The 109,537-nt window shown below is 68.3% G+C and carries 107 protein-coding genes, 1 tRNA gene and 3 pseudogenes (1 of these 111 running past the window's edge); 75 read left to right on the top strand and 36 right to left on the bottom strand.

What is annotated here, in order from left to right; genetic code table 11:
- Positions 1-49 precede the first annotated feature (49 nt).
- Positions 50-2,203, top strand: a complete 2,154-nt coding sequence (prsK, locus tag L6Q21_RS02555) for an XrtA/PEP-CTERM system histidine kinase PrsK (RefSeq protein WP_237828911.1) — start codon at positions 50-52, stop codon at positions 2,201-2,203.
- Positions 2,200-3,558: a PEP-CTERM-box response regulator transcription factor gene (gene prsR / locus L6Q21_RS02550; protein ID WP_237828910.1), complete on the top strand. Its 1,359-nt coding sequence runs from the start codon at positions 2,200-2,202 to the stop codon at positions 3,556-3,558. The genes prsK and prsR overlap by 4 nt, the downstream gene beginning before the upstream one ends.
- Positions 3,559-3,720: 162 nt before the next feature.
- Here the strand turns inward: prsR and L6Q21_RS02545 are convergent, their stop codons facing one another.
- The gene (locus L6Q21_RS02545) at positions 3,721-4,266 is read right to left on the bottom strand and encodes a hypothetical protein (protein WP_237828909.1); all 546 of its coding nucleotides are present in this window, start codon (positions 4,264-4,266) and stop codon (positions 3,721-3,723) included.
- A gap of 131 nt (positions 4,267-4,397) precedes the next feature.
- On the opposite strand from L6Q21_RS02545, the gene L6Q21_RS02540 reads away from it, so the two are divergent.
- A complete protein-coding gene (locus tag L6Q21_RS02540) occupies positions 4,398-5,018 on the top strand; it encodes a TetR/AcrR family transcriptional regulator (protein ID WP_237828908.1) in 621 nt (206 codons plus the stop codon).
- 197 nt (positions 5,019-5,215) lie between these two features.
- Here L6Q21_RS02540 and L6Q21_RS02535 read toward each other — a convergent pair whose 3' ends face one another.
- The 5 genes from L6Q21_RS02535 to L6Q21_RS02515 all read right to left on the bottom strand — a co-directional run bounded on the left by L6Q21_RS02535 (position 5,216) and on the right by L6Q21_RS02515 (position 8,411).
- Positions 5,216-5,932 (bottom strand): helix-turn-helix transcriptional regulator, encoded by a 717-nt coding sequence (locus L6Q21_RS02535; RefSeq protein WP_237828907.1) that lies wholly within the window; start codon positions 5,930-5,932, stop codon positions 5,216-5,218.
- Positions 5,933-6,153: 221 nt separating this feature from the next.
- On the bottom strand, positions 6,154-6,594 hold the full coding sequence (locus tag L6Q21_RS02530; RefSeq protein WP_237828905.1) for a thioredoxin domain-containing protein: 441 nt from the start codon (positions 6,592-6,594) through the stop codon (positions 6,154-6,156).
- A complete protein-coding gene (locus L6Q21_RS02525) occupies positions 6,587-6,970 on the bottom strand; it encodes an ArsR/SmtB family transcription factor (protein ID WP_237828904.1) in 384 nt (127 codons plus the stop codon). Before L6Q21_RS02525 ends, L6Q21_RS02530 begins: the two co-directional genes overlap by 8 nt.
- A 116-nt stretch (positions 6,971-7,086) precedes the next feature.
- Positions 7,087-7,923: a class I SAM-dependent methyltransferase gene (locus L6Q21_RS02520; protein WP_237828903.1), complete on the bottom strand. Its 837-nt coding sequence runs from the start codon at positions 7,921-7,923 to the stop codon at positions 7,087-7,089.
- Positions 7,924-7,925: 2 nt separating this feature from the next.
- The gene (locus L6Q21_RS02515; RefSeq protein ID WP_237828902.1) at positions 7,926-8,411 is read right to left on the bottom strand and encodes an Lrp/AsnC family transcriptional regulator; all 486 of its coding nucleotides are present in this window, start codon (positions 8,409-8,411) and stop codon (positions 7,926-7,928) included.
- Positions 8,412-8,544: 133 nt separating this feature from the next.
- Here L6Q21_RS02515 and L6Q21_RS02510 point away from each other — a divergent pair, with 133 nt between their 5' ends.
- A complete protein-coding gene (locus L6Q21_RS02510) occupies positions 8,545-8,805 on the top strand; it encodes a hypothetical protein (protein ID WP_237828901.1) in 261 nt (86 codons plus the stop codon).
- Between the two features lie 293 nt (positions 8,806-9,098).
- Here the strand turns inward: L6Q21_RS02510 and L6Q21_RS02505 are convergent, their stop codons facing one another.
- On the bottom strand, positions 9,099-11,030 hold the full coding sequence (locus L6Q21_RS02505; protein WP_237828900.1) for a S9 family peptidase: 1,932 nt from the start codon (positions 11,028-11,030) through the stop codon (positions 9,099-9,101).
- A gap of 74 nt (positions 11,031-11,104) precedes the next feature.
- A complete protein-coding gene (locus L6Q21_RS02500; RefSeq protein ID WP_237828899.1) occupies positions 11,105-11,494 on the bottom strand; it encodes a group III truncated hemoglobin in 390 nt (129 codons plus the stop codon).
- Between the two features lie 86 nt (positions 11,495-11,580).
- On the opposite strand from L6Q21_RS02500, the gene L6Q21_RS02495 reads away from it, so the two are divergent.
- Positions 11,581-12,042, top strand: a complete 462-nt coding sequence (locus L6Q21_RS02495) for an Rrf2 family transcriptional regulator (protein ID WP_237828897.1) — start codon at positions 11,581-11,583, stop codon at positions 12,040-12,042.
- A complete protein-coding gene (locus tag L6Q21_RS02490) occupies positions 12,042-13,262 on the top strand; it encodes an NnrS family protein (protein ID WP_237828895.1) in 1,221 nt (406 codons plus the stop codon). Before L6Q21_RS02495 ends, L6Q21_RS02490 begins: the two co-directional genes overlap by 1 nt.
- Before the next feature lie 1,094 nt (positions 13,263-14,356).
- Here L6Q21_RS02490 and L6Q21_RS02485 read toward each other — a convergent pair.
- The 3 genes from L6Q21_RS02485 to L6Q21_RS02475 all read right to left on the bottom strand — a co-directional run bounded on the left by L6Q21_RS02485 (position 14,357) and on the right by L6Q21_RS02475 (position 17,173).
- Positions 14,357-15,448, bottom strand: a complete 1,092-nt coding sequence (locus L6Q21_RS02485) for a branched-chain amino acid aminotransferase (protein WP_237828893.1) — start codon at positions 15,446-15,448, stop codon at positions 14,357-14,359.
- A gap of 184 nt (positions 15,449-15,632) precedes the next feature.
- Positions 15,633-17,003 (bottom strand): L-serine ammonia-lyase, encoded by a 1,371-nt coding sequence (locus tag L6Q21_RS02480; protein ID WP_237828891.1) that lies wholly within the window; start codon positions 17,001-17,003, stop codon positions 15,633-15,635.
- Positions 17,000-17,173 carry a hypothetical protein gene (locus tag L6Q21_RS02475; protein WP_237828890.1) on the bottom strand — a complete coding sequence of 58 codons (174 nt, stop codon included), beginning with the start codon at positions 17,171-17,173 and terminating at the stop codon, positions 17,000-17,002. Before L6Q21_RS02475 ends, L6Q21_RS02480 begins: the two co-directional genes overlap by 4 nt.
- A 183-nt stretch (positions 17,174-17,356) precedes the next feature.
- Here L6Q21_RS02475 and L6Q21_RS02470 point away from each other — a divergent pair, with 183 nt between their 5' ends.
- The 4 genes from L6Q21_RS02470 (at position 17,357) to L6Q21_RS02455 (ending at position 21,549) form a co-directional block, all read left to right on the top strand.
- Complete coding sequence (locus L6Q21_RS02470) at positions 17,357-17,788, top strand: ATP-binding protein (RefSeq protein ID WP_336246221.1); 432 nt, start codon at positions 17,357-17,359, stop codon at positions 17,786-17,788.
- Between the two features lie 134 nt (positions 17,789-17,922).
- Positions 17,923-18,939 (top strand): extracellular solute-binding protein, encoded by a 1,017-nt coding sequence (locus L6Q21_RS02465; RefSeq protein ID WP_237828888.1) that lies wholly within the window; start codon positions 17,923-17,925, stop codon positions 18,937-18,939.
- On the top strand, positions 18,930-20,516 hold the full coding sequence (locus L6Q21_RS02460; RefSeq protein ID WP_237828887.1) for an ABC transporter permease: 1,587 nt from the start codon (positions 18,930-18,932) through the stop codon (positions 20,514-20,516). Before L6Q21_RS02465 ends, L6Q21_RS02460 begins: the two co-directional genes overlap by 10 nt.
- A gap of 10 nt (positions 20,517-20,526) precedes the next feature.
- Complete coding sequence (locus L6Q21_RS02455; protein WP_237828886.1) at positions 20,527-21,549, top strand: ABC transporter ATP-binding protein; 1,023 nt, start codon at positions 20,527-20,529, stop codon at positions 21,547-21,549.
- Between the two features lie 61 nt (positions 21,550-21,610).
- On the opposite strand, the gene L6Q21_RS02450 is transcribed toward L6Q21_RS02455, so the two are convergent.
- Positions 21,611-21,832 (bottom strand): hypothetical protein, encoded by a 222-nt coding sequence (locus L6Q21_RS02450; protein ID WP_237828885.1) that lies wholly within the window; start codon positions 21,830-21,832, stop codon positions 21,611-21,613.
- Between the two features lie 103 nt (positions 21,833-21,935).
- On the opposite strand from L6Q21_RS02450, the gene L6Q21_RS02445 reads away from it, so the two are divergent.
- Genes L6Q21_RS02445 through L6Q21_RS02435 form a run of 3 tightly spaced genes read left to right on the top strand, consistent with a single transcriptional unit; the run spans position 21,936 to position 24,841 of the window.
- Positions 21,936-22,898, top strand: a complete 963-nt coding sequence (locus L6Q21_RS02445; RefSeq protein WP_237828883.1) for an agmatine deiminase family protein — start codon at positions 21,936-21,938, stop codon at positions 22,896-22,898.
- A 30-nt stretch (positions 22,899-22,928) separates the two neighbouring features.
- Positions 22,929-23,792 (top strand): N-carbamoylputrescine amidase, encoded by an 864-nt coding sequence (aguB, locus tag L6Q21_RS02440; protein ID WP_237828881.1) that lies wholly within the window; start codon positions 22,929-22,931, stop codon positions 23,790-23,792.
- The gene (locus tag L6Q21_RS02435) at positions 23,792-24,841 is read left to right on the top strand and encodes a Kelch repeat-containing protein (RefSeq protein ID WP_237828880.1); all 1,050 of its coding nucleotides are present in this window, start codon (positions 23,792-23,794) and stop codon (positions 24,839-24,841) included. The genes aguB and L6Q21_RS02435 overlap by 1 nt, the downstream gene beginning before the upstream one ends.
- On the opposite strand, the gene L6Q21_RS02430 is transcribed toward L6Q21_RS02435, so the two are convergent.
- Positions 24,831-25,496 carry a uracil-DNA glycosylase gene (locus L6Q21_RS02430; protein WP_237828879.1) on the bottom strand — a complete coding sequence of 222 codons (666 nt, stop codon included), beginning with the start codon at positions 25,494-25,496 and terminating at the stop codon, positions 24,831-24,833. The two genes, L6Q21_RS02435 and L6Q21_RS02430, sit on opposite strands and share 11 nt — an antisense overlap.
- On the opposite strand from L6Q21_RS02430, the gene folK reads away from it, so the two are divergent.
- The 3 genes from folK to L6Q21_RS02415 all read left to right on the top strand — a co-directional run bounded on the left by folK (position 25,495) and on the right by L6Q21_RS02415 (position 27,736).
- Complete coding sequence (folK, locus tag L6Q21_RS02425; RefSeq protein ID WP_237828878.1) at positions 25,495-26,010, top strand: 2-amino-4-hydroxy-6-hydroxymethyldihydropteridine diphosphokinase; 516 nt, start codon at positions 25,495-25,497, stop codon at positions 26,008-26,010. The two genes, L6Q21_RS02430 and folK, sit on opposite strands and share 2 nt — an antisense overlap.
- 36 nt (positions 26,011-26,046) lie before the next feature.
- Positions 26,047-26,122 (top strand) — tRNA-Lys (locus L6Q21_RS02420).
- A 69-nt stretch (positions 26,123-26,191) separates the two neighbouring features.
- Entirely contained in the window at positions 26,192-27,736 is a 1,545-nt protein-coding gene (locus tag L6Q21_RS02415; RefSeq protein WP_237828877.1) for a S10 family peptidase, read from the top strand.
- Between the two features lie 288 nt (positions 27,737-28,024).
- Here the strand turns inward: L6Q21_RS02415 and L6Q21_RS02410 are convergent, their stop codons facing one another.
- The 3 genes from L6Q21_RS02410 to L6Q21_RS02400 are packed head-to-tail and all read right to left on the bottom strand — an operon-like array spanning position 28,025 to position 32,852.
- Complete coding sequence (locus L6Q21_RS02410) at positions 28,025-29,587, bottom strand: M48 family metalloprotease (RefSeq protein ID WP_237828876.1); 1,563 nt, start codon at positions 29,585-29,587, stop codon at positions 28,025-28,027.
- On the bottom strand, positions 29,584-31,989 hold the full coding sequence (locus tag L6Q21_RS02405) for an efflux RND transporter permease subunit (RefSeq protein WP_237828875.1): 2,406 nt from the start codon (positions 31,987-31,989) through the stop codon (positions 29,584-29,586). Before L6Q21_RS02405 ends, L6Q21_RS02410 begins: the two co-directional genes overlap by 4 nt.
- Positions 31,989-32,852, bottom strand: coding sequence for a hypothetical protein (locus L6Q21_RS02400; RefSeq protein WP_237828873.1), 864 nt, complete (start codon positions 32,850-32,852; stop codon positions 31,989-31,991). The genes L6Q21_RS02405 and L6Q21_RS02400 overlap by 1 nt, the downstream gene beginning before the upstream one ends.
- A 368-nt stretch (positions 32,853-33,220) precedes the next feature.
- Here L6Q21_RS02400 and L6Q21_RS02395 point away from each other — a divergent pair, with 368 nt between their 5' ends.
- Positions 33,221-34,159, top strand: coding sequence for a hypothetical protein (locus tag L6Q21_RS02395; protein ID WP_237828872.1), 939 nt, complete (start codon positions 33,221-33,223; stop codon positions 34,157-34,159).
- On the top strand, positions 34,156-35,244 hold the full coding sequence (locus L6Q21_RS02390; RefSeq protein ID WP_237828870.1) for a nuclear transport factor 2 family protein: 1,089 nt from the start codon (positions 34,156-34,158) through the stop codon (positions 35,242-35,244). The genes L6Q21_RS02395 and L6Q21_RS02390 overlap by 4 nt, the downstream gene beginning before the upstream one ends.
- Here L6Q21_RS02390 and L6Q21_RS02385 read toward each other — a convergent pair whose 3' ends face one another.
- A complete protein-coding gene (locus L6Q21_RS02385) occupies positions 35,245-35,892 on the bottom strand; it encodes a manganese efflux pump MntP (RefSeq protein ID WP_237828868.1) in 648 nt (215 codons plus the stop codon).
- Positions 35,893-36,190: 298 nt separating this feature from the next.
- Complete coding sequence (locus L6Q21_RS02380; protein WP_237828867.1) at positions 36,191-36,793, bottom strand: TetR/AcrR family transcriptional regulator; 603 nt, start codon at positions 36,791-36,793, stop codon at positions 36,191-36,193.
- Between the two features lie 214 nt (positions 36,794-37,007).
- Between L6Q21_RS02380 and L6Q21_RS02375 the strand changes: the two genes are divergently transcribed.
- Positions 37,008-37,301, top strand: a complete 294-nt coding sequence (locus L6Q21_RS02375) for an EF-hand domain-containing protein (protein WP_237828866.1) — start codon at positions 37,008-37,010, stop codon at positions 37,299-37,301.
- A 4-nt stretch (positions 37,302-37,305) separates the two neighbouring features.
- Here L6Q21_RS02375 and L6Q21_RS02370 read toward each other — a convergent pair whose 3' ends face one another.
- Positions 37,306-38,886 carry a phospholipase D family protein gene (locus L6Q21_RS02370; RefSeq protein ID WP_237828865.1) on the bottom strand — a complete coding sequence of 527 codons (1,581 nt, stop codon included), beginning with the start codon at positions 38,884-38,886 and terminating at the stop codon, positions 37,306-37,308.
- Between the two features lie 221 nt (positions 38,887-39,107).
- Here L6Q21_RS02370 and L6Q21_RS02365 point away from each other — a divergent pair, with 221 nt between their 5' ends.
- The 5 genes and pseudogenes from L6Q21_RS02365 to L6Q21_RS02350 all read left to right on the top strand — a co-directional run bounded on the left by L6Q21_RS02365 (position 39,108) and on the right by L6Q21_RS02350 (position 42,704).
- The gene (locus L6Q21_RS02365) at positions 39,108-40,196 is read left to right on the top strand and encodes a helix-turn-helix transcriptional regulator (protein WP_237828864.1); all 1,089 of its coding nucleotides are present in this window, start codon (positions 39,108-39,110) and stop codon (positions 40,194-40,196) included.
- Between the two features lie 166 nt (positions 40,197-40,362).
- Positions 40,363-41,541, top strand: a pseudogene (locus tag L6Q21_RS02360) (choice-of-anchor tandem repeat GloVer-containing protein); the annotation flags it as partial.
- A gap of 24 nt (positions 41,542-41,565) precedes the next feature.
- Positions 41,566-41,661, top strand: a pseudogene (locus L6Q21_RS18205) (PEPxxWA-CTERM sorting domain-containing protein); the annotation flags it as partial.
- A gap of 84 nt (positions 41,662-41,745) precedes the next feature.
- Entirely contained in the window at positions 41,746-42,324 is a 579-nt protein-coding gene (locus L6Q21_RS02355) for a hypothetical protein (RefSeq protein WP_237828861.1), read from the top strand.
- A gap of 20 nt (positions 42,325-42,344) precedes the next feature.
- Complete coding sequence (locus L6Q21_RS02350) at positions 42,345-42,704, top strand: hypothetical protein (protein WP_237828860.1); 360 nt, start codon at positions 42,345-42,347, stop codon at positions 42,702-42,704.
- 284 nt (positions 42,705-42,988) lie between these two features.
- Here the strand turns inward: L6Q21_RS02350 and L6Q21_RS02345 are convergent, their stop codons facing one another.
- From L6Q21_RS02345 to L6Q21_RS02335, 3 genes are all read right to left on the bottom strand, one after another.
- On the bottom strand, positions 42,989-44,749 hold the full coding sequence (locus L6Q21_RS02345) for an AMP-dependent synthetase/ligase (RefSeq protein ID WP_237828949.1): 1,761 nt from the start codon (positions 44,747-44,749) through the stop codon (positions 42,989-42,991).
- 100 nt (positions 44,750-44,849) lie between these two features.
- Positions 44,850-46,685: a gamma-glutamyltransferase gene (ggt, locus tag L6Q21_RS02340; protein WP_237828859.1), complete on the bottom strand. Its 1,836-nt coding sequence runs from the start codon at positions 46,683-46,685 to the stop codon at positions 44,850-44,852.
- 32 nt (positions 46,686-46,717) lie between these two features.
- Entirely contained in the window at positions 46,718-47,743 is a 1,026-nt protein-coding gene (locus tag L6Q21_RS02335) for a quinone-dependent dihydroorotate dehydrogenase (RefSeq protein ID WP_237828858.1), read from the bottom strand.
- Positions 47,744-47,961: 218 nt separating this feature from the next.
- Between L6Q21_RS02335 and L6Q21_RS02330 the strand changes: the two genes are divergently transcribed.
- The 3 genes from L6Q21_RS02330 to L6Q21_RS02320 all read left to right on the top strand — a co-directional run bounded on the left by L6Q21_RS02330 (position 47,962) and on the right by L6Q21_RS02320 (position 52,066).
- Complete coding sequence (locus tag L6Q21_RS02330) at positions 47,962-48,756, top strand: NF038132 family protein (RefSeq protein ID WP_237828857.1); 795 nt, start codon at positions 47,962-47,964, stop codon at positions 48,754-48,756.
- Between the two features lie 130 nt (positions 48,757-48,886).
- On the top strand, positions 48,887-50,728 hold the full coding sequence (locus L6Q21_RS02325) for a DUF885 domain-containing protein (protein ID WP_237828856.1): 1,842 nt from the start codon (positions 48,887-48,889) through the stop codon (positions 50,726-50,728).
- Positions 50,729-51,253: 525 nt separating this feature from the next.
- Positions 51,254-52,066 carry a helix-turn-helix domain-containing protein gene (locus L6Q21_RS02320; RefSeq protein ID WP_237828855.1) on the top strand — a complete coding sequence of 271 codons (813 nt, stop codon included), beginning with the start codon at positions 51,254-51,256 and terminating at the stop codon, positions 52,064-52,066.
- A gap of 292 nt (positions 52,067-52,358) precedes the next feature.
- On the opposite strand, the gene L6Q21_RS02315 is transcribed toward L6Q21_RS02320, so the two are convergent.
- Together L6Q21_RS02315 and L6Q21_RS02310 are read right to left on the bottom strand one after the other, a co-directional pair.
- A complete protein-coding gene (locus tag L6Q21_RS02315) occupies positions 52,359-53,345 on the bottom strand; it encodes a TerC family protein (RefSeq protein WP_237828854.1) in 987 nt (328 codons plus the stop codon).
- Positions 53,346-53,952: 607 nt separating this feature from the next.
- On the bottom strand, positions 53,953-54,729 hold the full coding sequence (locus L6Q21_RS02310; protein ID WP_237828853.1) for a class II aldolase/adducin family protein: 777 nt from the start codon (positions 54,727-54,729) through the stop codon (positions 53,953-53,955).
- Between the two features lie 270 nt (positions 54,730-54,999).
- Here L6Q21_RS02310 and L6Q21_RS02305 point away from each other — a divergent pair, with 270 nt between their 5' ends.
- From L6Q21_RS02305 to L6Q21_RS02200, 22 genes and pseudogenes are all read left to right on the top strand, one after another.
- Positions 55,000-56,664 (top strand): alkaline phosphatase D family protein, encoded by a 1,665-nt coding sequence (locus tag L6Q21_RS02305; RefSeq protein WP_237828852.1) that lies wholly within the window; start codon positions 55,000-55,002, stop codon positions 56,662-56,664.
- A 22-nt stretch (positions 56,665-56,686) separates the two neighbouring features.
- Complete coding sequence (purB, locus tag L6Q21_RS02300) at positions 56,687-58,024, top strand: adenylosuccinate lyase (protein ID WP_237828851.1); 1,338 nt, start codon at positions 56,687-56,689, stop codon at positions 58,022-58,024.
- Positions 58,025-58,704: 680 nt separating this feature from the next.
- Positions 58,705-58,809: pseudogene (locus L6Q21_RS18200) on the top strand (PEPxxWA-CTERM sorting domain-containing protein); the annotation flags it as partial.
- A 275-nt stretch (positions 58,810-59,084) separates the two neighbouring features.
- Positions 59,085-59,732 (top strand): PEPxxWA-CTERM sorting domain-containing protein, encoded by a 648-nt coding sequence (locus L6Q21_RS02290; RefSeq protein WP_237828849.1) that lies wholly within the window; start codon positions 59,085-59,087, stop codon positions 59,730-59,732.
- A gap of 261 nt (positions 59,733-59,993) precedes the next feature.
- Positions 59,994-60,623 (top strand): PEPxxWA-CTERM sorting domain-containing protein, encoded by a 630-nt coding sequence (locus L6Q21_RS02285; protein WP_237828848.1) that lies wholly within the window; start codon positions 59,994-59,996, stop codon positions 60,621-60,623.
- A gap of 282 nt (positions 60,624-60,905) precedes the next feature.
- Complete coding sequence (gene ffh / locus L6Q21_RS02280; protein WP_237828847.1) at positions 60,906-62,375, top strand: signal recognition particle protein; 1,470 nt, start codon at positions 60,906-60,908, stop codon at positions 62,373-62,375.
- Positions 62,376-62,405: 30 nt separating this feature from the next.
- Positions 62,406-62,882: a 30S ribosomal protein S16 gene (gene rpsP / locus L6Q21_RS02275; RefSeq protein ID WP_237828846.1), complete on the top strand. Its 477-nt coding sequence runs from the start codon at positions 62,406-62,408 to the stop codon at positions 62,880-62,882.
- Between the two features lie 29 nt (positions 62,883-62,911).
- Entirely contained in the window at positions 62,912-63,376 is a 465-nt protein-coding gene (rimM, locus tag L6Q21_RS02270; protein ID WP_237828948.1) for a ribosome maturation factor RimM, read from the top strand.
- 30 nt (positions 63,377-63,406) lie between these two features.
- A complete protein-coding gene (locus tag L6Q21_RS02265) occupies positions 63,407-63,670 on the top strand; it encodes an antitoxin (RefSeq protein WP_237828845.1) in 264 nt (87 codons plus the stop codon).
- Positions 63,663-64,043: a type II toxin-antitoxin system VapC family toxin gene (locus L6Q21_RS02260; protein ID WP_237828843.1), complete on the top strand. Its 381-nt coding sequence runs from the start codon at positions 63,663-63,665 to the stop codon at positions 64,041-64,043. Before L6Q21_RS02265 ends, L6Q21_RS02260 begins: the two co-directional genes overlap by 8 nt.
- On the top strand, positions 64,040-64,723 hold the full coding sequence (gene trmD, locus L6Q21_RS02255) for a tRNA (guanosine(37)-N1)-methyltransferase TrmD (protein ID WP_237828841.1): 684 nt from the start codon (positions 64,040-64,042) through the stop codon (positions 64,721-64,723). Before L6Q21_RS02260 ends, trmD begins: the two co-directional genes overlap by 4 nt.
- Before the next feature lie 90 nt (positions 64,724-64,813).
- On the top strand, positions 64,814-65,215 hold the full coding sequence (gene rplS, locus L6Q21_RS02250; RefSeq protein WP_237828839.1) for a 50S ribosomal protein L19: 402 nt from the start codon (positions 64,814-64,816) through the stop codon (positions 65,213-65,215).
- Positions 65,215-65,706, top strand: coding sequence for a YbgC/FadM family acyl-CoA thioesterase (locus L6Q21_RS02245; RefSeq protein ID WP_237828838.1), 492 nt, complete (start codon positions 65,215-65,217; stop codon positions 65,704-65,706). The genes rplS and L6Q21_RS02245 overlap by 1 nt, the downstream gene beginning before the upstream one ends.
- A gap of 88 nt (positions 65,707-65,794) precedes the next feature.
- Positions 65,795-66,472, top strand: a complete 678-nt coding sequence (gene tolQ, locus L6Q21_RS02240) for a protein TolQ (RefSeq protein WP_237828947.1) — start codon at positions 65,795-65,797, stop codon at positions 66,470-66,472.
- Positions 66,473-66,500: 28 nt separating this feature from the next.
- Positions 66,501-66,950, top strand: coding sequence for an ExbD/TolR family protein (locus tag L6Q21_RS02235; RefSeq protein WP_237828837.1), 450 nt, complete (start codon positions 66,501-66,503; stop codon positions 66,948-66,950).
- The gene (locus L6Q21_RS02230; protein ID WP_237828836.1) at positions 66,947-67,765 is read left to right on the top strand and encodes a hypothetical protein; all 819 of its coding nucleotides are present in this window, start codon (positions 66,947-66,949) and stop codon (positions 67,763-67,765) included. Before L6Q21_RS02235 ends, L6Q21_RS02230 begins: the two co-directional genes overlap by 4 nt.
- On the top strand, positions 67,762-69,075 hold the full coding sequence (tolB, locus tag L6Q21_RS02225; RefSeq protein WP_418895790.1) for a Tol-Pal system beta propeller repeat protein TolB: 1,314 nt from the start codon (positions 67,762-67,764) through the stop codon (positions 69,073-69,075). Before L6Q21_RS02230 ends, tolB begins: the two co-directional genes overlap by 4 nt.
- Before the next feature lie 69 nt (positions 69,076-69,144).
- Positions 69,145-69,714: a peptidoglycan-associated lipoprotein Pal gene (pal, locus tag L6Q21_RS02220; RefSeq protein WP_237828835.1), complete on the top strand. Its 570-nt coding sequence runs from the start codon at positions 69,145-69,147 to the stop codon at positions 69,712-69,714.
- Complete coding sequence (gene ispG / locus L6Q21_RS02215) at positions 69,714-70,844, top strand: flavodoxin-dependent (E)-4-hydroxy-3-methylbut-2-enyl-diphosphate synthase (protein WP_237828834.1); 1,131 nt, start codon at positions 69,714-69,716, stop codon at positions 70,842-70,844. The genes pal and ispG overlap by 1 nt, the downstream gene beginning before the upstream one ends.
- The gene (locus L6Q21_RS02210; RefSeq protein ID WP_237828833.1) at positions 70,841-71,311 is read left to right on the top strand and encodes a GNAT family N-acetyltransferase; all 471 of its coding nucleotides are present in this window, start codon (positions 70,841-70,843) and stop codon (positions 71,309-71,311) included. The genes ispG and L6Q21_RS02210 overlap by 4 nt, the downstream gene beginning before the upstream one ends.
- A 472-nt stretch (positions 71,312-71,783) precedes the next feature.
- Positions 71,784-73,061, top strand: coding sequence for a metal-dependent hydrolase family protein (locus L6Q21_RS02205; RefSeq protein ID WP_237828832.1), 1,278 nt, complete (start codon positions 71,784-71,786; stop codon positions 73,059-73,061).
- A gap of 49 nt (positions 73,062-73,110) precedes the next feature.
- Positions 73,111-74,760, top strand: a complete 1,650-nt coding sequence (locus L6Q21_RS02200; protein ID WP_237828831.1) for an ABC-F family ATP-binding cassette domain-containing protein — start codon at positions 73,111-73,113, stop codon at positions 74,758-74,760.
- A gap of 348 nt (positions 74,761-75,108) precedes the next feature.
- On the opposite strand, the gene L6Q21_RS02195 is transcribed toward L6Q21_RS02200, so the two are convergent.
- Together L6Q21_RS02195 and acnA are read right to left on the bottom strand one after the other, a co-directional pair.
- Positions 75,109-75,894: a hypothetical protein gene (locus L6Q21_RS02195; RefSeq protein ID WP_237828830.1), complete on the bottom strand. Its 786-nt coding sequence runs from the start codon at positions 75,892-75,894 to the stop codon at positions 75,109-75,111.
- 180 nt (positions 75,895-76,074) lie between these two features.
- Entirely contained in the window at positions 76,075-78,759 is a 2,685-nt protein-coding gene (gene acnA / locus L6Q21_RS02190) for an aconitate hydratase AcnA (protein WP_237828829.1), read from the bottom strand.
- A 155-nt stretch (positions 78,760-78,914) separates the two neighbouring features.
- Here acnA and L6Q21_RS02185 point away from each other — a divergent pair, with 155 nt between their 5' ends.
- On the top strand, positions 78,915-79,997 hold the full coding sequence (locus L6Q21_RS02185) for a GGDEF domain-containing protein (RefSeq protein WP_237828828.1): 1,083 nt from the start codon (positions 78,915-78,917) through the stop codon (positions 79,995-79,997).
- A 17-nt stretch (positions 79,998-80,014) separates the two neighbouring features.
- On the opposite strand, the gene L6Q21_RS02180 is transcribed toward L6Q21_RS02185, so the two are convergent.
- The gene (locus tag L6Q21_RS02180; RefSeq protein ID WP_237828826.1) at positions 80,015-81,361 is read right to left on the bottom strand and encodes an MFS transporter; all 1,347 of its coding nucleotides are present in this window, start codon (positions 81,359-81,361) and stop codon (positions 80,015-80,017) included.
- A 113-nt stretch (positions 81,362-81,474) separates the two neighbouring features.
- Here L6Q21_RS02180 and L6Q21_RS02175 point away from each other — a divergent pair, with 113 nt between their 5' ends.
- Positions 81,475-82,926, top strand: coding sequence for a lipopolysaccharide biosynthesis protein (locus L6Q21_RS02175; protein ID WP_237828825.1), 1,452 nt, complete (start codon positions 81,475-81,477; stop codon positions 82,924-82,926).
- On the opposite strand, the gene L6Q21_RS02170 is transcribed toward L6Q21_RS02175, so the two are convergent.
- The 8 genes from L6Q21_RS02170 to L6Q21_RS02135 all read right to left on the bottom strand — a co-directional run bounded on the left by L6Q21_RS02170 (position 82,923) and on the right by L6Q21_RS02135 (position 91,779).
- Positions 82,923-84,368: an NAD-dependent succinate-semialdehyde dehydrogenase gene (locus L6Q21_RS02170; protein ID WP_237828824.1), complete on the bottom strand. Its 1,446-nt coding sequence runs from the start codon at positions 84,366-84,368 to the stop codon at positions 82,923-82,925. The genes L6Q21_RS02175 and L6Q21_RS02170 overlap by 4 nt on opposite strands.
- Positions 84,369-84,387: 19 nt before the next feature.
- A complete protein-coding gene (gene tatC, locus L6Q21_RS02165; protein ID WP_237828823.1) occupies positions 84,388-85,176 on the bottom strand; it encodes a twin-arginine translocase subunit TatC in 789 nt (262 codons plus the stop codon).
- Entirely contained in the window at positions 85,173-85,526 is a 354-nt protein-coding gene (gene tatB, locus L6Q21_RS02160) for a Sec-independent protein translocase protein TatB (RefSeq protein WP_237828822.1), read from the bottom strand. The genes tatC and tatB overlap by 4 nt, the downstream gene beginning before the upstream one ends.
- A gap of 34 nt (positions 85,527-85,560) precedes the next feature.
- Positions 85,561-85,809, bottom strand: a complete 249-nt coding sequence (locus tag L6Q21_RS02155; protein WP_237828821.1) for a twin-arginine translocase TatA/TatE family subunit — start codon at positions 85,807-85,809, stop codon at positions 85,561-85,563.
- Between the two features lie 204 nt (positions 85,810-86,013).
- Positions 86,014-86,700: an SMC-Scp complex subunit ScpB gene (gene scpB / locus L6Q21_RS02150; protein WP_237828819.1), complete on the bottom strand. Its 687-nt coding sequence runs from the start codon at positions 86,698-86,700 to the stop codon at positions 86,014-86,016.
- Positions 86,690-87,818 (bottom strand): peptide chain release factor 2 gene (gene prfB, locus L6Q21_RS02145; protein ID WP_237828817.1). Its coding sequence is split into 2 segments (ribosomal slippage): positions 86,690-87,748 and positions 87,750-87,818, totalling 1,128 coding nucleotides; the frame shifts between segments, so codons are not numbered across the junction. Before prfB ends, scpB begins: the two co-directional genes overlap by 11 nt.
- A 12-nt stretch (positions 87,819-87,830) precedes the next feature.
- Positions 87,831-89,219: a peptide MFS transporter gene (locus L6Q21_RS02140; RefSeq protein WP_237828816.1), complete on the bottom strand. Its 1,389-nt coding sequence runs from the start codon at positions 89,217-89,219 to the stop codon at positions 87,831-87,833.
- Between the two features lie 70 nt (positions 89,220-89,289).
- Positions 89,290-91,779, bottom strand: a complete 2,490-nt coding sequence (locus L6Q21_RS02135) for a penicillin-binding protein 1A (protein WP_237828815.1) — start codon at positions 91,777-91,779, stop codon at positions 89,290-89,292.
- Between the two features lie 109 nt (positions 91,780-91,888).
- Between L6Q21_RS02135 and cobA the strand changes: the two genes are divergently transcribed.
- From cobA to dcd, 7 genes are all read left to right on the top strand, one after another.
- Positions 91,889-92,668 carry a uroporphyrinogen-III C-methyltransferase gene (gene cobA, locus L6Q21_RS02130; protein ID WP_237828814.1) on the top strand — a complete coding sequence of 260 codons (780 nt, stop codon included), beginning with the start codon at positions 91,889-91,891 and terminating at the stop codon, positions 92,666-92,668.
- Positions 92,662-92,955: a DUF2849 domain-containing protein gene (locus L6Q21_RS02125; RefSeq protein ID WP_255696648.1), complete on the top strand. Its 294-nt coding sequence runs from the start codon at positions 92,662-92,664 to the stop codon at positions 92,953-92,955. The genes cobA and L6Q21_RS02125 overlap by 7 nt, the downstream gene beginning before the upstream one ends.
- Entirely contained in the window at positions 92,955-94,583 is a 1,629-nt protein-coding gene (locus L6Q21_RS02120; RefSeq protein WP_237828813.1) for a nitrite/sulfite reductase, read from the top strand. The genes L6Q21_RS02125 and L6Q21_RS02120 overlap by 1 nt, the downstream gene beginning before the upstream one ends.
- Positions 94,576-94,971 carry a DUF934 domain-containing protein gene (locus tag L6Q21_RS02115; protein WP_237828812.1) on the top strand — a complete coding sequence of 132 codons (396 nt, stop codon included), beginning with the start codon at positions 94,576-94,578 and terminating at the stop codon, positions 94,969-94,971. Before L6Q21_RS02120 ends, L6Q21_RS02115 begins: the two co-directional genes overlap by 8 nt.
- Positions 94,968-95,714: a phosphoadenylyl-sulfate reductase gene (locus L6Q21_RS02110; RefSeq protein ID WP_237828811.1), complete on the top strand. Its 747-nt coding sequence runs from the start codon at positions 94,968-94,970 to the stop codon at positions 95,712-95,714. Before L6Q21_RS02115 ends, L6Q21_RS02110 begins: the two co-directional genes overlap by 4 nt.
- Before the next feature lie 51 nt (positions 95,715-95,765).
- On the top strand, positions 95,766-96,245 hold the full coding sequence (locus L6Q21_RS02105; RefSeq protein WP_237828810.1) for a UPF0262 family protein: 480 nt from the start codon (positions 95,766-95,768) through the stop codon (positions 96,243-96,245).
- Positions 96,246-96,410: 165 nt separating this feature from the next.
- Positions 96,411-96,965, top strand: coding sequence for a dCTP deaminase (gene dcd / locus L6Q21_RS02100; protein WP_237828809.1), 555 nt, complete (start codon positions 96,411-96,413; stop codon positions 96,963-96,965).
- Positions 96,966-97,035: 70 nt separating this feature from the next.
- Here the strand turns inward: dcd and L6Q21_RS02095 are convergent, their stop codons facing one another.
- Positions 97,036-97,599, bottom strand: a complete 564-nt coding sequence (locus L6Q21_RS02095) for a helix-turn-helix domain-containing protein (RefSeq protein ID WP_237828808.1) — start codon at positions 97,597-97,599, stop codon at positions 97,036-97,038.
- Between the two features lie 164 nt (positions 97,600-97,763).
- Between L6Q21_RS02095 and L6Q21_RS02090 the strand changes: the two genes are divergently transcribed.
- From L6Q21_RS02090 to L6Q21_RS02010, 17 genes are all read left to right on the top strand, one after another.
- On the top strand, positions 97,764-98,207 hold the full coding sequence (locus tag L6Q21_RS02090; RefSeq protein ID WP_237828944.1) for a DUF6456 domain-containing protein: 444 nt from the start codon (positions 97,764-97,766) through the stop codon (positions 98,205-98,207).
- A gap of 101 nt (positions 98,208-98,308) precedes the next feature.
- Positions 98,309-99,601: a DNA-packaging protein gene (locus L6Q21_RS02085; RefSeq protein WP_237828943.1), complete on the top strand. Its 1,293-nt coding sequence runs from the start codon at positions 98,309-98,311 to the stop codon at positions 99,599-99,601.
- A gap of 12 nt (positions 99,602-99,613) precedes the next feature.
- A complete protein-coding gene (locus tag L6Q21_RS02080; RefSeq protein WP_237828807.1) occupies positions 99,614-99,832 on the top strand; it encodes a hypothetical protein in 219 nt (72 codons plus the stop codon).
- Positions 99,829-100,956: a phage portal protein gene (locus L6Q21_RS02075; protein ID WP_237828806.1), complete on the top strand. Its 1,128-nt coding sequence runs from the start codon at positions 99,829-99,831 to the stop codon at positions 100,954-100,956. The genes L6Q21_RS02080 and L6Q21_RS02075 overlap by 4 nt, the downstream gene beginning before the upstream one ends.
- Positions 100,946-101,347: an HK97 family phage prohead protease gene (locus L6Q21_RS02070; protein ID WP_237828805.1), complete on the top strand. Its 402-nt coding sequence runs from the start codon at positions 100,946-100,948 to the stop codon at positions 101,345-101,347. The genes L6Q21_RS02075 and L6Q21_RS02070 overlap by 11 nt, the downstream gene beginning before the upstream one ends.
- A 46-nt stretch (positions 101,348-101,393) precedes the next feature.
- On the top strand, positions 101,394-102,551 hold the full coding sequence (locus tag L6Q21_RS02065; protein ID WP_237828804.1) for a phage major capsid protein: 1,158 nt from the start codon (positions 101,394-101,396) through the stop codon (positions 102,549-102,551).
- Positions 102,552-102,629: 78 nt separating this feature from the next.
- Complete coding sequence (locus L6Q21_RS02060; protein ID WP_237828802.1) at positions 102,630-105,194, top strand: hypothetical protein; 2,565 nt, start codon at positions 102,630-102,632, stop codon at positions 105,192-105,194.
- Positions 105,195-105,224: 30 nt separating this feature from the next.
- Positions 105,225-105,593 carry a hypothetical protein gene (locus L6Q21_RS02055; RefSeq protein WP_237828800.1) on the top strand — a complete coding sequence of 123 codons (369 nt, stop codon included), beginning with the start codon at positions 105,225-105,227 and terminating at the stop codon, positions 105,591-105,593.
- Between the two features lie 13 nt (positions 105,594-105,606).
- Entirely contained in the window at positions 105,607-105,882 is a 276-nt protein-coding gene (locus L6Q21_RS02050) for a phage fiber-tail adaptor protein (RefSeq protein ID WP_237828798.1), read from the top strand.
- Positions 105,882-106,394: a head-tail connector protein gene (locus tag L6Q21_RS02045; RefSeq protein WP_237828797.1), complete on the top strand. Its 513-nt coding sequence runs from the start codon at positions 105,882-105,884 to the stop codon at positions 106,392-106,394. The genes L6Q21_RS02050 and L6Q21_RS02045 overlap by 1 nt, the downstream gene beginning before the upstream one ends.
- 9 nt (positions 106,395-106,403) lie before the next feature.
- A complete protein-coding gene (locus L6Q21_RS02040; RefSeq protein WP_237828796.1) occupies positions 106,404-106,739 on the top strand; it encodes a phage head completion protein in 336 nt (111 codons plus the stop codon).
- Position 106,740: 1 nt separating this feature from the next.
- Positions 106,741-107,151, top strand: coding sequence for a DUF3168 domain-containing protein (locus L6Q21_RS02035; RefSeq protein ID WP_237828795.1), 411 nt, complete (start codon positions 106,741-106,743; stop codon positions 107,149-107,151).
- Positions 107,141-107,548 (top strand): phage tail tube protein, encoded by a 408-nt coding sequence (locus L6Q21_RS02030; RefSeq protein WP_237828794.1) that lies wholly within the window; start codon positions 107,141-107,143, stop codon positions 107,546-107,548. Before L6Q21_RS02035 ends, L6Q21_RS02030 begins: the two co-directional genes overlap by 11 nt.
- Complete coding sequence (locus L6Q21_RS02025) at positions 107,545-107,844, top strand: GTA-gp10 family protein (RefSeq protein WP_237828793.1); 300 nt, start codon at positions 107,545-107,547, stop codon at positions 107,842-107,844. Before L6Q21_RS02030 ends, L6Q21_RS02025 begins: the two co-directional genes overlap by 4 nt.
- Entirely contained in the window at positions 107,844-108,041 is a 198-nt protein-coding gene (locus L6Q21_RS02020) for a phage tail assembly chaperone (protein WP_237828792.1), read from the top strand. Before L6Q21_RS02025 ends, L6Q21_RS02020 begins: the two co-directional genes overlap by 1 nt.
- Entirely contained in the window at positions 108,034-108,573 is a 540-nt protein-coding gene (locus L6Q21_RS02015) for a tail tape measure protein (protein WP_237828790.1), read from the top strand. The genes L6Q21_RS02020 and L6Q21_RS02015 overlap by 8 nt, the downstream gene beginning before the upstream one ends.
- Position 108,574: 1 nt before the next feature.
- Positions 108,575-109,537, top strand: partial view of a DUF2460 domain-containing protein gene (locus tag L6Q21_RS02010; RefSeq protein ID WP_237828789.1) — the start only. 1,377 nt of this gene lie beyond the right edge of the window; the window shows 963 of its 2,340 coding nt (coding positions 1-963); it begins with the start codon at positions 108,575-108,577; its stop codon lies off the right edge, out of view.

Here is a 109,537-nt window from a genome sequence, read left to right as displayed (position 1 = left end):
GGGGGTGCCGGCTCGTTGGGGAGGGCGTGATCGGCTACGCTGGCCGGAGATGATGGGCACGATCGGACAATTGAGCCATATGGCGGCGGCGCTGGCCTTCGCCATGCTTGGGCTGGCGCTGGCCATCAAGCGGTCGCCGAGCGGCGTGCGCCTGGCAGTGGCGCTGGCCTCGTTCCTGACCGCCTTCTGGGCCGTGGGGCAGGTGATCGCCGGGCTTTATGGCGCGGACAGCTTCCCTTGGCTCTCTCGGCTGGAGACGATCCGGTCGGCCGCCTGGATCGGCGTGCTGCTGCTGTTGCAGCGCCGCTCGCTTGGGCTGGCGAGCAGCCCGCACCAGAGCTTCGCCGTGGCGCTGGGGCTGGGCTTCGTGATCGCGCTGCAACTGGCGCTGGACGTGATGTTCCAGGTGGGGGCCAACGCCCTGCCCTTGTCGGAACAGCATCCCGGCGCGCTGCTGTTCGTCGCCTTGCGGCTGGTGCTGGCGATCTCGGGGCTGGTGCTGCTGCACAATCTCTATGTGAACAGCGGCAACGACGGCGGCATTTCCTTCCGGCTGTTCGCGGTGGGGCTGGGGGTGATCTTCGCCTACGACCTGAACCTCTACACCCTGCATTTCCTGATCGGCGAACCCAATCTGTCGCTGCTGGAGATTCGCGGCGCGGTGAACGCGCTGGCGGCGCCGCTCATCTATCTGGCGCTGCGGCAGGATGGCGGTGGGCGATTCCATCTCTCCCGGCAGGCCGCCTTCCAGACCGTCAGCTTCTCGATGATCGGGCTTTACCTCATCGCCATGTCGATCCTCGCCTACGGGCTGAAGATGACGGGCGGCAACTGGGGGCAGCTGCTGCAGGTGACCTTCCTGGCGGTGACGCTGATCGCCGGGGCGCTGGTGGTGCTGAGCCCGCGCTTCCGCGCCGAGCTGAAGGTGCGGATCGCCCGCAACTTCTACCGCTACCGCTACGACTATCGGGTGGAGTGGCTGCGCTTCATCGAGAAGATCGACGCCCAGCCCGGCGTCGCCGGGCAGGCGCCTTTCCGCGAGCGGCTGATCGAGGCGGTGGCGACCGTGCTCGACTGCCCCGGCGGCGCGCTGCTGGAGCCTTCGGACGCCGGCGGCTATGAACTGTCCTCGCGCTGGGGCTGGCCCTCTCTCGACGCGCCGCACATCGCCGACAGCTCGGCGATCCTGCTGTTCTTCCACGAAAGCGGGCGGATCGCCGACTTCGACCAGCTTCGCCGCGAGGCCGCGAGCGCGAATGGCGGTCCGGGCAGCCATGGCCTGCTGAAGCTGCCGCAATGGGCGGCGGCCGACCGCGCCATCTGGCTGGGCGTGCCGCTGATCCACCGGGAGAAGCTGATCGCCATCCTGCTGCTGGAGCGGAGCCTGGCCGCCCGCGACCTGAACTGGGAGGATTTCGACCTGCTGCGGACGCTCGGGCGGCAGGGGGCCTCCTATCTGGCGGAAGCGGAGACCCAGGCACAACTCGACGAGGCGCGCAGCTTCGACGAATACAACCGCCGCTTCGCCTTCGTGATGCACGATGTGAAGAATGTCGTCAGCCAACTTGGGCTGGTGGCGCGCAACGCCGAGCGGCACGCCGACAAGCCGGAGTTCCGCGCCGACATGATCGCCACGCTGAACGGCAGCGTCGCCAAGATGACCGACCTCCTGAAGCTGATGGGGCGGGAGAATGACGGCCGTGCCGGTGGTGGCGCAGGGGACGGGGCGATGGGCGAGGCCGATGTGGCGCGGATCCTGACGATGGTCGCCGCTTCCGTCCGCCGCCAGCATGCGGCGCTGGAACTGGAAGGCGCGGAGCTTCCGGCGCCGGTGGCGGGCGACGCCTCGCGGCTGGAGGCGATGCTGACGCATCTGGTGCAGAACGCCGTCGACGCCAGCGCGCCGGAAGCCCTGATCCGGCTTTCGCTGGAGCGCGTCGGTGCCCAGTTCAGGATATCCGTCGCCGACAGCGGCCACGGCATGTCCCGCAGCTTCATCCGCGACGAGCTGTTCAAGCCTTTTCGTTCCACGAAAGACGGAGGTTTCGGAATCGGCGCATTTGAAGCGCGCGAGATCGCCCGCGCGCACGGCGGCAGGCTTGAAGTGGAAAGCCGGCCGGGCGAAGGAAGCCGTTTCACCATCTATCTACCCGCCCTTCCGGAATCCGGGCAGGGCATACGCCACAGGGTTCATCCAGCATGACAGACGAAAAGCCGGTCCTTCTGGTCGTCGAGGACGACGCCGGGCTGCAACGCCAGCTCCGCTGGGCCTATGAGGATTATGAGGTGCTGATCGCGGGCGACCGGGAAAGCGCCATCGAGCAGCTGAAGGCGCGCAAGCCCGCCGTGGTGACGCTGGACCTTGGTTTGCCGCCCGACGCCGACGGCACCTCCGAAGGGTTCGCGACGCTGGAGGAGATCATGAGCCTGGCGCCGCACGCCAAGGTGATCGTCGCTTCCGGCCATGGCGCGCGCGACAACGCCCGGCGGGCGATCGCGCTGGGCGCCTTCGACTTCTACATGAAGCCCGTCGACATCGACGAGCTGGGCTTCATCGTCAGCCGCGCCTTCCATGTGGCGCAGTTGGAGGCGGAGAACCGCCGGCTGGCGGCCGGCGCCGTCGCCTCGCCGCTGGCGAATCTGATCACCGCCTCGCCCGAGATGCTGAAGGTCTCGGCGATGGTGGAGCGGGTGGCGCCGACCGATGTGTCGGTGCTGCTGCTGGGCGCGTCCGGCACCGGCAAGGAGGTTCTGGCGCGGGGGCTGCACATGTCGTCCCACCGGGCCAATGGCCCGTTCGTGGCGATCAATTGCGGCGCCATCCCGGAAAACCTGCTGGAGGCCGAGCTGTTCGGCTATGAGCGCGGCGCCTTCACCGGCGCGGTGAAGACCACCGAGGGCAAGATCGAGCTGGCGCAGGGCGGCACGCTGTTCCTGGACGAAGTGGGCGACATCCCGCTGCCGCTGCAGGTGAAGCTGCTGCGCTTCATCCAGGAGCGGGTGATCGAGCGGGTGGGCGGCCGCAAGTCGATCGAGGTGGACACGCGCATCATCTGCGCCACCCACCGCAACCTGAAGAAGATGATCGCCGACGGCAGCTTCCGCGACGATCTCTACTACCGCATCGCCGAGGTGACGATCAGCATTCCGCCGCTGCGCGAGCGGGAGGGGGATGCGGCGCTTCTCGCCAACCATTTCCTGCGGCGTTACACGGCCGACCGGCCCGGCGGGGCGCAGCTGCGCTTCGGGCCGGGCGCGCTGGCGGCGATCAACCTGCACAGCTGGCCCGGCAATGTGCGCGAGCTGGAGAATCGGGTGAAGCGCGCCGCCATCATGGCCGACGGCAACAGCATCACCGCCGCCGACCTCGACCTCGCCGACAGCCCGGACGCGGCGCTGCAGACGCTGCGGGAATCGCGGATGGCCTCCGACCGGCGGGTGATTTCGGCGGCGCTGACGGCGGCGAGCGGCAGCATCAGCCAGGCCGCCCGCCTGCTGGGGATCAGCCGGCCGACGCTTTACGACATGATCCGGGAACTGAACATCCAGGCGCCGTGAAGGCCATGGGTCGGTTCCTATTCGTGGAAAGCCGTTCTCGCCTGCTTCTGTTTCTCCGGGCTTGACCCGGGGTCCAGCTTTTCTGCCAGCACGACGTCGGAGGAGGAAAGCTGAACCCCGGGTCAAGCCCGGGGAGACGGAGTATGATGGGGCCATGGAGTTTCACTTCGGCACGGAGGCCACTTCCGCCTCGGCGATTCGGCTCTCCACCTGCTGCATCAGTTTCACGAGCTCGTCGGCCTCCCCCGGCGAGGGGGCTGCCGGCCGTGCGGCGCGTGTCTTTTCCGGCGTGCGCTTCGCGCCTCTTGCCGCGGGGGCGGCGCGTTCCGCCAAAGTCTGCGCCAGCCCGGCCAGGAACTTCTCGCGGGATTCGCCGACCGTTTTTTCCGGGTCGGGCAGCAGGCCGCGCAGCACCAGATCCGTCAGCAGCGTTTCCAGGATCGCCCGGCGTTCCTGCTGCGCCCGCGCCCAGTTGCGGCGGAACGCCGGGTTCGACAGCCGCTCGCCGAGCACCATCCCCAGCGTCACTCCGGCCTGGCGGCAGGCGGCCTCCAGACCGCCCGTTTCCAGCATCGCGGCCAGCAGCCGCTCCTGCTCGGCCGCGGACAGGCGCGAGGGGCGGCGCAGCCGCAGCGCCATTTCCGTCAGCAGAAGCCGGCCGCCATGCGCCGCCAACCAGCCGATCCGCTTGTCCTGTTCGCTGTTCATGGTCGAAAGATAACCATATTGGATATTGTAGGACAGACAATTGTGGAAAATGCGTTTAATTGGCGTTATTTGATAAAGCTGCAGCCGGAAGCACTTTTAATGGCCAGGCACATCGCCTAGGGGAGGCGCCCATGGCCAGCTCAGGTGTTAACGCCCCCTCGCACACCGCCTCCAAAGTGGATGGCCGTCGTGAACGTTCCGCAACCAGTCGCCGGAAAATCCTGGCGGCCCTTGTGGCCCTTCTGGAAAATGGGGAACCGTCGCCGACGGCGGAGTCCATCGCCGCCAAGGCGGGGGTGTCGCTGCGGACGGTGTTCCGTCATTTCGATGAGATGGAGAATCTCCACATCGAAATCGCCGCGATCGTCTTCGAGCGGGTGCGGCCGATGCTGGAAGCACCGATGGAAGAAAGCGGATGGCCCGCGGTGCTGTTCGAATCCGTTTCCCGCCGGGCGCAGCTTTTCGAAACCATCGCCCCCTACAAGACCGCGATGGACGTGCACCGCCACCGCAGCCGGCTGGTGGCCGGCAAGCACCAGCAGGTGACGGCCATCAGCCGCGAAATGATCGCGGCCTTCCTGCCCGAGCAGGTGAAGTCGGACCGGCAACTGGTCGAATTGCTGAACCTGGTGCTGTCGATCGAAACCTGGCAGCGCCTGCGGGATCAGCAGGACATGTCTCCGGCCGAGGCGGAAGCCGCCGTCTGCCGGGCGGCTGCGGCGGTCGCCGGCGTGCCAACGCCCCTGGGCTGATCCGCGCCGCCTTGCGACCCGGCCTGGCCAGGTTCAGGGCGCGGTATTCCGCTTCGGCGCCCCATTATTCTTCGTCACCCCGGGCTTGACCCGGGGTCTGGCTTTCTTTCTCCAGCGAGGCGCCAGCGGAAAAGCTGGACCCCGGGTCAAGCCCGGGGTGACGGGGAAGGAAGCAAGGGCTTGTATGGGCTCCCGGCCTAGTTCGCGAGGCCGATGAAGCCCAGTTGCGCCGCCTTGAACACCGTCTGGCTGCGGTTCACCGCGTCCAGCTTGGCGCCGGCGTTCTGGATGTGGAATCGCACGGTCGCATGGCTGCGCGAGAGGATGATGGAGATTTCCTTGTCCGTCTTGCCGACGGCGGCCCAGCGCAGGCATTCCACTTCCCGCTTCGTCAACTGGCAGTCGGTCGGCAGCCACTGGCGGCGGCGGGTGACATGGGTGTAGCTGGTGATGAAGGGGTGGGTCAGCAGCATCAGCTGGTCCGCGTTGGCTTCGAACTCGGCGGAGAGGTCGCGCCGGGCGCGGTCGGCGACGCCGAAGGCCGCCATGCCGATCTGGCCGAAGGGCAGATGCACCGGCACCACGATCGCGGCCGTGAACAGCGAGCGGAAATCGAAATCCGAACGGCTGAGCGCGTCCAGATAGATATTGTGGTGGCGGGTGAAGAAGCCGTCGGAATTGGCCCAGAAGGGCTGGCCTTCGTAGCGGCAGGCGCGCGCCATCGGCGATTGCAGGGCTAGCTGGCCGTTGCGCCACCATTGCTCCTCGGGCGGCTGGAAGCCGAACACCACATCGGCCAGCACCGCGCCGCTGGCGTCCGCCATGGGGCGCCGGGTGGCGATATTGTCGCTGATGATGACGTTATAATCGCCCAATGCGGCGACGGCGTCGCGAAAAGCGATCGCGGCTCGCAAGATATCCGCCTTCGATGAAACGGCAACCGCGCCCAGGGTCATTCCAGTCTCCTCCCGCTGGCCCGGCCATTTGCTGAAAGGCCCGGATCAGGTCCATGCCCGGCTGCGCGGACTTTTGTCTGACCGCTTTCAGCCGAAGTTTCGCGGATTGTGCGGGGAGGGGGCATGGCCGTCAAGCCATGGCGCGGGCCGTGGGAAGGCAAAAAACCGCGACAGGCGTTTCAGCCCTGCGCGCGCCGCGCGAACGCCTCTATCTGCGGCAGGGAAAGCGCGCCCGAAACCCGTTCCGCCTCCTGCCCGCCCCGGAACAGGATCAGCGTTGGAACCGACTGGATTTGAAGGGCATTCGAAAGCTGCGGCGCGGCGTCCATGTCCAGCTTCGCCAGCCGCAGGCGCGGCTCCAGCCGGGCGGCGGCCGCTTCGAAGGCCGGCGCCATGGCCCGGCATGGGCCGCACCAGCCGGCCCAGAAATCCACCAGAAGCGGCAATGTGCCGCGATCCCGGTGCAGCCGGAAGCCCGACTCGTCGAGCGCCAGCGGCTTGCCAGCGAACAGCGGCGCCTTGCAGCGCCCGCAGACCGGCCCGTCCGAAAGCCGGGCGGCCGGAACGCGGTTGACGGCGCCGCAGGCCGGGCAGGGGCAGAGTTCCGCCGCCTCAGCCATCGCCCGGCTCCAGCGCGTCGAGGCGCGAGGGCGGCAGCCCCGCCTCGCACAGGTCGCAGAGCGCTTCCATCACCGCCCGCACGCGCGGATCGACGAGGCGGTAGCGCACCTGCTGCCCTTCGCGCTGCGGCGTCACCACGCCCACCTCGCGCAGCAGCGCCAGATGCTGCGACACCCGCGATTGCGACAGCCCCGTCATCCCCACCATCTCGCCGACCGTCGGCCGCCGGCCGCCATCCATCTCGCCCATGCCCATGCGGCAGAGCATCTTCAGCCGGTCCGGGTTGGCGAGCAGCCGCAGCACGCGCGCCATGCGATCGGCGTCGCGGCCCAGCGGCACCAGTTCGCCATCGGCGGGGAGGGCGGCAGCCGTCATTGCAATCCTCTTTCCAGCGCTCAGCCGGCGGCGGAAGCGCCGTGCTTCCCCTAAATGCCACTTATTATGAAATCCGCAAATATGGCGGGTGCTTCAAAGCGTAGCGCGCCGGCGCTTCAAAGCGCAGCGCGGACCAGCCAGAAAGCCGCCGGCATCGCCACGCCTTCCGCCGTCTGGTGCCGGGTGTAGAGCGCCTCCAGGTCGGCGAGAGCCGCCGCCTTCACGCCCTCGTCGGCGGCGTCCAGCAGTTCGCCGATCGCAAAGGCGCGGCTGGCGAAGCGCGCCGTCTCCGCCGGGGAGGCCCCCGGCCCCGCCAGCAGCAAGGGCATTTCCACCAGCCGCCGCTCCACCGCCTGGAAGCCGGCGCCTTGCAGAAGCGAATCGAGATAATCCGGGTCCGCCAGCTGGAAGGGGCCGGGGGCCAGCGGCTCGGGGCTGGGCAGCTCCACATGCGCGCCGATCGCCGCGCGCATTTCCATCATCCAGGGGTTCCGGCGCGGGTCCGCCCAGACGGCGAGGTCCATCCGCCCGCCCGGCCGGAGCAAGGAGGCGAGATGCCGGAAGGCCTGCGGCGGATCGGGGAAGAACATCACCCCGAAGCGGGAAATCAGCCGGTCGAACGGCGCTTCGGGCGGAGTCTCGCGGCCGGCGTCCCCCAGCCGGAAGGCAAGCTGCGCCACCCCTTCCGCGCGCCGTGCGGCTTCGGCGACCAGCGCCGGCGAAATGTCTAGCCCCAGCACCAGCCCGTCCGCGCCCACGGCGTCGGCTGCGCGCCGGCTGGTGGGGCCGCCGCCGCAGCCGATGTCCACCACCCGCTCGCCCGGCGCCAGCGCCGCCTGCGCCAGCAGCGCCTCGCCCACCGGCGCCAGCATCGCTTCCATCACATCAAGGTCGCGCAGCCATTTCGCGCCCCGGTCGCCCGCCCAATCCTCGCCCTGATGCCGGCTAGCCATCGTCACCGCCCTCCATTGCCGTCCGCCGCCGGGATCGGCAGCGCCGTCGTTGCCTTGATCTCCGACAGCGCCACTGTCGAGGTGATTTCCTGGATGCCCGGCACCCGCGACAGCCGCTCGAAGAAAAAGCGCTCGTAGCTTTCCACGTCGGGCGCGACGATTCGCAGCAGGAAGTCCACCGGCCCCATCAGCACCCAGCATTCCAGCACTTCGGGGAATCGGCGGATCGCTTCCGAAAACTCGTCCAGATGCTGCCGCCCCTGCGCCGACAGCTTCACCTGCGCGAAGATCTGCGTCTTCAGCCCCACCTTGCCGCGATCGACCAGCGCCACCTCGGCGCGGATGATCCCTTCCGAGCGCAGCCGCTGCACGCGCCGCCAGCAAGGCGATTGCGAAAGCCCCACCCGCTCGGAAAGCTCGGCGATGGAAATGGAGCTGTCTTCCTGCAGCAGGGCAAGAATCCGGCGATCCCAGCTATCCAAAGGCAATTTTCACCCCATACAGCATAGTGATGGGTGGATTATTGCTCTCCAAATCCCCTGCGCGCAAGAGAAAGACAGGAATTGCCCGGCGCCGGGGTCTAAAAAAACGCCTCGATCAACCCAGGCGGAGAACAGGAACATGACGCGTCACCAGGCCAGCTATCAGGCAACCGCCGAGCCGGACCCGGGGATGCTCATCCGCATCCTCAACCTCTTCGCGCTGCGCGACCATGTGCCCAGCCGCGTGCGCAGCCGCGTCCTCGCCGGCCAGCTGCAGGTGGACGTGGACGTGGCCGGCCTCGCCGATCTCGAAGCCGAGCAGATCGCCCAGCGCATGCGCAGCCTCGTCGGCGTGCGCGGCGTGCGGCTCGAGCAGATGCGCTGGCGGGAGGCTGCCTGAAAATATGGGGGCGTCGGGGTTTGCCTCCGGCGGCCAGGGCTCTGCCCTGGACCCGGCAGGGGCGTGACGCCGCTCGCACCCCCGATTCTCGGCGGATGTGTCCAGGCTGGGCTGTGAAAAGGGGTAACGGCCTGCGGCGCCAGTTTGGGGATTCATACAGGTAAGGGATGTGTTTTCCGCCATCCCGGGCTTGACCCGGGATCCCGCTTTTCCGCCGACGTGGGCAAAAGCTGGACCCCGGGTCAAGCCCGGGGTGACGAGAGGGATAGGGGGCGCAAGCTAATGGAAAAGCCTTATTTCCCTTCCTCGAACAGCTTGCGCAGGAACAGCGTCTCCACCTCGCGGCGGAGGTCGTTGTTCGGCTTCTTCAGGAAGCCATGGCCCTCGTCGGCGAACAGCACATACCAGACCTCGTTGCCGTTCGCCCGCAGCTTCTCCACGATCTGGTCGGATTCGAACTGCGGCACGCGCGGGTCGTTCGCGCCCTGCATCACCAGCATCGGCTTGCCGATCCTGTGCACATTGTTGGCCGGCGCGATCTGCCGGAACAGCGCCCGCATCTTCGGATCGCGCTCGTCGCCATATTCCGCCCGGCGGTTGTCGCGCCGATAGGCCTCGGTCCGCTCCAGGAAGGTGGTGAAATCGCTGATTCCATAGCGCTCCACCCCGCCCACCAGCCGGTCGGAATAATGCACCATCGAAGCCAGCGACATATAGCCGCCATAGGATTGGCCATAGACCGCCACCCGCTTCGGATCGAGATCGGGCTGCGCCCCGATCCAGTCCAGCAGCGCGCCGATGTCCTTCACCGAATCCTCGCGCTTCTCGGCATTGTCGAGGTTCAGATACAGTTTCCCATAGCCGTCCGAGCCGCGCACGTTCGGCAGGATCACCGTCGCCTGCAAGGCGTCGGCGAAATATTGCGCGCCATAGTTCCACACCGGCCGGGTCTGCGATTCCGGCCCGCCGTGGATGTCGACGATGACGGGCGTGCGCGTGCCCGGTGCCAGCCCCGCCGGCCGATAGACGAAGGCCGGAATTTGCCGGCCGTCGAAGCTCTTGAAGTGGATGAGACTGGGTGTGGCCAGCTTCGCCGGGTCGAGCTCGCCCAGTTCGGACGTGGTCCAGCGCGTCAGCGAGGCGTCCGCCAGTTTCCAGCTCCAGACGTCGCCGGCCGAGGTCGCGCCGGTGAAGCCCAGCGCCAGCTGCCCGCCGTCCGGCGAGAATTGCAGGGCCGTCAGCACGCCTTCGGGCAGCTTCGCCTGCGGCAGCGCCCGGCGCGTCACCCGGTCGGTCACCGTCACCCTAGAATAGCCGTCCTCGTTCACCGACCAGGCCAGAACCCGCCCGTCCGGCGAGAGGTCGAAGGCTTCCACATCCCATTTCAGCCCCGGGGTCAGCACCGTTTCCCGGCCGCTCTTCAGATCGATCTCCACCAGCCGGCGGGTGTCGCTGTCGCGGTCGGAAATGGCGATCAGGCTCTGGCCGCCGGGCAGGAAGCGGGCATCCTGATAGCGCGCGGCGGGCTTTTCGGCGGTGACCCGCCGGCTTTTGCCGCTGGCCACGTCCAGCAGGAAAATCTGGCTTTCCCGGTTGGACAGGCTGCGGATGTAGAGGAGCTGCCCGCCGTCGGCCGAGAGATCGGCGGGGGAGACGGCGCCCTCCACCTCGATCAGCTTCGTCGGTGCGGCCTCACGTAGCGGATCAGCCGCCAGCAGGCTGTAGGCGCGCGAGCCCTTCGTCGCCTGCGACCAGACCATCCGCGAGCCGTCCTTGGTGAACACCGGCGCGCCGTTGCGCGTGCCTGGCGCCGAAAGCTGCCGGGCCGGGCCCGTCAGCCCCTGCACATAAAGCTGGAACCATTCGTCGCCGCCGGTGTCGCGCAGCTTCACGAACCTGTCCGTGCCGGGAATGACATGGGCGGAAGCGACCGGCTCGTCGCCGAAACTGATCTGCGTGCGCGCCGCGCCGGGGCCCGCCACATGGTGCAGTTGCTGCGTCGCGCCGAAGCGGGTGGCGATCAGAATCGAGCCGTCGGGCAGCCAGCCCTCGAACCGCGCGGCGCGGCTGTTCTGGTAGCGCTGCACCGCCGCCGAGACCTCGGCCGGCACCGGCGGCACATTCTGCAAGGTGGCGCTGCCCACCTGCCGCGTCTCCACCGCCGGCGCGGCCTGCGCGAGGGAAAGAGGGGTCAGCAGCAGCAGAAGGACGAGCCTTGAAACCATGAACAGCCTTTCCGGGAAAAGCCGGAATGTCGGGCAGGAAAGCGCCTGCCGTCAACCCGTCCGGGGGCGGGCCGTCAGGCGGCTGTCCCGCGCGGCTCCAGCCGGAAGAAGAGGCCCATCTGCAGGCTCTCGGCAATGCGCGCCGCCTTCGCCTGCAAGGCCGCCGCCACCTCCGGCTGCATCAGTTCGTCGCTGGTCTCGGCCCACAGCCGCAGCCAGCGCCCGAACAGCTCGGGGGTGATCCGGTCCCGATGCTTCAGATGCGCCGGCATCGGCCGCCCCTTGTAGCGCCCCGTCGTCAGCATCACCGAGGACCAGAAGTCGCTCAGAGTCTGCAGATGCTCCGGCCAGTCGTGGACGGCGTCGTTGAAGATCGGCCCCAGCTCGGCGTCGGCGCGGACGCGGGCATAGAAGGCGTGCACCAGTCGCCGCAGCCCGTCCTCGTCCATTGCCAGCCCCGCCATCGCCGCCGCTCCTCGTCCGTTTGGAAGAAAGGCCTAGCCCTTCGCCTCAAAACATGCAAATGAAATGCATCAATTCGGGAGGGCCCATGCGCCTGACGCGCTACACCGACTATGCCATGCGCACGCTCATGCATCTGGCGCAGCAGCCGGCGCGCCTGTCCTCCATTTCCGAAATCGCCGACGCCCATCGGATCTCGCGCAACCATCTGATGAAGGTGGTGAACGATCTGGCGAACGCCGGCTATGTCGCCAGCACGCGCGGCCGCAACGGCGGAATCCGCCTCGCCCGCCCGGCCGAGGAGATGAATGTGGGGGCGATCATCCGCCACACGGAGGCGGATCTGGCGCTGCTGGACTGCGCGACCTGCCGCCTCGCTCCCGCCTGCGGCCTGGCCTGCGCGCTGGACAAGGCGCTGAAGGCGTTCCTCTCGGTGCTCGACGGCTACACGCTGGCCGACCTCGGCAGCCGCAGGGGCGATCTCGGCCGCCTCCTCGGCCTGCCGCCCGCTCCGGCATCGCCCGCTCCTGCGTCGAAGGTGCCCGCCTGATGCGCGCCCGAAGCGCCAGCCGCGACGCCGGGGAGAAGCGCCGCGCCTTTCGCGGCCCCGCCCTTTTCAGCTTCGGCTTCCGCCCCTTCTTCCTGTTCGGGGCGCTGTTCGGGGCGCTGGCGGTGCCGCTGTGGATGGGCGCTTTCGTCCATGGCTACCGGCTCGGAATCGGCGGGGATGCGCTCGGCTGGCACGCGCATGAGATGATCTTCGGCTACACCGGCGCCATCGTCGCCGGCTTCCTCCTGACCGCCATCCCCAACTGGACCGGGCGGGCGCCGGTGATGGGGGCGCCGCTGGCCGGCCTCTTCGCGCTGTGGCTGGCGGGGCGCATCGCCATGTGGTGGCCGGCGGCCGGCCTTCCCGGCCGGCTCGTGGAGGCAGGCTTCCTGTTCGTGCTGCTGGCGGCCGCCTTGCGGGAAGTGCTGACGGGGCGGAACTGGCGCAACCTGCCGATCGTGCTGATGCTGGCGCTTTTCGCCGCCGCCAACCTTCTCTGGCACGCGGAGGCGATCGGCCTGGCGGTGCCGGCCGGTCTGGGGCAGAGGCTGGCGCTTTCCACCATCGCCCTGCTGATGGCGCTGATCGGCGGGCGCATCATTCCCTCCTTCACCGGCAACTGGATGCAGAAGGAGGGGCTCGCCCCGCTCCCCACCCCTTTCAACGGCTTCGACAAGGCGGTGCTGGCCGCCACCGCGCTCGCCCTCGCCGCCTGGTGCGCCGCCCCCTTCGCGGCTCTCGCCGGCTGGCTGCTGATAGTCGCCGGGCTGCTCCACGCCGTCCGCATGGCCCGCTGGCGCGGCTGGCGGACGGGCCGGGAAAGCCTGGTGCTGGTGCTGCACGCCGCCTATCTCTGGCTCGCCGCCGGGCTGGCGCTGATCGGCCTTTCCATCCTCGCCCCGGCGCTCTTCGCCGGCGCCGGGGCGCTGCACGCGCTCACGGCCGGGGGCATCGGGCTGCTGACGGTCGCGGTGATGACCCGCGCCAGCCGTGGCCACACCGGCCGGCCGCTACACGCCGACAAGCTCACCGCCGCCATCTACGCCCTCGTCTCGCTGGGCGCGCTTGCGCGGATCCTGCTGCCCTTCGCGCCCATTTCCCATGCGCTCGGCGCCTCGGTCGCCGGCCTGCTCTGGTCCGCCGGAATGCTGCTGTTCGCAATCGGATATGGGCCGATGCTGCTCCGTCCCCGGCCGGAGACTGCCGCGCCCGGACGCTGAAAAGCCCCGTTGCTGTCGGCTGGATTTACAGTTGCGTGCGACGGCGAGCGGCCTGTCTCGGAAAATCCCGCACAATATCAATATAGAAGTTATCATACTTAATTATGGCATGAAAATTGCAGTTTTATTTCCGCTAAGATTAGCAAACAGGAGGGACTTTCAATGCTCAAGTTCGTACTTGGCACTGCGATGCTGGCCGTCTTCGCGATGCCGGCCGCCGCCGCTGTGGTGGTGCTCGACTTCAATGGTGTCGCCAACCCGAGCAACAGCACGACCATCGGCGATTTCTACAACGGTGGCACCAGCGGAGACGGCAACAGCGGCCCCAACTATGGCGTCGCCTTCACTCCGAACGCGCTGGCCATCAACAACTATAACGGCACGAACGAGCCCAACCCCGGCGTTCTCTATTTCCTGTCGGGCGGCTCGGTGAACATCACCTATGCCGCCGGCTTCACCACCGGCTTCTCTTTCTACTATGCTTCGAACAGCGCGGCTTCCATCACCGTCTATGATGGCGAGAACGGCACCGGCAATGTGCTGGCGACGCTGGATCTCGGAATCAACTACCAGCAAGGCTGCGGCTATTGCGTCTGGACGCCCATCGGCGTCACCTTCGCCGGTGTGGCGAAGTCGATCGATTTCGCCGGCGGCGCCGATTATGTCGCCTATGACCAGATCACCTTCGGTTCCGAAACGCCGGGCGGCGTCGTTCCCGAGCCCGCGGCCTGGGCGATGNGCGGGCCCGCCCCCGCCGCCGGAGCAGCGTCCACGCCTGACCTTCACGCGTTGGCACGACAGGCAGGCGACAGGGAAAGGGGCCGGGGATTCCGGCCCCTTTTCCTATGGTGATTGTGTGGTTTGCAAACCCAGGCGGCTAATGTCGGTTCCGGTGGGAAGCGGCGGCTGTAACACTCCCTCGTCACCCCGGGCTTGACCCGGGGTCCAGCTTTTCCGCCGGCGCAGCGCTTGAGGAAAACAGCGGGACCCCGGGTCAAGCCCGGGGTGACGGCTGTTGGAAATCTCCGGTGTCAGGCTGGCGACCGCACAATTGCCGTTGGTTGGTAAACTGCATGATCGCCTTTCCCGTCCCGTCACTTCCCGCCGGCGGAGCGGCACCAGCCGAAGTCGTCGGGCAGGCTGCCGCTCTGGATTCCCAGCAGCTTCTCCCGCAGCGCCTCGGTCACCGGCCCGACCTTGCCGTCGCCGATCGCGAACCGCCCCGCGCCCGAGCGGACCTCGCCGACGCCCACCACCGTCGCGGCGGTGCCGCACACGAACACTTCGCGCAGCCGGCCGCTGGCCGCATCCGCCTGCCATTCCTCGAAGCTGTAGCGGTCTTCCACGACCTGATGCCCGGCAAGGCGCGCAAGCTCCAGGATCGAGGCGCGGGTGATGCCCGGCAGGATGGTGCCCAGCGGCGGCGTCCGCACTTCCCCGCCTTCCAGCACGAAGAAGATGTTCATGCCGCCCAGTTCCTCGACCCATTTATGCTCCGCCGCGTCCAGGAACACCACCTGGTCGCAGCCATTGGCCGTGGCTTCGGCCTGGGCGACCAGGCTGCCGGCATAGTTGCCGCCGCATTTCGCCGCCCCCGTGCCGCCCGCCGCGGCGCGGCTGAACTGGTCGGTCACCCACAGGGTGAGCGGCTTCGCGCCGCCCTTGAAATAGGCGCCGGCCGGCGAGGCGATCAGGCAGAAGATGTAATGATCCGCCGGGCGAACCCCCAGGAAAGCCTCGTCCGCGAACATGAACGGGCGCAGATAGAGGCTGCCCTCGCCCTGCGGCACCCAGCTTGCGTCGATGGCCAGAAGCTGGTCGATGGCGCCGATGAACAGGCTTTCCGGGATTTCGGGCATCGCCATCCGCGCGGCGGAGCGATTGAAGCGGCGGGCATTCTCTTCCGGCCGGAAGAGGGTGATCGAGCCGTCATCGCGGCGATAGGCCTTCATCCCTTCGAAGATTTCCTGCGCATAGTGCAGCACGGCGCTGGCGGGGTCGATCAGGAAGGGCTCGCGCGCCCGCACCCTTGCGTCGTGCCAGCCCTTTTCCCGGCTCCAGCTTATCGTCACCATATGGTCGGTGAAGATGCGGCCGAACCCCGCATCCGCCAGCAGGCGCGCCCGATCCTCATCCGAGCGCCTGGAGGCGCTCGGCGTCACGATGAATGTCTCTGAACTGTGCATGTCGGTCCACTTTGGTTGAACAGATGAATTCCGCTGGCCAGCGCCATCGCGCGGGCCTTGCCGAGTCGGCAAGCCTGAAGACAGGCTCCGACGCGACGAATCCACCATGGCGGCGTTGCCGACCGGCCCGCAATCCCCCGTCCGGTTGAAAAGCGCAAGGAAGCCGTGGTGGCGAGCGGGGCCGTCAGCACTCCACGACGTTGACGGCGAGGCCGCCGAGACTCGTTTCCTTATATTTGCTCTTCATGTCCTCGCCGGTCTGCCGCATCGTCTCGATCACCTGGTCGAGGCTGACGATGTGGCTGCCGTCTCCGTGCAGCGCCAGATAGGCGGCGTTGATGGCCTTGATCGCCCCCATGGTGTTGCGCTCGATGCAGGGGATCTGCACCAGCCCGCCGATGGGGTCGCAGGTCAGGCCCAGATTGTGCTCCATGCCGATCTCGGCGGCATTCTCGACCTGGGCGTTGCTGGCGCCGAGCGCCGCCGCCAGCCCCGCCGCCGCCATCGAGCAGGCGACCCCCACCTCGCCCTGGCAGCCCATTTCGGCGGCGGAGATGGAAGCGTTGAGCTTGTAGAGGAAGCCGATCGCCGAGGCCGTGTAGAGGAAGCGGCGGGCGCCTTCGGCATCGGCGCCATGCACGAATGTTTCATAATATCGCAGCACGGCCGGAATCACCCCGGCCGCGCCATTGGTGGGGGCGGTGACGACACGGCCGCCGGCCGCATTCTCCTCGTTGACGGCCAGCGCGTAGAGGCTGACCCATTCGAAGACCAGGCTCGGGTCCGAACGCGGTCCGCGCGCCAGCAGCCCTTCGCGCATCCCCCGCGCCCGTCTTTTCACCTTGAGGCCGCCGGGCAGCTCGCCCTCGCCCCGGCAGCCGCGTTCGATGGAGGCGAACATGGCGGCGCGCACCCGGTCCAGAAAGAGATCGGTTTCGGCCGGCGTCCGCCAGGCGGTTTCGTTCGCGCGCATCAGCTCGGCGATGGAAAGGCCGGCGGCCGAGGCTGCCTGCAGCAGTTCTGCGGCGGTGTGGAAGGGGTGGCGCAGCCGCACATTGGCGAGCGGCGGCGGCTCCTCGCCGCAGCGGACCGCCCCGCCGCCGATCGAGAAGTAGCGCCGCACGATCCGGCCGTCGTCCGGCAGGAAGGCGGTGAAGACCATGCCGTTGGGATGTTCCGGCAGGAAGGCGGGATCGAAGACCAGATCGCGTTCTTCGTCGAAATCCATCTCTTCCCCGCCTGCCAGCTTCAGCCGCCCGCTCTGGCGGATGTGCTGGACGACGGGCTCGACCGCGTCGGGGTCGACGCTTTCGGGCGATTCCCCGGAAAGACCCAGAAGCACTGCGACATCGGTCGCATGGCCCCGGCCGGTCAAGGCCAGCGAGCCGTGCAGGTCGCAGCGCAGCCGGAGCGGGCGGATGCCATCCTCGCGAAGCCGTTTCGCGAACGACAGCGCGGCGCGCATCGGCCCGACGGTGTGCGAACTCGATGGGCCGATGCCGATCGTGAACAGATCGGCGACGCTCAACGGAGCCGCGGGCGGGCGGGCGTTCATCGCAGCCCGTATTGCGCCGATGGCGTGCGCCCGTCCGACAGAATAGGCGCCCGACGACGGCTGCGGCTGCCCGCTGGGCGGTCGCAGGAGAAGATGTTCGGCTGCCGCACAAACGCCGGCGTTACTTCCTCGCGCACGGCATAAGCCATTTCGATCCGATCGGGGCTCATGATGCCGAGATGCAGCAGAATACCGAACGGCGCAAATCCAGTTGACGGGGGGGAGGGAAGATATCTCGACAGCCTGTCGGTTCGCAGAGGCCGCCGTCCGGAGAAAGGCGCGGATAAGGGTCGGATATCTCGAGCGTGCGCCGATCGAGGAAAAGTTCGACACATCCGGGCGGCTCCCCGGACATGCGATCCATGGCTCAGAGGGAATCCTTGTCCGAAGGAGAAATATGCTGCCCTGCGCAGCTTGGCCAGGCCCATGAACCGCACCTTCACGAAACCGGCCCTGAGAAAATCCTGCCGGCATCGTTATGGCGCCTTCGTCCGATGTATCCTCCATCGGCCGCAAGGCCGACACGCGTCGAAATCGCCCTTTCGTTTGCGGCGGACGGTGTGCGGCTGTTGGCGAAGGACGACGGGCCGGGCGTGAGCGAAGCGGAAGTGCCGAAGCTCACAAAACGCCTCTACAGCGCAGACGACAGTCGCACGCGGCCGGGAAGGGGGTTTGGCCTTACCCTTGTCTTCGCGATCTTGGAGCTGCACAAGGCTAGTCTGCAGATATCCGGCTATCCCGGATTTGCCGTGGAAGTGCGGTTCGGCCCCGCGAGCCCGGCATGACCGGAACGGCCGGCCGGAGAGGCTATGCAATCGAACCCGGCTTCGAAAGCCGGCGCGCGATGGCGAACCGCAAAAGTCCGCTTCCGCGGGCCTGGAATGCACTGAAAGGATGGAATGTGGCGCAACGAACCTTCATGATCGCTCTCATGGGCAGCCTGATCCTGACGGCCTGCTCGGACGGCAAGCAGGCCGGCGGCAAGAAGGAGGTGAACCTCTACACCGCGCGCCATTACGACAGCGATCTGCCGCTCTACGAAGCCTTCACGCGGGAGACCGGAATCACCATCAACCGGATCGAAGGAAATGCCGACCAGCTGATCGCCCGCATGAAGAGCGAAGGCGCCAGCAGCCCAGCCGACCTCTTCATCACGGCGGACGCGGGCGCCCTCTGGCGGGCGCAGCAGGCGGGGCTGTTCCAGCCCGTCCGGTCGGAGACGCTCGACAGCCGCATTCCGGAAAACCTGCGGGAGCCCAATGGCAACTGGTATGGTTTCATGCGCCGCGCGCGCGTCGTCGCCTATGACAGCGCGAAAGTCCGCCCCGAGGAGATCGACGATTATGCGAAGCTCGCCGGGCCGCGATTCAAGGGGAAGATCTGCGTGCGATCGGCGGACAGCGTCTACAACCTGTCGCTGGTGGGGGCGATGATCGAGGAACTGGGCGCCGACAAGGCCGGGGAATGGGTGCGCGGCATCGTCGGCAATATGGCGCGCCCGCCCGAAGGCGGCGACCGCGACCAGATCCGCGCTGTGGGCGCGGGCGTCTGCGAAGTCGCGCTCACCAACAGCTATTATTATATCCGCATGGCGACTGGCGACAGCGAAGCGGACCGCAAGGTCACCGAGCGGGTGAAGCTCGGCTTCCCCAGCCTCGGCGGCAAGGGCGCGCATGTGAACATCTCGGGCGGCGGCATCGCGACCAACGCGCCTAACAAGGATAACGCCCTGCGCCTGCTGGAATTCTTCAGCTCGGCGGAGACCCAGCGGCATATCGCCAGCCAGAACAACGAGTTTCCGGCATCGCCCGATGTCGCGCCGCCGCCGCCGGTCGATGCCTATGCCGATTTCGTCGCCAACCCGATGGGCGTCGCCGCGTTCGCGGCGCGGCAGCCCGAGGCGCAGACGATGATGAGCGCGGCGGGGTGGCGCTAGCGGCGGCGCAACTCCGCTCCGGCTGGCGCCTTTCCGTCCCCATGGCGCTGGCGGCGCTGGCGGGGCTGATGGCGGCGCTGCCGCTCGCCGGGGTGCTGATCGCCGCCCTGCAGGGCGAAAGCGCCGGCATCGCCCTCCGCGACATCCTGCGCTACGCCGCCACCTCCCTGCTGTTGGCGCTGGCGGTGGGGCTTGCCACCGGCTTCGTCGGCTCCATCGCCGCCTGGCTGGTGGTGATGCACCGCTTTCCCGGGCGCGATGTCTTCGCCTGGGCACTGGCGCTGCCGCTGGCCGTGCCGGCCTTCGCGCTGGCCTATGCCTATGCCGACCTCTTCGACGTGGCGGGCGGGCTGCGGACATGGCTGCGCGCCGGGCCCGGCTTCGACCTGCCGTTCGGCATGCGCAGCCTGGGCGGCGCGGTGTTCGTGCTGTCCTGCGCCTTCTACCCTTATGTCTATCTGGCGATGCGCGCGGCTTTCCTCAACCAGTCGGTGAATGTGCTGGAAGCGGCGCGGATGCTGGGCTGCGACGGCTGGCAGGCGCTGCGCCGGGTCGCCCTGCCGATGGCGCGGCCGGCGCTCGCCGCCGGAGTGGCGCTGGCGCTGATGGAAACGCTGGCGGATTATGGCGCGGTGCAGTTCCTCAGCGTGCAGACGCTGACGACCGGAGTCGTCCGCTCCTGGTCGGTCTATGGCTCGACGGCGAGCGCGGCGCGCTTCGCCCTGCCGCTGATGGCGTTCGCCGCGCTGCTGCTGTGGATCGAACGGCGCGGGCGGATCGGCCGCACGCACGAGGCCGGCAACGCCCGCTGGCGCGCGCTGGAGCCCAGGGCGCTTTCCGGGGCCGGCGCCGCGCTCGCCGCCGGCTTCTGCCTGCTGCTGCTGACCGCCGCGTTGCTGTTGCCGGTCGGCTGGCTGATGTGGACCGCGCTCGAGGCCCGGCCGGACTGGCCGCGCCTGACGGGCGCCGGCGCGCGCAGCCTGACGCTCGGGATCGTGGGGGCGGCCGTCACCGTGCTGCTGGCAACCACGCTGGCGCTTGGAACCCGCCGCCTGCCGATGGCGGCGCGGCTGGCGAGCCTCGGCTATGCGACCCCCGGGGCGGTGATGGCGATCGGCCTGCTCGTGCCCGCCGGGCTGGTCTGGACGCTGCTGCCCGGTTCCGGCCGGGCGGTCGCCATAGTGTTGCTGATCTATGCCTATGCCGCGCGGCTGATGGCGGCGGCGCTGGAGCCGATCGACGCAGGCCTCACCCGCGTGACTCCTTCCATGACCGAGGCGGCGCGAACGCTGGGGCGCGGCGAAGCCGGCGCGGCGCTCGCCGTGGAACTGCCCGTGGCGCGGGGCGCCATGCTGACGGCCGGTCTGATCGTCTTCATCGACATATTGAAGGAACTGCCCGCCACCCTGATCCTGCGGCCCTTCGATTTCGACACGCTGGCGGTGGTCGCCAACAATTACGCGCTGGACGAGCGGCTGGGGCAGGCGGGCCTGCCGTCCCTGCTGATCGTGGCGCTGTCGCTGCCGGCGGTCGTCTGGCTGACACGCCAGATTGCAGCGTCGCGGCCGGGCCGTTAAGCCCCCGGGCATGGCCATGCCGATCCTCTCCGTCCGCGATGTCTCGCGCCGTTTCGGCGGGCGGCAGGTGGTGGCGGGCGCCAGCTTCGATCTCCACCCCGGCCGGATCGCCTGCCTGCTGGGCCCGTCCGGCTGCGGCAAGAGCACGCTGCTGCGGATGATCGCCGGGCTGGAATCCGTGGACGCGGGCGAGATCGCGCTGCAAGGCCGGGCGGTTTCGACGCCCGCCGGGCTGGTGCCGCCCGAGCATCGCGGCGTCGGCCTCGTCTTCCAGGACTTCGCGCTGTTCCCGCATCTGGACGTGGCGGCGAACGTCGGCTTCGGCCTGGCGGGGATGGAGCCTGCCGCCCGGCGGGAGCGGGTGATGGCGCTGCTGGCGCGCTTCCATGTGGAACGGCTGGCCACTGCCTGGCCGCACATGCTTTCGGGCGGGGAGCAGCAGCGGGTGGCGATCGCCCGGGCGCTGGCGCGCGAACCGGCGCTGCTGCTGCTGGACGAGCCCTTCTCCGGGCTTGACGGGCATCTGCGCGCCTCGGTGCGCCAGTCGCTGCTGGCCGACCTGAAGGCGGCGGGGACGGCTGTGCTGATCGTCACCCACGATCCGGAAGAAGCGATGATGATCGCCGACGACCTGATCCTGATGTCGTCCGGCCGCATCCTGCAGACCGGGGGCGCCGAGGATTGCTATCACCATCCGGTGTCGATCGAGGCCGCCCGGCTGCTGGGCGAAGTGGTGATCCTTCCCGCCCGGGTGGAGCAGCAGGTGGCGCATACGGATTTCGGCCCCGTGCCCGCGCCGGATATGCAGGATGGGCCGGCGCGGCTGCTTTTGCGGCCGGAAGATTTCCGCCTGGACGAAAAGGGAACAGCCGCGACCGTCGTCGAAACCGCCTTCGGCGGAGCGCATCATATGGTCGGACTGTCCGTCAACGGCCTCGGCATCGCCATTCGCCTGACGAAGGCGCCGCCGGCGGCGGGGACATGCGCGGGCTTCTCCTTCCGCCCCGAAAGGGCGAGGCTCTTCCCGGGCTGAACATCGAAGCGGAAAGCGCGCCGGCCCCTCCCTTTGCGGAGGGGCCGGGGTGTTTTCCGGGTCAGATCAGGCCGCCGCCCAGCGAAAGGCGGACGAGGGCTATGGCGATCACCACCAGGTTCAGGATCTGGCCCTCCTTCCGCTTGGAGATGAGGCCGAGGATGAGGCCGATCCCGGCGATGGGGATCACGAACCAGTTGGCCCAGCCGAGGAAGGGGATGAGGCCGAAGACGGCGACGACGCCGGTGGCGATGCCGATGAGCAGGGACAGGACATTCAGCATTTGCAGTTGCTTTCCTTGTGGTTTCCGGGGCCCGCTCTCTCTTGCCGGAGGAGATTGTGGGGGCGAGGTGGAAGTTCAAGGGGAAGAACGGTAGAGGGCGGCCATGACTCGCACCCCTCCCGCCGAATGGGCGCCGCAACGGGCGCTTTTCACCGCCTTCCCTTCCCACGAAGACTTGTGGGAGGAGGATCTGGCGCCGGCGCAGGCCGAGATGGCGGCGATGGTGCGGCAACTGGCCGAAACCGTGCCGGTGAAGCTGCTGGCGGACGGCGCCGAAGCGGTGGCGGCCGCCGAGGCAGCGGTCGGCGGCAAGGCCGAAGTGTTCGACATCGCCTTCGGCGACATCTGGCTGCGGGACACCGGGCCGATCTTCACTTCCGCCGACACGGCGGTGCGGTTCCGCTTCAACGGCTGGGGCGGGAAATACGACCTGCCGGGCGACGACACGGTGGGGGCGCATGTCGCCGGGCTGATGTCGGCCGCCGTCGACGCGGTGGACGCGATCCTGGAAGGCGGCGCGATCGAATATGATGGCGCCGGGCTGATCCTGACGACCGAGCAATGCCTTCTGAACCCCAACCGCAACCCCGGCTGGACGAAGGCCGAGGCCGAGCGGGTGCTGGGCGCGGCGCTGGGCGCGCGGCGGGTGGTGTGGCTGGGCGACGGGCTGCTGAACGACCATACCGACGGGCATGTGGACAATCTGGCGCGCTTCGTGGGCGCGGGCACGGTGGCGCTGCCCGAGGCCTGGACTCTGGACGATCCGAACACCGAGGTGTTCGCCGAGGCGGCGGAGCGGCTGCGGGCCGCCGGGCTGGCGGTGGTGGGAATCCCCTCCGTCGGCGCCTATGAGATGGACGGCGAGCTGGTGCCGGCGAGCCATATGAACTGGATCGTCGCCAACGGGCAGGTGGTGGTGCCGCTTTACGGCGGGCCGAGCGACGCGAAGGCGCTGGAGGCGGTCCGCCGCTGTTTCCCGCGCCACAAGGTGACGGGCCTTGCCGCCAACCATATATTGACGGGCGGCGGCAGCTTCCACTGCATCACCCAGCAGGTGCCGGCCTGAGTTGCGGGCGATGGACTATTCGAAAGGGCCTTGGGCATGTTGAACGTCGGCGCGGTGCAGATGGCGATGTCGGGCGGGCGCGATGCCGATATCGCCACGGCGATGCGGCTGGTGCGCGAGGCGGCCTCGAACGGCGCGCAGGTCGTGCTGCCGCCCGAATTGTTCGAGGGGCATTATTTCTGCACCTCCCAGGATGAGGGCCTGTTCGCGACCGCCGCGCCGGTGACCAGCCATCCGGCGGTGGAGGCGGCGCGGGAAGTGGCGCGGGCCGAGCGAATCTTCATCCCCACCAGCTTCTACGAGCGCGACGGGCACCATTATTACAACAGCCTCGCCTTCGTGGGCGACGACGGCATGGTGCAGGGCGTCTACCGCAAGAGCCATATCCCGGATGGGCCGGGCTATCAGGAGAAATTCTATTTCCGCCCCGGCAACACCGGCTTCAAGGTGTGGCCGACGCCGCACGGGGTGATCGGTGTGGGCATCTGCTGGGACCAATGGTATCCGGAAACGGCCCGGGCGATGATGCTGATGGGCGCCGACCTGCTGATGTTCCCGACCGCGATCGGCAACGAGCCGCACGACCCCGAGCTGGACACGCGGCGCCTCTGGGTGCGGGCGATGGTGGGGCATGCGGTTTCGAACGTGGTGCCGGTGGTGGCCGCCAACCGCGTCGGCAGCGAGCCGACCGCCGACGGCGCGGGCGCGCATTTCTATGGCAACAGCTTCATCTGCAACCAGCGCGGCGACATGGTGGCGGAACTGGGCACGGCCGGCGAGGGTGTGATCACCGCCGCTTTCGATCTGGCGGAGATCGCGCGGCATCGCGCCGCCTTCGGCTTCTTCCGCGACCGGCGGCCCGGCCTCTACGGCCGGCTGGCCGAGGATATCTGATGCTGGCGCGCCGCGAGCTGCTGGCGGGGGCGGCCGCGATGGCGGCGATGCCGGCGCGGGCGGCGGACGAGCGGCGCAATCCGGCCGCGCCTGAAACCGCCATATGGGTGGAGGGAACGGCGCTGCCCTATCCGGTGCAGGAGATCTACCCGACGCTCTGGCGCGGCGAGCTGGTGGCGGGCGGCGGTTTCCGCGCGCGCGGGCCGCAGTTCGTCGCCAATCTGGGGGCGCTGTGGCCGACGAGCAGCGTCGTTTCCATGCCGCCGCTGGGCAAGGGCTGGCGCGATCTGCCGAGCCTGCCGGAGGCGCTGCACCACCCCTTCCTGACGGTGCAGGCGGGGCGGCTTCTGGCGATCGGCGGCTTCGTCGCGTCTCCAGGCGCGATCTGGCAGATGCAGGCGAAATGCTGGGTGCTGGATTCGCCGCGCGGGGCCTGGCGCGCCGCGCCGTCGCTGCCGGCGCCGCAGGCGGAAGTGGCCGGCGGCCTGGTGGGGCGCGACCTGCTGATCGCCGGCGGTCGCACGCCATGGGACGGGCAGAACGGCAGCTACCCCGACCATCGCGACACCGGGGCGGCGTGGCGGCTGTCTCCAGGCGCGAAGCAGTGGGTGGCGATGCCGCCGCTGCCGACGCCGCGCAACAGCTCGGCTTCCGCCGTGCTGAACGGGCGCTTGCATGTGGCGGGCGGGCGCGTGGTGAAGTCGGGCGGGCTGGAAAATCTGACCGCGCACGAGGCCTGGGATCCGGCGCGCGAGCGCTGGGTGACGCTGGCGCCGATGCCGGCCGCGCGCGGCGGCCATGCGGCGGCGGTGATGGATGGGCGGCTGTGGTGTTTCGGCGGTGAAAGCTTCGGCGCTGGAGGCCGGGCGCATTCGGAGGTGTTCGTCTATGATCCGCTGACCGACAATTGGGCGGAAGGGCCGGAAATGCCGGCGCCGCTGCACGGGCTGGGCGCGGTGGCGGCGGACGGCGCCATTCACCTCCTGGGCGGGGCCTCGGAAGTGGGGGGGCGGCATACCCGCCCGGCGCATTATATCCTCAGGCGCTGAGGCGCCCTCCGGGCGTCGTCTCCACGGGGCTGAGGCGTTCGTTGAGCGCTGCTTGCACGGCTTCCCGGAACATTTCGGCCGTCAGCCGGCCGGTGTTCTGATTGTACCGGCTGCAATGGTAGCTGTCGACGAGGGTGTAGCCGGTGTGCAGCCGGTGGACGGTGCCATGCGCGAAGGGGTGTTTCGGCAGCTTGCCGCCCAGCGCCTTCACCGCCGACTGGTGCGCCACCTGCCCCAGCGCCAGCACCACCTTGAGATTGGGCATGTCCTTCAGGTCCGCCTCCAGGAACGGGCGGCAGGTGCGGATTTCCAGCGGCTCCGGCTTGTTGTGCGGCGGCAGGCAGCGCACCGCATTGACGATCCGCGTGCCGACGAGGGCGAGGCCGTCGTCAGGCGTGCCGGCATAGGCGCCCTGGGTGAGCCCGGCTTCGGCAAGCGTCGTGTAGAGCAGGTCTCCGGCGAAATCGCCGGTGAAGGGGCGGCCGGTGCGGTTGGCGCCGCGCTCTCCGGGCGCGAGGCCGACGATCGCCAGCCATGCGCCTGCGTCGCCGAAGGCGCCGACGGGGGCGTTGTGCCAGTCCGGCTGGCGGAGGCGCAGGGCCTGCCGATGTTCGACGAGACGGGGGCAGAGCGGGCAATCGCGGCCGGGTTCCATGGCTGAGCCGGTTAGCAGGCGGCGGCCGGCGGTGGAAGTCGCGGTGGCGCTGGGCAGCAATGTGCCACACGGAACCCATGGCCGGCCGAGGCAGGTGCTGCGCGCGGCGGTGGCGGCGCTCAGGGCCGCCGGGCTGGAGGTGGAGCGGCTTTCGCCGATCGTCGAGACGGCGCCGCTCGGGCCTTCGAAGCGCCGCTACGCCAATGCGGCGCTGAAGGGGCGCTGGCGGGGAGGCGCGCTGGAGTTGCTGGCGCTGCTGAAGCGGCTGGAGCGGGCGTTCGGGCGGCGGCGGGGGCGTAGATGGGGCGCGCGGGTGCTGGATCTGGACCTGATCGCGCTTGGGGATGCGCAGCTGCGCCTGAAGGGGCTGGAAGTGCCGCACCCGCGCCTGCAGCAGCGCGATTTCGTGCTGGGGCCCTTGGAAACGGTCTGGCCGGGGTGGCGGCATCCGCGGACGGGTCTTTCGGTGCGGCAGATGCGCGCCCGCCTGAAAAAGCCAAGGGCGGTTGATTAGCGGCGGATGAGCTTTTAAGGGGCACCACCTTGGTGCGGGCTCGTAGCTCAGTTGGTAGAGCAACGGACTTTTAATCTGTAGGTCCCGGGTTCGAGTCCCGGCGAGCCCACCAAGCTTTTCCACATATGTGTGACCGACCGAAGACTTGCGGGCCGCCGCCTCTGCCGGCAGATTATCGGCCATGCCTGTGAAATCTTTTGCCCGCTTCGGCGCCGCCGTCCTGATCTCCGCCCTGCTGCCCGCCGCGCTTGCCGCGCAACCGAAACCCGCCGAGGCCGGGAAGGGCGCGGAGCCCGGGAAGGAGAAGGCGGCCGAGATTCCGCCGCCTGTGGTTGCGGTGACGAAGCACAAGGGCGTGTTCGGTGGCAAGGCGATCAGCTACACCGCCACCACCGGCGAAACCTATCTGACCGACGAGAAAGGCAAGCCCACCGCCGCCATCTTCTCCACCGCCTATGTGAAGGACGGGCGGGAGCCGGGACGGCCGATCACCTTCCTTTACAACGGCGGGCCGGGTTCCGGCTCGCTCTGGCTGCACATGGGGGCGTTCGGGCCGAAGCGCGTGGTGGTTCCGAACGACGGCCGCGACGATGGCGCGCCGCCCTATCCGATCGTCGCCAACCCGCACAGCCTGCTGGACGTGACCGACATCGTCTTCATCGACCCCGTCGGCACCGGCTTTTCCCGCGCGCTGGGGGAGACCGACCCCAAGATCTTCTGGGGCGTGACCGCCGACGCCAAGTCCATCAACCAGTTCATCCGCCGCTGGCTGGACGCCAACGACCGCTGGAACAGCCCGAAATATATCGGCGGCGAAAGCTATGGCACCACCCGCACCGCCGCGCTGGTGAGGGAACTGGAAGGCAGCTACAACGACGTCGGGCTGAACGGGCTGATCCTGATCTCCACCGTGCTGGACTTCGCGCTGGGGTCCGAGGCGGAGGGCAATGAGCTGGTGCATGTGACCAACCTGCCCTCCATGGCGGCGACCGCCTGGTATCATGGCAAGGTGCCCGACCGGCCGGAAAACCTGCCCGCCTTCGTGGAGGAAGCCCGGCAGTGGGCGATCGGCCCCTATCTGACCGCGCTCGCCAAAGGGCAGAAGCTGCCGGCCGCCGAGCGGGCGCAGATCCGCGCGCAGCTTGCCCGCTACACCGGCCTTTCCGAGGCCTTCCTGGAGCGCGCCGACCTGCGGGTGGTGCCCGGCCGCTTCTACAAGGAACTGCTGCGCGACCGGGGCCTGACCGTCGGCCGGCTGGACGCGCGCTACACCGGCAAGGACTATGACAGCGCCGGCGAAAAGCCCGACAACGATCCGAGCTTCTACGGCATCGACGCCGCCTACACCGCGGCCATGAACGCCTATGCGCGCGAGGAGCTGAAATTCTCCCCGCCGCGCGACTATGTGAGTATCGGCGGCGTGCGCGACTGGGACTGGCGGATCGGCGGCCGCGACGCCAACGCCTATCTGAACGTCGCCCCCTATATCGGCCGGGCGCTGCGGGAGAACAGCGGCCTCCGGGTGTTCGTGGGGCAGGGCTGGTACGACTTCGCCACCCCCTTCTTCGCCGCCGAATATTCGCTTTCCCGAACCGGAATCCCGCAGGACCGCATCCGCTACGAATATTATGACTCCGGGCACATGATGTATGTGCGGGAGGCGGACCTCGTGAAGCTGTCGAACGATGTGCGGAGCTTCATCCGGGAAGGGACCACCGGGCGGTAGGTGCGCCGACGAGGTTCGAAGGGGCTCTGCCCCTTCACCCCGGCAGGGGAATGATTCCCCTGCACCCCCGATCTTCAACTCGGCGCCAGAGCGGCGATCTTGTGCGTGCGACGATTATCGATTGCCTGCGGCGCTGGAACAGGCCCGCGCCGCAGGCAATCGAAACCCCGAAAACCGAACCTCCCCGCCTATCCCGAGAACCGGGGGTGCAGGGGAATCATTCCCCTGCCGGGGTGAAGGGGCAGAGCCCCTTCGAACCTCGCCGGCAAAGCCATCGGCGCCGGGGGGCTACCGATTCCAGACCGCGAGCTTCACCATCTGCCCGGACGCCAGGCGGTCGTTGGCGCCGAGGCCGTTCAGGGCGCGGAATCTGTCTTCCGCATGGTCGGCATAGGCCATGCGCCGCGCCAGCGTGGCGACATTGTCGTTCGGTCCGGCCGTGACGACGCGGATCACCCGGTAGCGGAAGGCGGCGTCGTCGGCGGCCGTCATCGGGCGGAGCGAGGTGCGGAAGCTGTCGAGCGCGGGTTGCGAGCCGCCCGGGGGGGCGATCAGCAGCATGACGATATGCCGCCCGTCCCGCCAGGGGGCCACTTGCAGGCCGATGGTGACCGGCTTGCCCTCGACCTTGAATTCCCGCGCGCCGTAGAGTGCGGGCGTGCCGCCGGGCAGCGCCACCGGCGCCGGGGTGGGCGCGGCGCCATATTTTCCGAGCTCGGACTTCCAGGCGGCGGCGAAGAGGCTTTGCGTCGGCAGCTTTTCCGAGACGGTGACGACCATCGCCTTGCCGCCGCCCGGCGCCAGCAGAGCCAGCCGATTGCCGCCGCCGAGTAGTTTCGAGCCTTGGGGGATGGTCAGCGCCAGCCGTTGGCCGGGCTGGCGGAACACGCCGCCTTCGGCCACGCCCTGCGCCGGCCCGTCGTCGAAGGGCAGGCCGTCGAGGGTGCGCAGGAACGCCTGCCGGTCCAGCTTGCGGGGCGGGCCGGCGACGGGTGCCATGGCGGCGGCCGTCTGGATCAGTTGCAGCCGCTCGCCGCTCACGGGGTGGGTGCGCAGCCAATAGTCCATCATGGTTTCGCGCACCGGGCCGCTGATCCGCTGCTGCAGCACGGCGTCGCGCTCCAGAAGGGCGATGCCGCTGTGCATGCCCATCGGGTCCAGCCCCATGTCGGCCAGCACCTTGGTTCCCGTGACGTCGCTTTGATGTTCCTGCGCGCGGTCGAAGACGCGCAGGGCGAGGGTGCTGGAAAGGCCGAGCGCCTTGGCGACATCGGGAGCGATCGCGCCGAGCAGGCCCAGCGAGCCGCGCTGGCCGGTGCCGGTGGTGGCGTCGAACAGGCTGTGGCGGGCCATCACATGCCCGACCTCGTGGCCGAGGATGCCGATCAGTTCTTCCGGGCTGTTCATCAGCGCCAGAATCTGGCGGGTGACGAAGATGTTGCCGTCGCCCAGCGCCATGGCATTGACGGCGGGGGAGTCGATCAGCGTCACCCGGAAGCCGCCGGGCGGGGAGACCGGACGCGTCGCGGTGGAGACCGCCTCCATGCTGCGGGCCACGAGGTCGGCGGCCGGGCCGGTCATGGGCGCGCCTTCCTGGGCGATCACCTGCCGCCGGCCGGCGCTGTCGGCCGGGACGGCGGGAAGCGGCGGGGCGATGAAGGGCAGGTTGAACGGCATGCGCGGCAGGCCGGCGCCGCCCGCCTGCGGCAAGGGCAGCGGGAAGGGGAAGGGAAAGCCGGATTGTTGTGGCAGCGCCGGCGCCGCCAGCCCCACGCCGAGGCAGAGTGCGAGCAGCTTTGCCGCCGATCCTTTGCGACGGCCTTCGCCTGTGCTGCGCGCAATTCCTGTCATGCCCCGGCATCCTCTGCGGCTGGTGTGATTTTCCGGCGGTCGGCGAGCGCCAGCATGGCGGGCGTCGCCGTCAGATCGAAAAGGACGGCCGCCAGGATGGCGGCGCCGATCATGTTGGCCTGCTGCGCCGTCAGCGCGAAATCCGACTGGCCGAGCAGGAAGAAGCCGGCCGCCAGCACCAGGCTGGTGACGGTGATCGCCGGCCCCACTTCCGAGACGGTGCGGCGGCTGGCCTCGACCGGCGGCACGCCCTGGCGGACCAGACGGTCGTGGCGGAGGAAGATGTGGGTGGTGTCGTCCACCACGATTCCCAGCGCCACCGCCAGCACGGTGGTGGCCGCTAGGTTCATGGTGCCGGAGAACCAGCCCCAGGCGCCGAACACCAGGAACACCGGCAGCAGGTTGGGCATGAGGCTCAAGAGCCCCAGCCGCCAGCTTCTAAAGGCGATCATCAGGCAGAGCGTGATGCCGATGGCGGTGATCAGCGTTCCGCCGACGGTGGCCCGCAGGTTGCGGTCGCCGAGGCTGGCGAACACCACCGGCAGGCCGCCGGCCTCGGCCTCGCGCCCGGAATCGGCCACGGCCTTTCGGACGCCCGTGACGGTGGAGAGGATCGCGGCATTGTCCTTCTCCCGCATTTCCACCAGCCGCAGCAGATGGTCGCGGCGGCCGGCTTCGGTGGGGGTGGCGAGCCCGGCCGACTCCAGCATGGCCGGCGACGGCCGGCCGGAGGTGACCGCCTCCTGCACGAGCGTCGCGGGGAGGGCGAGGCTGGTTTCCTCCGGCGGGGCCGAGGCCAGCCTTGCCTCCAGCGCGGCGCGGGCGCTCGAAGGGCCGGTGACCCGGGCGACGCCGGGCGTCTGGGCGATGAGGCCGTCGAGCGCGGCTTCGGCCCTGAGGCCGGGATCGTCGCTGTCGCCGTTCCAGGCGGAGCCGGCGTTGCGCAGCGCCGTGTCGACCGGGCTGGCGACGGTGAACTGGCTGACCGCGCCATAGCCGGAATCCAGCCGGTCCAGCCCCTGGCGGAAGCTGGTGCGCTCGGAGAACCAGCCGGGCATGCTGTCGTGCAGCGTCATGACGCCGATGCCCGGAAGGATCAGCAGGCAGAGGAAGGCGGTGACGGCCAGCACCGCGTGCGGGCGCCGCGCGCTCCGGTCGGCGACTCCTTCGAACATCGGCTGCATCCAGCCGAAGCCGGAGCGGCGGCTGCTCTTCGTCAGCGGCAGCAGCGCCGGCAGGAAGGCGAGGGTGAAGACGAAGGCGAGGATGGCGCCGACGATCATCACCAGCCCCATGTCCTGCACCGCCGGCGAGGTGGAGAACAGCAGCACCGCCTCGCCCACCGCCGTCGTCAGGCTGGTGACGAGGATGGGCCAGAAATTGTGGTCGAGGCTGTGGCGCATGGCGTCGAGCGGCGGATGGCCGTCGAGCTGGGCGGAGGTGTAGCCGCTGACCAGATGCAGCGCCTCGGCGACCGCGAGCGTCGCCACCAGCAGCAGGCCCGAGAAGGCGAGGACGGTGGTGGTGACCCCCATCCAGGCGATGATCCCCAGCGCCGACGCCGAGGCGGCGACGACGATCATCAGCACCAGGAGCGCCTGCGGGACGGAGCGGAAGAGGAGGAACAGCAGCAGGAAATAGAGGCCGAGCGCCACCGGGGCGAGGCGGATGGCGTCGTCCACCAATATGTCGGCGAGCGAGCGGTCGAACATCGCCGCCCCCACCAGCTCCACCCGGTCCCCCGGGCGGAGGCCCTGCAGATCCTCGCGGGCTATCTCCACCTTGGCGAGGATCTCGTCCATCCGCGCTTCGCGCGCATGGCTTTCGTCGCCGAGGTCGGCGGCCAGCAGCACGAGGGCGCTGCTCTGGTCGCGCGCGACCAGCCGCCCGCCGATCCCCGGCAGCGCCGCCGCGTCGGCGGACATGCGCCGGAGGCCGGCGTCGTCGAACAGGCCGTCCGGGTGGATGAAGGGGACGACCGCCCAGGAGTCGCGCGGGCGAGCGCCTGCCGGGGCATCGGCGATCCGCACCAGCTTCTGCGCCGTCATCAGCGACTGGGGCTGCTCCACATGCGGGAAGCGGCTTGCCCGGTCGGCGAGCTTCGCCAGCTGCAGCATGGAGGTGGATTCGAACAGCTTGCCCGATTCCGGGACGTAGATCAGCGCCAGCTGCTCGCGGCCGCCGGCGGTGCGGTCGCGCAGCCGGTCGGCGACCTGCAGCTCCGGGTCGTCGAGATCGATGAACAGGCGATAGTCGTGCCTTATGTCCAGCCGGGTCAGTCCGGCGACGCAGATCGCCGTCAGTAGCAGCCCAAGCGCGAGCAGCCGCCAGCGCCGCTCGATCAGGGCATGCGCGATCCTTGCGGCCGTCCCTGCCGACGGCGCCCCGCCTTCCGGCTGCATCAGCTGCTGGCCAGAACGGTTTCCGTGTTCCCGTCGGGCAGGCGGCAGTAGCGGATGTCCGTCGTGTCCTGCTGCGCCTTCTGGCCTTCGCTGCGCAGGGTGGTGCGCGTGACCCAGCAGGGGACGGCGGCCTTCAGCGTGACGGTGTTCACCTGCCCGGCGGCCGCGGTTTGGGCGGCGGGATTCTCCGGCTCTTCCATGGCGGTCCAGCCCTTGGCCGGCACATAGCCGGCGGCGGCCTTGCCGTTTTCGGCATCCTCGCGCCCGACGAGGAGGTAGCGGCCGTCCGCCACCGAACCCATGACGAAGGCCGGCTTGCCGGCGGGAAGGGTGGCGCCGCCCTTCTTCGCGGGCGCCGGGGTGGCGGACATGGCGACCGTGCCGCCCGGGGCCTGCCACTTGGCGATGGTCGTCAGCGTCTCGGTCGGCCTGGCCACGCCGCCGGCGAAGGCCAGCACGACCTCCCGGTCCTCCAGCTCCACGGGCGTGACGGTGTCGGCGATGGCGCAGCCGTTGGTGAGGGAGACCGCCGCCGGCTGGCCGCTCAGCGCCGCCGCATAGGAGGCTTCGGTCAGCTTCTTCTCGGACTTCTCGTCCAGCTTCTTGCCGAGCGCCACGCCGAGGCTGCCGCCGGCGGCGGCAGCCGCGACGATGCAGCCGGTGTTGCCCTTGCCGCAGACGGCCTTGCCGATGAGCGTGCCGGCGCCGCCGCCCAGCAGGCCGAGCACGGCCTTGCCGGTGTTGGATTTCTTCTTCTTGGGCGGGGCCTTGGCCTGCTCCGCGCGCAACGCCTGCAGGCAGGGGGTTTCGGCTTCGGCCGTCTGCGCCCGCACATCGGTGGCGACTGCGGCCAGCATGGCCATCAGGCACAGCGCCGGACCTTTTATAACCATATCGTGATTGCCCCCAATCTGCTCGACAGCCGGGGCGCCCACCCTGGCCGGAAAGAAAGGGGCCCGCTTGCGCCGCCGCATCCCTTCCAGCCCGCGAAGGCCGCCCCGACTCAACCGGACTCTTGGTGAAAGACGCGAACTCTGTTGGCAAGCCGAAATATCGGCGATCTACGCCAATGTGCGGAATGGCTGACAAGTAGTTTTTCAATTTTATGTCCGTTTGACTTGCACCGCTGCTTTCGGCCACTGTCCGGCGCCCGCGAGGGCGTCGGGGGTTTCACGGTCCAATTCTGAAAACAGGGGCGATCATGCGGTTTCCATCGAGGATCAGGAAAGTCATGCGGGCGGCATCGGGCGGGGCCGCCGCCGGCCGCCGGTCTGGGCCGCCGGTCGCGGCGGCGCTTGCCATTCTGGGCGTCGCGGGGCTGGCATTCCCGGCCGCGGCGCAGCAGGCGGCACCCTCGCACGGGCGGGTCATCGGCCGTTCGGGAACCGATCTGGTTGCCTATGCCGCCAATCCCGCCTGCGGCCCGAAGGTGTCGGTCACCATCGTCGGCAAGGATCCGAAACTGTTCGAAGGGGCGGTCTCGCCCGCCGCGCGTTTCTTCGGCGGCGTGCGCGCCGGCCATGGCCTGACCTGCCCGCAGATGGGCCGGATGATCGCCCGGGGGCTCTACAACGAGCGGATCATGTTCTCCGCCATGGCCGACCGCAGCAACGACTGGGAAGCGGTCATCCTGGGGTCCGGCATCATCGACGCCGCGGCCGAGGACCGGCTGGCGAAGCAGGGCGGGCCATCGGACCAGTCGCAGTTCGTGAAGAACGCGGCCTTCCTGGATGCCGGCGAAGTCGTGAAGCTGTCCGCCAGCCACCCCTATCTCTGCCTCAACCGTGGCCCGTCGGGCTGCGAGGTGGTCGGCCAGTTCCAGCGCCGGGGCGCGCAACTGGTGTCGGTGAACCGCTACCGGGCCGGAAGCGGCGCCACCGAGGCGATCGTCAGCACGCCCACCACGCTTTCCGGCGGGCTTCTGTGCGGCGACCCCGCCGAGTCGACGGTCAGCATCGAGAATCCGCGCCTCGATCCGTCGGCGCGGCAGGACATGGCCGAGCAGATTGCCGCCCAGTTTCGGCAGAACGGCCGGAGCTGCACCGGCTTCCAGGGCAAGGCGGGCGGCGCGCTTTCGATGGCGGCGTTCGGGCCGAGCGGCCGCAAGCTGCGCGACTCCTCGACGGCGGTGCAACTGGCGGGGCGGCCCAACCTTTCCGTTCCGCAATGAGGCGCGCAGGCGGGGGCGCGGCTCTTATCGCTGCGGCGGTCCTGCTTGCGGGGGCGCCGGCCTTCGCGCAGCGCAAGGGCGATCCGTCGGCCGCCGCGCGGGCGGAGGCCGAGAAGACGGTCGCCGCGCTGGAGAACCGGGCCTGCCCGGCGCCGGGGGACCGGGGCTATGTGGGCGGGGCCGAGGATGCGGCGAAGCTGGCGCAGGGAATCCGCGGCGAGGCGGCGGGGATCGCGCAGCTGCAATCCACCCTGCGCGCCATGGCGGCCGACCCGAATGTGGATGCCGCCAGCCGGCCGATGCTGACGGCGCTTGGCAACTGGTCGATCGTCGCCGCCGCCGCGCGGGCGTCGCTGCTGCAACTGGCGTCCACCGCGCAGGCGGACACGCGGGTGGCGCCCGGCGCGCCGCATCCGCTGGAGCCGCTGCTGTCGCACGAGGCGCAGTTGCAGCAGTGGCGGCAGGGGCTGGCCGACGGGGGGGCGCAGGCGACGTTCGCGCGCCTTTCCGCCCGGGTGGCGCAGTGCCGGGCGGAGCTGGGCGGCGCGATCTTCGCGGCCAACGAGCCGGCTTTCCAGCAGGCCGTCGCCGGCGCTTCCAGCTCGGGCGCGCTTCGCCTGCTGGGGCAGCAGTATCGGCTGGACCAGGACGGCGGGCAGCACCCTTCCGTCTCCGCCTACCGGACGCGCCTTGCGGAACTGGTGAACCGGGAAACCCGCACGGCGCGGGCGCCGGCGGCCGCGCCCACCGCTTCGGCCGCGCGGCCGGCCGGGCCCACCTCGGCGCAGGTGGCGACCGTTTCCCGCTTCGTCGCCGCCTCCAACCGCCAGAACGAAGCCGCCGCGCTTGCTGAACTGGCGGACGATGTGGTGCTGGTGTCGCCCAACGGCACCTATCGGGGGAAGGCGGCGGTGCGGCAGGCGGTGCAGGCGAACGCCCATATGGGGCGCGGCGAGATGCAGAAGCCGGTGGTGCAGGGCAGCGAGATCGTCGCCCTGGGGTCGGTGGGCAGCTTTCGCATGCGCACGCGATTCACCGTCAATTCCGCCGGCAAGATCAGCCGGATGGTGACGACGCTGGCCTGATCAGCTTGCGCCGCCGAGGCCGAAGGCCATCCAGCCCATATGGTCGGCGAGGATGGCGAGGCCGATGCCGATGAGCGCGAGGCCGCCCAGAAGCTCCGCCTTCTTGCCGAAGCGGGCGCCCACGGCCTTGCCGATCAGCATGCCGATGGTGGTGAGGATGAAGGTGGAGACGCCGATGGCGGCGGCGATCACCCAGATGTTGGCGCCGAGGAAGGCGAGGCCGACGCCGACCGCCGCCGCGTCTATGCTGGTGCCGATGGCGGTGGCGATGAGGGCGAGCGGGCCGGCGTTGCGCGGCCGGGCCTCTGTTTCCGGGCTGTCTTCGGCGTGGCTGTCTTCGGAAAGCGCTTCCTTCACCATATGGCCGCCGACGAGGGTGAGGAGGGCGAAGGCGATCCAGTGGTCGACCCGCTCGACATAGCCGGCGGCGACGGTGCCGGCCGCCCAGCCGAGGATGGGGGTGATGGCCTCGATCACGCCGAAGACGAGGCCGGCCTTCAGCGCCGCCTTCAGCGTCGGCCGGTGCGCGGCGCCCCGGCCGACGGCGGCGGCGAAGGCGTCGGTCGACATGCTGATCGACAGGATGACGATGGCGATCGGGGTCATTTCGATCAGGCTTTCCACCGGGCGACGAGACGCGCTTCCCACGCCGGCCGGTGCGGCCGTGAGAGGCGCTGGTCTCGCCAGGCGGATGCTCCGCTGAACGCGCCACGCGGCCGAAGCCACGATCATGTTGACGCGATCCCGGCGATTTCGGCTCGCCGGAGGCTACTCCCCAACAGGAATGGCAGGCTTTAGCGCAGCGCGGCGGGGCGGGCAAGCTTTGGCTTGCCCTGCGGGCGGTTTCTGCCGGGCAAGGCGGTGGGGGGAGGAAAGCTGGCCCCGGGTCAAGCCCGGGGTGACGGGGGAGGGGTGGGAGTGGGGGTGGGGTGGGGGAGTGGGGGTGTCAGCCGCCGGCTATGCCGGATACCAGGCGATGGACGATGGCGGTGGCGGCTTCGGCGTCGAGCTTCTGTTCCAGCCGCAGGCGGCGCCACATGTCCATGCTCATCACCGCGTCCAGGGCTTCGATGAGTTGGGCGTCGGTGGCGAGCGCCGGCGGCAGCAGGGCCTGGAGGATGGCGCGCAGCTCCTGCTGGATCGCCGCATGCTCCGTCTGCAGCACCGGCGAGCCGTGGCGGTGGATGGCGGCGGCCGCCAACAGCCAGAGGATTTCCTCGAACACCCGCGCGCGCCGGTCGACGAGGGCGTGGAGCCGCGCCTCGGGCGTGTCGCCGGCGAGCGGCATCTGGCGGACCGGCTCCACCTTGTCGCGCATGATCGCATGGATCTCGCGATAGATCCCCTCCATGTCGGAGAAGAGGCGGAAGACGGTGCGGCGGCCGACCCCGGCGCGGTTGGCGATCGCCTCGGCGCTGGGGGTGAGATCACCTTCCTTCACCAGGGCGATCATCGCCTCGACGATCCGGCGGCGGCTGTCGAGGGAGCGACGGCGGCGGCCGTCCGGTTCGGGCCGGGCGGTCGGGCGGAGGGCGGCTTCGCTGGACATGGCGGCATATTGGCGGAATTTTGGTGGCCTGTCACTATTGGCCCTTTATGTGCCATAAATGGCGGATCGGAAGCCGGCCACGGGAGGGTGGATGAAGAAGCGCCGGCTTCCGCTGGGGCAATGAAGCCACAGGCTTTCTGGCGGCGATGGGGCGGAATGTGTAGATGGGGAAAGGATTCCGCCCCGCTGGATGGGTGGAGAGGAGATCGACGACATGCCCCGCACCGCTCTTTTGATCCTGCCCGCGCTGGTCGTGGCGCTGCCGCTTTCCGCCCAGACTCCTCCTTCTTCTCAGATGCCGGCGGCGGCCAAGGGCGGCGCGCAGCCCGGCCGCTTCTGGGAGGCGGTGGACGCCAACAAGGATGGAGTCATCACCCGCGAGGAGTGGATCGCCGCCGGGCGCAACCCGGACGGTTTCGCGATGATGGACCTGAACAAGGACGGGAAGGTGACCCGCGAGGAAGGCCGCGCCGCCATGCAGAAGGCGATGCAGATGCGCAATATGTGAAGCGCTACAAAAGCCAGTCGATCGGCAGCAGCGCCAGCAGCTTCAGGATCGTGCGCTGCAGCGGGCCGCTGTTCGGCTCCTTCAGGAGCAGGCTTCGCTTGCCATCGGCTTCGTCGAGCCACATCAGGCTCCGGCCGTCGGCGGACAGACGCACTTCATAGGCCGCCTCCCCGCCCTCCTCGTCGAACATCGCCTGCAGCGCGCCTGCGAGGCGGGGGCTGTCGATCAGGAAGCCCAGTTCGGTGTTGAGGCTGGCCGAGCGGGGATCGAAGTTGAAGGAGCCGACGAAGATTCGCGCGCCGTCCAGCGCGAAGGTCTTGGCGTGGAGCGACGACCCCGAAGCGCGGAAGACCGGACGGGAGATGCTGCCCGAACCGCTGGGGGTGAGCTTGAGGCTGGCCTTGCCTTCGCCCTTCAGTTCGTAGAGCCGCACGCCGCCTTCCAGCAGCGCCCGGCGGTGCTTGGCGTAGCCGGCGTGGACCACCGCCACATCGGTGGCGTTCAGGGCGTTGGTGAGGACCGACACCTCCACCCCGCCGCGCGCCAGGGCGGTGAGCTGCGCCGTTCCGCTGGTGGTGGGAACGAAATAGGCCGAGACCAGCGCCAGCCGCTGTTCCGGATTGCCGAGCAGGGGCAGCAGGCGGCCAATCAGCAGGTCGCTGTCCCGCGCCTTGCCCAGCCCCTTCGCCGGATCGTCGCTGACCATCTGCACCGCCGTCCATTCGAAATCCGAGCGGCCGGATGCGAGTTCGCGGGCGGCCAGTTCGCGGGCGATGAGGCTTTCGCGCACCATATGCTCATAGGCCTGGGCGCGGCCTTGCGCCTCTGCCGAGGCGGGGGCGATCGCGACGGGTTCGCCGGCAAGACGCAGGATGCGGTCGGCCGGATAGGCGGATTCGCTTTCCCAATAGCGGTCGAAGTCCGCCGACAGCCGGGGGACGACGGCGCCTGCCGCCAGCACGTCCAGATCGACGAACAGGCTCTCCTGGCTGGCGCCGAAATATTCGTCGCCGATGTTGCGGCCGCCGATGATGGTGGCCTGGTTGTCGGCGGTCAGGCTCTTGTTGTGCATCCGCCGGTTCAGGCGGAAGAAGTCCATCGCATAGCCCAGAAGCTTCGGGCGGCGGATGGTGAAGGGGTTGAACAGCCGCACCTCGATATGCGGGTGGCGGTGGAGGAAGGCCAGTTCCCGGTCGAGCCCGGAGGTGCCGTTGTCGTCCAGCAGCAGGCGGACGCGGACTCCGCGATCGGCGGCCTTGCGCACCTCCTCCAGCAGCAGCCGGCCGGAGACGTCGGCGCGCCAGATATAATATTGCAGGTCCAGGCTGCGTTCGGCCTTGCGGATCAGCAGCATGCGGGCGGCGAAGGCCTCATGCGCGTCTGACAGGGGGAGGATGCCGGAAAGGCCGGGATGGGCGGCGGCGAGCGGCGCGAGGAGGCGGCCGAGGCTGGTGTCCGCGGTGTTGCCGAGCGCGGCGGAGGCGGGACGGTCGGCAAGCGGCGGCAGCGGCCGGAGCAGGCGCAGGATCCACCCCAGGGCCAATATGCCGAGCGCGAGGCAGGCGAGGAGCAGGAGGAAGCGCATGGCTTGAGGGAAAGCCGATTGCGGGGCGGTTGGCAACCTTGCGCAAGGGCGGGGTGGGGGCGGTCTGCGGGGCTGGGCCGCGCCTTCGGCCCGTGCTCCGGGCTTCGGCTTTCTTCTTGAAGCGCAGCGCCGTCGAAAAAGCCCCGGGTCTGTTTGCGCGTGGGAGAATCGGACAATCATGGTAAATGACCGGCAGCTTTTGCTGACGGGGGCGTTCTGCAATGCTTGAGGCGGATCATCTGGACGATCTCTATGCGGCGATCGACGATGAGGATGCGTTCGGCCGGCTGCCTTCAACGCTTGCCCGGATGGCGCACTCCCGATCTGCGCTGATCTATCGGTTCGGGGCGGACGGTGCGTGCCAGATCGAGTCCTACTGCCATTTCTCGCCCGAGATGAGCGCTGCTTATGTGGGCCATTTCGCCCTGAACAACCCCTGGGCGACGCGCGTTCGGTCTTTCGGGCTGGTGGGCCGGGCCGTGGCGCTTTGCCCCTATGTGCCGGAGCGGGAGTTGCTGGAGAGCGCGCTCTACCGCGACTTCTTCCACTATCATGGAGACGATACCGGCCGCTGCCTGGGCGGGGAATATGTGCTGGGGGACAGCCGGCTGATCATCGCCACGCATCGCGCGCTTGGTGCCGAGGCCTATGGGGAGGCGGACGAGGCGGGAATGGACCGGGCCTTGCGGCATGTCCGCCGGGTTCTGGCGGCGCGCGACCTGCTGGGGGGGCTGCGCCGCGAAGGGGATTTGCTGAGGGCGCTGATCGAGCAGGCGGGGCGGGCGATCCTGGTGGTGGGGCCGGGGCTTTCCATCCGCTTTTGCAGCGAGGCGGCCGAGCGGCTGCTGGCGGCCGGAGATGCGCTGCGGCTGCGCGAGGGCCGGCTGCGGCTGCGCGGGACGGGGCAGGGCCGCGCGCTTTTGCGGGCGATCGACGATGTGCTGGCCCGGCGGGCCGGCGTGCCCTCCCACCTGCTGCTGCCCCGGCCGGACGGACGGCCGCCGCTGGAGGTGGCGGTGATGCCCTTCGCGCTGGAGGGGCGGAGCCTGTGCGCGCTCTCCATCACCGACCCGGAGGCGCGGGTGCGCGACGGCTGGGCGGCGATCGCGCAGCGCTTCGCGCTTTCGCCCGGCGAGCTGGCGCTGGCGCGAGGGTTGCATGCCGGGCGGACATTGGCCGAGATCGCCGGAGAGCGGGGACGGTCGGTGGAGACGCTGCGGAGCCAGTTGAAATCCCTGTTCCTGAAGACGGACACCAGCCGCCAAAGCCTGCTGCTGGCGAAGCTGGAGGCGATGTTGCGGACGGTTTGAACGGTTGGGGCGGTTTGAGGGAACCGGGCAGCCCCCGCGTCGCCCCGGGCTTGACCCGAGGTGAGGGGGGTTGGAGGCAATTGCCGACATCGAATTCAAACTGAGCCGCTGCCAGAAAATATCGTCCGATTTCACCCATATGGGTGATGGATCGCGGAGGCTGTGAATGCGACTCCCCGCCTACATCCATCGGGATGAACAGCGGGAGACGGGGCATATGTTTATCAGCAAATTCACGCATTCGTTCGTCGTGGCCGCAGCGCTGCTGGCCGGCACGACCTTGGCGACGCCGGCCGCGGCTGTCACTTTCACGAATCTGTTCCACTTCAGCGGGTCGGATGGGGCAAATCCCTATGCTGGCCTGGTCGCCGATGCTGCTGGCAACCTCTATGGAACGACATCTGGTGGCGGCGCGAACGGCCTTGGCACGGTGTTCAAACTGGGCCCGGACGGCAGCCACAGTGTGCTGCACAGCTTCAGCTGGTCGAATGGCAGTAGCCCCGATGCTGGTTTGATTTTTGACGCCGCGGGCAATCTCTACGGAACGACACGCGCGGGCGGCGCGAACGGCTTAGGCACAGTGTTCAAGCTTGGCACGGGCAGTAGCCACAGCCTGCTACACAGCTTCGATGGGACGAACGGGAGTGCGCCCTATGCTGGTCTAATTGTGGATGTCATAGGCAACCTCTACGGCACGACAGTCATGGGCGGCGCGAATGGCTATGGCACAGTATTCAAGCTTGGCACGGGCGGTAGCCACAGCCTGCTACACAGCTTCGATAGAACGAACGGAGGCAATCCCACTGCTGGCCTGATCGCTGACGCTTCCGGCACCTTCTATGGGACGACAGGCTACGGTGGCGCGAACGGCTATGGCGCGGTGTTCAAGCTGGGCGCAGACGGTAGCTACAGTCTGCTACATAGCTTTAATGGGTCGGATGGGAACAATCCCGATACTGGCTTGATCGCCGATGCTGCTGGCAACCTCTATGGAACAACACGTAGCGGCGGCGCGAACGGCCTTGGCACTGTGTTCAAGCTTGGCGCAGATGGCATCTACAACCTGTTGCACAGCTTCGACGGATCGGATGGGCGTTATCCCACTGGCCTGATCCTTGATGCCGTCGGCAACCTGTATGGCACCACTGGAACAGGCCGCGGGGCTGAGACCGACCATGGAACAGTGTTCAAAATTGACAATGATGGCGTCTACAGCCTGCTGTATAGCTTCAATGGGTCGGATGGGCGCAATCCCATCGGCAATCTGATCGCCGATGCCTCCGGGAACCTTTATGGCACAACATATGGCGGTGTAATCGGCAACTATGGCACCATTTTCAAGCTGAGCGATACGGGCTTTGTTGTGCCCGACATTCCTGAACCTGCTACCTGGACGATGTTGATTGCCGGCTTCGGACTTGTGGGCGTGGCCATTCGCCGGCGCCGGGAGCAGGCCGCCGCCTGAATCCTGACCAGCGGGTCATACGTAATCCATCGGGATAGAGATCTCCGAAGCTCTCCCGATGGAGATTTCTTACGGGAGATATTCATGAACCAGTCTTTGAGGAACTTATTCTCGTGCCTGCTTCTGGCCCTGTCGGGAATCATTATCTGGACAGAGCCTGCCAAACCCGAAGTATTTTGTGTCACCAGCACACACGCGCGCGCTGGTTCGGGCTGCTTTGCGGCCAAGACAATGGCGGATGGCGCGGGCCACATGCGAACGGTTGGAACGTCGACTCTCGCAAATTGGTCAGCCAACAATGGGTGGCCGGTTACCGGGAAATTATCCCTGCACTGCACAAAACCCGGTTGGTTTGCGACCGCCTACGGCGCACCGGAACTTGTATTCGGCTTCAGACACCAGGCAGTCGGGTTTTCGTGCGGCTCTTCCTCAAGACTGGATGCGGAAATGGAAGCCTTCGCTCAGTGCGAAAGGGCTGGCCGAAATTGCAGAAAAATCGTCGAGTTATACTCTGCATATGATGATGGTAAAACCTATCCATCACAGCCAGTCAATGGCGAATTCTTTGATTTCGCATCTAAAGATATAAAAACATGCTCATATGTTGGAGGAAATCCGGCATGGCAAACTATTAATTCTACACCATGTTCAATAAATAGATAAAAATAGGAAATGGAGAAAAAATGAAAAATTCTTCATCATCTGGAAATACGTTTCGCAATATTATCACATTCGCAATTTTAATCGGACCAAGTGCGGCACATGCGCAGAAGGTTTGCAGTAATGGTACCGTTGTTCCACATCATGTCCAATGTGGAACTGACGGCATACCTTCCGGTGCTCAACAAGATGCCGCATGGCGGGCTGCGGCTATCAAGGAAGCGGACGAGGCTCTGGCGCGAATGAATGCAGAACGGCGGCGCAAAGCCCAGGAATCCCATGAAAAAAGCAAGGCGGCAGCGGATGCTTTTACGAAAGCATTCATGGGAGCGATAGTCGGCAACAATGACGATAATGATGACGTAGAGAATGAGCCCTATTGATTAACGTCGAGGCGTGACTGTGCGCGTATGATGGTTCGGGAGGTTCGTTGACGACGATTCGTGTCAGCGCAGCAGGCGGTGTTCGGGATTGGCTTCGGCGAACGCCTGAGAGTTTTTATTGGTTGCGAGGCCCGGCCGGATCGGAACCGGGTGTGGGCGTCCGGCGTGCGGGGGGGATTTCTCCCCGCACGTTTGGTTTTTGGGGGGGTGGGATTGGGGCTTGTGTTTGCGGCTCGCCCCCACCCCAACCCCTCCCCTGCAGGGGAGGGGCTTTTTCCTTTTCCCTATTTGTAGAGGGCGTCGAGCCTGGGGCCGTAGGCCTTCTTCAGGATGTGGCGGCGGATCTTCAGGCTGGGGGTCATCTGCTCGTTCTCGACCGTGAAAGGGGCGTCGGCGAGGATCACGCGGCGCACCTTCTCGATCACCGAGATTCCGGCGTTCACCCGGTCCACCGCCGCCTGCATGGCGCGCTGGAACTCCGGATTCTGGCGCAGGGCGGAAGGCTCCACCCCATGTTTCGCCGCCCATTCCAGCATGAACTCATTGTCGGGCACGACCACGCCGACGAGATAGGGGCGCTTGTCGCCATAGACCATCGCCTGGGCGATCTCGTCCTGCAAGGTCAGCATGCCCTCGACGCGCTGCGGGGCGACATTGTCGCCCTTGTCGTTGACGATGATGTCCTTCTTGCGGTCGGTGATGACGATGTGGCCGTCTTCGTCCAGCAGGCCGATGTCGCCCGTCATCAGCCAGCCGTTGGGGGTCAGGACGCGGGCGGTTTCTTCCGCATTTTCCCAATAGCCGTGCATCACCAACTCGCCGGCGACGAGGATCTCGCCGTCCTCGGCGATGCGGACCTCCGTGTCTTTCAGCGGCGGGCCGACCGTGTGCATCTTGATCCGGGCGCCGGGGCGGTTGCAGCTGATGACCGGGCCGGCCTCGGTCTGGCCATAGCCTTGCAGCAGGGTGACGCCGATGGCGTCGAAGAAGAAGCCGACTTCCGGGCTCAAGGGCGCGCCGCCCGAGACCATCGCCTTCAGCCGGCCGCCCATCCGCTCGCGGATCTTGCGGCGGAGCGTGCGCTCGACGAGGAAGTCCACGGGCTTGTCGAAGAAGGAAAGGCCGCCATTGTCGTAGCGCTTGCGGCCGATGCGCTGCGCCGCGTTCAGGAGGCGCGGGGCGAGGCCGCCCTGCTTCTCGATCTCCTTCACCATGCGGGTGCGCAGCACCTCGAACAGGCGGGGGACGACGACCATGATGGTCGGCGATACTTCCTGGATGTTGGCGGCGAGCTTTTCGAGGCTTTCGGCGTAGTAGATCTGCCCGCCGAGCGCGATCGGCAGATACTGGCCGGCGGTGTGTTCATAGGCGTGGCTGGGCGGCAGGAAGGAGAGGAAGGTTTCCTGCCCCGTTTCCGGCGGGAAATCGTTGAAGATGATGTCGGCGCAGCCGGCCACATTGTGCAGGATGGCGCCATGGTGCTGCATCACCCCGCGCGGCACGCCGCCGGTGCCCGAGGTGTAGATGAGGCAGGCGAGGTCGGCGCGGCGCATGCCGGCGTCGGCGCGGACCTTGGCGACATCGCCCTTGTATTTCGCCAGCAGCGCTTCGGCGTGCAGCAATTCCACCTGCGTGGCCGCCTGGCCGACCGCCAGCGGCTCGAAGCCGATGATGTGGCGGCAGTGGCTGGACTGGTAGGCGGCCTCCAGCAGCGGGCGGGCGAGCTTCGCCGAGGAGACGATGGCCGCGACGGCGCCGGAATTCTCGAGGATGTGCAGATGGTCGCGCGCGGTGTTGGTGGTGTAGGTGGGGACGGTGATTCCGCCGGCCGCCATGATGCCGAGATCCCAGAGGCAGAATTCCGGGCGGTTTTCCGAAACCAGCATCACCCGGGAGCCGGGCTTCATGCCCTGATCCTGAAGCGCGGCGGCGATCGTCGCGACGGTTTCGGCGGCTTCCGCCCAACTGATCGAGCGCCAGGCTCCCTCCTGCTTGCGCCAGAGGAAGGGGGCGCTGCCGCGCCGTTCCGCCTGGGCGAAGAACATCTCGACCAGGTTCGGCCACTTCTCGATTCCCGTTTCGGCCGCGAGGCTTTCGGCAAGCCTCAGGCGTTCGGCTTCGGCGATATCGGCCTTGCTCATCCCGTCACTCCCCAGTTGCGGCTGCTGCCCCTGACACGGGCGCTCCCAGCGCCTGCCCCTCGCTGCGCGGATCCGCCGCGCCGCGCCAGCCGTCCCCGACCCTCTGGACGGCATTTCCCTTGAGCGGCAAGGTTGCCGCCTGAACATTCCGGTGCCCGAGCGCCTGCAGGCCGGCGGCCATGCCGGCGAGGCGGGTGCCTTCCTCGTAACGCAGGCCGCGCCGGTCGGCGTAGATCTGCGGGAAGGCGAGCGCCTGCTCGACGGGGAGGCCCCAGTCGAGATGGGCGATGATGGCCTTCGCCACCTGTGCGATGATGGTGGCGCCGCCGGCGGCGCCGAAGGCGGCGACCGGATTGCCCGCCTGATCGTAGACGATGGTGGGCGCCATGGAGCTGCGCGGGCGCTTGCCCGGCAGCACGGCGTTGAAGCTTTCCGACCCGTCCGCGCGGCGGGGGTCGAGATCGAAGTCGGTCAACTGGTTGTTGAGGAGGAAGCCGGCGGCGACCAGCCCCGAGCCGAACGGGCCTTCGATGGTGGAGGTGAGCGTCGCCACATTGCCGGCGCTGTCGGCGGCGACGATGTGGCTGGTGGAGGGGATGTCCGCGAGCTTCTGCGGCTTGCGCGGCGCGGCGCCCTTCGGCACCCCGGCCTGCGCCGAGGGCATCGCCCGGTCGAGGCGGATGAGGGCGCTGCGGGCGGCGATATAGTCGGGCGCGATCAGGCCCTCGGTCGGGACCGGGGCGAAGTCGGCGTCGGCGCCATAAGCCTCCCGGTCGGCGTAGGCGAGGCGCTGGCTTTCGGCGAAAAGATGCTGGGAGAGGAGATTGTCCGGCCCGAGCTTCGCCATGTCGAAGCGTTCGAGCTGCTTCAGGATCTGCAGCACGGCGGTGCCGCCGGACGACGGCGGCCCCATGGAGCAGATCTTCCAGCGGCGGTAGGGGGCGCAGAGCGGCGGGCGCTCGGTCGCCTGATAGGCGGCGAGGTCTTCCGCCGTCAGCGCCGCCGGGTTCTGGAAGGCGTTGGCGACGGCCTTCGTGATCTCCGCGCCGATCGGGCCTTTGTAGAAGGCGTCCGGGCCTTGGGCGGCGATGGTTTCCAGCGTCGCCGCCAGTTCCGGTTGCTTCAGCACATGGCCAATGGGCCATGGCTCGCCATCGGCGTCGAGGAAGATGCGGGCGGCGGCCGGGTCGGCGCGGAGCATCTGCTTGCGGCTGTCGGCGAAGCGGTTGTAGCGCGGGGTGACGGGGAAGCCTTCGCGCGCCTGGCGGATGGCCGGGGCGAACAGCTCCGCCCAGGGGCGCTTGCCCCAGCGCTTGTGCGCTTCGGCGATGAGCGCGACGGCGCCGGGGACGCCGACCGAATAGCCGCCGGGGACGGCCGTCTGGAAGGGCATCGGTGTTCCGTCCGGCAGCAGGAAGCGGGTGGGGCCGGCGGCGGCCGGCGCGCGCTCGCGGCCGTCTAGGCTGTGGGTCGTGCCGGTGGCGGCGTCGTGCCAGAGGAGAAAGCCGCCGCCGCCGATGCCGCTCGACTGCGGCTCGACCACAGTCAGGGCGATCATCATCGCCAGCGCGGCGTCGGCGGCGTTGCCGCCCGCCCGCAGCAGTTCGGCGCCGGCGGCGGCGGCGAGCGGATCGGCCGCGCTGGCGATCTGCGGGGCGCTTGCGACCGTGCCGATGGGCTCGCGGCGGAGGGTGGCGGAGCCGGGTTCGTAGAAGCTGGTGGCAGGCGCCGTGTCGACTCTTGCCGCGGCCGCGACCGTCTGCGCCGATGCCGGCCCCGTGATCGCGAGGGAGGACAGCGTGGCGAGCCCCAGGGCCGCCAGCAGCGGGATGCGAACCATGAATGCCTTCCTAGGCAAGCCGGCCGGCGGGCTCAAGCCCGCATGTCCACTCCGACCGCATCCGCGACGGATGCGAAGCCGTCGCGCCGCAGAAGGGCGGCGAGGCCGGTGGCGATGCGGGCGGCGAGGCCGGGGCCTTCGTAGACCATGGCGCTGTAAAGCTGGACGGCGGAAGCGCCGGCGCGGATGCGGGCGTAGGCGTCGTCGGCCGAGGCGATTCCGCCGGCGCCGATCAGCGGCAGCCGCGCGCCGAGTCGGCGGCGGAAGGCTTTCAGCACGGCGAGCGCCGGGGCTTTCAGCGGCTCGCCCGAAAGGCCGCCGCTTTCGCAGGCGTGGGGGGAGCGGAGCGTCTCCGGGCGGGCGAGCGTGGTGTTGGAGACGATGAGGGCGGCGAGGCGGCTGGCGAGCGCGGCCTCGGCGATGGCGTCGATCTGGGCGTCGTCGAGATCGGGGGCGACCTTCAGGAACAGGGGCGGGCCCTGTTCGCCGCGGGCTTGCGCCGCTGCGGCCAGCAGTTCGGGCAGCGCCTCGCCCTGAAGGCCGCGCAGGCCCGGCGTGTTGGGGGACGAGATGTTGAGGGTGATCCAGGCCGCCCGGTCGCGGACGGCGCGGACGCCCGCCACATAATCGGCGATGCGGTCGGCCGAATCCTTGTTGGCGCCGACATTGACCCCGAGCCGCGGGTGCAGCCGGATTCGCGGCAGCGCCGCCTCCAGCCCGCCGTTGTTGAAGCCCAGGCGGTTGATGACGGCCCGATCCTCCACCAGCCGGAAGACCCGGGGCTTCGGGTTGCCGGCCTGCGGCCGGGGCGTGAGGGTGCCGACCTCCGCGAAGCCGAAGCCCAGCCCCAGCATCTGCCGCCAGACGCGGGCGTCCTTGTCGAAGCCAGCGGCGAGGCCGATGGGAGTCGGGAAGGCGAGGCCGGCGAATTTCGTTTCGAGGACCGGGTCCGCCGCCGGGCCGCTTGCCGGTGGCAGGCGGGACAGGGCGGACAGCGTGAGGTTATGCGCCGTTTCCGGCTGCAAGGCGAAAAGCGCGGGGCGGAGAAGGCCGAACATCGACTGCGCGCTTAGGCGGAGGACGACTCCATCACAAGTCCGTCACGGGTGGACATGGGGAAGATATGCTGCGGAACCTGTAATAATAATTTACAATCCAGGCCAGCGGCAAAAACACAATCGACTGAAATAAAAGGCGAAATTCGATCGGCACGGGGTTTGCTACGTGAGGCCGGCAAGGCCGCCTGGGCTGGCGGCCATATAATGGAGGGCAATCCATGTTCGTGAAGAATATCCTCGGCCTTGGCGCCGTGGCGCTTGGTCTTGCGCTGGTGCCGAGCCAGGCTTCCGCGCAATCCTGCGTGGGCAATTGCGGCGTGGCCGCGCCGAACGGCGATGTGACGGCTCCGCCGGAATTCGGCCCGACCTATCGCTATGTCAGCACCAATGGCGGCGAGACCGCCGTCGGCCGGCTTCCGGGCGTCGGCGGCACCAACGGCTCGCTCTACACCACGGCGAGCTTCGAAGCGGCGGCCGGTTCGGAACTGGTCTTCTACTTCAACTTCATCACTTCGGACGGGACGAGCAACTTCCCCGACTATGCCTGGGCCTCGCTGAATCTCGGCGCCGATGCCCTGGTGCTGTTCACCGCCCGCACCGTGACGGGCGGCGCGGACACGGTTCCGGGCTTCGGTCTTCCCGGCCTTGCCGACGGTGTGGTGCTGACCCCCGGCAGCACGCCGATCCAGCCCGGCCTCACGAACTGGGCGCAACTCGGCGGTTCGTCGGGCAACTGCTATCAGGGGCTGGGCAACGGCTGCGGCAGCACCGGCTGGATCAAGTCCACCTACACGGTGACCACCGCCGGCATCTACACGCTGCAGTTCGGCGCCACCAACTTCGGCGACAGAAACTATGACACCGGCCTCGCCTTCACCGGAATCCAGATCGACGGCGAAATCGTCGACCCGACGCCGGGCGTGCCCGAGCCCGCCACCTGGGCGATGATGATCCTGGGCTTCGGCCTGGTGGGCTTCGCCGCCCGCCGCCGCCAGACCCGCGCCGCCGCCTGATCGGCGAGCGGAACGGAAATCGGGATCGCCCCGCGAAGGCCTGAGGGCTTTCGCGGGGCGATGCTGTTTCGAGGGGCCTGTTTCGAGGGAGAGGCTTGCGCGAGGGCGGCGGGCCGGCGATTGTTCCGGCATGCTGAAATCCATCGCCCCCCTGTTCGCCCTTCTCCTTTCCACCGCCGCGCTGCCGGGGGCCGTTGCCGCCCAGCCGGCGCCCGCCACGGCGGAAGCGACCGCCCAGGCGGATCGGGCGCTGGCCGCGCTCTTCGATCGCTACGACAAGGCGACGCTGGCCCGATCGCCGCAGGCCAAGGCCTATCGCGGCGTGCGTGACGGCGACTATGGCAAGTGGAACGACCCTTCGGACGCGAAGGCGGCGGCCGACCTAGCCGAGGATGTGGCCTTTCTGGCCGAAATGCGCCGAGACTTCGCCCAGGCGCCCTTGAGCGCGGATTCGCGCCTGTCCTACCGTCTGTTCGAAAAGCAGATGGAGCGCCGCGTGGCGGCGGCGAAATACCGCGACCTCGATCTGACGTTCGACCAGATGAACGGGGCGCAGAGCGGGCTGCCGGCCTTTCTGATCAACATCCACCGCATCGGCAATGTCGCCGAGGCGGAAGCCTATCTGGAGCGGCTGCGCGGGCTGGGGCCGCTGATGGACCAGCTGGTGGCGATTTCCGCGAAGCGGGCGCAGGCGGGGGCGGCCGCGCCGGCGTGGGTCTATCCGCATGTCGTCAACGACGCGCGCGCCCTGCTGAAGGGCGCGCCCTTCGAGGCGGGGGCGGATTCCAGCCTGCTCGCGGATTTTCGCGGCAAGGTGCAGGCGCTGAAGCTGCCGGCGGCCGAGGAGGCCCGGCTGGTGGCGGAGGCGGAAAAGGCGCTGCGCGATGGGGTGGGGCCGGCCTATCGGCGGCTGATCCCGGCGATGGAGGCGGAAGCGAAACTGTCCCGTCCGGGCGATGGCGTGGGGCGGCTGGCCAGTGGCGCGGACTATTATGCCGAGCGGCTGCGTTTCCACACCACCACCGGCATGACGCCCGACGAGGTGCACCAGCTGGGGCTGGACGAGGTGGCGCGAATCCATGGCGAGATGCGGGCGCTGATGCCGGCGCTGGGGGTGAAGGGCGACCTGCCGGACCTGTTCGCGCATGTGCGGGCGAGCGATGCGCTGTTCTTCCCGGATACCGAGGAAGGGCGGGCGGCCTATCTGCAGCAGGCCGAGGCGGCGCTGGCGCGGATGGAAGCGCGTTTGCCCGAGGCCTTCTCCACCCTGCCCAAGGCGCCGCTGGTGGTGAAGCGGGTGGAAGCCTTCCGGGAGAAGTCCGCCGGCAAGGCCTTCTACAGCCGGCCGGCGCCCGACGGCTCGCGGCCGGGCACCTATTACGCCAATCTCTACAATATGCGGGAAATGCCGAAATATGAGATCGAGGCGCTGGCCTTCCACGAGGGGCTGCCGGGGCACCATTTGCAGCTTGCGGTGCAGACGGAACTGAAGGATGTGCCGGCCTTCCGCAAGTTCGGCGGCTTCACCGCCTATTCCGAGGGCTGGGGGCTGTATTCCGAGCAGTTGCCGCATGAGATGGGCATGTATTCCGACGCCTGGCAGGAGTTCGGGCGGCTGAAGATGGACCTGTGGCGGGCGATCCGGCTGGTGACCGACACTGGCCTGCACCACAAGGGCTGGAGCCGGGAACAGGCGATCCGCTACCATATGGAGAACACCCCCTCAGACGAGGCGGAAGTGGTGCGGGCGGTGGAGCGCTATGCGATCTTCCCCGGGCAGGCGAACGCCTATGCCATCGGCAAGCTGGAGATACTGAAGCTGCGCGAGGAAGCGAAGGCGAAGATGGGCGACCGTTTCGACCTGAAGGGCTTCCACGACGTGGTGCTGAAGTCCGGCGCGGTGCCTCTGGACGTGCTGGCGGAGAATGTCCGGCTGTGGTCCGGCGCGGCGCCGGCTGTTGCACGCAGGTGACAGCGGGCGCGCCGGCGCTGGAAACTTGTCGAATCCATACAAGACATTTCGGACGTTTGGCGCTATGTAACAAATGCGACCCAAAGGATGGTCGTTTCCGGATCGGCTGAGGAAGGCCCGCAACAGGGGGCTCTGACTTTCGCCGTGATGGCCACCATCCTTACTTTTACCACCCTGGGGCTTAACGCCCCAGGGTGCTTTTTGCCCTGTGATTGGAAACAGGGTTGACCTTGGTGGCTGCCGGGCGGATTATTGTGCGCCCGCCGGACTTGGCAAAGCGATTCTTGCCCATATCGGGCGGGCTGGTCGGACCAGACAGGACTCCGCTTCGATCCCAGGCCGGATGCGCGCCTACGGACTTCCTGTTTTCGCCATAGGCCCCGGGGCAGGGCCATGGACTGTCCCTCCAGGGCGAGCGGATGTTCAACAGTTTGTCGAAACGGGGCTGGTGGTCGCAATGGGGATTGCAGGAAGGCTTTGAAAACGCCTGCCTTTTCGCTGAAATATTTTTCGCCCGCAGCGCCTTTGCGCAGCTGGGTTTCTTCCTATTACATCTTCGAGGCGGACGTGCCGATGCTGTCGGACACGCTGCGGGCCGAGTTGCCGCAGGTGCGCTTCATGTATGAGGGCAATGGCACCTTTTCCTATGGCGGCGGTGTGGCTGTGCCGATGCCGCAGGCGGCGCTGTGCGGGCCGACCAATGTGGCCGTGGGCTTCGTGGCGCGGGGGCCGCTGAAGATTTTCGGCGCGGGGCTGTTGCCGGCGGGCTGGGCGGCGCTGGTGGGGGCGGGCGCCAGCGAGTTTTCCAACATGCTGGCCGATCTTCAGGATGTGGCCGGGCCGGTGGCCCGCCGCGCGCTGCACCGCATGGCCGAGGCGCGCAACCATCGGGAGGTGGTGGCGGCGGCCGATGCCTTCTTCCTGCTGCTGTCGATGCAGGCGAAGCCGCCGCCGCTTTGGTTCACCCGCGCCGCCGACGAGTGGCTGGCGAGCAGCATCAACCCCGATGTGAACGAGCTGGTGAAGATGACGGGCATGTCGTCGCGGCAGATCGAGCGGCTGGCGCTGAGGGTCTATGGCGCTTCGCCGAAGCTGCTGTCGCGGAAATACCGCGCCTTGCAGGCGGCGGTGCGGCTGGGGCTGGACCCGGAGGCCGGCTGGGAGGTGGCGGCCGGGGGCGTTTTCTACGACCAGTCCCACTTCATAAGGGATTTCAAGACCTTCGTGGGGATGACGCCCAACCAGTTCACGGCGAAGGATTCGCCCTGGCTGGCAAGGCTGACGATCGCCAAGCGGCAGAGCCTGGTGACGATGCCGAAGCTGAATTTTGTAAGCTGAAGCCGGCCGCCATCAACGCGCAGCGTTGACTGGCGGACTCGGCGCAAGCTCGGCCGGCTGAGCGGGCGATCTCTATCGCCCGCCAGTCCGACGGCACGCGGCTTTGCCGCGTTTTTTCCTTTCCTGCTTCCAAACCCCCGGCCGGACTCGGCGGCTTTGCCGCCGGCCGGCTTCTTCAGGCGCCAGGTTGAGAAGCTAGGGACTTTCCGTCCTTCCGCTTCTTGTCGACGTCGGCGGGAAAGCTGGGCCCCGGGTCAAGCCCGGGGTGACGGAGGAGAGCAGGCAACCCGACCTAGTGCAGCGCCGGCTTGTCGCCCCGCGTCTTCCAGAGCGAATAGCCGACCCCGATCCCAAGGATGGCGAAGGTGATCCCCAACCCCCATTCCGGCGGGAACTTGCCGCCGGGCAGGCCGATGAGATCGGCGAGGAAGATCTTCGAGCCGATGAACACCAGCAGCACCGAAAGCGCATATTTCAGATAATGGAAACGGTGCACCATCGCCGCCAGCGCGAAATACAAGGCGCGCAGGCCGAGGATGGCGAAGATGTTCGAAGTGTAGACGATGAACGGATCGGTGGTGATCGCGAAGATCGCCGGCACGGAGTCGATCGCGAAGATCACGTCCGCGAATTCCACCATCACCAGCGCCAGGAACAGCGGCGTGAGGAAGGTGGTGAGATTGCCGGTCTTCGGATCGGGCAGGCGGACGAAGAATTTGTCGCCGTGCAGTTCCTCCGTCACGCGGAAGCGGCGCTTCACCCATTTGAGCACCGGGCTGTTGCCGACGTCGAATTCCACCTCGGCGTTGCGCCACATCTGCACGCCGGTGAAGATCAGGAAGGCGGCGAAAATATACAGCACCCAGCCGAAGTTGGCGACAAGCGCGGTGCCGAAGCCGATCATCAGCCCGCGCAGCACGATCACGCCCAATATGCCCCAGAACAGCACCCGGTGCTGGTAAAGGCGCGGCACCGCGAAATAGCCGAAGATCATGGCGATGACGAAGACATTGTCGATCGCCAGGCTCTTCTCGACAACGAAGCCGGTGACATATTCCTTGGCCGCCGTGGGGCCGAGCTGCCACCAGACGAAGCCGCCGAAGGCCAGCCCCAATGTGATGTAGAAAGCCGACATGGTGAGCGATTCCCGCACACCGATCTCGCGATTCTCGCGGTGCAGCACGCCGAGGTCGAGCACGAGCAGCGCGATCACGATTCCGAAAAAGCTGAGCCACAGCCAAAGCGGCGTGCCCAGCCATTCGCCGAACAGGATTTCCATCGATGTCCCCTATGGGCTCTTGAAACGCGCCGCGTCAGCGCAGAGCAAGCTTGCGCTTCCGACATCACCGCACGCGCCCGCGCGGCCAGAGGGGCCCGGAATTGGCTGGGGAATTAGGGGCTTTGGAGGCGGGTTTCAAGGGGTTGGGGTTGGTGCGGGGGTAGGGGGTTTTTGCCTCCGGCGGCCAGGGCTTTGCCCTGGACCCAGCAGGGGCGTGACGCCCCTGCACCCCCGGTTCTCGGGATTTGCGGCGGGGTTGGGCTGGTGGGGTGGTTTATGGCCTGCGGCGCTGGTTGGTTCGAGCGCCGCAGGCAATGGAAACCGGTTGCGGGCGCGGCTGTGTTCGGGGGTTTGATCGGCCATAGCCATTCGTCCCCCCGGGCTTGACCCGGGGTCTGGCTTTGCTTCTGCGGCGTTGGGCTGGCGGAAAAGCTGGACCCCGGGTCAAGCCCGGGGTGACGGAGTGAGGGGTGGCGCTTGGTTGAGAATCGGGGGTGCAGGGGAAACATTCCCCTGCTGGGTCCAGGGCAAAGCCCTGGCCGCCGGAGGCTCCCCAAGCTGGCTGGTGGGCGCTGGTAGGACGCCCCGCCCCAACCCTTCCCGGGGTTTATTGGGCGTAACTTGGGTCCAGGCGGTCCATCTTGCGGCGGAGAGCGGGCCAGGCGAGGTAGTTGCCCACCATTTTCAGGCCGGCGGCGCCCTGGTCGCGCGTCTTTTCGGGCGTGCCTTGCGGGGGGTGGTTGATGAGCTGCGTGCCGCCGGCGAGCGCGTGGATCTGGGCTTCGCAGGCGCGCTCCAGGAAATAAATGCGGATGAAGGCTTCGGCTACGGTTTCGCCGAGCGCCAGCGTGCCGTGGTTGCGCAGGATCATGGCGTTCTTCTGGCCGAGGTCGGCGACGAGGCGCTCGCGCTCGTCGAGGTCCACCGCCACGCCCTCATAATGGTGGTAGGCGATTTCCTCGCGGATGAGCATCGCCGTCTGGGTGAGGGGCATGAGGCCGTCCGACTGGGCGGAGACGGCCTGGCCCATGGGGGTGTGGAGGTGCATGACGGCCTGCGCGTCCTCGCGCGCCATGTGCACGGCGGAGTGGATGGTGAAGCCGGCGGGGTTGGTGATGTAGGGGGTTTCCATCACCGGATTGCCGTGCACGTCGATCTTCACCAGCGCGGAGGCGGTGATCTCTTCGAACATGAGGTTGTAGGGGTTGATGAGGAAATGATGCTCCGGCCCGGGCACGCGGACGGAGAGGTGGGTGAAGATGAGATCGTCCCAGCCATAATGCGCGACGAGGCGGTAGGCGCAGGCGAGGTCCACGCGGCGCTCCCACTCCTCGGGCGAGACCTGGGCACGGACGTCGGTGGGGGTCTTCAACTGGGTGGCCATGCTGTCTCTCCCTGCGGCGACGCTCTGCCCGGGGTTGGGCGGCTGCGCCTCGCGGCTTCTCCCGAGCCAGAATGTGGGGGAGGTTAGCGCAGATGGAAGGGCTTGTGCGCCCGTTTCTTGAGAGAGGGTGTCGGGAGGATCGGATCGGGGCGGATTGAATGCGGGCGGATTGAATGTGAGCGGGGGCCGGGCCATGGAAGGCAACCGGCCTGTCATCAATGGCCGCTAGCTGCGGGGCGCGCCCGGGGGATGGGCGCAAAGGAGAAACGCATGAGTGGTCGGGATTACTCGCGGCGGGACCTGCTGGCGGGCGTGGGGGCGGCGGGTGCCGGGCTGCTGCTGCCGGCGGACGCGCTGGCGCAGCGGTCGAGGCGGAAGGAGCCGGCGCAGATATTGGGCGGCTTCTCGCACGGGGTGGCGACCGGGGAGCCGGGGCAGACCTCCATGCTGTTCTGGACTCGCTATCAGGGAGTGGGGAACCGGCCGGTGGCGCTGGGGCTGGAGGTTTCCACCGACCCCAGGATGGCGAAGGCGCGGCTGATGGGGGAAGCGCTGGCCGATCCGGCGCGGGACTGGACCGCGCGGGTGACGGTGAAGGGGCTGATGCCGGGGCGGACCTATTATTACCGCTGGCGGGGGCCGGAGAAGAATGTCGCTTCGGTGCTGGGGCGGACGAAGACCTTGCCGGACGGGGCGCCCGACAGCTTTCGTATGGGGGTGTTTTCCTGTTCCAACCTGCCGTTTGGCTGGTTCAACGGCTATGGCCATGCGGCGGCGGCCGACGACATCGACCTGTTCGTGCATCTGGGCGACTATATCTATGAATATGCCCGCGGCACCTATCCGGCGAGCGCGCAGACGGTCGCCGGGCGGGTGATCGAGCCGGCGGGGGAGACGATCCGCCGCGAGGATTACTGGGCGCGCTATCGCAGCTATCGCTCAGACGCTGACCTGCAGAAGCTGCACGCCAGCGTGCCGGCGATCACCATCTGGGACGATCATGAAATCGCCAACGACGCCTGGCGCGGCGGGGCGGAGAATCACGATCCGCGCAGCGAGGGCGACTGGAAGGCGCGGGTGGCGGCAGCGACCTCGGCCTATCGCGACTGGCTGCCGGTTTCCGACGATTACTGGGCGAAATATGAGATCGGGCGGCTGGCGACGCTCTACCGGCTGGAGACGCGGGTGAGCGGGCGGGACGAGCCGCTGGACATCGGCGCGGCGATCAAGCGCGGGCCGGACACGATGACGGCGCTGAAGCGGCTGCGAGACGAGCAGTGGGTGGCGGGCAGCCGGCAGATGCTGGGGCAGCCGCAGGAGCAGTGGCTTTTCACCGAAATGCAGGCGGCGGCGAAGCGCGGGGTGCGCTGGCAGGTGCTGGCGCAGCAGGTGGTGATGGGGAAGCTGCACGCGCCGCCGGGGGCCTCGGCGATGGCCGGGCCGAACACGCCCGGCGAGGTGGCCGCCTATCTGGGGGCGGCGGAGCTGGCCGCGAAGGCGGGGCTGCCCTTCAACATGGACAGCTGGGACGGCTATCCGGCGGCGCGGGCGCGGATATTGTCGACGGCGCAGCGGGCGGGCGCCGATCTGGTGGTGCTGGCGGGCGACAGCCACAACGCCTGGGCGAGCGACCTGGTGAACGACGGCCGGCCGGCGGGGGTGGAATTCGCCGGGCATTCGGTGACCTCGCCGGGGTTCGAGGCCTATCTGCGCAACGCGCCGCCGGCGGCGCTGGCCGGGGCGCTGGTGCAGGCCAATCCGACGCTGAAATGGGCGGACACCTCTCAGCGCGGCTATATGCATGTCACGCTGACGCCGCTGCGGGCGGCCTGCGAATGGCGGTTCACGGCGCCGGTCGCTTCGCGCGCGCCGCAGCTGGCGGGCGTGGTGCGCGGCGGCGTGGGGGCGGGGCAGCGGCGGTTGCAGATGGGGTGAAGGAGGGCTAGGGCGTCCGCCCATGATCCCGCGCTATTCCCGACCCGAGATGGTTGCCATCTGGCAGCCCGAGACCCGCTTCAAGATCTGGTTCGAGATCGAGGCGCACGCCACCGAGGCGCTGGCGGAACTGGGCGTCGTGCCGAAATCGGCCGCCGACGCGCTGTGGAAATGGTGGGCGACGAACCCGGCGATCGACGTGGAAGCGATCGACGCCATCGAGGCGGTGACGAAGCATGACGTGATCGCCTTCCTGACCTGGGTGGCGGAGCAGGTGGGCGAGGAAGCCCGCTTCATGCACCAGGGGATGACTTCGTCCGACGTGCTGGACACCTGCTTGGCCGTGCAGCTGGCGCGGGCGAGCGACATATTGCTGGCGGACATGGACGCGCTGCTGGCGGCGATCCGGCGGCGGGCGTTCGAGCACAAGTTCACGCCGACCATCGGCCGCAGCCACGGCATCCACGCCGAGCCGGTGACCTTCGGCTTCAAGCTGGCGCAGGCCTATGCCGAGTTCGACCGCTGCCGCGCGCGGCTGGTGGCGGCGCGGGCGGAAATCGCGACTTGCGCCATTTCGGGTGCGGTCGGGACCTTCGCCAACATCTCGCCCGAGGTGGAGCGCCATGTGGCGGCGAAGCTGGGGCTGGCGGTGGAGCCGATCTCCACGCAGGTGATCCCGCGCGACCGGCATGCGATGTTCTTCGCGACTCTCGGCGTCGTCGCCAGTTCGGTCGAGCGGCTGGCGGTGGAGATCCGCCACCTGCAGCGGACCGAAGTGCTTGAGGCGGAGGAGTATTTTTCGCCGGGGCAGAAAGGCTCGTCGGCGATGCCGCACAAGCGCAACCCGGTGTTGACGGAGAATCTGACGGGGCTGGCGCGGCTGGTGCGCTCGGCGGTGACTCCGGCGCTGGAGAATGTGGCGCTGTGGCATGAGCGGGACATTTCGCACTCGTCGGTCGAGCGCGGGATCGCGCCGGACGCGACCATCACGCTCGACTTCGCGCTGGCGCGGCTGACGGGCGTGGTGGACAAGCTGCTGGTCTATCCCGAGCGGATGGAGCGGAACATGAACCGCATGGGCGGCCTCATCCACTCCCAGCGGGTGCTGCTGGCCCTGACGCAGGCCGGGGTTTCGCGCGAGGACGCCTATCGGATCGTGCAGCGCAACGCGATGCGGGTCTGGGAGTCGGACGGGGCGCTGCAATTGAAGGAATTGCTGGCGGCCGATGCGGACGTGGCGGCGCGGCTGTCGGCTGCGGAATTGGACAGGTTGTTTACACTCGACCATCATTTTCAACGGGTCGACGTGATTTTTGCACGGGTGTTCGGCGAAGCGGGGCGATCTGTTGCCAATTGTTAAACCTGTAAAAGAATCTGACATTCTACTTGCGAGGATATTGGCCAACCCATTGAATCTTCTTTCCGATGAGTTTGGCACGATGTTTGCAAGTAGAAGTTGCGCCAGTAGCGCTGGTGGGCAATCCTGAAGCAGGAGTCGGTTTGATGTTCAAATTTGTGGCGCCTTTGGCCGCGCTTGCAAGCTTCGGTCTCGCGACCGCTGCAAATGCCGCCGTTACGATTTCGGTGGCGGCGGGCAACCTCGCCGAGTTCAGCTACACCGTTGATGAAGCGACCCGGACGATCAATATCTTTGAGACCTGGGATGAGAACACGCTGAACAACGTGTATCTGCTGATCGAAGGCTGGCCTTATGGGCTGGGTTCCTGGCAGATCAACAAGTATGTCACCAACAACACCGGTCGTGACTGGCTCGACTTCTCGCACGAGCTCCTCCAGTCGGACAGGTCGGTTTCGCCTGACGCCGACGGCCTGAGCTTTGCCCAGAAGGGCATTCCGCTTCGCCCGCGTGAATCCGATCTGTTCGCCGACGTCTACGCCGACGAGCTCTCGACGCGGGACTTCCTGAAGTTCTCGAACGGCACGGTTGCGAACGGTGAGACCGTGTGGTTCGGCTTCGGCATCACCAACCGCCGGGATACCGCGGACACCAACCCCTTCTATCTGCGCCAGGCGCAGCCGGGCGTGCCCGAGCCTGCGACCTGGGCCCTGCTGATCGCGGGCTTCGGAATGGTTGGCGTTTCCATGCGTCGGCGCCGCGCCGGAATCGGCAGCGTGACTGCCTGACATCGGTGCCAGGGCCGTTTCGGCCCGGGCTTTCGGAAGGGGCGGGGCCTGAAAGGGCCCCGCCCCTTTCATTTGTCCCTGTTGGTGCGCCGTGGCGCAGGCCGTGGGGAACTGGTTTGTTGCAGTGCGGCGACTCCTGGAAGAAGTGTCGGGAATTTTTACAGCATTTGGCCCGTTAATGAATCTAATCGACTGATATTCAAGGAATTTGACTCTGGCACGGGCCTTGCATGAGGAGTTACGATTTTTCACCATCCACCAGTTGGGGGTTTCCGATGACGTTCAAGACGCTTCTTTCTGCTGCCGCTCTCGCGGCTCTTGGCCTTGCCGCTCCTGCCGCCGCTCTCACCATCACGGTCGAGCCCGGCAGCAACCTTGCCGCCTTCCACTATGAAGTGAATGAGGCGACCCGCACCATCAACATCTGGGAAACCTTCGGCCCGGACACGGCTGGTGCCATCGTCCTGAAGTTCGAGGACTGGAAGTACAACCACGCCAGCTGGACGGTGAACAAATATGTCACCAACCTGACCGGTGGCGAGTGGGGCAGCTTCTCGCACGAACTGCTGAACGCCAACAAGGCGGGTTCGCCCGACAACGACGGCCTGAGCTTCGCTCAATTGGGCAAGCCGACCGTCGAGCGTGAGTCCGATCTGTTCAGCAACGTGGTGGCCGATGAAGATGCCCTGCGCGACTATCTGCTCTACAATGGCGGTTCGGTTCTGTCGGGCGAAACCGTGTGGTTCACCTTCGGGATCACCGCGCGCCGCTCGGAGAATGTGAACCCCTTCTACCTGCGCCAGTCGGAATTCCTGGACGCGGTGCCTGAGCCCGCGACCTGGGCGATGCTGGTGGCCGGCTTCGGCTTCGTCGGTTCGGCCCTGCGCCGCCGCCGCCAATCGGCTTCGGCCGTCACGGCCTGACGAACGGGCCGGCCAAGCCGGCCGGTGCGTGAATGAAATTGGAGCGGGACCGGAAACGGTCCCGCTCTTTTCATGGGCATTTTTTTGCCTTCGACAGCGCGTCGCAAATGCGTCTCATTCGAGATAATGGCTGCAAACCTGTCGGAATGATTAACAGGTGCGCTGATTCCCCGTTACTTAAGACCTTGATTCCTTGCAACCCATCTGTTGGCATGGAAATTGCTGATATGTTTCGTGGTGGGTTTTACATGCGAGGGCGAGATGTCTCTTCTCTTCAAATATTCGGTTGCCGCGCTGATGGGTTTCGGAGCGGCTGGAGCTGCTTCGGCTTTGACTGTCGTCGAGGAGCCGGGCAGCAATCTGGCGGCGTTCAGCTATACGGTCGACGCCGCGGCCAGGGTGATCACGCTGTATGAGACCTGGGGTGTCAACACCTCGACCGATGTGCTGCTGAAGTTCATCGACTGGCCGCATGGTTACACGGCCTGGCGGATCGACAAATATGTGACGAACGAGACAGGCGCGAGCTGGACCAGCTTCCGGCACGAACTGCTGCAGTCGGACAAAGGGAGTTCGCCGGACGATGACGGGTTGAGCTTCGCCCAACTCGGCAATCCCCATTTCCCGCGCACTTCCGACAAGTTCCTCGACCTCTATGTCGATGAAGTCGCGCACCGCGACTATCTGGATTTCTACAATGGCGTGGTGGCCTCGGGCGAGACGGTCTTCTTCAGCTATGGCCTGACGAACCGCCGCGAAACCGATGCGACCGAGCCCTTCTATCTGCGCCAGACGGCGGATGCCGTTCCCGAGGCTGCGACCTGGGCCTTGCTGATCGCCGGTTTCGGCATGGTGGGCTTCGCCCTTCGCCGCCGCGCGGCGATCGCCTGATACCGCTTTCATTCGGACCGACGAGAGGGCGGGCCGCCGTGGCGGCCCGCCCTTTTCCGTGGAGCTTCGATTGGGTCCGGGTTTCTTGACTCGGGAGCGCTCTGTCGATACTGGACTGCGGCTACAGCACCCGAAATCCTGGTTTCGAGTGTCCACGGATGCACGCCGGTCAGCGAAGGTTCGCCCACCGGCGCGTTTCGCGTTGGGCCGGAGACAGGGGGATGGCGGGGCTGATCTGGAGTTGATTGCCGCCGTGAAGCCGCCTGCGAAGAGGAAGCGCTGATGTTCGAGAGCCTGTCCGAACGCCTGTCCGGCGTGTTCGACAAGCTGCGCGGCCGTGGTGCACTGAACGAGCTTGAGGTGCGCGCGGCGATGCGCGAGGTGCGCGTGGCGCTGCTGGAAGCCGATGTCGCGCTGCCGGTGGTGAAGGACTTCGTCGACCGCGCGACCGAGCGGGCCGTCGGCGCGGAAGTGCTGAAGTCGGTGACGCCCGGCCAGCAGGTGGTGAAGATCGTCAACGACTGCCTGGTGGAAACGCTGGGTGGCGACAGCGCCGACCTGACGCTGGGGGTGACGCCGCCGGCCGTTATCATGATGGTCGGGCTTCAGGGCTCGGGCAAGACGACGACGACGGCGAAGCTTGCCAAACTGCTGAAGGAAAAGCGCGGCAAGAAGGTGATGATGGCGTCCCTCGACGTCAATCGCCCGGCCGCGCAGGAGCAGTTGAAGGTGCTGGGCGAGCAGGTGGGCGTGGCGACGCTGCCGATCATCGCCGGCCAGCCGCCGGTGGAGATCGCCAACCGCGCGCTGCAGGCGGCGAAGCTGCAGGGCTTCGACGTGCTGCTGCTGGACACCGCCGGCCGGTTGCACGTCGACCAGGCGCTGATGGCCGAGATGAAGGCGGTTTCTGAAGCCTCGCAGCCGGCGGAGACGTTGCTGGTGGTGGACGCGCTGACCGGCCAGGACGCGGTGAATGTCGCCGAGAATTTCAACGCGCAGGTTCCGCTAACGGGCGTGGTGCTGACGCGGATGGACGGCGATGCGCGCGGCGGCGCGGCGCTTTCCATGCGCTTCATCACCGGCAAGCCGATCAAGTTCGTCGGCACCGGCGAGAAGATCGACGCGCTGGAGGCCTTCCACCCCGAGCGGGCGGCTGGGCGAATCCTCGGGATGGGCGATGTCGTCTCTCTGGTGGAGCGCGCGGCCGAGACCATCGATATCGCCGAGGCCGAGGCGATGGCGACGAAGCTTGCCAAGGGCAAGTTCGACATGACCGACCTGTTGGCGCAGTTCCGGCAGATGAAGAAGATGGGCGGGCTCGGCGCGCTGGCGAAGATGCTGCCGGGCATGGCCAAGGCGCAGGAGGCGATGGACAAGGGCAAGGTGAACGACAAGTCGGTCGCCCGGCTGGAGGCCATCATCCTGTCCATGACGCCGAAGGAGCGGGCGAAGCCCGACCTGCTGAACGCGCGGCGCAAGATCCGCATCGCCAATGGTTCGGGCGTGACGGTGCAGGAGGTGAACCGCCTGCTGAAGATGCACGCCGACATGGAAACCGCGATGAAGCGGTTGAAGAAGATGGGCGGGCTTGGCGCGCTGGCCGGGATGTTCGGGGGCGGCGGAATGCCCGGGCTTCCGGGGATGCCGGGCGGGGCGCCCGGTGCTCTTCCGGGGGCTGGCGAGATGCCGGCCCTGCCGCCGGGTTTCACGCCGCCCAAGTTTCCGGGCGGCTTCAAGTTCAAGAAACGCTGATATCCAGATCAACGAAGGAAGAAAAAAGACATGGCACTTTCCATCCGACTGTCGCGCGGTGGCGCGAAGAAGCGGCCTTTCTATCGCATCGTCGTGGCCGATGCCCGCGCCCCGCGTGACGGCCGCTTCATCGAGAAGCTGGGCACCTACAACCCGCTGCTGCCCAAGGATTCGGCCGAGCGCGTGACGCTGGACGCCGAGCGCGCCAAGCACTGGCTTTCGGTGGGCGCGCAGCCGACGGACCGCGTCGAGCGCTTCCTGGACGCCGCCGGCCTGCTGACCCGCGCCGCGAAGAACAACCCGAAGAAGGCCGAGCCGGGCGAAAAGGCCAAGGAACGCGCCGAACTGAAGGCGCAGAAGGAGGCGGAGGCCGCCGAGGCTGCTGCTGAAGCCGCTGCCGCCGCTGCCGCTCCGGTTGAGGAAGCGGCCGCCGAGGAAGCTGCTGTCGAGGAAGCTCCGGCTGAGGCTCCGGCCGAAGAAGCTGCTGCTGAGTCGACCGAAGGCTGATCGGCGTGCGCGCCGGGCGGCCTGTCGTGATGGCGGCCGTCGCCGGCGCGCATGGCGTGGCCGGCGAGGTGCGGCTGAAGCTGTTCACCGCCTCCGCCGACAATCTGAAGCCGCACGCCCGCTTCGAGGCGGGCGGGCGCCTGCTGACCTTGAAATCCGTGCGGCCCGGACCGCAGGGCGCGGTGGCGCGGTTCGCCGAGATCGGCGACCGCACGGCGGCGGAAGGCCTACGCGGCACGCTGCTGACGGTGCCGCGCGAGAGCCTGCCCGAATTGCCGCCGGGCGAATATTATTGGCACGACCTGCTGGGGCTGAAGGTGGTTTCGCCGGCTGGCGATGTCTTGGGCGAAGTGGTGGCGGTGGAGAATTTCGGCGCCTCCGACCTGCTGGAGATCGCTCGGCCCGATGGCGCGCGGGTGCTGGTGCCGCTGATTCCGGCGGCTGTGCCTGTTGTCGCCGAGCCGCTGGTGATTGATCCGGAGTGGCTTCAGTAGTATATACATGACGTATATACGGAGGATGCGATGGGCGTTGAGCGCAGCACGCGGGTTTTCAAGAGCGGGAACAGCAAGGCCGTGCGCCTGCCGGCCGACTATCCGCTGGAACTGGGGCAGGAAGTGATCGTGCGCGAGGAGGCCGGGCGCTATGTGATCGAGCCGGTACGGAAGCGTCGCGCACTGGACGAGCTTTACGGCTCGGTGCCTGGACTGCAGCCGATTCCTCCGGAAGACCGCGAATTGGAAGAGCGCAAGCTGGACTGGCATCTGCTGGGGCTGAAGCTTGACTGAGCCGCGGCGTTTCCTGCTCGATTCCAATATCTGCATTGCCTTTCTCGCCGCCGGCGGGGAAGGGTTGCGGCGGCGGATGCGCGCGCATGAGCGCGGGCTTGTTACCTCCAGCATCTGTTTCGGCGAAGTGCTGCTGGGGTTCGAGCGGGGGGGCGGGGACAGTGGACCGGCGCTGGAGCTGTTCGAATTTGTGAAGGTGCTGCCCTATGACCAGCAGGCTGCCGCCCAATATGCCCGGCTGCCATTTCGGCGGGGCAGGCTGGACAGGCTGATCGCCGCCCATAGCCTCAGCATCGGGGCGGTTCTGGTGACGAACAATGTGGCCGACTTTACGGACGTCCCAGGGTTGAAGATCGAGAATTGGCTGGCATGAGCTGGCAGGCGCAGGTGGTGACGCTTTACCCGGAAATGTTTCCGGGGCCTTTGGGCGTGTCTCTGGCCGGGCGGGCGATGGAGGGCGGGCGCTGGGGGCTGGAGGCGATCCAGTTGCGCGACTTTGCCGAGGACCGGCACAGGACCGTCGATGACACGCCGGCGGGCGGTGGGCCGGGCATGGTGCTGAAGGTGGATGTGCTGGCGCGGGCGGTGGACGCGGCGCGGGCGCGCCTGCCCGGCGCGCCGGTGCTGGCGCTGACACCGCGCGGGCCGCTGCTGACGCAGAAGCGGGTGCGGGAACTGGCCGCCGGGCCTGGGGTGACCCTGCTCTGCGGGCGATTCGAGGGATTCGACGAGCGCATCTTCGAAGGGCGCGGCGTGGAGCCGGTGTCGATCGGCGACTATATCCTGTCCGGCGGCGAGACGGCGGCGCTGGTGCTGCTGGACGCTTGCGTTCGGCTGCTGGACGGCGTAATGGGCGCCGCTTCCAGCGGAGTCGAGGAAAGCTTCGAAAGCGGCCTTCTCGAATATCCGCATTACACCCGACCCGCCGTGTGGGAGGGGCATGCGATACCCGAGGTTCTGACTTCGGGCGACCATGGGAAGGTCGAGGCCTGGCGCAAGCGCAAGGCCTTCGAAGACACGAGGCTATGGCGGCCCGACCTGCTGACGGACTGAGTTTCAGGCCCGAGGCATCCGCCCTCTGGCGCCCCCAACCGCCCCCGAAGAGGGCAAGTTTCCCGGACAGCCGGGAACATGGAGCGAAGAATGAACCTGATTCAGACGATTGAAGCCGAACAGATCGCCAAGCTGAAGGAAGCCCGCGCTGTTCCCGAATTCCGCGCCGGCGACACGCTGCGCGTGGGCGTGAAGGTGAAGGAAGGCGAGCGCGTTCGCGTGCAGCAGTTCGAAGGCGTGTGCATCGCGCGTTCCAACAAGAGCATCGGCTCCAGCTTCACCGTGCGCAAGATCAGCTTCGGCGAAGGCGTGGAGCGGGTGTTCCCGCTCTATTCGCCGAGCATCGAATCCATCGTGGTCGTGCGCCGGGGCGCCGTGCGCCGCGCCAAGCTCTATTATCTGCGGGGCCGCAGCGGCAAGTCCGCCCGGATCGCCGAGCGCCGCGACTGGCGCCAGGCGGCGGAAAAGGCCGCCGCCACGACCGAAGCCTGATGCAGGCCGGCGCCGATTCCGATCGGCGCCTATTGGCGGCCGGCGCTTTTCCGGCGCCGGTTTCCGGACGGATTGCGGACGGCGCGCATCGGCTCGCCGTCCGTGTCTATTTCGAGGACACCGATCTGTCCGGCGTGGTCTACCACGCCAATTACCTGCGCTTCATGGAGCGTGGGCGCAGCGACCTGCTGCAAGTGCTGGGGATCGACCAGCGCGCCGCGCATGAGGCGGGCGACGGGGTCTATGTGGTGGCGGACCTGCAGATCCGCTATCTGCGCCCGGCGAGGCTGAACGACGATCTGCTGGTGGAGACCCGCTGCCGGGCGCTGGGGGCGGCGCAGGTGAGCATGGGGCAGCGCATCCTGCGCGGGGCGGAGGTGCTGATCGAGGCGCAGGTGCGCGCCGGCTTCCTGACGCCCGAGGGGCGCCCGCGCCGGCAGCCGGCGGACTGGATGCAAAAGTTCCGCACGATGCTGCCCGCCGACTCTTGAGCGGAGCCGTTCACTTCCCGTAAAGCCGTGGGGCCACATCCCGGGCTGCCCCATGCCCCCAAGCCGGAGTGAATTCTTGGACGAGCTGATGGTCAAGACGGCGGAGACCATGTCTCCCTGGGCGCTGTTCCTGCAGGCCGACATCGTCGTGAAGGTGGTGATGGTGGGGTTGCTGCTGGCGAGCATATTCTCGTGGGCGGTCATTTTCGAACGCACCCGGCGGCTGCGGATGATCGACCGCGAGGCGAACGCCTTCGAGGAGCGGTTCTGGAAGGCGAAGACGCTGGACGAGCTTTCCGCCACCAAGGGCCAGCACCCGACCGCCGACCTGTTTCTGGCCGGAATGGACGAGTGGCAGGCGAGCGTGGAAGGCCGCAACAATGTCGACCGCGAAGGGGTGCGGGCGCGGCTGGCGAGCGTGATGTCGGCCTCCATCGACCGTTCCATTTCCGATTTGTCCGACCGGCTGAACCTTCTGGCGACCATTGGCTCGGTCGCGCCCTTCGTGGGGCTGTTCGGCACCGTCTGGGGCATCATGCGCGCCTTCATCGCCATCGGCGCGACGCAGAACACCAGCCTCGCCGTGGTGGCGCCGGGCATCGCCGAGGCGCTGTTCGCCACCGCCATCGGCCTTTTCGCCGCCATTCCGGCGGTGATCGGCTACAACCGGCTGCTGCACCGCATCACCCGGCTGGAGGATCGGCTGCTGGGATTCTCCTCGGCCTTCCATGCGCTGATGAGCCGCGAGCTGGACGGGGTTTCCTGATGCGCAACCGATCCGCGGGAGCGGCCTGATGGCGATGGGGGCGGGCGCGGCGAAGGGCCGGGGCCGGCGTCGCCGGGCGCCCATGGCCGAGATCAACGTCACGCCGATGGTGGACGTGATGCTGGTGCTGCTGATCATCTTCATGGTGGCGGCGCCCTTGCTGGTGACCGGGGTTTCCGTCGACCTGCCGCAGACGGCGGCGAAGGCGCTGCCGAGCGACAATGAGCCGATTTCCGTCACCATCGACCGGGCGGGGCAGCGCTCGATCGGCAGCGAGCTGCTGGGCGAAGCGGCCTTCGACACGCGCCTGCAGGCGCTGAAGGAAGCGCGGCCGGACGCGCGGGTGGTGATCCGGGCGGACGCCTCCCTGCCCTATGGGCAGGTGGCGGCCTTGCTGGCGGATGTGACCGGAGTTGGCTTCACCAAGGTGGCGCTGGTGAACCGGCCGGTGACGATCGAGGAAGCGCCGGCGGGATGACGGAAGCGCGCGCCTTCCTGCTGGCCGCCGGCCTGCATCTGGCGCTGCTGGCGGCGCTGTCGCTGGGGCTGGCCAACCATATCCCGCGTTTCGATTCCGAGCCGGACGTCACCCCGGTCGAGTTCCTGGACATCGCCGATGTGGCGCAGGTGACGAAGCCGCCGGCGCCTTCGATGGAGGCGGCGCCGCGCGAGGCCGGCCCTCCGGCGCCGGCCGAGATGGTGGCGCCCGTGCCGCCGGCGCCGGCGCCTCCGGCCCCGCCCGAGCCGCAGGTGAAGGCCGAGGACACCGCGCCGCAGGATGCGATCGCCGAGGAGGTGAAGAAGCCGTCTCCGCCCAAGGCCGCGCCGCGCAACGCCAAGCCGAAGACCTTCGACGCCGGCGCGATGGCGAGCCTTATCGACAAGTCCAAGCCCGATGCGCCGGTGAAGCCGAAGGACACGTCGCAGTTCGCGAAAACCATCGAGCAGGCGCTGCCGAAGCAGGCGCGGCTGAGCCCGATCCAGGCGGCGACCCTGGAGCAGGCGATCCGCGCGCAAGTGGCGCCCTGCTGGAATCCGCCGATCGGCGGCGCCGATGTGGCGGGGATGACGGCGGTGCTGAAGATTCGCCTGAACAAGGACGGGAGTGTGGCGGCGCCGCCGGAATTCGTGAGCCAGACCGGCGCCACCGCGGGGAACCAGGCCTATGCCCGGGCGTTTGTGGAAACGGCGCGCAGAGCGGTGTTGCGCTGCGCGCCGCTTGAACTGCCGGACGATCTCTATTCCTATTGGCGGGAGTTCGAGCTGAACTTCGATCCGAGGTTGATGACATGATGCGTTTTGCCGCTGCCCTTCTTGCCCTGACGCTGGCCGCGCCCGCCGCGGCGCAGCTTCGGATCGACATCACCAGCGGCACCGAGCAGCCGATGCCGATCGCCGTTCCGGCCTTCCCGACTTCGGCGGCGGTGCAGACGCCGGCCGGCAGCACGGTGGAGCTGGGGCGGCAGGTGGCCGAGGTGATTTCCGGCAATCTCGCCGGTTCGGGCCTGTTCAAGCCGCTGAACCCGCAGGCCTTCACCGCGCCGGGCTTTTCAGAAGTGACCGGGCCGCAGTTCGGCAGCTTCCGCGCGGCGGCCGCGCAGGCGCTGGCGACCGGCTTCGTGACCGCCAACCCGGACGGCACGCTGACCATCGGCTGTTATCTCTACGACGTCTTCTCCGAAGAGCAGCTCGTGCGGCAGGGCTTCACCGTCACCCCGGCCGGCTGGCGGCGGGCGGCGCATAAATGTTCCGACCTCGTCTATTCGCGGCTGACGGGGGAGAAGGGCTATTTCGACAGCCGCATCGTCTATGTGGCGGAAAGCGGCCCCCGGACCAAGCGGGTGAAGCGGCTGGCGGTGATGGACCAGGACGGCGCCAACCACCGCTTCCTGACGTCTGGCCAGTCGCTGGTGCTGATGCCGCGATTCTCCCCCGCCAACGAGACGATTTCCTATATGAGCTTCTCGGCCGACCGGCCGCGGGTGTGGATCTACAATCTGGGCACGGGGCAGCAGGAATCGGTCGGCAGCTTCGACAGCATGAGCTTTGCCGGGCGATTCTCGCCCGATGGGCGGACCCTGGTGTTCAGCGTGACCCGCGCCGGGAACAGCGACATCTATGCCTATGACATTGGAAGCAAGACCACGCGGCGGCTGACGAGCGGCAATTCCATCGACACCTCGCCCAGCTTCTCCCCCGACGGGCGCAAGATCGTTTTCGAGAGCGACCGGGGCGGGGCGCAGCAGCTTTATGTGATGAACGCCGACGGTTCCGGCGCGCAGCGCATCAGCTTCGGCGACGGCCGCGCCGGCAGCCCCGTCTGGAGCCCGCGCGGCGACCTGATCGCCTTTACCCGCATGCAGGGCGGCAAGTTCCGGATCGCCGTCATCCGCCCGGATGGCTCGGGCGAGCGGCTGCTGACGGATAGCTGGCAGGACGAATCGCCGAGCTGGTCGCCCAACGGGCGGGTGATCCTGTTCAGCCGGTCCGAGCGCAACGGCCGTTCGAGCCTGAGGTCGATCGACCTGACCGGGCGGAACGACCGGCGCATTCCGACACCCATGGAAGCGAGCGACCCGAGCTGGGGGCCGCTTCTGAAATGATCCGACCTGTCTTTTGGTTCCCCACTCTTTTGGTTCCCTCGGGAGGGACGCGCGCGTAAGGAGATGAAGATGAACAGCCAACTCAACACACGGGCCTTTCCGCTGCTGATGCTGGCCGGTGCGCTGGCGCTGGGCGCCTGCACGAAGAATCGCGATGTGCTGCCGCCGGAAGCGTGGCAGCCGGCCCCGGCGCAGCCGCCGGCCGAAGCGCCGATCGACCAGGCCGGCACCGTGCCGCCGCCCGAACAGGTCGGCTCCTCCGCGCTGCCGGGCAGCCAGGCGGCGCTGATCGAGGCCGCCGGCTCCGACACCATCCTGTTCCCGTTCGACAGCTATGGGCTGGACGAGACGGCGCGGCAGATTCTGGGCGCGCAGGCCGAGTGGATCGCCCGCAACCCCGGCGTGCGGGTGCTGATCGAAGGCCATGCCGACGAGCGCGGCACACGCGAATACAATTTGGCGCTGGGCGAGCGGCGGGCGAACGCCGCCAAGAATTTTCTTGCGGCCCAAGGTGTCGGGGCTGACCGCATGTCGATCATCAGCTATGGCAAGGAGCGGCCGGCAGTCGACGGCTCGAACGAGGAAGCCTGGGCGAGGAACCGCCGGGCGGTGACCGTGGTGGTGGCCGGAGGCCGATAATGTCGCATAGACCGTGGCGGGATATCCACCGCCGCAAATCCCGTCGGATCATGGTCGGCAAGGTGCCGGTGGGCGGAGACGCGCCCGTCGCCGTGCAGACCATGACCAACACGCCGACGGAAGATGCGGCCGCCACGATCGACCAGATCCGCCGGTGCGAGGAAGTGGGCGCGGACATGGTCCGCGTTTCCTGCCCGACCGAGGAAGCGACCGCGGCGATGCGGCTGATCACCCGCGCCGCGAGCGTGCCGATCATCGCCGACATCCATTTCCACTACAAGCGGGCGCTGGAAGCCGCCGACGCGGGCGCGGCGTGCCTGCGAATCAATCCGGGCAACATCGGCTCGGCCGAGCGGGTGCGCGAAGTGGTGCGGGCGGCCAAGGCCAATGGCTGCTCCATCCGCATCGGCGTGAACGGTGGCAGCCTGGAACGGCATCTGCTGGAGAAATATGGCGAGCCCTGCCCGGAGGCGCTGGTGGAATCCGCCTTCGAGCATGCGAAGCTGCTGGAGGATGCGGACTTCCACGAGTTCAAGATCTCGGTGAAGGCCTCCGACGTGTTCCTGGCGGTTGCAGCCTATAACGAGCTGGCGGCGCGTTCCGACTATCCGCTGCATCTGGGAATCACCGAGGCCGGCGGGCTGATCGGCGGCACCGTCAAATCCTCGATCGGGCTGGGCATGCTGCTGTGGGGCGGGGTGGGCGACACCATCCGCGTTTCCCTCTCCGCCGAGCCGGAAGAGGAAGTGAAGGTCGGCTATCATATCCTGAAGTCTCTGGGCATCCGGGCGCGGGGGGTGAAGATCATCTCCTGCCCGAGCTGCGCGCGGCAGGGCTTCGACGTAATCCGCACCGTGGAGACTCTGGAGAAGCGGCTGGCGCATATCACCACGGAATTGTCGCTTTCGGTGCTGGGCTGCGTGGTGAACGGACCCGGCGAGGCGCGCGAGACCGACATCGGCCTGACCGGCGGCGGCAACGGCAAGCATATGGTCTATCTGTCGGGCGTGACCGACCACCATGTGGCGGACGAAGCCATCGTCGACCATATCGTGAAGCTGGTGGAGGCGAAGGCCACGGAGATCGAGGCCGGGAAGCTGGCGGCGGAGCAGGCGCAGGCAGCGGAATGACGATCGAAATCCGGGCGGCCGCGCCCGAGGACGCGGCAACCGTGCTGGAACTGGTGACGGCACTGGCGGCTTACGAGAATGAAGGCGACAAGGTGAAGATGACCGAAGCCGGCGCGCGCGACGCGCTGGCGGCGGGGCATCTGAACGCGCTTCTGGGCTTCGTGGACGGCCGGCCGGTGGCGATGGCGCTCTATTTCTTCAACTTCTCCAGCTGGACCGGCAAACGCGGGCTGTTCCTGGAGGATCTGTTCGTTTCCCCCGAACTGCGCAAGCAAGGGGTCGGGCTGGACCTGCTGAAACGGCTGGCGCGCCTGGCTGTCGCCGAGGGCTGCGCCCGCGTCGAGTGGAACGTGCTGGACTGGAACAACAGCGCCAAAGGCTTCTACGAAATGCTGGGCGCGCGACAGGCCGCCGGGTGGGAGACCTGGAGGCTGGAAGGCGAAGCGCTGGCGCGGATGGGCGGGTGAGCTGTTCCGCGTTGAAGTTTTTGAAGGGGCTCTGCCCCTTCACCCCGGCAGGGAAATGATTTCCCTGCACCCTCTTTTTGTTTGGTTGTGGGTGATTGGCGGTGTTGGGCTGCTGGTGGGTTTGATTGCCTGCGGCGCTGGTTTTGGTGGGTGGGTGGTTTAATTCTTTGGACGCCTTGTGGGTGTGGGACGCTCCCACCCCACCCCAACCCCTCCCCTGACAGGGGAGGGGCTTTCTTCTTTCTTGCGCCGCAGGCTTTTGGAATTGTTGGCGGGCGCGGGGCGCTGAGAAGCTGGACCCCGGGTCAAGCCCGGGGTGACGAGAGCGGTGGATGTTGAGGATCGGGGGTGCAGGGGCGTCACGCCCCTGCTGGGTCCAGGGCGAAGCCCTGGCCGCCGGAGGCAAGCCTTGCACCGCTCCGCCCTTCCCGCCTAGGCTCCGCCCAAAGTTCAAAAAAGGGGGTTACCAGCCATGCGCCAGCTTCTTGCCTGCCTGCTCCTTGCCGCCGCCGCGCCCGGCTTGGCGCAGGTGACGGTGATCCAGGCCGATCGGGTGTTGGCGGAGCCGGGGCGGCCGGCTTTGGGGCCGACTTCCATCGTGGTGGAGAAGGGGCGGATCACCGCCTTGCTGCCGGGGCGGCAGGCGCCGGCGGGGGCCGAGGTGATCGATCTGGGCGCGCGGTTCGTGCTGCCGGGGCTGATCGACAGCCATGTGCATCTGGACTCGGATGCGGGCGGCGAGGCGGCGCTGGTGGAGGGGTTGACTTCTTCTCCGGGGGCGTCGGCGCTCAGGGCGCAGTGGAACGGGATGAAGACGCTGCATGCGGGCTTCACCACCGTGCGCAATCTGGGGGACATCAGCGGCGCGACATTGGCGCTGCGCGATGCGGTGAACGCCGGCTGGGTGGTGGGGCCGCGCATCGTCGATGCGGGGCAGCCGATTTCCGTGACATCGGGCCATATGGACAGCGCCAATTCGCTGGCCGAGGGGCTGCATGCGGCGATCCTGCAGGCCAATCTGTGCGACGGGGTGGATGCCTGCCGCAGGGCGGTGCGGCTGCAGGTGCGGCGCGGGGTGGATGTGATCAAGATCGCGACCACGGGCGGGGTGAACAGCCGCATCGGCGCCGGGCTGGGGCAGCAGATGTTCCCGGACGAGGCGAAGGCGGTGATGGAGACCGCGAAGCTGCACGGCAAGAAGGTGGCGGTGCATGCCCATGGCACGGGCGGGATCAATGTAGCGCTGGCGAATGGCGCGGCCTCGGTGGAGCATGGCACCATGCCGGACGAGGAGACGATCCGCCTCTTCAAATCCTCCGGGGCTTATTATGTGCCAACGCTTTCGACCGTGAACGGCTATCGGGAGCGGCTGGCGGCGAACCCTGACGCTTATCCGCCGGATGTGCTGGCGAAGGTGAAGTGGCGGCTGGAGATCACCGGCAAGGCTTTGGAGAAGGCCGTGCCGGCGGGGGTGAAGATCGCCTTCGGCACCGATGCCGGGGTTTCCAAGCATGGCCGCAACGCCGACGAGTTCGAGCTGATGGTGGCGCATGGGATGACGCCGGCGACCGCGATCGCCGCTGCCACCACCAATGCCGCCGACCTGCTGGGGGTGAAGGATATCGGCGCGCTCCGGCCCGGATACCATGCGGATATCATCGCGGTGGCCGGCGACCCTCTGGGCGATGTGCGGGCGCTGAAGGCGGTGGATTTCGTGATGAAGGGCGGCGAGGTGGTGAAGGGGAAGTAGCAGTTTCCCTTCGCGCTGGCGGCCATGATCGGCTAGGCGCGGCCGCGTTATGTTGAACATCAATGGAATCACCGTGCGCCTTGGCGGGCGCACCATCATCGACAAGGCCTCGGCGGCGCTGCCGGGGAAGAGCCGCATCGGGCTGATCGGCCGCAACGGCGCGGGCAAGTCCACGCTGATGAAGGTGATGATGGGATTCATCGACCCCGATGAGGGGAAGCTGGAAATGCCGCGCGGCACCCGCATCGGCTATATCGCGCAGGAGGCCCCGGACGGGGAGACCACCCCCATCGACCTGGTGCTGGCCGCCGACACCGAGCGGGCGGCGCTGATGGCGGAATCGGAAAGCTGCGAGGACATGGATCGCTTCGGCGAGATTCATGAGCGGCTGATGGCGATCGACGCCTATTCCGCGCCTTCGCGCGCGGCGCGGATCCTGGTGGGGCTGGGTTTCGACGAGGAGATGCAGAACCGGCCGCTCGCCAGCTATTCCGGCGGCTGGAAAATGCGCGCGGCGCTGGCGGCGCTGCTGTTTTCCGAGCCGGACCTGCTGCTGCTGGACGAGCCTTCCAACCACCTCGACCTGGAAGCCACCATGTGGCTGGAGAATTTCCTGAAATCCTATCCGGGCATGATGGTGGTGATCAGCCACGAGCGCGACCTGCTGAACAATGTGGTGGACGCCATCCTGCATCTGGAGGGCGGCAAGGTGACGCTCTACACCGGCGGCTACGACAGCTTCGAGCGGCAGCGGGCCGAGCGGCTGGCGCAGCAGGCGGCCGCCAGGGCGGCGCAGGACGCGCAGCGGGCGAAGCTGCAGGACTATATCGCGCGGAACTCGGCGCGGGCCTCCACCGCCAAGCAGGCGCAATCCCGGCAGAAGGCGCTGGCGAAGATGCAGCCGATCGCGGCGCTGGTGGAAGACCCCAGCCTGAGCTTCGATTTCCCCAGCCCCGAGGAAATGAAGCCGCCGATGATCACCATGGACATGGCGGCCGTCGGCTATGAGGCCGGGAAGCCGATCCTGACGAAGCTGAACCTGCGGGTGGACCCGGACGACCGGCTGGCGCTGCTGGGCCGCAACGGCAACGGCAAGACGACTCTGGCGCGGCTGCTGGCGGGGCAGTTGCCGCCGATGGAAGGGGAAATCCACGCGCCCGGCAAGCTGAAGGTGGGCTATTTCACCCAATATCAGGTGGAGGAACTGGACGGCAGCGACACGCCGCTGGAGCATATGACCCGGCAGATGCAGGGCGCGACCCCGGGGGCGGTGCGAGCGCAGCTCGGGCGGTTCGGCTTTTCCGGGCCGCGCGCGACGCAGAAGGTCAGCGAAATGTCCGGCGGGGAGCGGGCGCGGCTGGCGCTGGCGCTGATCACCCGCGACGCGCCGCACCTGCTGATCCTGGACGAACCGACCAACCACCTGGACGTAGATACCCGCGAGGCGCTGGTGCAGGCGCTGAACGGCTTCGGCGGGGCAGTGGTGCTGGTCTCCCACGACCGGCACATGCTGGAACTGGCCGCTGACCGGCTGCTGCTGGTGGATTCGGGGACAGCTAAGGACTTCAACGGCTCTTTGGACGACTACACCGACTTCATCCTGGGGCGGAAAGCGAAGGGGGCGGAGAAGCCGAAACAAGCGGCGAAGGCGGTGCCGGCGGGGAAGCCGCAGAAGAAGCAGAAGGGGGTTCGGTGGTAGTGGTGGTGGGGTACGGTGGGGCTGCCTCCGGCGGCTAGGGCTTTGCCCTGGACCCAGCAGGGGCGTGACGCCCCTGCACCCCCGGTTCTCGGGGTTTGCGGGGAGGTTGTGCTGATTCGATAGTTTACTGCCTGCGGCGCTGGTTGGTTCGAGCGCCGCAGGCAATCGAATCGGGTGCGCGCGCGGCTGTGGAGGCAGAAAGCTGGACCCCGGGTCAAGCCCGGGGTGACGGGATGGGAGGTTGGTTGCCTAAGCGGCTCGGCCGGTTTGGCGCTGCGTCGAGAATTGGGGGTGCAGGGGCGTCACGCCCCTGCTGGGTCCAGGGCAAAGCCCTGGCTGCCGGAGGCGCTATCCCCGCCGTCTTGGCTCGGTGCCGTAGTCGATGCGGATCTGCACCCATTCGCCGACTTTGTAGCGGCCCGCGATCCGGGGCGGGCGGACCTTGAATTGCCAGGCGGCGGCCTGGACCGCGCGGGCGATGCCGGAGCCGTTCGGATATTCGCCGACGATCACGCAATCTTCGACTCGGTAGTCCGGGGCGGTGCGGCAGGCGATCAGGCCCCAGCCGGGGCCTCGGGCGGTGGAGAGATAGCCTTTCAGCTCGTCGTCATAGGGTTCGCGGTACCAGGCGGCGGCGTAGAGGGGCTCGCCATTGGGGCCTGAGCCTTCGACGCGCGGGGTGTCGGCGGTGTCGGCCGCGTTGCGGCGCGGGGCCGGGGGGCCGAACATCGGCGCTGGCGGGGCTGGCGCTGTGGCTGGGGGTGGGGTTGCCTCCGGGACGGGCGTTGGCAGGTCCAGCGGGATTTCGACGCGGGGGCGCTCGGGGGGTGGAGGTTGCGGCTGGTCGAGCGGTTCCGGCGGGGTGGGCGGCGCGGGGCGCGGCCGGCTTTCGGCGGGTTCGGGGGTTTCGATCGGGGTTTCCGGCTCGTCCGGTTCTGGCGCTTCCGGGGCGACGTCGACGCTGAACATCACCATCTCCGCCACCTTCTGGCGGACGACGGCCGGGGCGAGGGAGAGGAGGAGGATGGCGAGCGCCAGATGGATGAGCGCCACGCCGAGCAGCCCCGCCGCGCGTTGCCGGGCGCCTTCGGAAAGGCGCCGATCCGGGCGGGACAGGCTGGTGAGGCGGAGCATCGGCGGAATCTCTTGCCGGCCGGTGGGTGGCGGTGGCGTGAATGGGCTTTAGAAAAAAGACGGGCGCGGGGGAAGTCCCTCCGCGCTCGTCCTGTTTTCGCCCGTTCTGTTTTTGCCGTGTCGTTGCGCTGGCGGGACGCCACCACCCCTCTGCCCCTCCCCTGCAGGAGGGGTTCTTCGTCAGGCTGCGAGTTTGCGCAGGACGTAGGGGAGGATGCCGCCGGCGTAGAAATATTCGATCTCGTTCTCGGTATCGATGCGGCACAGCGTTTCGAAGCTGCCGGCGGTGCCGTCGGGGCGGGTGAAGCCGACCTTCAGCTTCTGGCGCGGCTTCAGCGCCTGCAGGCTGTCGAAGGTGAAGCTTTCGTCGCCCTTCAGGCCGAGGCTCTCGGCGGACTGGCCGTCGACGAACTGCAGAGCGAGGACGCCCATGCCGATGAGGTTGGAGCGGTGGATGCGCTCGAAGCTTTCGGCGATGACGGCACGGACGCCGAGCAGGTTGGTGCCCTTGGCCGCCCAGTCCCGGCTGGAGCCGGTGCCATATTCCTTGCCGGCGAGGATGACGAGCGGCGTGCCGGTTTCCTTGTACTTCATCGCCGCGTCGTAGATCGGCATGACTTCGCCGGTGGGCAGGTAGGTGGTGATTCCGCCTTCGGTGCCCGGCGCCAGACGGTTGCGGATGCGGATGTTGGCGAAGGTGCCGCGCATCATGATTTCATGGTTGCCGCGGCGCGAGCCGTAGCTGTTGAATTCGGCCTTGGGCACCTGACGATCGGTGAGATAGGTGCCGGCCGGGCTGTCGGCCTTGATCGAGCCGGCCGGGCTGATGTGGTCGGTGGTGATCGAGTCGCCGAGGAAGGCCAGTGCCTTGGCGTCGACGATGTCGGCGACGGGGGCCGGGGTCATCGTCATGCCTTCGAAATAGGGCGGGTTCTGGACGTAGGTGGAGCCGGCGTTCCAGGCATAGGTGTCTCCCCCCGTCACGCGGATCGCCTGCCAGTGCCGGTCGCCCTTGAAGACGTCGGCGTAGCGCGAGCGGAACATTTCCGGGGTGACGGCCTGCTGCACCATTTCGGCGACTTCGCCGTTGGTCGGCCAGATGTCCTTCAGGAAGATGTCCGAACCGTCGGCCTTCTGGCCGAGCGGGGTTTCGGTGATGTCCGAACGGATCGAGCCGAGGAGCGAATAGGCGACGACGAGCGGCGGCGAGGCGAGATAGTTCGCCTTCACGTCCGGCGAGACGCGGCCTTCGAAGTTGCGGTTGCCCGAGAGCACCGAGACGGCGACGAGGTCGTTCTTGTTGATGGCTTCCGAGATCGGCTCGGGCAGCGGGCCGGAGTTGCCGATGCAGGTGGTGCAGCCATAGCCGACGAGGTTGAAGCCGAGCGCGTCCATGTCGGCGGTGAGGCCGGCGCGGTCGAAATAGTCGGTGACGACCTGCGAGCCGGGGGCGAAGCTGGTCTTGACCCAGGGCTTGCGGTTGAGGCCCAGCGCGCGCGCCTTGCGGGCGACGAGGCCGGCGGCCACCAGCACGTTCGGGTTGGAGGTGTTGGTGCACGACGTGATGGCGGCGATCACCACATCGCCGTGGCCGAGGTCGTGCGCTTCGCCGCTGACGGCGACGCGCTCATCCGGGTTTTCCGACTTGCCATAGCCGCCGAGCAGTTCGGCTTCGAAGGCTTCGTCCGCCTGGTTGAGCAGCACGCGGTCCTGCGGGCGGCGGGGGCCGGCGAGCGACGGGAGGACCGCGGCGAGATCCAGTTCCAGCGTGTCGGTGAAGACCGGATCGGGCGTCGCGGCGTCGCGCCACATGCCCTGGGCGCGGCAATAGGCTTCGATCACCTTGATGCGGTGGTCGTCGCGGCCGGTGAGGCGCAGATAGTCCAGCGTCTTGTCGTCCACGGGGAAGAAGCCGCAGGTGGCGCCATATTCCGGCGCCATGTTGGCGATGGTCGCGCGGTCGGCGAGCGACAGATTGTCGAGGCCGGGGCCGTAGAATTCGACGAAGCGGCCGACGACGCCCTTCTTGCGCAGCATCTGGGTGACGGTGAGCACGAGGTCGGTCGCGGTCATGCCTTCGGCGAGGTTGCCGGTGAGCTTGAAGCCGACGACTTCCGGGATGAGCATGGAGACCGGCTGGCCGAGCATCGCGGCTTCCGCCTCGATGCCGCCGACGCCCCAGCCCAGCACGCCGAGGCCGTTCACCATCGTCGTGTGGCTGTCGGTGCCGACGAGCGTGTCGGGGTAGGCGATCTCAGCGCCGTCGGCGGCTTCGGACACCCAGACGGTCTGCGCCAGATATTCGAGGTTCACCTGGTGGCAGATGCCGGTGCCGGGCGGCACGACGCGGAAGTTGCGGAGCGCGGAGGAGCCCCAGCGCAGGAACTCGTAGCGCTCCATGTTGCGGGCGTATTCCAGCTCGACATTCTGGTCGAAGGCCTTGGGGGTGCCGAATTCGTCGACCATGACCGAGTGGTCGATGACGAGGTCGACGGGGACCAGCGGGTTGATCTTCTGCGGGTCGCCGCCGAGCTTCGTCATCGCGTCGCGCATGGCGGCGAGGTCGACGACGCAGGGGACGCCGGTGAAATCCTGCATCAGCACGCGGGCCGGGCGATACTGGATCTCATGGTCGCCGCCGGGGTTCTTCAGCCAATGGGCCATGGCTTCGACGTCGGTCGTCTTGACGGTGAAGTCGTCCTCGAAGCGGAGCAGGTTTTCCAGCAGCACCTTCATCGAGAAAGGCAGGCGCGAGACGTCGCCGATGTGGGCCTGCGCGGCCTCGATGCTGAAATAATCATATTGCCTGCCATCGACCGAGAGGCTGCGGCGGGTGGAAAGCTTGTCGTGGCCGATGGCGGTCATTCTTCAGATCCTCGTATCCAGATTCCGTGCAATGCGGGGCCGTCCTAGAACGACCTATCGCAGGCGGCAAGCGCCCCCGGCCTTTCGTAGGGGTCTAAAGGCGCCCTGAGCCGGCCGTTATCCGGACAGAGCCGCCGAAGGATGAGGTGCAGGGCATGGAACAGACGGGCCAGTTGCAGGCCGTGCGCGAGGCCGGGGCTCGGGATCATGCCGGGCCACATCCGGAGTTGTTGCGATTCGACGCGGTGCGGGACTTGCTGCTGCGGACCGGGCTGGCGCCCGAGCCGGAGACCTATGAGCTGCTCTACCTGCATGTGGGGGGCGCCGATGCCGCGCTTTGCCGGGGGGTGGAGCGGGCCTTGCTGGCGGGAGAGCTGGGGCCGGAGCAGGTGAAGGCGCTGCGGCGCGCGCATCTGGGCGATATCGCCGGCGCGGAATTGCTGGCGCTGGTGGAGGCGGCGCAGGAAAGCGCCGTGCTGCTGGCGGAACGGCTGGACCGGGGCCACAGCGACCTTCGCGCCTATGACGCCGCCATTGCCGCCGAGGACGAGGCGCTGCGCGTGAGCCGCACCGCGCATGAGCTGGCGGACATGGTGCAGCGGCTGCGGCGCGCCAATGCGCAGATGATGGCGGTGAACCGGCGGCTGGAAGCCGATATGAAGGAAACCCGGCTGGAGACCGGCCGCCTGCTGGACCGGCTGGAAAGCGCCGAGCGGACGGCGCGGACCGATCCGCTGACCGGGCTCCTGAACCGGCGCGGGCTTCTGGAGGCGCTGAAGCGGGCGCAGGCGCGGGCGTTGCGCGAGGGGGTGCCGCTGGCGGTGGGGCTGGTGGATGTGGACCATTTCAAGCGGGTGAACGACCTGTGGGGCCACGCCATCGGCGACGAGGTGCTGCGCTGCGTCGGCGGGCATCTGCAGGGCTGCGCGCGGCGGACGGCGGGCGAGCGGGCCTTTGCCGGGCGCCATGGCGGCGAGGAGTTTCTGGTGGCGCTGCCCGGATTGACTCTGGCCGAGGCGGCGGCCGCGCTGGACGGCAGCCGGGCGATCCTGGCGCGGCAGCTGTTGCGGCGGGCGGACGACGGGGTGAGCCTGGGGCGAATCAGCTTTTCCGCCGGTGTGGCGCAGTTGCGCGCGGGCGACAGCCCGGAAAGCCTGATCGACCGCGCCGATGCCGCGCTCTACGCCGCGAAGCGGGCCGGGCGGGACCGGGTGCTGCCCGAGCGGTCGGCCGGTTAGGGCAAGCGATTATGCCGTCAGGGTTGGGTTTCCTGAAGCTCGGCGCGGATCCGGGCGTGCACCTCGGCGGTGATCGGCCAGCGCCAGATCAGCCAGGCGGCGAGCGCCCCGAGCAGGAAGGGTGGGCCGACATAGAGGGCGGTGAGGCCGGCGATCGCCGACGGGCCGTTGCTGGCGCCCGGCGTCGGGTCGAAGCCGATGAGGCCGAGGATCGGATAGGTGAGGCCTACTGGGATGGCATAGCCCAGTTTCTGCGTGGCGGTGAGCAGCGCATAGTTGAGGCCGGTGGTGTCGGCCGCCATGTCGCCGCTCCGGCGGCGGTCGAGCTCCTGCGCGTCCGTCAGATCGGCCAGCATCGCGCGCAGCAGGAAGGGAGGGGCTGAAATCGGCGCTCCGGCCAGCAGGAAGGCGAGCGCGGTGAGCGCGATCGCGCCTTCCGGGATCGCCCATACCCCGAGCTGGGCGGCGCCCAGCCAGAAGCCGGCCAGCGCCGCCATGCGGTGCTTGCCGAAGCGCGACGCGCCCTTCACCCAGAGCGGGGCGGCCAGAAGGCCGGCGAGGAAATAGCCGAGCAGCAGGGCGGAGGCCGTGCCGGCGGGAATCGCGCGCGCGGCGGTGAAGAAGAAGAGGAAGAGGGCGCCGGTGATTCCGGGCACGACGGAAAGCAGCAGGTCCCCCAGCAGGAGGAGCTGCATCCGCCTGTCCGCCATGACGCGGCGGACGTCGGCGAAGCGGATGCGGTGCTGCGGGCCGGCGGCTTCGCCTTCGGGGACGAGGGTGATGGCGGCGGCGACCGTGAGCGGGATGAGCGCCAGCACGAACCAGCCCATGGCGTGGACGCTGGAGGAGGGGCCGCCCGCCAGGCCGAAGAAGGCGATCGCCGGCGGGATCAGCAGCACCAGCAGCGTGGCGAAGGCGTTGGCCGCCGTCCAGAAGCCGAAGATGCGGGTGCGCTCGGTATAGTCGGGCGAGAGGCGGGAGCCCCAGGCCGTCTGCGCCAGATAGACCATCGACCAGCCGATGTAGAGCAGCAGCAGGCTGAGGAACGCCATGGTCGCGGTGACTCCGGGCCTGGCCATGAAGAGGAGCCAGACGCCGGCCGCCAGCACGAAGCCGCCGCCGAGAATCCAGGGGCGGAACTGGCCGATGCGGCTGCGGGTGCCGTCCATCCACGCGCCGAGCAGCGGGTCTATGGGGATGTCGATGATTCGCACGAAGGCGAAGATGAAGCCGACGGTGGCGAGCGGAAGCCCCAGCGTGCCGGCGTAATGCGGGGGAAGGTAGACGACCAGCGGCAGGCCGAGCGCCGAAATCGGCAGACATGGCCCGCACCATGCGAGCAGATGCTTGAGCCTTACCCGCATGCTGACCTTTCCACTCTCTCTCCCCGTCGATTGTGCCGAAAAGGATGGGCCGAGGCTAGGGCGCGATACCGATCAGTTGTGGGAGGCAGGGGGTTTGCTCTAGGGGCCTGTCGATGGGTGAGACGGAGGAGAGCCGCAGGACCGCCGTGCAGGCGCTGGCGAAGGGCGGGCGCACGAATTTCGCGGGTTTCCTGTTGCGGCTTGGCGCCCGGCTGCCGTTCCTGGTGCTGGCCGCGCGGCTCTACGGCGCCGAGGAGCTTGGGCGTTTCGCCTATGCGACGATGGTGGTGGAGTTCGTGGCGGCGATCGCCACCCTGGGGCTGAAGCGGGGGCTGGCCTCGGAAATGGCGCATGGCGGGCGCCCGCAGACGCATGTGCTGGCCGACGGGCTGCTGCTGACCCTGCTTCTGGCGCTGCTGGGGGCCGGCGTGCTGATGCTGGTGCCGGGGCTGATGCTGCCCGGCGGCGAGGTGCGCGGCGGCGAGCGCTGGCTGGCGCTGGTGGTGCCGGCGGCGGTGATGAGCGATGTGGCGCTTTCGGGCCTCGCCTTTCGGCACCGGATCGATGTGGCGGTGCGCGCCCGGTCTCTGGTCGAGCCCTGGGTGCTGACCATCGCCGCGACGGCGCTGGCCTTCACCGCCTGGCAGCGGGACGGCTTGCTGATCGCCTATGCGCTTTCGATGCTGGCGGCTTGCGCCGCCTCGCTCTGGCCGGCGTTGCGTCTGTTCGGGCCGGTGCAAGGCTGGCGGCCTTCCTTCGGGCGGATGTGGGGGATGGCGTCGCGGAACCTGCCTCTGGCCGGGGCCGATCTGGTGGAATGGTCGATCCGGCGGCTGGATGTGTTCCTGCTGGGACGATTTGCCGGCGCCGAGATGGTGGGCATCTATTATGTGGCGCAGCAGGTGGCGACGCTGGCCGGGAAGATCCGCGTGAGCTTCGACCCGATTCTGGCGCCGATGCTGTCCACCGCCCTGAAGGCCGGGCGGCCGGCGGAGGCCGCCGCCCACATCCGGCAGGTGGGCTTCTGGGTGCTGGCCTTCCAGATTCCCGTGGTGCTGGCGCTGGGCCTGCCGGGCGAGGGAGTGATGGGGCTGTTCGGGCCGGAGTTCGCGGTGGGCGCGGCGGTGATGGCGCTGCTGCTGACGGCGGAGCTGGCGGCGGCCACCAGCAGCGTTTCCGAAATGGGCCTGATCTATGCGCGGCCGCGCTTCAATCTGGTGATCGCCGTCGGCGGGCTGCTGCTGCAGGCGGTTCTGAGCCTGCTTCTGATCCCCGCCTTCGGCGGCGAGGGGGCGGCGGGCGCGCTGTTGCTGGGGCTGGTCGCGGCGGCGATCGTCCGGCAGGTCGTGCTGGGGCGGGTGCTGGGGGCGGATGTGGGCATGTGGCGCTGGAGCCTGCTGGCGGCCGGTGCCCTCGCCTTTGCCTTCGGCTATGCCGCGCGGGCCTTGCCGGAGCTGCCGCAGATGGTCGTCGCCATTCCGGGGGTGCTGCTGCTGTTCGGGGCGGCGATCTGGAAATTCGGCTTCCGCGCGGAGGATCGGGCCTTGTTCCGGCGGCGCGGCTAGATACCGATGCAGAGATATTTTGTTTCCAGATACTCGTCGAGGCCATAGCGGGAGCCTTCGCGGCCGATCCCGGATTCCTTGATCCCGCCGAACGGCGCCACTTCCGTGCTGATGAGGCCGCTGTTGATTCCGACGATTCCATATTCCAGCCGCTCGGCGAGGCGGACGACGCGGCCGAGATTCTGCCCGTAGAAATAGGCGGCGAGGCCGAAGCGGGTGGCGTTGGCGGCGGCGATCGCCTCCTCGTCGGTTTCGAAGCGGAAGACCGGGGCGAGCGGGCCGAAGGTTTCCTCCGTTGCGACCGCCATTTCGGCGGTCACCCCGGTGAGGAGGGCGGGCGAGAGGAAGGTGCCGCCCTGTCTTTCGCCGCCGCCGACGAGCTTCGCGCCCTTCGACACGGCGTCGGCGATATGCTCCTCGGTCTTTTCGACGGCGGCCATGTCGATCAACGGGCCGATGTCGACGCCCGGCTCGGCGCCGTTGCCGATCTTCAGCCGGGCGATGCGGGCGGCAAGCTTCTCGACGAAGGCGTCGTGGATGCCGCTCTGGGCGTAGATGCGGTTGGCGCAGACGCAGGTCTGGCCGGCGTTGCGGAATTTCGACTGGATGGCGCCTTCGACCGCCGCGTCGAGGTCGGCGTCGTCGAGCACGATGAAGGGGGCGTTGCCGCCGAGTTCCAGGCTGATCTTCTGCACATTCTGCGCGGCGGCGGCGTAGAGTTGCTTGCCGATTTCCGTGCTGCCGGTGAAGCTGAGCTTGCGCACCGCCGGGTTCGAGGTGAATTCGGCGGCGATCGCCGAGGCGCTGCCGGTGATGACCGAGAGCAGGCGCGGGTCGAGGCCGGCCTCCTCGGCGAGGATGGCGAGGGCGATGGCCGACAAGGGCGTGGCGGTGGCCGGCTTCACCACCATCGGGCAGCCGGCGGCGAGCGCCGGGCCGGCCTTGCGGGTGATCATCGCCGCCGGGAAGTTCCACGGCGTGATGGCGGCCGCGACTCCGACGGGCTGCTTCAGGACGAGGATCCGCCGGTCCGCCGCATGTGCGGGGATGACGTCGCCATAGGCGCGCTTTCCCTCCTCGGCGAACCATTCGATGAAGCTGGCGGCGTAGGCGATCTCGCCCATGGATTCGGCGAGCGGCTTGCCCTGCTCCGCCGTCATGATGGCGGCGAGGTCGGCCTGGTTGGCCATGATCGCCTCGAACCAGCGGCGCAGAACCGTGGCGCGGGCCTTCGCGGTGAGGGCGGCCCATTGCGGCATGGCGTCCTCGGCAGCGGCGATGGCCTCTGCGGCCTGCGCGCGGCCGGAGCGGGGGACGTGGGCGAGCGTTTCGCCGGTGGCCGGGTTGGTGACCGGGATGCCGTCGCCGCCGGCTTCGATCCAGCGGCCGGCGATGCGATTGGCGCCGCGCAGCAGGTCCGGGCGATCGAGCGGGAGGGGCATCTTCACTCTCCTGAAGGCGCTATTCGGCGGGTTTTTCCTCGGTGGCGGCGAGGGCGGTTTCCTCCGCCGGCTTGCGGCGGTCGGTGAGGCGGATGGCGATCAGGCTGATTTCGTAGAGGATGATCAGCGGCACCGCGAGCAGCAGTTGCGAGACGACATCGGGCGGGGTGAAGATGGCGGCGATGATGAAGGCGGCGACGATGAAATAGCGGCGGAAGCCGAGCAACTGCTCGCGGGTGACGATGCCGGCGCGGTTCAGCAGCATCAGCAGCACCGGCAGCAGGAAGGCCACCCCGAAGGCGAAGAGGAACTGCATGATGAAGCTGAGATACTGCCCGACGGAGGGCAGCGCCTCCTGGCTGACGCCGCTGTTGCCGAGGTCGCCCTGGAAGCCGAGCAGGAATTTGAGCGCCGTCGGGATGGCGACGAAATAGGCGAAGCAGGCGCCCAGCGCGAAGAGGAAGGGGGTGGCGGCGAGGAAGGGGGCGAGCGCCTGCTTCTCCTGCCGGTAGAGGCCCGGCGCCACGAAGCGCCAGAGCTGGGTGGCGACCACCGGGAAGCTGAGCATCAGCGCGCCGAAGAAGGCGACGCGGACCTGCACGAAGAAAGCCTCGAACACCTGGGTGAAGATCACCCTGTCCTGCCCGGCGGCGGCGAGGGGGCGCACGAGGAGGGCGAAAATCTCCTGCGCGAAGGCAAAGCAGAGGAAGAAGGCGATGAGGATCGCGCCCACCGACCAGAGCAGGCGGGTGCGCAGCTCGATCAGGTGATCGAGGAGCGGGGCCTTGCTGTCGTCTATGTCCTTCATGGCAGCGGGCGTTCGGAGGGTGGGGGACTTTCGGCGGAGGGGTCTGTGGGGGTGGCCCCACCCCCCTCCCCGGCCCTCCCCCCATGAGGGGAGAGGGGGTTTTCAGTTTCGGCGAAGGGGGTTTCCGCCATGATCTTGCGGTTGTGCTCGGCCCACTGCTTTTCCATTTCCTCCAGTTCGGCCTGGCGCATCATCTCGTCGAAGCCGGAGCGCAGATGGCGCGTCATGGCGCGGGCCTTGCCCGTGTAGCGGCCGACCGTGCGCAGCGCGTTCGGCAGCTCCTTCGGGCCGATGACGATGAGCGCGACGACGGCGATCAGCAGGAGTTCGGTTGCGCCGATCTCGAACATGGTTTCCGGCCTTCAGCGAGCGGGCGCCGGCGCCTCAGCGCGGCGCCTGGTCCGGCGTTGCCGTGGGGGTGGGGGCCTGCTGCTGCGTGACCTGCGCCGGCGGCGCGGCCGGGGTGGACGCAGCCGGAGCAGAAGGGGCGTTTTCCTCGTCCGCCAGGCCCTTCTTGAAGGATTTGATGCCCTTGGCGAGGTCGCCCATCATCTCGGAGATGCGGCCCTTGCCGAAGAGCAGGAGCACGACGAGGGCGACGATGACCCAGTGCCAGATGCTCATGCTGCCCATGATGTTCACTCCTCTGGGGGCCTTGCGTGGCCCGGACCCTGCCTCATCTAGTCGTTCGCGTCGCCCGGCGCCAGTGCGGAGCCGTTTTGCCCATTGCCGTCTTCATGGCCCGGCCCGGGGGTCGGCCGGGTTCTGGAGAAAGGTTGCGCCGTCAAAAAGCTGGACCCCGGGTCGTGCCCGGGGTGACGGAGTGGCGGATTGCAGTCAGAGCGGTCCATTTTCGCCGCTTTCGCTTTCTTGCGGCTCGGCCGGGGGGAAGGCGGAGCTTTCTTCCGGCAGCGGGTCGAGGAGGCCGGCCGCCTTCAGTTCGGCGAGACCGGGGAGGTCGCGCCGGGTTTCGAGGCCGAAGTGTGCGAGGAAGGCGGGGGTGGTGGCATATTGCATCGGCCGGCCCGGCGTCTCGCGGCGGCCGGCGGGGCGGACGAAGCCCGCCTCCATCAGCGAATCGAGGGTGCCGCGCGCCGTCTGCACGCCGCGGATCTCCTCTATGTCGGCGCGGGTGACCGGCTCGTGGTAGGAGATGATGGCGAGCGTTTCCAGCGCGGCGCGGCCGAGCTTCTTCGGCACCTCGCGGGCGCGTTCCAGCACCGAGGCGCAGTCGGGCGCGGTCTGGAACAGCCAGCGGCCGCCGCGCTGCACGAGGTTGACGCCGCGCGGCGCATAATCGGCGACCAGCGTTTCGAGCGCGGCGCCGAGGTCGCCTTCGCCGGCATAGGCGCGGATGTCGGACGGCAAGAGCGGTTCGGCGGCGGCGAAGAGGACGGATTCCACCCGGCGTGTGTAGCTGTCCGGGGGGATTTGATCGGCGGGGGCGTTGGGTTTGCGGGTCGCCCCCAGCCCTGCCCCTGCCCTGGAGGGAAGGGGTTCTTCCGTTGGTGGCTCAGTCGACATCTTCGACATCGGCTTTTTCGCCGGTGACGCGCTGGCTGAGGGCGGCCGCCATGAACGGGTCCAGCGCGCCGTCCAGCACGTCCTGCGGGGAGGTGCTGGTGAGGCCGGTGCGCAGGTCCTTCACCAGCTGATAGGGCTGGAGGACGTAGGAGCGGATCTGGTGGCCCCAGCCGATGTCGGTCTTGGTGGCGTTGACGGCGTTCGCCTCGGCCTCGCGCTTCTGCAGCTCGGCCTCGTAGAGGCGGGCGCGCAGCATCTTCCAGGCGGTGGCGCGGTTCTTGTGCTGCGATCGCTCCGTCTGGCAGGCGACGACGATGCCGCTGGGCAGGTGGGTGATGCGGACCGCCGAATCGGTGGTGTTGATGTGCTGGCCACCGGCGCCGGACGCGCGATAGGTGTCGATCCGGCAGTCGGACTCCTTGATGTCGATCTCGATCGAATCGTCGATCTCCGGATAGACCCAGACCGAGGAGAAGCTGGTGTGGCGGCGCGCGGCGCTGTCGTAGGGGCTGATGCGGACGAGGCGGTGGACTCCGGATTCCGTCTTCGCCCAGCCGAAGGCGCCTTCGCCCTTCAGGAGGATGGTGGCCGACTTGATGCCCGCCTGCTCGCCGGCGTTGTAGTCGATCAGCTCGACCTTGAAGCCGCGGCGTTCGCCCCAGCGCATATACATGCGCTGCAGCATTTCCGCCCAGTCCTGGCTTTCGGTGCCGCCGGCGCCGGAGTTGATTTCGATGAAGCTGTTGAGGCCGTCCGCTTCGCCCGAGAGCAGCGCCTCGACCTTGTCGTGCTCGGCCTTGGCTTCCAGCTCGGCGAGCGCCTTCACGCCTTCGTCGACCAGGGCTTCGTCGCCCTCCATTTCGGCGAGCTCGATCAGTTCGACCGTGCCTGCAAGGTCGGACTCGATCTTCTTCGTGGCGGTGATCGCCTCGTCGAGCTTGCGGCGCTCGCGCATCAGTTCCTGCGCCGCCCTCGGGTCATTCCAAAGGGTCGGGTCTTCGGCGCGGTGGTTCAGCTGGTCGAGCTTCTGGAGAGCGCGATCCCAGTCAAAGAAACCTCCTCAGCAGGGCGAGCGCCTGCTGGATTTTGTCGATATGGTTCTGGGCTTCTGCACGCATGATCGGCGTCGTCTAGGCGGCGGGCGGCTCGGTCCGCAAGTCTTTTCGGCTGTTGACGCCGCGCCAGACCGTCAGGCGGAAAAGCAGGAAGCCGAGGCCGGCCCCGGCGGCGAGGCCGGCGTGGAGGAGCCAGAAGCTGGCGGCGTCCATCGTGGAGAAGAGGCCGCCGATGCGGCCGACCAGCCAGTTCCCGGCCGAGAAGGCGAGATAATAGAGGCCGATGACGGTGGCGTTGAGCGGCGCCGGGGCGACGCGGGCGAAGAGCGCCAACGTGACCGGCATGATGTGCGCGAAGCCGATCGAGTTCAGCACATGGAAGAGGACGGGAAGCGCGAGGCCGATCTTGCCGCCGCCTTGCGTGGCGGCGGCGAACGCGAGCGTCAGCATGCCGGCGGTGGTGAAGAGGCTGCCGATCAGGATCTTGCCGAGCTCGTCCGGCTCCTTGTGCTTCCTGCCCCACCAGCGCCAGAAGAGCGCCACCCCGGCGAGGAAGGAGACGGAGACGATGGCGTCCAGCGTGACGAGCCAGGTGGTGGGGAGGCGGGTGTCTCCAAACGCGAGGTCGAAGGCGCCGTCGCCCCAGACGAGATAGGCGTTGAAGATCTGGTTGTTGGGGATGATGGCGATCGCCATCACCGGGATGAGGGCGAGGAGGCCGAGCGTCTGCTTCCTTTCGGCCGATGTCAGGCGGATCTTCTCGCCGGATCCGCGCTGGATGGGCGGATCCTTCGGGAGGTGCTTCTGGCCGGCGATGTAGATGCCGAGGCCGATCAGCATGCCGATGCCGGCGGCGCCGAAGCCCCAGTGCCAGCCGACCTTTTCGCCGAGCGTGCCGACGATCAGCGGCGAGGCGATGACTCCGGCGTTGATGCCGAGATAGAAGATCTGGAAGGCGTCTGCGCGGCGGTTGTCCTGCGCGCCGTAGAGGCCGCCGACCTGGCTGGCGATATTGCCCTTGAAGAGGCCGGTGCCGAGGATGAGGCAGAGAAGCGCCAGCAGGAAGGCCGGCTCGAACGCCATCAGGAAGTGGCCGACCGCCATGGTGATGGCGCCGATGAGGACGGTGAGGCGGCGGCCGAGCAGCCGGTCGGCGATGAGGCCGCCGAGGATCGGGGTGAGATAGACGAGGCTGGTGTAGAGGCCGAAGATCGCCGAGGCGAGCGGCTGGCCTTCGAGGCCGCCGAGCAGCGATTGCAGCGGGCGGAGCAGCCAGACGCGCTCCATATTGCCCGGAAGCAGCAGATATTTGACCATGTAGAGGACGAGGAGCGCCTGCATCCCGTAATAGGAGAAGCGCTCGAACGCCTCCGAGAAGGAGAGGTAGCCGAGGCCCTTGGGGTGGCCGAGGAAGGCGCGGTCTGCTGCGGGGGCCGCTTCGGCGGCGGATGCGGTTGTGGCCATGTGCGTTGCTAGCGCGGATGTTTGGGCTGTGGAAGGGCGTTTCCCTCTCCCCCGGCCGGGGGAGAGGGGGCTAGTAGATGCCGCCTTGCTGGCGGAGGAAGTCGCTGTCGGACTTGACGCGGGCCTTGGGCTGGACGGGTTGCAGGGCCTTCAGATCGTCGGCGCTGCGGTAGATGCGGCGCGGCTCGCTGTCGGCCTTGAAGGCTTCCCAGATGACTCCGGCCTTCGGGTCCAGCGACGGCCAGGTGCCGTAGACGCGCTGGCCCGAGCGGCGGTCGACGCGGACCATGCGGACGCCCGGCGGGGCAAGGAAGGGGTCCGGATCGGGCGGACTGTCCTTGAAGGCCTCGGTGTAGAACTGCTTCCAGATGGGGGCGGCGAAGGTGCCGCCCTGCAGGCCGCCGAGGTTCCGGGGCTTGTCGTGGCCGATGTAGAGGCCGGCGACGAAATTGGGGGTGCCGCCGACGAACCAGACATCCTTGGGGCCGGTGGTGGTGCCCGTCTTCCCGGCGATCGGGACGCCGAGCGAGCGGAGCGTCACCGCCGTGCCGCGCTGGATCACCCCTTCCATCATGTGGGTGACCTGATAGGCGGTGCGGGCGTCCATCGCCTGGCGGCGGTTGTCGGCCGGGCGGGGCATCTGCTGGCCCTGCCAGCGGGTGGCGTTGCAGCCTTCGCAGGGGCGGCTGTCGGCGCGGTAGATGACCTTGCCGTGCCTGTCCTGCACGAGGTCGAAGAGGACGGGCTCCACCGCCTTGCCGTTGTTGATGAGCATGGAATAGGCGTTGACGAGCTTCGCCGGCGTGGTTTCGCCGGCGCCGAGCGCGATGGCGAGGACCGGCTGATAGTCGCCGATGCCGAGATCCTTCGCCAGCTTCACCACATTGTCCATGCCGCTGTTGTAGGCGATGCGGATGGTCATCAGGTTGCGCGACTGTTCGAGACCCCAGCGCATGGTCTGCGCGCCGGCGTAGCCGCCGCCGAAGTTGCGGAAGCATTTGGTGCCGAGCGCGCGCGACTGGTAGACGCAATAGGGGGCGTCGGAGACGATGGAGGCCGGTGTCATGCCATTGTCGAGGCCCGCCGCGTAGACGAAGGGCTTGAAGCTGGAGCCGGGCTGGCGCATCGCCTGCGTGGCGCGGTTGAAGCTGGAGCCGCGCACGTCGAAGCCGCCGACCATGGCGAGGATTCGGCCGGTCTGCGGTTCCTGCACGACCATGGCGCCGGAGACTTCCGGGATCTGGCGGAGCGCGTAGCTGCGGCCGGAAATGCGGGTGACAGGGACGACGTCGCCCGGCTTCAGCTGCTGCCAGGCGGGGATGCCGTTTCGCGGGCGCGCGGCGTCTCCGTTCGACATGTGGGCGGTGCTGCCGTCCGTCAGGCCGATGGTGAGGCCGCCGCCGGTCTTTTCGAGGATGACCGCCGCGCGCCATTCCGGGTAGCCGACGCCGATATTGGCGGTGCGCAGGCGCTGCGCCCAGCCCTCGCCGGTTTCGATGCTGGTGACCGGGCCGCGCCAGGCGCGGCCGGAATCGTAGCGCAGGAGGCCGTTGCGCAGCGCCTTTTCGGCGGCGGCCTGGACCACGGGATCGATCGTGGTGCGGACCCAGAGGCCGCCGGCGTAGACGCTGTTGGGGCCGCTTTGCGCGTCCTCGCCGAAGCGCTCGATGAGCTGGCGGCGGACTTCCTCGATGAAATAGCCGCCGACATCGGATTGCAGGCTGGGGACGCCGGTGTTGGTGGTGTCGATGGGGGTGGCCTGCAGCGTGCGCGCCTGCGCCTGCGTGAGGTGGCCGTTCTTCGCCATTTCCCCCAGCACATAGTTGCGCCTTTCCATGGCGCGGCTGTGGTTGGTGGCGGGGTTGTAGGCGGACGGCGCCTTCAGCAGGCCGGCGAGGAGGGCGGCTTCCTCGGCCCGCAGCTCGGCCGCGGGCTTGCCGAAATAGGCCTGCGACGCGGCTTCTATCCCATAGGCGCTCCGGCCGAGGAACACCTCGTTCAGATAGAGTTCGAGGATCTGCTCCTTGGTGAAGAGCTGCTCGATCCGGCGGGCGAGGATCGCCTCGCGCAGCTTGCGGGCGATCGAGACCTCGTTGGTGAGCAGCAGGTTCTTGGCCACCTGCTGGGTGATGGTGGAAGCGCCGATCGGGCGCCTGTCGGACCCGAGCGACTGCACATTCACGAGGACGGCGTTGGCGATGCCGGCGTAATCGAGGCCGGAATGCTCGAAGAAGGTCTTGTCTTCAGCCGAGGTCACGGCCTGGATCGCGACCGCCGGGATTTCCGCATAGGGGAGGTAGATTCGCCGCTCTCTGGCGAAGCTGTGGAACGGGGTGCCGTCGTCCGCGCGGAGCGTGGTGGGGAGCGGCGGCTGGTAGTTGGCGAGGCTGGCGGCATCCGGCAGGCCGCGGCCGATCAGGAACCAGAGGAGGCCGATGCCGGCGAGGCCGAGCACGCCCAGCGCCGCCAGCAGCCAGAGGAGGCTGCGCGGGATGCGCGCCAGCAGTTGCTTCAGGCGATCCGTGAACCGGGGGGACTGGGCTTCCGGGCTTGACTCCATCGGCCCCCTTTAGCGCCGACTTCGCGCAGGCGACAGGGGAAAGCGACGGTTTGCCGGTGGCAAGATTTCGCTTCTGGCCGGGAAGGGCGGGGAAGCGCATCTGGCCGGGATGAGCGAGATGGGCAAATTGTGGCTGGTGGGCGCCGGGCCGGGTGACTCCGATCTGCTGACGCTGAAGGCGGCGCGGTTGATCGCCGACGCCGATGTGCTGGTGCATGACGGGCTGATCGGGCCGGGCGTGCTGGAGATGGCGCGCGCGGGCGCCGAGACCATCAGCGTGGCGAAAAGGCGCGACCGGCACAGCCTGCCGCAGCCGGAGATCAACGCCCTGCTGGTGCGCAAGGTGCTGGCCGGGCTGAAGGTGGTGCGGCTGAAGGGCGGCGACCCCTTCGTGTTCGGGCGCGGCGGCGAGGAGCTGGAAGCGGCGCGGGCGGCCGGCATCCCCTGCGAGGTGGTGCCGGGGGTGTCGGCGGCGCTGGGCTGCGCGGCGGAGGCTGGGCTGCCTTTGACGCATCGGGCCTTGTCGAGCGCCGTCAGCTTCGTGGCCGGCACCTGCCAGGGGCTGAAGGAACAGGACTGGCGCGGGCTGGCCGGGCCGGGGCGGACGCTGGTGGTTTACATGGGGGTGACGACGGCTGGGCTGATCGCCGACAAGCTGATGGCGGACGGGGTTTCGCCCGACATGCCGGTCGCCGTGCTGGAGCGCGGCACTTTGCCCGGCGCGCGGGCCATTCGCACCTTGCTGGCGGAGCTGGGCGAGGTGGTGGCGCGCGAGGGCGTGCGCAGCCCGGCGGTGCTGGTGGTGGGCCGGGTGGCCGGCCTTGCCAATGCCGAGGATGTGATCGCCCGCGCGACGATGCGGCAACTGGAGGGGTTGGGCGCATGGTGAAGCTGCTGACGGGCAATGAGCTGACCCGCGGCGATGTGCTCTGGTGGACGGGAGACGGCTGGAGCAAGCGGATTTCGGACGCCGTAGCGGTGGGCGAGGAGGCGCAGGCGATCATCGAGCGCGAGACTCCGCTGGAGCGGGTGAACGAGCTGGCGCTGATCGACGCCGAGGAAGTGGCCGATGCGGCGGGAAGCCGCTGGCGGCCGGTGAAGGCGCGCGAGCGGATTCGCGCCTTTGGCCCGACGGTGCGGGCCGATCTTGCAATTCCGGGACAGGACTGGCGCTGATGTACCTCTACGATGAGATCGATCAGGCGATTGTCGACGCGCGTGTCGACGAGTTTCGCGATCAGGTGAAGCGGCGGCTTTCGGGCGAGCTGGACGAGGACCATTTCAAGCCCCTGCGGCTGAAGAACGGGCTTTATCTGCAGCTGCACGCCTATATGCTGCGCGTCGCCATTCCCTATGGCACGCTGAACGGGCGGCAGATGCGCAAGCTGGGCGACATCGCCCGGCGGTTCGACCGGGGCTATGGGCATTTCACCACCCGGCAGAACCTGCAATACAACTGGATTCGGCTGGAGGAGGCGCCCGACATTCTGGCCGAGCTGGCGACGGTGGAGATGCACGCCATCCAGACCAGCGGTAACTGCATCCGCAACATTTCCAGCGACCAATATGCCGGCGCCGCCGCCGACGAGGTGGACGACCCCCGGCCCTGGGCGGAGCTGCTGCGGCAATGGTCCACATTCCACCCCGAGTTCAGCTATCTGCCGCGCAAGTTCAAGATCGCCGTGGTGGCGAGCGAGCAGGACCGGGCCGCCGTGCAGCTGCACGACATCGGCTTGCAGCTTCGGCGCGACGAGGCGGGGGAACTGGGCTTTCGCGTGTTTGTGGGCGGCGGCATGGGGCGGACGCCGATCGTGGCGCCGGTGATCCGCGACTTCGTGGGCGTGGCCGATTATCTGAGTTACTGCGAGGCGGCGCTGCGCGTTTACAACCGCTATGGCCGGCGGGACAATATCTACAAGGCGCGCATCAAGATCCTGGTGCATGAGCTGGGCGCCGACGAGTTCGCGCGGCAGGTGGAGGCCGAATTCGCGTTGGTGAAGACGCTGGGCGTGGACGCGCCGGCCGCCGAGGTGGAGCGGATTCGCGGCTTTTTCGCGCCGCCGCCGTTCGAGGCCGGGCTGGCGGAGACCATCGAGCTTTCGGAGCCGGATTTCGCGCGCTGGGTGGAGCGGCAGACGCATCCACACAAGGCGCCGGGCTATGCCATCGTAAACATCTCGCTGAAGCCGGCCGGGGGGATTCCGGGCGACGCTTCCGCCGAGCAGATGGAGCTGGTGGCCGATCTGGCGGAGCGGTTCTCGTTCGACGAGATCCGGGTGACGCATGCGCAGAATCTGGTGTTGCCGCATGTGCGGCTGCTGGACCTGAGGGCCGTCTGGGAGGCGCTGCGCGGGGCCGGGCTGGCGAGCGCCAACCTCGATCTGGCGAGCGATATCATCGCCTGCCCGGGGCTGGATTATTGCGCGCTGGCCAATGCGCGTTCCATCCCGCTGGCGCAGAAGATCGCCGAACTGCTGGCGCCGCAGGAGGCGGAGCTGGGCGAGCTGAAGATCAAGATTTCCGGCTGCATCAACGCCTGCGGACATCACCACGCCGGACACATCGGGGTGCTGGGCGTGGACCGCAAGGGCGTGGAGAATTACCAGCTTTTGCTGGGCGGTTCCGGTGCCGAGGATGCGAGCCTGGCGCAGATATTGGGGCCTGGCTTCGACGAGGACGGGGTGGTGGCGGCGGTCGGCAAGGTGACGGATGCCTATCTGACGGAACGGCTGGACGGCGAGCGGTTCCTGGACACCTATCGGCGCGTGGGGGCCAAGCCGTTCAAGGAGGCGGTCTATGGCTGAGCTGTTCGCGATCGACGAGCGGGCCGAGCTTTCGGCCGAGCCCGAACTGGTGCTGGGGCCGGAGGAGGATGTGCGGGCGCATGGCGGGCTCGGCAACCATCGGGTGGTTGCCATCGCCTTCCCGAAGTGGCGGGACGGGCGCGGCTATTCTTCCGCCCGCATCCTGCGCGAGGCGGGGTTCGAGGGGGATATCAGGGCGGTCGGCGACCTGACGGTGGACCAGCTTGTGTTCCTGAAGCGGGCTGGCTTTTCCTCTCTGGCGCCGGAGCGGGCCATAGACCGGGAAGTGGCGGCGCGGGCGCTGGCGCGCTATGAGTTCGTCTATCAGAAGGCGGCCGACGGCCGGGCGCCGGCCTGGGCGCTTCGGCACAGGGATGGCGCCGCGTGAGCACGGCGCAACTGGCGCGAAACGAGGCGCCCTGGCGGCCGGCGGATGCGGCGGATCTGAACGCCCGTTATGAAGGGCGGGGCGATCTGGCGTTGGCCGATGTGCTGACCGACCCGGCTTTTGGCGAGGTGGCGCTGGTTTCCTCGTTCGGGGCGGATTCGGCGGCGTTGCTGCATGTGGCGGCCGGAATCCGCAAGGATGTGCCGGTGCTGTTCGTCGAGACCGGCTGGCTGTTTCCCGAGACGCTTCGCTATGCCGAGGATTTGTCCGCCTGGCTGGGGCTGAAGGATGTGCGCTGGCTGCGGCCCGACCGGGGTGTGCTGGAGGCGAAGGACCCGAAGCGGTTGCGCTGGAGCTATGACCCGGACGGGTGCTGCGAAGTGCGCAAGGTGGAGCCGCTGGACCGGGCGCTGGCGGGGTTCGATCTTTGGGTTTCGGGGCGCAAGAGCCATCAGAACCGGGAGCGGGCGCAATTGCAACTGTTCGAGGGGCAGGAGCGGCAGCTTAAGCTGAACCCGCTGCACGACTGGTCGTCGGCGCGGCTTCGGGATTATGCCGTGGCGCACAAGCTGCCGCCGCATCCGCTGGTGGCGGACGGCTATCCCTCCATCGGCTGTTCGCCTTGCACCAGCCGGGTGCAGCCGGGGGAAGACCCGCGCGCCGGGCGCTGGCGCGGATGGGACAAATCCGAATGCGGGATTCACAAGGTTGGAAGCGCCGATGGGGGCGAGCCGGTTTTCTGATCGTTGGCGCCGAGGCTTGCCAAAGGGCGGCCGGGCTTTAGGGTCTCGCCGATGGCGGATTTGGATCCCAGAATTGTCGCGGTGGAACTGGATGAGCGGACGGTCATCTGGCGCAACGCCGATGTGGAACAGGAACGGCGGGTCGCGATCTTCGACCTGCTGGAAGGCAATATGTTCCGGCCGCTGGAGGTGGAAGGCGGCGGCCCCTGGCGGCTGGTGCTGCGCGTGGAGGACGGCCGGCTGGCGATCGACCTGACGCAGGAGGGCGGAAGCGCCGGAGGCACGATCCTGCTGGGGCTGGCGCCCTTTCGCCGGGTGGTGCGGGAATATTTCGCGATCTGCGACAGCTATTACAAGGCGATCCGCAACGCTTCGCCGAGCGCCATCGAGACGATCGACATGGCGCGGCGGGGGATTCACAATGGCGCGGCGGAACTGCTGATGGAGCGGCTTGACGGGCGGGTCGAGATGGACTTCGACACGGCACGGCGGCTGTTCACGCTGATCTGCGTTCTTCACATCCGGCAGTGAACTCCGGCGCGAAGCGCCGCAAGCGCGACTGCGCGCCCGCGCTTGTGCGCGGAGCGTTCGCGGATGCGAACGAAAGGCTTGAACTCCGGCGCGAAGCGCCGCAAGCGCGACTGCGCGCCCGCGCTTGTGCGCGGAGCGTTCGCGGATGCGAACGAAAGGAAAAATATGGGCGTTATGCCGGATAGCTGGATTCGCGAACGGGCGTTGCGCGACGGGATGATCGAGCCCTTCGTGGAGGCGCAGAAACGGGATGGCTGCATCTCCTACGGGCTTTCCAGCTATGGTTATGACGCTCGGGTGTCGGACGAGTTCAAGATATTTACCAATGTGGATAGCGCGGTCGTCGATCCGAAGGCGTTTTCGGACGCGAGCTTCGTCGACCGCAAGACCGATGTGTGCGTGATCCCGCCGAACAGCTTCGCCTTGGCTCGGACGGTGGAATATTTCCGCGTGCCGCGCGATGTGCTGGTGATCTGCCTGGGCAAGAGCACCTATGCGCGTTGCGGGATTATCGTGAATGTGACCCCGCTGGAGCCGGAATGGGAGGGGCATGTGACGCTGGAATTTTCCAACACCACGCCGCTGCCGGCCAGGATCTATGCCCATGAAGGCGCCTGCCAGTTCCTGTTCCTGAAGGGGGACAGCGTTTGCGAGGTGAGCTACGCCGACCGGGCGGGGAAATATATGGGGCAGCGCGGGGTTACCTTGCCGCGATTGTGATTTGGCAGCGGTGTTCGTGGGGGCGGCCCCACCTGGACCCCTCCCCTGAAGGGGGCGGGGTCTTTTTGGCCTAGAAGTTGCGGATCAGCTGGCTGAGGCGGGCTATCCAGGGGGCGTCCGCCACCACCGTCTGGCGGCTGCCGGGGCGCGAAGGGAGGATGTGCAGCTTGCTGCCCTCGCTGGCGACCAGGCGGCCGAAGGTGAAGCGGCCGACGCTGCGCGGAACCAGAATGTCGGTATTGACGGCTTCCGCGAAGCGGGGCGGTGGAAGCTGCTCCAGCCAGAGCTGGTCGCCGGCGCGGTAGTCCCCTTGCGAGTCGCGGATCACCAGGCCGATGGCGCCGGGCGCCGGGGCGGGAGGGTGCAGCGCCAGCGGTGTGCTGAGCGATTGCGCGCCCTCCGCCGTGAGCTGGGCGGCGACGGGGACGCGCGAATCGCCTTCCTGGGCGATGAGTTCGCGCGGCTCCACGTCCAGCGCGCGGGAGAGGCGTTCGATCCAGGGGACGGTGAGCTGGCGGGTGCCGGTTTCCAGCCGGCCGATGGTGACGGCGGTGGTGGGCGGTTCGCAGCGGGCGGCTACGTCCGCGAGCGTCAATCCTCTGGCTTTCCGAATTTCGCGGAGGCGACTTGTCATTCTTATGCTCCGGTTACTCGATGTCCTACAGGGTTACCATTATGGCAAAGGCCTCTTCTTGTCGAGTCTGAAGAAGGAGAGGCCATGTGATTGAAGCTGAAGACTATCCGAATCGTGAGATCGTCCGCCAGATTCTGGCGCCTTCGGATGCGGTGGACCGGCAGATGGTGGCGGTGAACCTTGCCGAATCGCCTTTGGGCTGGCTGGCGCGGCGGGGAATGCTGACGCCCCGGCAGGTGGCCGCGGGCGAGCGGTTGCGCGGCGATCATGCGCGCGCCGGGCTTTCCGCGCGGGTGACGATGCGCTGGGATGTGGCGCCGGCCGGTGGGCGCGAGCGCGGCGGGGCGGGTGCGCAGGGGCAGGCGCTGGGGGCGATCGACGCGAAGCGGCGATTCGATTCGGCGATGGCGGCCGCGGGCGCCGGGCTTTCCGATATCTTGTGGCGGGTGGCCTGCGAAGGCGAGGGGCTGGCCGAGGCCGAGAAGGGGCTGGGCTGGCCGACACGGGCCGGGAAGCTGGTGCTGGGGTTGGCGCTGGATCGGCTCGTGGCGCACTATGAAAACCAATATGGTATTTTTCATATTGACAATCGTGACGCTATGGAATAATGGAATCGGCATGCTCGAGAATTGCGGGTTCGGCCGGGGTCGTCCGCTCTTGAGGACAATGATGGTTATCGGGAGGCCGGGTGGGGCGGGAGCTTTCGTTGATGGAGCGGCTGGTGCGGCTGCCCCATGCGGAGCGGGCGCGCATATTGGAAGGCATCGCGCCGGAACGGCGGGCGGGGGTGGCGCGGGACTGGCGCTGGCTGGCGCGGCCTTCGCAACTGCCGCCTGAAGGCGACTGGGCCGTCTGGCTGATTCTGGCCGGGCGGGGGTTTGGAAAGACGCGGACGGGGGCCGAGTGGGTGACGGCGCAGGCGGCGTTGCACCCGGGTGCCCGTTTCGCGCTGGTGGGACCGACGGCGCATGACGCGCTGGCGGTGATGCTGGAGGGCGAATCCGGGCTTCTGGTGGTGGCACCGGACGGGATGAGGCCGGAGTGGCGGGCGACGCGGCGGGAAGTGCGTTGGCCGAACGGGGCGATGGCCTCTCTGGTTTCGGCGGTGGAGCCGGATTCGCTGAGGGGGCCGCAGTTCCATTTCGCGTGGTGCGACGAGATCGCCGCCTGGCCGAAACCGGCCGAGGTTTGGGCGAACTTGAGAATGGGGCTGCGGCTGGGCGAGCGGCCGAGGGCGGTGGTGACCACCACGCCCCGGCCGCTCGCCTTTCTGCGGCAGTTGCAGGCGGGGGATGGGGTGGCGGTGACGCGGGGGTCTACCTTCGACAACCGCGCCAATCTGCCGCCGGCCTTTCTGGCCGATGTGCATGCCGCTTATGCCGGGACCGCGCTGGGGCGGCAGGAACTGCTGGGCGAGCTGCTGGAGGATCGCGAAGGGGCGCTGTGGAGCCGGGACGGGCTGGATAGCTGCCGGGTGGCCGAAGCGCCGGAACTGCGGCGCGTGGTGGTGGGGGTGGACCCGCCGGCCGGGCCGGGGGGCTGCGGGATCGTGGTGGCCGGGCTGGATGCGGCGGGTGTCGCCTATGTGCTGGCGGATGCGAGCCTTTCGGCGGCGCCGCCGGAGACCTGGGCGCGGGCGGTGGCCTCTGCCCGGGCGCGGTTCGAGGCCGACCGGGTGGTGGTGGAGACGAACAATGGCGGCGACATGGTGGAGGCGACCCTGCGGGCCGTCGATCTGGCGCTGCCGGTGAAGCAGGTGAAGGCGAGCCGGGGGAAGTCGGCCCGGGCGGAGCCGGTTTCGGCGCTCTATGCGGCCGGGCGGGTGCGGCATGTGGGGATGTTCGCGGAGCTGGAAGACGAGATGTGCGGCCTGATGCTGGGCGGCGGCTATGTCGGGCCCGGGAGCTCGCCCGATCGCGCCGACGCGCTGGTGTGGGCGCTGACGGATTTGATGCTGGGCGGGCGCAAGGCCGGCCCGGGGGTGCGTGTGCTGGGGCACTGACGGGAGAGCGGGATGCAGAAGGATTGCAACGGGCCGGGGCTGATCGCCTTCGCGGCCTGGCTGAAGACGCGCGTGCGGGAGCCTTCGACCTGGGTGGGGTTGGCGACCATCGCGGTGGTGCTTGGCTCCGACCCGATGCAGGCGCAGGGGCTGGTGCAGGCGATTTCGCTGATCGTCGGCGGCGGGCTGGTGGCGACGGGTGAGGCCGGGCGCGGCGGAGACGAGTCTTGAACTGGGCGCGGCGCTGGCTTGGCGGCGCCGGGCGGAAGTCTCTGCACGCCGTGCGGCCGTGGGCGGTGGCGGCCGGCGGGGCCGAGGTTCCGGCCTCCTATGAGGGGCAGGTGCGCGCGGCGCTTCGCAATCCGGTGGCGTTGCGGGCCGTGCGGCTGGTGGCCGAGGGGCTGGCGAGCGTGACTCTGGAAGCGAACGAGCCGGGGCATCCGTCTCTGGCGCTGGTGACTCCGGCCTTGCTGGAAGGGATCGCCACCAACCTGCTGCTGGCCGGCAATGCCCATGTGCAGGTGGGGCTGGATCTGGGCGGGCGGCCGGGTGAGCTTTGGCTGCTGCGGCCGGAGCGGATGCGGCTGGAGACGGATGCCGATGGACGGCCGCAAAGCTGGGCCTATCAGTTGGGCGGGCGGGTGCAGCGGTTGCCGGCGGAGGGCGATGCCCTGGAACCGGGGGTTTTGCATCTGAAGGCGGTGAATCCGCTGGACGACCATCTGGGGCTTGGGGCGCTGGAGGCGGCGAGTGAGCCGGTGGCGCTGTTGCAGGCGGCCGGGCGGTGGAACCGCTCGCTGATCGCCAACGCCGCCCGGCCTTCGGGGGCGCTGGTGCTGGACAGCGAGGATGGGGTGCTTTCGCCCGAGCAGTTCGAGCGGCTGGCGGCCGAGATCGAGGCGGGGTTCCAGGGCGCCTCCAACGCCGGGCGGCCGATGCTGCTGGAGGGCGGGCTGAAGTGGCAGGCGCTTTCGCTGACACCGGCGGAAATGGATTTCCAGAAGGCGCGGGAAGCGGCGGCGCGGGATGTGGCGCTGGCCTTCGGCGTGCCGCCGATGCTGCTGGGGCTGCCCGGCGATTCGACGCACGCCAATTACGCCGAGGCCAATGTGGCGCTGTGGCGGCTGACGATCCTGCCGATGCTGGGGCGGATATTGGACGGGCTTTCGCGGCATCTGGGGCTATGGTGGCCTGGCTTGAGGCTGGAGCCGGACCTGGATCTGGTGCCGGCGCTTTGGGCCGACCGCGAGCGGCTCTGGCGGCATGTGGGCGACGCCACCTTCCTGAGCGACGACGAGAAACGCGAGATTCTGGGCTGGGCGCCTGTCGGGAAGGGGGGCCGGGATGGGCTCTGAGGTGCGGCTGACCGGCTATGTGAGCCGTTTCGATGTGCCCGACCGGCAGGGCGATGTGGTGCGGCGCCGGGCGTTCGTGGGGGCGCCGGCCGCTGTGCCGCTGCTGTGGCAGCATGACCCTTCGCGCCCGATCGGGCGGGTGCTGGGCCTGTCCGAAGACGGGCATGGGCTGAAGATGCTGGCCGCCGTCAGCCCCGGGTGCCGGGATGGCGAGGATGCGCTGGCGTTGCTGCGGAGCGGCGCCGTCGATGGGCTGTCCTTTGGCTATCGCGTGAAGTCGGCGCGGCGGCGGCCGGGCGGCGGGCGGGAATTGCTGCGGCTGGAATTGATCGAATGCTCGGTGGTGACCTTGCCGATGCATGAGGAGGCGCGGGTTCTTTCTGTGGGCTGACGCGCGGGTTGGGCGGCCGGATAGGCCAGCTGGGAGAAAGTGAAAAATGGCATATGAAACCAAGGCCGACGCGGTGGTGACCGCGGAGGAGACGCCGGCTGACGTGCGCGCCGGTCTGGAAATGCTGGGCGCGGAAATCCGCGAGAGCCTGCGGGCGGAAGTGAAGCAGGAACTGGAGCAATTCTCGCGCAAGATGGCGAGCGTGCCGCCGCGTGCGGCGCCGGCCGGGCGGAGTTTTGCCGGGAGCAGTTTCGGTGACGGCTATCTGCGCAAGGGGATCGAGGCGGGCTTCGAGGCGAAGCGGCTTTCCGTCGGCGTGGCCGGCGAAGGAGGGCTGGCGGTGCCGCTGGAGATCGACCAGCGCATCGAGGCGACGCTGAAGACGATCTCGCCCATTCGCGCCATCGCCGATGTGGTGAAGGTGGGCAGCGCCAATTACCGCAAGCTGGTGGCGGTGGGCGGTGTCGCCTCTGGCTGGGTGGCGGAAGCCGGCGCGCGGCCGGAGACGGCGACTCCGGCCTTCAGCGAGGTGGCGCCGCCGATGGGCGAGATCTACGCCAATCCGGCGGCGACGCAGCCGATGCTGGACGATGCCCAGTTCGACGTGGAGGGCTGGCTGGCGAACGAGATCGCCACCGAGTTCGCCCGCGCCGAGGGTGTGGCCTTTGTTTCCGGCACCGGCGCCGGGCAGCCCAAGGGCTTCCTGACCTATCCGGTGGCGGCGACCGGCGACGCGACGCGGCCGTTCGGGACGGTGCAGTTCGTTGCCTCTGGCGCCGCGGGGGGCTTTGCGGCGGCCAATCCGGCGGACAGGCTGGTGGACCTGGTGCATGCGCTGCGCTCGCCCTATCGCCAGGGCGCTGTGTGGGTGATGAACTCGAACACCATTTCGGTGATCCGCAAGTTCAAGGACACGACCGGCGACTTCATCTGGCGGAACGGTTTGCAGGAGGGCGAGGCCTCGACCCTGCTCGGCTATCCGGTGGTGGAGGTGGACGCGATGCCCGACATCGGCGCCAACAGCCTGTCGATCGGATTCGGGCAGTTCCGCTCGGCCTATGTGATCGCCGAGCGCGGGGAGACCGCCGTGCTGCGCGACCCCTATTCGAACAAGCCTTTCGTGCATTTCTACGCCACCCGCCGCGTGGGCGGGGCGCTGGTGAACAGCGAGGCGCTGAAGCTGATGCGCTTCTCGGCGACCTGAGCCGGGCTTTTCGGGCGGCGAGGGTGACTGGGAGGGCGGCTTCGCCCCCCCCTTTTTTCGGACGAGGGGTTTGGGCCGATGGGAATCCTGTCTGCGGCGGTCGAGGCCAATGGGTGGGTGTTGGCCGTGCGCGGCGACTGGGCCGCGACGGCGGGCGCCTGGAGCCACGGCGGCGACGATCGCGTCGAGGGACGGTTCCTGCTGAACGGCGTGGAGCAGTTCGCGCTGGACCCCGATGGCGCGGCGCGGGTGCGGCTTAGCGTGGTGCGGCAGGGCTTTGCCCGCGAGGGCGGACGGGCCGTTCCGTCCGTGGGGGATTCCGAGCTTCTGGTGGCGGTGAAGGCGTTGCGGCGGCCCTGGCCGAACCAGACGCAGTTGGACGAAACCGATCATGGCGATGGCACGCGGACGCTTCGGCTGGCGCTTTCCGGGCGGGTCTATGCCGGCGACGTGGTGACGGGCGCGCGGTTCGCGGCCGGCTGGAAGCCGGGCGGCGGCGAGGCGCTGGTCGGGGCGGTGGCGAATGGCTCGACGCGGGCATTGCCGGTGGCCATTTCGCGCTGGGCGCAGCCTTCGTTCGCGCTGGTGCGCGGCACCACGCGGATGGACGTGGATGTGATCGTGGCGGCGCACCATCCCCGGCATTTTGGGACATCCTTGCATCAGGCGCTGGCGGCGATGAAGATCACCGCGACGGACGGGGTGCTGGCGAAGGAATTTTGGTTTGCGCGGGACCGCGTGTCTGCGCAGCATGGCGACAATCTGCTGTGCTGGGGGGGCGAGATCGACCTTTCCGGGCTGAGCCCCGGGCCGGTGACGCTGCACCGCGAGGAGTTTCCCTGGATCGGGGCTTCGCGCTCGACCGGGGCGGGGCATTCCACCGATGCGACCGATGGGTTGCCTACGGCCTGGGCTTCGCCGCTGATGGTCTGTTACGATCCCGACGGCACGCTCTATCCGAACGGCCATGTCTATGTGGATGCGGCGAGCGGATCGACCGATGCGGCGGCGGTGACCGTTGGCGGCTCGTTGGCGGAGGCGAAGGCCGGGCGACGGGCGGCGGATATCTCGACGGCGTTCCAGGCCCTTTATCTGAGGAACTACGCCCTGCCTGAACGCAATGGCTGGGCGGCCGATACGCAGCGGGCCGCGGACTGGACGACGGTGACTCTGGCGCCGGGCGTGCACGGCTGGGGCGAGACGGCGGTGACCTCCGGGCTGGCCTGCAACGAGGGCCGGATACGGATCGAGGGGGATCCTTCGGACAGCGACCCGAGGGCTAACTGCATCTGGCGCTCCGGCGGCACCTCGCCGACGAAACGGGCGGGGCGTTTCTGGTTGCGGAATCTGACCGTGGAGGCCGGGGAAGCCTCTCTGGGTGGGGCGCTCTGGCACTTTGAGAATGTGGAACTGCGGGGCAAGCCGGGCTTCGAGGCGAGCACCACCCCTCCGGTGAGTGCCTCCTCGCCGACGGGTTATGCGCGCATGTCCGCCACGCGGATGCGCTGGTGGCGCTACGGGGTCGGCCCGGAAGGTTCCAGCCTTCGCTTCCTGCTGATGCGCAATTGCGAGCACAGCCGTTCGGCTTCGGCGGTGGTGCATATCAGTTCGTCGAAATGCGCCGACCCGCTCTTCCCGACGCGCGACACGGGTTCGGCGCCGGCTTTCGCCACCTGGGGGCTTTCGACCCTGACCAACAGCGATGCGATGCTGTGGGGCTGCCGGGCAATGGACTGGGCGGGGCGTTTCGTGAACGTCCAGGGATCGCGCGACAGCGGCGCGGGCGTGACCGGCGATCCCGTGAACCATCTTCGCTTCGCCATGGTCAACTGCCTGTGCGAACGGTCCCGCGGGGTATCGTCCACCCGGATATGGAGCATGGGCGAAAGCAGCCCGGAACAACTGCAGGACAGCGTGATCGAAGGCAATACGCTGCAGGGCAACGGCTGGAACGGCTGCTACAATGGGGGCGCGCTGGGCGCGCCCTATACCGACCTGGCGCATATCGGCAACTCCCTGCGCAACAACCTGTTCGGCCGGCATGCGAAGAAGGGGGATATCTTCAACCGCGACGGCAGTCTGACCGCCGAGTGGGAGTATCTCTACGGCGTCGGCTTTGCGGGCAATGTGCATGCGAACAGCAATGTTACGGAGTCGAGCAATTTCCAGTTCGCCTGGTTCGGCCTCGGGGCAGCGGTGGACACCAGCTACGCCGGATATGGAAGCAATGCGTTCCTGCGTTTCGTGTCGGACATGTCGGACCGTGGGCCGCGGGCACCGGTGGGGCCGGGAAATGGGGATTACCGCCCGGATGCCGGTTCGCCGGCGCGCGGGCGCGGGCGGGCGGCTTCGACGGCGGTCGATATCGACAATCTGCCCCGGCGCGGGATTTTCACCGCCGGGGCGCTGGAGGCCGTGCCTTTGCCGCCGGCGCAACTGCTGCCCGCAAGCGCCGCGCTTGCGCATCAGGGTGAAGCGGCACGGCTTTCCCTTCGGGTCGGGTTGCGGCCGCAAGCGGCGGCGCACGGCGTTTCGGACACGACGGCCTGGCTGACGGCGCGTGGCGCGGGCTGGCCCTTGCCCGCCGGCCGGATGCTGCGGGTGGACGGGGAAGGGCGGACGGCGCGGATCGTTCGCGACTGAGATATTCGCTTTGGCATGGGGAGTTCTGGGATGGGGAAATGGGTGGCCCCGGAGGTGCTGGATGGCGCGCTCCGGGCAATCGCGGCGGCAACGCACATGCTGGCGGTGCCGGCGCGGCCGGCGGACTATGCGGAGGCGATGGCCGGGCGGCTGGCGGAGACGGTGCTGGGGGAGGCTGACTTCGCGATCGGGCCGGGCAATGCCTCAGGCCGGCGGATCGCGATCGCCGCCAAGGCCGCGGTGCCGGTGGCGGCGGCCGGGGCGGCGAACCATGTGGCGCTGATCGACAGGACGGCCGGGCGGCTTCTCTATGTGACGACCTGCCCGGAGCAGGTGCTGGAACCGGGCGGCGAGGTGAATTTCGACGGCTGGTCCGTCGAGATCGGGGCGCCGCTCTGAAGGGGGACGGGCTATGTTTCTGAAGGATCCGCAGGCGGTGCTGGAGTATCGCGTGGACTGGGCGGCGGCGCTGGAAGGCGGGGCCGGCATAGTGGAAAGCGAATGGCGGGTGGAGCCGGTGGAGGATGGGGGCGTCGTTGTCGCGTCCGCCCTTGTCGATGGCGCGGAGGCCGGGGTGCGGCTGGGCGGCGGTGTGGCGGGGCATCTGTATGCAGTGCGGAACCATGTGCGGTTTTCCGACGGGACGCGCGATGAGCGCAGCCTGATCCTGAGGGTGGAGGCGCGCTGATGCTGGAAGTGGAACGGGCGGCGCCGGCCGCGGCGCTCGCCGAGCTGAAGGCGTATCTGCGGATCGAGGACAGCCTGGAGGATGCGCTGCTGGCCGGCTGGCTGCGGGCGGCTACCGAGACGGCGGAAGTGGAGCTGGGGCAGTTCCTGCTTGAGCGCGAGGTGGTGGAGGAAGGGCGGGTCTGTGGCGGTTTGCTGCGGCTGACGCATGGGCCGGTGCGGCTGGTTCTGGAGCTGCGCGAGATGGGGACGGGGGTGTTGCCGGTCGGCCGATATGCGCTGGATGGTGCGGCGCGGCTGCGGGTTTCCGCTGTGGCGGACGGGGTGTTGCTTGCTGCGCGTTATCGCGCGGGGATGGCCGATGGCTGGAACAGGCTGCCGGAAATGCTGCGGCAGGCCGTCGTGCGGCTGGCGGCGCATTTCCATGGGCATCGGGATTCCCCGGAGGCTCCTGCCATGCCGCTGGCGGTGCGCCAGTTGTTGCGGGCGCAGCGGGCCCGGCGGCTTCGGTAGGGGGAATTCATGGGCGAGCGGGCGGGCAGGCTTTCGGAGCGGGTGCGCTTCGAGGGCCGGGATGAGGCGCGGGCGCGGGCCGGGAATTTGCCGGGGGCCTGGGCGTATCGTTTCGAGCGCTGGGCGCGGGTGGAGTTGCTGGCGCGGGCCGATCCGTTGCCGGCGGCGGCCGACACCCGCCATTCGGCGCGGCGCTGGCGGCTGACGATCCGGGACGGCTTGCGGCCGACGCTGGAGATGCGGGCGCTGTGGCGCGGGGCTTCGCTGACGCTGACCGGGATCGAGGCCGATCCGGCCAGCCCCGGCTGGCTGACGATATGGGCCGAGGATCGGGGGGAGGAGTGACGTGCGGGCGAGCCTGGAATTGCAGCGGGCGCTGGTGTCCGCGCTGGTGGCGGATGGCGCCATCCGGGCGCGGGGGCTGAAGATCTACGACGGGCCGCCGGCCGAGGCGCGGGCGCCCTATCTTTCGGTCGGCGCGGATATGGTCTCGGCGCGGGGCTGGCAGGGCGGCGGCGGGCATGAGCACCGCTTTTCCGTGAGCCTGTGGGACGTGCGCGAGGGGTTCGCCCCCGCGAAGGAGGCGCTGGCGGATGTGGAGCGGGTGGTGCTGGCCATGCCGCGCCATTTCGCCGGCGTGCGGCTGACGGGGGTGCGGCTGTTGCGCGCGACCGTGCGGCGGACGGGGCGCAACTGGACGCAGGGGATCGCGGAATTCCGCGCGCTTTCGGTAAGGGAGGATCAAGATGGCGGTTGAGAGCGGGGCAGCCTTTCTGCTGAAGATGAGCGACGGCGGCGCGCCCGAGCAGTTTCGGACCGTGGCGGGCCTGAGGACGACGCAGATGAGCATCGCCACCGGGCAGGTGGTGGTGACGAACAAGGGCTCGGACGGGTGGCGCGACCTTTTGCCGGCCGGCGGGGTGCGCTCGGTTTCGATTTCCGGGGCCGGGGTGTTCACTGGATCCGACGCCGAACTGGCCTTGAAGGCGCGCGCGTTGACCGGGGCGCTGGATCGGTTCGAGGTGAGTTTCGAGGGCGGCGAGCGGCTGCGCGGCAGCTTCCAGGTGGCGCGGCTGGACTACAGCGGCGATTTCAATGGCGAGCGGACCTACACGCTGGCGCTGGAAAGCTCCGGCCCGGTGGTGAGCCTGTGAGCGCCAATCCCTTGCGGGGCGAGGTGGCGTTGAAGCTGCCCGGACTGTCGCTGACGTTGCGGCCGAGTTTCTCGGCGCTGGTGGCGGCGGAAGCCGAGGGCGGCAGCCTGTTCCGGATGCTGGACCGGGCGGCGGCGGGCGATGTGCGGCTGGCCGACATCGGGGCCTTGTTCTGGCATTGCGGGGGGCAGGCGGGGGCGCGGGCGGATTTCGAGGCGGCGTTGCTGGAGGCCGGGCCTTCCGGCTTGCTGGGGCCGTATCGGGCGTTGCTGGCCGCGATCTTCGGGCGCGTTTGATGGGGGATTTCCGGGCGCTGGCGCGCTCGGCCGCGGGGGTGGCGACCGGGGGGCTGGGGTGGCCGCCCGAGCGCTTCTGGGCGGCGACGCCGGCGGAGTTGCAACTGGCTCTGGAGGGCCGGTTCGGGGCGGCGGCCGGCGCGGCGCTGGGGCGGCGCGAACTGGCGAAACTGAGGGAAAGCCTGGGCGATGGATGAGGATCTGGAGGCGCTCGCCCTTTCGGTGCGGGCGGACAAGGAGGCTTTTGCCCGTGACGTTCTGGAGATGCGCGGGACGTTGACCGGCGCGCTGACGGAGGGCGCCGAGGCCGCCGGACGCGGGATCGAGCAGGCCTTGCGGCGGGCGGCGCGGTCCGGCCGGCTGGAGTTTGAGGATCTGGCGCGGGTCGCCGGGCGGGCGCTGGGCGAAATCGCCGGCGCCGCCTTGCAGATGCAGGGCGGGCTTGGCTCCGCCTTGTCTGGCGCGGGTGTCGGGTTGCTGGGGCTGGCCGGGCGGGCGACCGGGGGACCGGTTTCGCCGGGGCAGGCCTATGTGGTGGGCGAGCGCGGGCCGGAGCTGTTCGTGCCGACCGCGAGCGGCCGGGTGGAGACGGGGGCGCCGGCGCGCGGGCCGGTGAATGTGAGCGTGCATGTGGCCGCGCCGCGCGAGGCGGGGAGCGCCTTCATGGCACAGACCGGGCGGCAGGTGGCGCTGGGCGTGCGCCGGGCGCTGGAACGGGCGGGGCGCTGAGATGGGGCATTATCTTGCGACCGCCGCCGACCAGTTGCGGCGTGGCTGGGTGAAGCGGTTCCGCCCGGAGCTCTGGACGGTGGATTTTCCACGGCCGATGATGGCGACGCTGACGGCGCCGGGGGCCGGCACCTTGCGGCTGGACCTGGACTTTCAGACCCGGGGCGATCTGGCCGGGCTGATCTGGGAGAGCGCGGATCGCTGGTCCCACCCGTTGCTGGCCTATGAGACCCGGCGGGATTATCGCGGGACGGTGCTGGCCTTCGACTGGGTGGCGGGCGCGGGGATGATGCCGCTGGATGCGGTGAACGGCGCGGTGCTGACGGTGGAAGGGCGCGACGCGCAAGGGGTGGCGCGGCTCTGGTATGTGCGGCTTTGGAACCATGCGGTCGGCGGGCCGATGGCGGCGCGGGTGACGCTGGATTTCGACCGGCTGCGTTCGGGATTCGGGATGGATGGGGAGCTGGTTTACCCACGCGACATCGACCGGCTGTTTCTTTCGCTGGTGCCGGCGGATTTCGATGGAAGTTCTACGCCGCTGGCGCTGCCGCTTTCCACCTGGGTGGAGTTGCGGAACCTGCAGGCGACCGGGCCCAATTCGACCTTGCGGCGGGGCGACGCCTTTCTGCCCGAGCATCGGATGCGGATCTGCTCTGGTTATGACGACAGCTATAACCAGGCGCCCGAGCGTCTGGTGGAGCAGTGGCGGGCGCTGGGGTATCGCGAACTGGTGACCCATTATGTGGGGATGAGCCATTTCCCGGCGCTGGCGCCGGTGGGCGGCGGGCGGTTCGAGGTTTCGGGGGGGCTTTGCGCTTCGGCGACGGTCTGGCACCGGGCTTTCCTGCGGGCGCTGGCGGGTGCCGGGATGGGCGCCATCCTGTCCCTGAGCTTCGAATTGTTCGATGAACATGCGCCGGCTGGCTGGGCGCAGCGGGATGTGAGTGGCGGCCGGGCGCTGACG

The organism is Sandaracinobacteroides sayramensis, assembly GCF_022014495.1.
GTDB lineage: Bacteria > Pseudomonadota > Alphaproteobacteria > Sphingomonadales > Sphingomonadaceae > Sandaracinobacteroides > Sandaracinobacteroides sayramense.
The sequence above is the reverse complement of the archived record's forward strand: the minus strand, read 5'-3'. Positions and strand labels throughout refer to the sequence as shown.

Excerpts from the sequence above, each read along its gene's own strand:
- L6Q21_RS02020 (WP_237828792.1), top strand. The coding sequence starts at position 107,844 with ATGGGGGATTTCCGGGCGCTGGCGCGCTCGGCCGCGGGGGTGGCGACC.
- L6Q21_RS02140 (WP_237828816.1), bottom strand. The coding sequence starts at position 89,219 with ATGGCCACAACCGCATCCGCCGCCGAAGCGGCCCCCGCAGCAGACCGC.
- L6Q21_RS02055 (WP_237828800.1), top strand. The coding sequence starts at position 105,225 with ATGGGGAAATGGGTGGCCCCGGAGGTGCTGGATGGCGCGCTCCGGGCA.
- L6Q21_RS02500 (WP_237828899.1), bottom strand. The coding sequence starts at position 11,494 with ATGGCGGGGCTGGCAATGGACGAGGACGGGCTGCGGCGACTGGTGCAC.
- L6Q21_RS02355 (WP_237828861.1), top strand. The coding sequence starts at position 41,746 with ATGAACCAGTCTTTGAGGAACTTATTCTCGTGCCTGCTTCTGGCCCTG.
- L6Q21_RS02520 (WP_237828903.1), bottom strand. The coding sequence starts at position 7,923 with ATGGCTAGCCGGCATCAGGGCGAGGATTGGGCGGGCGACCGGGGCGCG.
- L6Q21_RS02330 (WP_237828857.1), top strand. The coding sequence starts at position 47,962 with ATGTTCGTGAAGAATATCCTCGGCCTTGGCGCCGTGGCGCTTGGTCTT.
- L6Q21_RS02375 (WP_237828866.1), top strand. The coding sequence starts at position 37,008 with ATGCCCCGCACCGCTCTTTTGATCCTGCCCGCGCTGGTCGTGGCGCTG.
- L6Q21_RS02070 (WP_237828805.1), top strand. The coding sequence starts at position 100,946 with ATGGGCTCTGAGGTGCGGCTGACCGGCTATGTGAGCCGTTTCGATGTG.
- tolB (WP_418895790.1), top strand. The coding sequence starts at position 67,762 with ATGATGCGTTTTGCCGCTGCCCTTCTTGCCCTGACGCTGGCCGCGCCC.
- L6Q21_RS02175 (WP_237828825.1), top strand. The coding sequence starts at position 81,475 with ATGGGTGAGACGGAGGAGAGCCGCAGGACCGCCGTGCAGGCGCTGGCG.
- L6Q21_RS02095 (WP_237828808.1), bottom strand. The coding sequence starts at position 97,599 with ATGACAAGTCGCCTCCGCGAAATTCGGAAAGCCAGAGGATTGACGCTC.
- L6Q21_RS02305 (WP_237828852.1), top strand. The coding sequence starts at position 55,000 with ATGAGTGGTCGGGATTACTCGCGGCGGGACCTGCTGGCGGGCGTGGGG.
- rimM (WP_237828948.1), top strand. The coding sequence starts at position 62,912 with ATGGCGGCCGTCGCCGGCGCGCATGGCGTGGCCGGCGAGGTGCGGCTG.
- tolQ (WP_237828947.1), top strand. The coding sequence starts at position 65,795 with ATGGTCAAGACGGCGGAGACCATGTCTCCCTGGGCGCTGTTCCTGCAG.
- L6Q21_RS02285 (WP_237828848.1), top strand. The coding sequence starts at position 59,994 with ATGTCTCTTCTCTTCAAATATTCGGTTGCCGCGCTGATGGGTTTCGGA.
- L6Q21_RS02265 (WP_237828845.1), top strand. The coding sequence starts at position 63,407 with ATGGGCGTTGAGCGCAGCACGCGGGTTTTCAAGAGCGGGAACAGCAAG.
- L6Q21_RS02380 (WP_237828867.1), bottom strand. The coding sequence starts at position 36,793 with ATGTCCAGCGAAGCCGCCCTCCGCCCGACCGCCCGGCCCGAACCGGAC.
- L6Q21_RS02465 (WP_237828888.1), top strand. The coding sequence starts at position 17,923 with ATGATCGCTCTCATGGGCAGCCTGATCCTGACGGCCTGCTCGGACGGC.
- L6Q21_RS02350 (WP_237828860.1), top strand. The coding sequence starts at position 42,345 with ATGAAAAATTCTTCATCATCTGGAAATACGTTTCGCAATATTATCACA.
- L6Q21_RS02310 (WP_237828853.1), bottom strand. The coding sequence starts at position 54,729 with ATGGCCACCCAGTTGAAGACCCCCACCGACGTCCGTGCCCAGGTCTCG.
- L6Q21_RS02085 (WP_237828943.1), top strand. The coding sequence starts at position 98,309 with ATGGAGCGGCTGGTGCGGCTGCCCCATGCGGAGCGGGCGCGCATATTG.
- L6Q21_RS02030 (WP_237828794.1), top strand. The coding sequence starts at position 107,141 with ATGGCGGTTGAGAGCGGGGCAGCCTTTCTGCTGAAGATGAGCGACGGC.
- L6Q21_RS02205 (WP_237828832.1), top strand. The coding sequence starts at position 71,784 with ATGCGCCAGCTTCTTGCCTGCCTGCTCCTTGCCGCCGCCGCGCCCGGC.
- L6Q21_RS02065 (WP_237828804.1), top strand. The coding sequence starts at position 101,394 with ATGGCATATGAAACCAAGGCCGACGCGGTGGTGACCGCGGAGGAGACG.
- L6Q21_RS02410 (WP_237828876.1), bottom strand. The coding sequence starts at position 29,587 with ATGACAGGAATTGCGCGCAGCACAGGCGAAGGCCGTCGCAAAGGATCG.
- L6Q21_RS02365 (WP_237828864.1), top strand. The coding sequence starts at position 39,108 with ATGCTTGAGGCGGATCATCTGGACGATCTCTATGCGGCGATCGACGAT.
- L6Q21_RS02510 (WP_237828901.1), top strand. The coding sequence starts at position 8,545 with ATGACGCGTCACCAGGCCAGCTATCAGGCAACCGCCGAGCCGGACCCG.
- L6Q21_RS02470 (WP_336246221.1), top strand. The coding sequence starts at position 17,357 with ATGCGATCCATGGCTCAGAGGGAATCCTTGTCCGAAGGAGAAATATGC.
- L6Q21_RS02105 (WP_237828810.1), top strand. The coding sequence starts at position 95,766 with ATGGCGGATTTGGATCCCAGAATTGTCGCGGTGGAACTGGATGAGCGG.
- pal (WP_237828835.1), top strand. The coding sequence starts at position 69,145 with ATGAACAGCCAACTCAACACACGGGCCTTTCCGCTGCTGATGCTGGCC.
- L6Q21_RS02185 (WP_237828828.1), top strand. The coding sequence starts at position 78,915 with ATGGAACAGACGGGCCAGTTGCAGGCCGTGCGCGAGGCCGGGGCTCGG.
- L6Q21_RS02525 (WP_237828904.1), bottom strand. The coding sequence starts at position 6,970 with ATGACGGCTGCCGCCCTCCCCGCCGATGGCGAACTGGTGCCGCTGGGC.
- L6Q21_RS02530 (WP_237828905.1), bottom strand. The coding sequence starts at position 6,594 with ATGGCTGAGGCGGCGGAACTCTGCCCCTGCCCGGCCTGCGGCGCCGTC.
- L6Q21_RS02435 (WP_237828880.1), top strand. The coding sequence starts at position 23,792 with ATGCTGGCGCGCCGCGAGCTGCTGGCGGGGGCGGCCGCGATGGCGGCG.
- L6Q21_RS02135 (WP_237828815.1), bottom strand. The coding sequence starts at position 91,779 with ATGGAGTCAAGCCCGGAAGCCCAGTCCCCCCGGTTCACGGATCGCCTG.
- L6Q21_RS02245 (WP_237828838.1), top strand. The coding sequence starts at position 65,215 with ATGCAGGCCGGCGCCGATTCCGATCGGCGCCTATTGGCGGCCGGCGCT.
- L6Q21_RS02480 (WP_237828891.1), bottom strand. The coding sequence starts at position 17,003 with ATGAACGCCCGCCCGCCCGCGGCTCCGTTGAGCGTCGCCGATCTGTTC.
- L6Q21_RS02455 (WP_237828886.1), top strand. The coding sequence starts at position 20,527 with ATGGCCATGCCGATCCTCTCCGTCCGCGATGTCTCGCGCCGTTTCGGC.
- ggt (WP_237828859.1), bottom strand. The coding sequence starts at position 46,685 with ATGGTTCGCATCCCGCTGCTGGCGGCCCTGGGGCTCGCCACGCTGTCC.
- L6Q21_RS02405 (WP_237828875.1), bottom strand. The coding sequence starts at position 31,989 with ATGCAGCCGGAAGGCGGGGCGCCGTCGGCAGGGACGGCCGCAAGGATC.
- L6Q21_RS02045 (WP_237828797.1), top strand. The coding sequence starts at position 105,882 with ATGCTGGAAGTGGAACGGGCGGCGCCGGCCGCGGCGCTCGCCGAGCTG.
- L6Q21_RS02495 (WP_237828897.1), top strand. The coding sequence starts at position 11,581 with ATGCGCCTGACGCGCTACACCGACTATGCCATGCGCACGCTCATGCAT.
- L6Q21_RS02195 (WP_237828830.1), bottom strand. The coding sequence starts at position 75,894 with ATGCTCCGCCTCACCAGCCTGTCCCGCCCGGATCGGCGCCTTTCCGAA.
- L6Q21_RS02235 (WP_237828837.1), top strand. The coding sequence starts at position 66,501 with ATGGCGATGGGGGCGGGCGCGGCGAAGGGCCGGGGCCGGCGTCGCCGG.
- ispG (WP_237828834.1), top strand. The coding sequence starts at position 69,714 with ATGTCGCATAGACCGTGGCGGGATATCCACCGCCGCAAATCCCGTCGG.
- L6Q21_RS02445 (WP_237828883.1), top strand. The coding sequence starts at position 21,936 with ATGACTCGCACCCCTCCCGCCGAATGGGCGCCGCAACGGGCGCTTTTC.
- L6Q21_RS02335 (WP_237828858.1), bottom strand. The coding sequence starts at position 47,743 with ATGTTCGGCCTTCTCCGCCCCGCGCTTTTCGCCTTGCAGCCGGAAACG.
- prsR (WP_237828910.1), top strand. The coding sequence starts at position 2,200 with ATGACAGACGAAAAGCCGGTCCTTCTGGTCGTCGAGGACGACGCCGGG.
- L6Q21_RS02490 (WP_237828895.1), top strand. The coding sequence starts at position 12,042 with ATGCGCGCCCGAAGCGCCAGCCGCGACGCCGGGGAGAAGCGCCGCGCC.
- L6Q21_RS02395 (WP_237828872.1), top strand. The coding sequence starts at position 33,221 with ATGCGGGCGGCATCGGGCGGGGCCGCCGCCGGCCGCCGGTCTGGGCCG.
- L6Q21_RS02390 (WP_237828870.1), top strand. The coding sequence starts at position 34,156 with ATGAGGCGCGCAGGCGGGGGCGCGGCTCTTATCGCTGCGGCGGTCCTG.
- tatC (WP_237828823.1), bottom strand. The coding sequence starts at position 85,176 with ATGAAGGACATAGACGACAGCAAGGCCCCGCTCCTCGATCACCTGATC.
- folK (WP_237828878.1), top strand. The coding sequence starts at position 25,495 with ATGGCTGAGCCGGTTAGCAGGCGGCGGCCGGCGGTGGAAGTCGCGGTG.
- cobA (WP_237828814.1), top strand. The coding sequence starts at position 91,889 with ATGAGCGAGATGGGCAAATTGTGGCTGGTGGGCGCCGGGCCGGGTGAC.
- L6Q21_RS02200 (WP_237828831.1), top strand. The coding sequence starts at position 73,111 with ATGTTGAACATCAATGGAATCACCGTGCGCCTTGGCGGGCGCACCATC.
- L6Q21_RS02290 (WP_237828849.1), top strand. The coding sequence starts at position 59,085 with ATGACGTTCAAGACGCTTCTTTCTGCTGCCGCTCTCGCGGCTCTTGGC.
- L6Q21_RS02090 (WP_237828944.1), top strand. The coding sequence starts at position 97,764 with ATGGTGGCGGTGAACCTTGCCGAATCGCCTTTGGGCTGGCTGGCGCGG.
- ffh (WP_237828847.1), top strand. The coding sequence starts at position 60,906 with ATGTTCGAGAGCCTGTCCGAACGCCTGTCCGGCGTGTTCGACAAGCTG.
- L6Q21_RS02050 (WP_237828798.1), top strand. The coding sequence starts at position 105,607 with ATGTTTCTGAAGGATCCGCAGGCGGTGCTGGAGTATCGCGTGGACTGG.
- tatB (WP_237828822.1), bottom strand. The coding sequence starts at position 85,526 with ATGTTCGAGATCGGCGCAACCGAACTCCTGCTGATCGCCGTCGTCGCG.
- L6Q21_RS02170 (WP_237828824.1), bottom strand. The coding sequence starts at position 84,368 with ATGCCCCTCCCGCTCGATCGCCCGGACCTGCTGCGCGGCGCCAATCGC.
- acnA (WP_237828829.1), bottom strand. The coding sequence starts at position 78,759 with ATGACCGCCATCGGCCACGACAAGCTTTCCACCCGCCGCAGCCTCTCG.
- L6Q21_RS02080 (WP_237828807.1), top strand. The coding sequence starts at position 99,614 with ATGCAGAAGGATTGCAACGGGCCGGGGCTGATCGCCTTCGCGGCCTGG.
- dcd (WP_237828809.1), top strand. The coding sequence starts at position 96,411 with ATGGGCGTTATGCCGGATAGCTGGATTCGCGAACGGGCGTTGCGCGAC.
- trmD (WP_237828841.1), top strand. The coding sequence starts at position 64,040 with ATGAGCTGGCAGGCGCAGGTGGTGACGCTTTACCCGGAAATGTTTCCG.
- L6Q21_RS02450 (WP_237828885.1), bottom strand. The coding sequence starts at position 21,832 with ATGCTGAATGTCCTGTCCCTGCTCATCGGCATCGCCACCGGCGTCGTC.
- L6Q21_RS02230 (WP_237828836.1), top strand. The coding sequence starts at position 66,947 with ATGACGGAAGCGCGCGCCTTCCTGCTGGCCGCCGGCCTGCATCTGGCG.
- L6Q21_RS02155 (WP_237828821.1), bottom strand. The coding sequence starts at position 85,809 with ATGGGCAGCATGAGCATCTGGCACTGGGTCATCGTCGCCCTCGTCGTG.
- L6Q21_RS02040 (WP_237828796.1), top strand. The coding sequence starts at position 106,404 with ATGGGCGAGCGGGCGGGCAGGCTTTCGGAGCGGGTGCGCTTCGAGGGC.
- rplS (WP_237828839.1), top strand. The coding sequence starts at position 64,814 with ATGAACCTGATTCAGACGATTGAAGCCGAACAGATCGCCAAGCTGAAG.
- L6Q21_RS02430 (WP_237828879.1), bottom strand. The coding sequence starts at position 25,496 with ATGGAACCCGGCCGCGATTGCCCGCTCTGCCCCCGTCTCGTCGAACAT.
- L6Q21_RS02015 (WP_237828790.1), top strand. The coding sequence starts at position 108,034 with ATGGATGAGGATCTGGAGGCGCTCGCCCTTTCGGTGCGGGCGGACAAG.
- L6Q21_RS02325 (WP_237828856.1), top strand. The coding sequence starts at position 48,887 with ATGCTGAAATCCATCGCCCCCCTGTTCGCCCTTCTCCTTTCCACCGCC.
- L6Q21_RS02485 (WP_237828893.1), bottom strand. The coding sequence starts at position 15,448 with ATGCACAGTTCAGAGACATTCATCGTGACGCCGAGCGCCTCCAGGCGC.
- L6Q21_RS02115 (WP_237828812.1), top strand. The coding sequence starts at position 94,576 with ATGGCTGAGCTGTTCGCGATCGACGAGCGGGCCGAGCTTTCGGCCGAG.
- L6Q21_RS02180 (WP_237828826.1), bottom strand. The coding sequence starts at position 81,361 with ATGCGGGTAAGGCTCAAGCATCTGCTCGCATGGTGCGGGCCATGTCTG.
- L6Q21_RS02540 (WP_237828908.1), top strand. The coding sequence starts at position 4,398 with ATGGCCAGCTCAGGTGTTAACGCCCCCTCGCACACCGCCTCCAAAGTG.
- L6Q21_RS02210 (WP_237828833.1), top strand. The coding sequence starts at position 70,841 with ATGACGATCGAAATCCGGGCGGCCGCGCCCGAGGACGCGGCAACCGTG.
- scpB (WP_237828819.1), bottom strand. The coding sequence starts at position 86,700 with ATGTCGACTGAGCCACCAACGGAAGAACCCCTTCCCTCCAGGGCAGGG.
- L6Q21_RS02120 (WP_237828813.1), top strand. The coding sequence starts at position 92,955 with ATGTACCTCTACGATGAGATCGATCAGGCGATTGTCGACGCGCGTGTC.
- L6Q21_RS02475 (WP_237828890.1), bottom strand. The coding sequence starts at position 17,173 with ATGAGCCCCGATCGGATCGAAATGGCTTATGCCGTGCGCGAGGAAGTA.
- L6Q21_RS02415 (WP_237828877.1), top strand. The coding sequence starts at position 26,192 with ATGCCTGTGAAATCTTTTGCCCGCTTCGGCGCCGCCGTCCTGATCTCC.
- L6Q21_RS02370 (WP_237828865.1), bottom strand. The coding sequence starts at position 38,886 with ATGCGCTTCCTCCTGCTCCTCGCCTGCCTCGCGCTCGGCATATTGGCC.
- L6Q21_RS02545 (WP_237828909.1), bottom strand. The coding sequence starts at position 4,266 with ATGAACAGCGAACAGGACAAGCGGATCGGCTGGTTGGCGGCGCATGGC.
- L6Q21_RS02315 (WP_237828854.1), bottom strand. The coding sequence starts at position 53,345 with ATGGAAATCCTGTTCGGCGAATGGCTGGGCACGCCGCTTTGGCTGTGG.
- L6Q21_RS02125 (WP_255696648.1), top strand. The coding sequence starts at position 92,662 with ATGGTGAAGCTGCTGACGGGCAATGAGCTGACCCGCGGCGATGTGCTC.
- L6Q21_RS02505 (WP_237828900.1), bottom strand. The coding sequence starts at position 11,030 with ATGGTTTCAAGGCTCGTCCTTCTGCTGCTGCTGACCCCTCTTTCCCTC.
- rpsP (WP_237828846.1), top strand. The coding sequence starts at position 62,406 with ATGGCACTTTCCATCCGACTGTCGCGCGGTGGCGCGAAGAAGCGGCCT.
- L6Q21_RS02060 (WP_237828802.1), top strand. The coding sequence starts at position 102,630 with ATGGGAATCCTGTCTGCGGCGGTCGAGGCCAATGGGTGGGTGTTGGCC.
- purB (WP_237828851.1), top strand. The coding sequence starts at position 56,687 with ATGATCCCGCGCTATTCCCGACCCGAGATGGTTGCCATCTGGCAGCCC.
- prsK (WP_237828911.1), top strand. The coding sequence starts at position 50 with ATGATGGGCACGATCGGACAATTGAGCCATATGGCGGCGGCGCTGGCC.
- L6Q21_RS02400 (WP_237828873.1), bottom strand. The coding sequence starts at position 32,852 with ATGGCCATGCTGGCCGCAGTCGCCACCGATGTGCGGGCGCAGACGGCC.
- L6Q21_RS02345 (WP_237828949.1), bottom strand. The coding sequence starts at position 44,749 with ATGTTCTTCGCCCAGGCGGAACGGCGCGGCAGCGCCCCCTTCCTCTGG.